The organism is Sandarakinorhabdus sp., from assembly GCF_040398665.1.
Lineage (GTDB): Bacteria > Pseudomonadota > Alphaproteobacteria > Sphingomonadales > Sphingomonadaceae > Sandarakinorhabdus.
The window spans coordinates 114511-222546 of the sequence record NZ_JBBATQ010000005.1 but is presented as its reverse complement, the minus strand read 5'-3'; the positions used below and the strand labels follow the sequence as shown (position 1 = coordinate 222546).

At 66.4% G+C, this 108036-nt stretch carries 123 protein-coding genes, 1 tRNA gene and 1 pseudogene (1 of these 125 only partly in view); 71 read left to right on the top strand and 54 right to left on the bottom strand.

All coding sequences use genetic code 11. From position 1 onward, the window contains the following. The 10 genes from ABWP22_RS09280 to ABWP22_RS09235 all read right to left on the bottom strand — a co-directional run. A protein-coding gene (locus ABWP22_RS09280; protein WP_353199679.1) for a protein-disulfide reductase DsbD family protein crosses the window boundary here: on the bottom strand, positions 1-1482 show its 5' portion. The gene continues 606 nt to the left of window position 1, outside the view; only the first 1482 of its 2088 coding nucleotides appear in the window; it begins with the start codon at positions 1480-1482; its stop codon lies off the left edge, out of view. 77 nt (positions 1483-1559) lie between these two features. Continuing rightward, the gene (locus ABWP22_RS09275; RefSeq protein ID WP_353199678.1) at positions 1560-2471 is read right to left on the bottom strand and encodes a PEPxxWA-CTERM sorting domain-containing protein; all 912 of its coding nucleotides are present in this window, start codon (positions 2469-2471) and stop codon (positions 1560-1562) included. A 220-nt stretch (positions 2472-2691) separates the two neighbouring features. After that, a complete protein-coding gene (locus ABWP22_RS09270; RefSeq protein ID WP_353199677.1) occupies positions 2692-3681 on the bottom strand; it encodes a PEPxxWA-CTERM sorting domain-containing protein in 990 nt (329 codons plus the stop codon). Between the two features lie 332 nt (positions 3682-4013). Then, entirely contained in the window at positions 4014-4523 is a 510-nt protein-coding gene (gene rpsI, locus ABWP22_RS09265) for a 30S ribosomal protein S9 (RefSeq protein ID WP_353199676.1), read from the bottom strand. A gap of 11 nt (positions 4524-4534) precedes the next feature. Next, positions 4535-5011 (bottom strand): 50S ribosomal protein L13, encoded by a 477-nt coding sequence (gene rplM / locus ABWP22_RS09260; protein ID WP_353199675.1) that lies wholly within the window; start codon positions 5009-5011, stop codon positions 4535-4537. Positions 5012-5099: 88 nt separating this feature from the next. Next, complete coding sequence (locus tag ABWP22_RS09255; protein WP_353199674.1) at positions 5100-5696, bottom strand: NUDIX domain-containing protein; 597 nt, start codon at positions 5694-5696, stop codon at positions 5100-5102. Then, entirely contained in the window at positions 5579-5944 is a 366-nt protein-coding gene (locus ABWP22_RS09250) for a DUF2237 family protein (RefSeq protein WP_353199673.1), read from the bottom strand. The genes ABWP22_RS09255 and ABWP22_RS09250 overlap by 118 nt, the downstream gene beginning before the upstream one ends. Beyond that, complete coding sequence (locus tag ABWP22_RS09245; protein ID WP_353199672.1) at positions 5941-6969, bottom strand: COX15/CtaA family protein; 1029 nt, start codon at positions 6967-6969, stop codon at positions 5941-5943. Before ABWP22_RS09245 ends, ABWP22_RS09250 begins: the two co-directional genes overlap by 4 nt. A gap of 53 nt (positions 6970-7022) precedes the next feature. Continuing rightward, complete coding sequence (locus ABWP22_RS09240) at positions 7023-8621, bottom strand: M20/M25/M40 family metallo-hydrolase (protein ID WP_353199671.1); 1599 nt, start codon at positions 8619-8621, stop codon at positions 7023-7025. 22 nt (positions 8622-8643) lie between these two features. Continuing rightward, positions 8644-9447 (bottom strand): DUF4198 domain-containing protein, encoded by an 804-nt coding sequence (locus ABWP22_RS09235; protein ID WP_353199670.1) that lies wholly within the window; start codon positions 9445-9447, stop codon positions 8644-8646. A gap of 125 nt (positions 9448-9572) precedes the next feature. Here ABWP22_RS09235 and ABWP22_RS09230 point away from each other — a divergent pair, with 125 nt between their 5' ends. From ABWP22_RS09230 to ABWP22_RS09190, 9 genes are all read left to right on the top strand, one after another. Continuing rightward, the gene (locus ABWP22_RS09230; RefSeq protein WP_353199669.1) at positions 9573-9920 is read left to right on the top strand and encodes a MerC domain-containing protein; all 348 of its coding nucleotides are present in this window, start codon (positions 9573-9575) and stop codon (positions 9918-9920) included. Positions 9921-10012: 92 nt separating this feature from the next. After that, a complete protein-coding gene (locus ABWP22_RS09225; RefSeq protein WP_353199703.1) occupies positions 10013-10477 on the top strand; it encodes a Fur family transcriptional regulator in 465 nt (154 codons plus the stop codon). Positions 10478-10549: 72 nt separating this feature from the next. Further along, complete coding sequence (gene dxs / locus ABWP22_RS09220; protein ID WP_353199668.1) at positions 10550-12475, top strand: 1-deoxy-D-xylulose-5-phosphate synthase; 1926 nt, start codon at positions 10550-10552, stop codon at positions 12473-12475. 383 nt (positions 12476-12858) lie between these two features. Beyond that, entirely contained in the window at positions 12859-13500 is a 642-nt protein-coding gene (locus ABWP22_RS09215) for a PEPxxWA-CTERM sorting domain-containing protein (RefSeq protein ID WP_353199667.1), read from the top strand. Positions 13501-13771: 271 nt separating this feature from the next. After that, a complete protein-coding gene (locus tag ABWP22_RS09210) occupies positions 13772-14566 on the top strand; it encodes a PEPxxWA-CTERM sorting domain-containing protein (protein ID WP_353199666.1) in 795 nt (264 codons plus the stop codon). A gap of 173 nt (positions 14567-14739) precedes the next feature. Beyond that, complete coding sequence (locus tag ABWP22_RS09205; RefSeq protein ID WP_353199665.1) at positions 14740-14982, top strand: AbrB/MazE/SpoVT family DNA-binding domain-containing protein; 243 nt, start codon at positions 14740-14742, stop codon at positions 14980-14982. Continuing rightward, positions 14979-15374, top strand: coding sequence for a PIN domain-containing protein (locus tag ABWP22_RS09200; protein ID WP_353199664.1), 396 nt, complete (start codon positions 14979-14981; stop codon positions 15372-15374). The genes ABWP22_RS09205 and ABWP22_RS09200 overlap by 4 nt, the downstream gene beginning before the upstream one ends. A 51-nt stretch (positions 15375-15425) precedes the next feature. Then, positions 15426-16682 (top strand): multidrug effflux MFS transporter, encoded by a 1257-nt coding sequence (locus ABWP22_RS09195; RefSeq protein WP_353199663.1) that lies wholly within the window; start codon positions 15426-15428, stop codon positions 16680-16682. Beyond that, positions 16679-17581: an EamA family transporter gene (locus ABWP22_RS09190; protein ID WP_353199662.1), complete on the top strand. Its 903-nt coding sequence runs from the start codon at positions 16679-16681 to the stop codon at positions 17579-17581. Before ABWP22_RS09195 ends, ABWP22_RS09190 begins: the two co-directional genes overlap by 4 nt. Before the next feature lie 65 nt (positions 17582-17646). Here the strand turns inward: ABWP22_RS09190 and ABWP22_RS09185 are convergent, their stop codons facing one another. After that, positions 17647-18279: a glutathione S-transferase family protein gene (locus ABWP22_RS09185; protein ID WP_353199661.1), complete on the bottom strand. Its 633-nt coding sequence runs from the start codon at positions 18277-18279 to the stop codon at positions 17647-17649. Positions 18280-18330: 51 nt separating this feature from the next. Between ABWP22_RS09185 and arfB the strand changes: the two genes are divergently transcribed. Both arfB and ABWP22_RS09175 read left to right on the top strand, forming a co-directional pair. Continuing rightward, a complete protein-coding gene (gene arfB / locus ABWP22_RS09180) occupies positions 18331-18738 on the top strand; it encodes an alternative ribosome rescue aminoacyl-tRNA hydrolase ArfB (protein ID WP_353199660.1) in 408 nt (135 codons plus the stop codon). A gap of 82 nt (positions 18739-18820) precedes the next feature. Further along, positions 18821-19207 (top strand): ElaB/YgaM/YqjD family protein, encoded by a 387-nt coding sequence (locus ABWP22_RS09175; RefSeq protein WP_353199659.1) that lies wholly within the window; start codon positions 18821-18823, stop codon positions 19205-19207. 43 nt (positions 19208-19250) lie between these two features. Here the strand turns inward: ABWP22_RS09175 and mce are convergent, their stop codons facing one another. Continuing rightward, a complete protein-coding gene (mce, locus tag ABWP22_RS09170; protein WP_502951108.1) occupies positions 19251-19694 on the bottom strand; it encodes a methylmalonyl-CoA epimerase in 444 nt (147 codons plus the stop codon). Positions 19695-19759: 65 nt separating this feature from the next. Here mce and ABWP22_RS09165 point away from each other — a divergent pair, with 65 nt between their 5' ends. Then, on the top strand, positions 19760-20125 hold the full coding sequence (locus ABWP22_RS09165; RefSeq protein ID WP_353199658.1) for a hypothetical protein: 366 nt from the start codon (positions 19760-19762) through the stop codon (positions 20123-20125). A 154-nt stretch (positions 20126-20279) separates the two neighbouring features. Here the strand turns inward: ABWP22_RS09165 and ABWP22_RS09160 are convergent, their stop codons facing one another. The 3 genes from ABWP22_RS09160 to ABWP22_RS09150 are packed head-to-tail and all read right to left on the bottom strand — an operon-like array spanning position 20280 to position 23379. After that, positions 20280-21830 carry an MDR family MFS transporter gene (locus ABWP22_RS09160; protein WP_353199657.1) on the bottom strand — a complete coding sequence of 517 codons (1551 nt, stop codon included), beginning with the start codon at positions 21828-21830 and terminating at the stop codon, positions 20280-20282. Beyond that, a complete protein-coding gene (locus ABWP22_RS09155) occupies positions 21827-22870 on the bottom strand; it encodes an HlyD family secretion protein (RefSeq protein WP_353199656.1) in 1044 nt (347 codons plus the stop codon). Before ABWP22_RS09155 ends, ABWP22_RS09160 begins: the two co-directional genes overlap by 4 nt. Positions 22871-22878: 8 nt before the next feature. Continuing rightward, positions 22879-23379: a MarR family winged helix-turn-helix transcriptional regulator gene (locus ABWP22_RS09150; protein ID WP_353199655.1), complete on the bottom strand. Its 501-nt coding sequence runs from the start codon at positions 23377-23379 to the stop codon at positions 22879-22881. On the opposite strand from ABWP22_RS09150, the gene ABWP22_RS09145 reads away from it, so the two are divergent. The 5 genes from ABWP22_RS09145 to ABWP22_RS09125 all read left to right on the top strand — a co-directional run bounded on the left by ABWP22_RS09145 (position 23378) and on the right by ABWP22_RS09125 (position 28001). Continuing rightward, positions 23378-23680, top strand: coding sequence for a hypothetical protein (locus ABWP22_RS09145; protein ID WP_353199654.1), 303 nt, complete (start codon positions 23378-23380; stop codon positions 23678-23680). The two genes, ABWP22_RS09150 and ABWP22_RS09145, sit on opposite strands and share 2 nt — an antisense overlap. Before the next feature lie 66 nt (positions 23681-23746). Then, a complete protein-coding gene (gene prsK / locus ABWP22_RS09140; protein WP_353199653.1) occupies positions 23747-25906 on the top strand; it encodes an XrtA/PEP-CTERM system histidine kinase PrsK in 2160 nt (719 codons plus the stop codon). After that, a complete protein-coding gene (prsR, locus tag ABWP22_RS09135) occupies positions 25903-27264 on the top strand; it encodes a PEP-CTERM-box response regulator transcription factor (protein WP_353199652.1) in 1362 nt (453 codons plus the stop codon). Before prsK ends, prsR begins: the two co-directional genes overlap by 4 nt. A 60-nt stretch (positions 27265-27324) precedes the next feature. After that, a tRNA-Pro gene (locus ABWP22_RS09130) sits at positions 27325-27401 on the top strand. A 186-nt stretch (positions 27402-27587) separates the two neighbouring features. Continuing rightward, entirely contained in the window at positions 27588-28001 is a 414-nt protein-coding gene (locus tag ABWP22_RS09125) for a holin family protein (protein ID WP_353199651.1), read from the top strand. 151 nt (positions 28002-28152) lie between these two features. Here the strand turns inward: ABWP22_RS09125 and ABWP22_RS09120 are convergent, their stop codons facing one another. From ABWP22_RS09120 to ABWP22_RS09100, 5 genes are read right to left on the bottom strand one after another with little or no spacing between them, the layout of a single operon-like run. Beyond that, on the bottom strand, positions 28153-28665 hold the full coding sequence (locus tag ABWP22_RS09120) for a gamma carbonic anhydrase family protein (protein WP_353199650.1): 513 nt from the start codon (positions 28663-28665) through the stop codon (positions 28153-28155). Then, entirely contained in the window at positions 28662-29186 is a 525-nt protein-coding gene (locus ABWP22_RS09115; protein WP_353199649.1) for a GNAT family N-acetyltransferase, read from the bottom strand. The genes ABWP22_RS09120 and ABWP22_RS09115 overlap by 4 nt, the downstream gene beginning before the upstream one ends. Further along, the gene (gene argC, locus ABWP22_RS09110; RefSeq protein WP_353199648.1) at positions 29183-30220 is read right to left on the bottom strand and encodes an N-acetyl-gamma-glutamyl-phosphate reductase; all 1038 of its coding nucleotides are present in this window, start codon (positions 30218-30220) and stop codon (positions 29183-29185) included. Before argC ends, ABWP22_RS09115 begins: the two co-directional genes overlap by 4 nt. After that, a complete protein-coding gene (gene hemB / locus ABWP22_RS09105) occupies positions 30220-31215 on the bottom strand; it encodes a porphobilinogen synthase (RefSeq protein WP_353199647.1) in 996 nt (331 codons plus the stop codon). Before hemB ends, argC begins: the two co-directional genes overlap by 1 nt. 52 nt (positions 31216-31267) lie before the next feature. Continuing rightward, complete coding sequence (locus ABWP22_RS09100) at positions 31268-31405, bottom strand: hypothetical protein (protein WP_353199646.1); 138 nt, start codon at positions 31403-31405, stop codon at positions 31268-31270. On the opposite strand from ABWP22_RS09100, the gene ABWP22_RS09095 reads away from it, so the two are divergent. Next, positions 31404-33677, top strand: a complete 2274-nt coding sequence (locus tag ABWP22_RS09095) for a penicillin acylase family protein (protein WP_353199645.1) — start codon at positions 31404-31406, stop codon at positions 33675-33677. The genes ABWP22_RS09100 and ABWP22_RS09095 overlap by 2 nt on opposite strands. Positions 33678-33683: 6 nt before the next feature. Here ABWP22_RS09095 and ABWP22_RS09090 read toward each other — a convergent pair whose 3' ends face one another. Continuing rightward, positions 33684-34574 carry a lysophospholipid acyltransferase family protein gene (locus ABWP22_RS09090; protein ID WP_353199644.1) on the bottom strand — a complete coding sequence of 297 codons (891 nt, stop codon included), beginning with the start codon at positions 34572-34574 and terminating at the stop codon, positions 33684-33686. Positions 34575-34622: 48 nt separating this feature from the next. Between ABWP22_RS09090 and murI the strand changes: the two genes are divergently transcribed. Genes murI through ABWP22_RS09075 form a run of 3 tightly spaced genes read left to right on the top strand, consistent with a single transcriptional unit; the run spans position 34623 to position 36892 of the window. Continuing rightward, positions 34623-35402, top strand: coding sequence for a glutamate racemase (gene murI, locus ABWP22_RS09085; protein ID WP_353199643.1), 780 nt, complete (start codon positions 34623-34625; stop codon positions 35400-35402). Between the two features lie 9 nt (positions 35403-35411). Beyond that, entirely contained in the window at positions 35412-35864 is a 453-nt protein-coding gene (locus tag ABWP22_RS09080; protein WP_353199642.1) for a PaaI family thioesterase, read from the top strand. Beyond that, complete coding sequence (locus ABWP22_RS09075; protein WP_353199641.1) at positions 35861-36892, top strand: enoyl-CoA hydratase/isomerase family protein; 1032 nt, start codon at positions 35861-35863, stop codon at positions 36890-36892. Before ABWP22_RS09080 ends, ABWP22_RS09075 begins: the two co-directional genes overlap by 4 nt. 71 nt (positions 36893-36963) lie before the next feature. Here ABWP22_RS09075 and ABWP22_RS09070 read toward each other — a convergent pair whose 3' ends face one another. Beyond that, entirely contained in the window at positions 36964-37329 is a 366-nt protein-coding gene (locus ABWP22_RS09070) for a nuclear transport factor 2 family protein (RefSeq protein ID WP_353199640.1), read from the bottom strand. A gap of 231 nt (positions 37330-37560) precedes the next feature. Here ABWP22_RS09070 and ABWP22_RS09065 point away from each other — a divergent pair, with 231 nt between their 5' ends. The 6 genes from ABWP22_RS09065 (at position 37561) to ABWP22_RS09040 (ending at position 41745) form a co-directional block, all read left to right on the top strand. After that, positions 37561-38253: a VIT1/CCC1 transporter family protein gene (locus ABWP22_RS09065; protein WP_353199639.1), complete on the top strand. Its 693-nt coding sequence runs from the start codon at positions 37561-37563 to the stop codon at positions 38251-38253. Positions 38254-38328: 75 nt separating this feature from the next. Beyond that, positions 38329-38772: a ribose 5-phosphate isomerase B gene (gene rpiB / locus ABWP22_RS09060; RefSeq protein WP_353199638.1), complete on the top strand. Its 444-nt coding sequence runs from the start codon at positions 38329-38331 to the stop codon at positions 38770-38772. A 10-nt stretch (positions 38773-38782) separates the two neighbouring features. After that, positions 38783-40093, top strand: coding sequence for a serine hydroxymethyltransferase (gene glyA / locus ABWP22_RS09055; RefSeq protein ID WP_353199637.1), 1311 nt, complete (start codon positions 38783-38785; stop codon positions 40091-40093). A 21-nt stretch (positions 40094-40114) separates the two neighbouring features. Beyond that, positions 40115-40516 carry a hypothetical protein gene (locus tag ABWP22_RS09050; protein WP_353199636.1) on the top strand — a complete coding sequence of 134 codons (402 nt, stop codon included), beginning with the start codon at positions 40115-40117 and terminating at the stop codon, positions 40514-40516. Beyond that, complete coding sequence (gene nrdR, locus ABWP22_RS09045; protein WP_353199635.1) at positions 40516-40995, top strand: transcriptional regulator NrdR; 480 nt, start codon at positions 40516-40518, stop codon at positions 40993-40995. The genes ABWP22_RS09050 and nrdR overlap by 1 nt, the downstream gene beginning before the upstream one ends. 39 nt (positions 40996-41034) lie before the next feature. Then, positions 41035-41745, top strand: coding sequence for an RNA methyltransferase (locus ABWP22_RS09040; protein WP_353199634.1), 711 nt, complete (start codon positions 41035-41037; stop codon positions 41743-41745). A 121-nt stretch (positions 41746-41866) separates the two neighbouring features. On the opposite strand, the gene ABWP22_RS09035 is transcribed toward ABWP22_RS09040, so the two are convergent. Further along, the gene (locus ABWP22_RS09035) at positions 41867-42571 is read right to left on the bottom strand and encodes a response regulator transcription factor (protein WP_353199633.1); all 705 of its coding nucleotides are present in this window, start codon (positions 42569-42571) and stop codon (positions 41867-41869) included. Between the two features lie 135 nt (positions 42572-42706). Continuing rightward, the gene (locus ABWP22_RS09030; protein WP_353199632.1) at positions 42707-42991 is read right to left on the bottom strand and encodes a DUF1153 domain-containing protein; all 285 of its coding nucleotides are present in this window, start codon (positions 42989-42991) and stop codon (positions 42707-42709) included. A 141-nt stretch (positions 42992-43132) separates the two neighbouring features. Between ABWP22_RS09030 and mnmA the strand changes: the two genes are divergently transcribed. The 18 genes from mnmA to fliD all read left to right on the top strand — a co-directional run bounded on the left by mnmA (position 43133) and on the right by fliD (position 59145). Further along, positions 43133-44260 carry a tRNA 2-thiouridine(34) synthase MnmA gene (gene mnmA / locus ABWP22_RS09025; protein ID WP_353199631.1) on the top strand — a complete coding sequence of 376 codons (1128 nt, stop codon included), beginning with the start codon at positions 43133-43135 and terminating at the stop codon, positions 44258-44260. Between the two features lie 146 nt (positions 44261-44406). Continuing rightward, a complete protein-coding gene (locus ABWP22_RS09020) occupies positions 44407-45621 on the top strand; it encodes a sigma 54-interacting transcriptional regulator (RefSeq protein WP_353199630.1) in 1215 nt (404 codons plus the stop codon). Then, a complete protein-coding gene (gene fliE, locus ABWP22_RS09015; protein WP_353199629.1) occupies positions 45618-45962 on the top strand; it encodes a flagellar hook-basal body complex protein FliE in 345 nt (114 codons plus the stop codon). Before ABWP22_RS09020 ends, fliE begins: the two co-directional genes overlap by 4 nt. 20 nt (positions 45963-45982) lie before the next feature. Next, a complete protein-coding gene (gene fliF, locus ABWP22_RS09010; protein ID WP_353199628.1) occupies positions 45983-47767 on the top strand; it encodes a flagellar basal-body MS-ring/collar protein FliF in 1785 nt (594 codons plus the stop codon). Further along, positions 47764-48786: a flagellar motor switch protein FliG gene (locus ABWP22_RS09005; RefSeq protein WP_353199627.1), complete on the top strand. Its 1023-nt coding sequence runs from the start codon at positions 47764-47766 to the stop codon at positions 48784-48786. Before fliF ends, ABWP22_RS09005 begins: the two co-directional genes overlap by 4 nt. Before the next feature lie 17 nt (positions 48787-48803). Continuing rightward, the gene (locus tag ABWP22_RS09000; protein ID WP_353199626.1) at positions 48804-49391 is read left to right on the top strand and encodes a FliH/SctL family protein; all 588 of its coding nucleotides are present in this window, start codon (positions 48804-48806) and stop codon (positions 49389-49391) included. Then, on the top strand, positions 49388-50737 hold the full coding sequence (locus tag ABWP22_RS08995; protein ID WP_353199625.1) for a FliI/YscN family ATPase: 1350 nt from the start codon (positions 49388-49390) through the stop codon (positions 50735-50737). The genes ABWP22_RS09000 and ABWP22_RS08995 overlap by 4 nt, the downstream gene beginning before the upstream one ends. Then, the gene (locus ABWP22_RS08990) at positions 50734-51072 is read left to right on the top strand and encodes a hypothetical protein (RefSeq protein ID WP_353199624.1); all 339 of its coding nucleotides are present in this window, start codon (positions 50734-50736) and stop codon (positions 51070-51072) included. The genes ABWP22_RS08995 and ABWP22_RS08990 overlap by 4 nt, the downstream gene beginning before the upstream one ends. Continuing rightward, positions 51066-53192 carry a flagellar hook-length control protein FliK gene (gene fliK / locus ABWP22_RS08985; RefSeq protein WP_353199623.1) on the top strand — a complete coding sequence of 709 codons (2127 nt, stop codon included), beginning with the start codon at positions 51066-51068 and terminating at the stop codon, positions 53190-53192. The genes ABWP22_RS08990 and fliK overlap by 7 nt, the downstream gene beginning before the upstream one ends. Before the next feature lie 12 nt (positions 53193-53204). Next, positions 53205-53723, top strand: coding sequence for a flagellar basal body-associated FliL family protein (locus ABWP22_RS08980; RefSeq protein ID WP_353199622.1), 519 nt, complete (start codon positions 53205-53207; stop codon positions 53721-53723). Further along, positions 53720-54451, top strand: coding sequence for a hypothetical protein (locus ABWP22_RS08975; protein WP_353199621.1), 732 nt, complete (start codon positions 53720-53722; stop codon positions 54449-54451). Before ABWP22_RS08980 ends, ABWP22_RS08975 begins: the two co-directional genes overlap by 4 nt. Further along, a complete protein-coding gene (locus ABWP22_RS08970) occupies positions 54448-54747 on the top strand; it encodes a FliM/FliN family flagellar motor switch protein (RefSeq protein WP_353199620.1) in 300 nt (99 codons plus the stop codon). The genes ABWP22_RS08975 and ABWP22_RS08970 overlap by 4 nt, the downstream gene beginning before the upstream one ends. After that, a complete protein-coding gene (locus ABWP22_RS08965) occupies positions 54744-54959 on the top strand; it encodes a flagellar biosynthetic protein FliO (protein ID WP_353199619.1) in 216 nt (71 codons plus the stop codon). The genes ABWP22_RS08970 and ABWP22_RS08965 overlap by 4 nt, the downstream gene beginning before the upstream one ends. Beyond that, the gene (gene fliP / locus ABWP22_RS08960; RefSeq protein WP_353199618.1) at positions 54956-55609 is read left to right on the top strand and encodes a flagellar type III secretion system pore protein FliP; all 654 of its coding nucleotides are present in this window, start codon (positions 54956-54958) and stop codon (positions 55607-55609) included. The genes ABWP22_RS08965 and fliP overlap by 4 nt, the downstream gene beginning before the upstream one ends. Beyond that, on the top strand, positions 55606-55896 hold the full coding sequence (locus ABWP22_RS08955; RefSeq protein ID WP_353199617.1) for a flagellar biosynthetic protein FliQ: 291 nt from the start codon (positions 55606-55608) through the stop codon (positions 55894-55896). The genes fliP and ABWP22_RS08955 overlap by 4 nt, the downstream gene beginning before the upstream one ends. Continuing rightward, positions 55893-56609, top strand: coding sequence for a flagellar biosynthetic protein FliR (locus tag ABWP22_RS08950; RefSeq protein ID WP_353199616.1), 717 nt, complete (start codon positions 55893-55895; stop codon positions 56607-56609). The genes ABWP22_RS08955 and ABWP22_RS08950 overlap by 4 nt, the downstream gene beginning before the upstream one ends. After that, positions 56609-57712 (top strand): EscU/YscU/HrcU family type III secretion system export apparatus switch protein, encoded by a 1104-nt coding sequence (locus ABWP22_RS08945; protein ID WP_353199615.1) that lies wholly within the window; start codon positions 56609-56611, stop codon positions 57710-57712. Before ABWP22_RS08950 ends, ABWP22_RS08945 begins: the two co-directional genes overlap by 1 nt. A 5-nt stretch (positions 57713-57717) precedes the next feature. Beyond that, the gene (gene fliD, locus ABWP22_RS08940; protein ID WP_353199614.1) at positions 57718-59145 is read left to right on the top strand and encodes a flagellar filament capping protein FliD; all 1428 of its coding nucleotides are present in this window, start codon (positions 57718-57720) and stop codon (positions 59143-59145) included. Positions 59146-59238: 93 nt separating this feature from the next. On the opposite strand, the gene ABWP22_RS08935 is transcribed toward fliD, so the two are convergent. Beyond that, the gene (locus tag ABWP22_RS08935) at positions 59239-60315 is read right to left on the bottom strand and encodes a sigma-54 interaction domain-containing protein (protein ID WP_353199613.1); all 1077 of its coding nucleotides are present in this window, start codon (positions 60313-60315) and stop codon (positions 59239-59241) included. A gap of 169 nt (positions 60316-60484) precedes the next feature. Here ABWP22_RS08935 and ABWP22_RS08930 point away from each other — a divergent pair, with 169 nt between their 5' ends. Beyond that, positions 60485-61255 (top strand): winged helix DNA-binding protein, encoded by a 771-nt coding sequence (locus ABWP22_RS08930; RefSeq protein ID WP_353199612.1) that lies wholly within the window; start codon positions 60485-60487, stop codon positions 61253-61255. A 96-nt stretch (positions 61256-61351) separates the two neighbouring features. Here the strand turns inward: ABWP22_RS08930 and ABWP22_RS08925 are convergent, their stop codons facing one another. After that, positions 61352-62353 (bottom strand): alpha/beta fold hydrolase, encoded by a 1002-nt coding sequence (locus ABWP22_RS08925; RefSeq protein ID WP_353199611.1) that lies wholly within the window; start codon positions 62351-62353, stop codon positions 61352-61354. Further along, positions 62353-63738: a cytochrome P450 gene (locus ABWP22_RS08920; protein WP_353199610.1), complete on the bottom strand. Its 1386-nt coding sequence runs from the start codon at positions 63736-63738 to the stop codon at positions 62353-62355. The genes ABWP22_RS08925 and ABWP22_RS08920 overlap by 1 nt, the downstream gene beginning before the upstream one ends. Before the next feature lie 189 nt (positions 63739-63927). On the opposite strand from ABWP22_RS08920, the gene crtY reads away from it, so the two are divergent. The 4 genes from crtY to ABWP22_RS08900 all read left to right on the top strand — a co-directional run bounded on the left by crtY (position 63928) and on the right by ABWP22_RS08900 (position 67970). Further along, positions 63928-65094: a lycopene beta-cyclase CrtY gene (crtY, locus tag ABWP22_RS08915; RefSeq protein ID WP_353199609.1), complete on the top strand. Its 1167-nt coding sequence runs from the start codon at positions 63928-63930 to the stop codon at positions 65092-65094. Then, the gene (locus ABWP22_RS08910) at positions 65091-66584 is read left to right on the top strand and encodes a phytoene desaturase (RefSeq protein WP_353199608.1); all 1494 of its coding nucleotides are present in this window, start codon (positions 65091-65093) and stop codon (positions 66582-66584) included. The genes crtY and ABWP22_RS08910 overlap by 4 nt, the downstream gene beginning before the upstream one ends. 76 nt (positions 66585-66660) lie before the next feature. Beyond that, the gene (locus ABWP22_RS08905) at positions 66661-67593 is read left to right on the top strand and encodes a phytoene/squalene synthase family protein (RefSeq protein ID WP_353199607.1); all 933 of its coding nucleotides are present in this window, start codon (positions 66661-66663) and stop codon (positions 67591-67593) included. Next, positions 67590-67970, top strand: coding sequence for an ASCH domain-containing protein (locus tag ABWP22_RS08900; RefSeq protein ID WP_353199606.1), 381 nt, complete (start codon positions 67590-67592; stop codon positions 67968-67970). Before ABWP22_RS08905 ends, ABWP22_RS08900 begins: the two co-directional genes overlap by 4 nt. A gap of 244 nt (positions 67971-68214) precedes the next feature. Here the strand turns inward: ABWP22_RS08900 and ABWP22_RS08895 are convergent, their stop codons facing one another. After that, a complete protein-coding gene (locus ABWP22_RS08895) occupies positions 68215-68808 on the bottom strand; it encodes a sterol desaturase family protein (RefSeq protein WP_353199605.1) in 594 nt (197 codons plus the stop codon). A gap of 77 nt (positions 68809-68885) precedes the next feature. Here ABWP22_RS08895 and ABWP22_RS08890 point away from each other — a divergent pair, with 77 nt between their 5' ends. Then, a complete protein-coding gene (locus tag ABWP22_RS08890) occupies positions 68886-69188 on the top strand; it encodes a hypothetical protein (RefSeq protein ID WP_353199604.1) in 303 nt (100 codons plus the stop codon). Here the strand turns inward: ABWP22_RS08890 and ABWP22_RS08885 are convergent. After that, positions 69189-69299 (bottom strand): annotated as a pseudogene (locus ABWP22_RS08885) (PEPxxWA-CTERM sorting domain-containing protein); the annotation flags it as partial. It abuts the gene before it with no gap. A 679-nt stretch (positions 69300-69978) separates the two neighbouring features. Continuing rightward, a complete protein-coding gene (locus ABWP22_RS08880) occupies positions 69979-70242 on the bottom strand; it encodes a hypothetical protein (protein ID WP_353199602.1) in 264 nt (87 codons plus the stop codon). Here ABWP22_RS08880 and ABWP22_RS08875 point away from each other — a divergent pair. Next, positions 70241-70876, top strand: coding sequence for a PEPxxWA-CTERM sorting domain-containing protein (locus ABWP22_RS08875; protein ID WP_353199601.1), 636 nt, complete (start codon positions 70241-70243; stop codon positions 70874-70876). The two genes, ABWP22_RS08880 and ABWP22_RS08875, sit on opposite strands and share 2 nt — an antisense overlap. Here ABWP22_RS08875 and ABWP22_RS08870 read toward each other — a convergent pair whose 3' ends face one another. From ABWP22_RS08870 to ABWP22_RS08855, 4 genes are all read right to left on the bottom strand, one after another. Then, positions 70877-71194 carry a HigA family addiction module antitoxin gene (locus tag ABWP22_RS08870; RefSeq protein WP_353199600.1) on the bottom strand — a complete coding sequence of 106 codons (318 nt, stop codon included), beginning with the start codon at positions 71192-71194 and terminating at the stop codon, positions 70877-70879. A gap of 39 nt (positions 71195-71233) precedes the next feature. Next, positions 71234-71518 (bottom strand): hypothetical protein, encoded by a 285-nt coding sequence (locus ABWP22_RS08865; protein ID WP_353199599.1) that lies wholly within the window; start codon positions 71516-71518, stop codon positions 71234-71236. A gap of 95 nt (positions 71519-71613) precedes the next feature. Beyond that, positions 71614-73818 carry an excinuclease ABC subunit UvrB gene (uvrB, locus tag ABWP22_RS08860; RefSeq protein WP_353199598.1) on the bottom strand — a complete coding sequence of 735 codons (2205 nt, stop codon included), beginning with the start codon at positions 73816-73818 and terminating at the stop codon, positions 71614-71616. Positions 73819-74040: 222 nt separating this feature from the next. Next, positions 74041-74811: a cytochrome b/b6 domain-containing protein gene (locus ABWP22_RS08855; RefSeq protein ID WP_353199597.1), complete on the bottom strand. Its 771-nt coding sequence runs from the start codon at positions 74809-74811 to the stop codon at positions 74041-74043. 107 nt (positions 74812-74918) lie between these two features. Between ABWP22_RS08855 and relB the strand changes: the two genes are divergently transcribed. From relB to tyrS, 3 genes are all read left to right on the top strand, one after another. After that, positions 74919-75146, top strand: coding sequence for a type II toxin-antitoxin system RelB family antitoxin (gene relB, locus ABWP22_RS08850; RefSeq protein ID WP_353199596.1), 228 nt, complete (start codon positions 74919-74921; stop codon positions 75144-75146). Further along, positions 75130-75402, top strand: a complete 273-nt coding sequence (locus tag ABWP22_RS08845) for a type II toxin-antitoxin system RelE family toxin (RefSeq protein WP_353199595.1) — start codon at positions 75130-75132, stop codon at positions 75400-75402. The genes relB and ABWP22_RS08845 overlap by 17 nt, the downstream gene beginning before the upstream one ends. A gap of 261 nt (positions 75403-75663) precedes the next feature. After that, on the top strand, positions 75664-76890 hold the full coding sequence (gene tyrS / locus ABWP22_RS08840) for a tyrosine--tRNA ligase (RefSeq protein WP_353199594.1): 1227 nt from the start codon (positions 75664-75666) through the stop codon (positions 76888-76890). Between the two features lie 67 nt (positions 76891-76957). Here the strand turns inward: tyrS and ABWP22_RS08835 are convergent, their stop codons facing one another. Next, the gene (locus ABWP22_RS08835) at positions 76958-78376 is read right to left on the bottom strand and encodes a sensor histidine kinase (protein ID WP_353199593.1); all 1419 of its coding nucleotides are present in this window, start codon (positions 78374-78376) and stop codon (positions 76958-76960) included. Positions 78377-78389: 13 nt separating this feature from the next. After that, positions 78390-79082 carry a response regulator transcription factor gene (locus tag ABWP22_RS08830; protein ID WP_353199592.1) on the bottom strand — a complete coding sequence of 231 codons (693 nt, stop codon included), beginning with the start codon at positions 79080-79082 and terminating at the stop codon, positions 78390-78392. Positions 79083-79183: 101 nt separating this feature from the next. Here ABWP22_RS08830 and ABWP22_RS08825 point away from each other — a divergent pair, with 101 nt between their 5' ends. The 5 genes from ABWP22_RS08825 to ABWP22_RS08805 are packed head-to-tail and all read left to right on the top strand — an operon-like array spanning position 79184 to position 82347. Beyond that, positions 79184-80335 carry a DUF3089 domain-containing protein gene (locus ABWP22_RS08825; protein WP_353199591.1) on the top strand — a complete coding sequence of 384 codons (1152 nt, stop codon included), beginning with the start codon at positions 79184-79186 and terminating at the stop codon, positions 80333-80335. Continuing rightward, positions 80332-80811 (top strand): Holliday junction resolvase RuvX, encoded by a 480-nt coding sequence (gene ruvX / locus ABWP22_RS08820; RefSeq protein ID WP_353199701.1) that lies wholly within the window; start codon positions 80332-80334, stop codon positions 80809-80811. The genes ABWP22_RS08825 and ruvX overlap by 4 nt, the downstream gene beginning before the upstream one ends. Then, on the top strand, positions 80808-81170 hold the full coding sequence (msrB, locus tag ABWP22_RS08815; protein ID WP_353199590.1) for a peptide-methionine (R)-S-oxide reductase MsrB: 363 nt from the start codon (positions 80808-80810) through the stop codon (positions 81168-81170). The genes ruvX and msrB overlap by 4 nt, the downstream gene beginning before the upstream one ends. Then, positions 81167-82051 (top strand): peptidylprolyl isomerase, encoded by an 885-nt coding sequence (locus ABWP22_RS08810; RefSeq protein WP_353199589.1) that lies wholly within the window; start codon positions 81167-81169, stop codon positions 82049-82051. The genes msrB and ABWP22_RS08810 overlap by 4 nt, the downstream gene beginning before the upstream one ends. Beyond that, a complete protein-coding gene (locus ABWP22_RS08805) occupies positions 82048-82347 on the top strand; it encodes a DUF952 domain-containing protein (RefSeq protein WP_353199588.1) in 300 nt (99 codons plus the stop codon). Before ABWP22_RS08810 ends, ABWP22_RS08805 begins: the two co-directional genes overlap by 4 nt. Here ABWP22_RS08805 and ABWP22_RS08800 read toward each other — a convergent pair. Next, a complete protein-coding gene (locus ABWP22_RS08800) occupies positions 82342-82965 on the bottom strand; it encodes a glutathione S-transferase family protein (protein ID WP_353199587.1) in 624 nt (207 codons plus the stop codon). The genes ABWP22_RS08805 and ABWP22_RS08800 overlap by 6 nt on opposite strands. Positions 82966-83060: 95 nt before the next feature. Between ABWP22_RS08800 and ABWP22_RS08795 the strand changes: the two genes are divergently transcribed. From ABWP22_RS08795 to ABWP22_RS08785, 3 genes are all read left to right on the top strand, one after another. Then, positions 83061-84533 carry a Do family serine endopeptidase gene (locus ABWP22_RS08795; protein ID WP_353199586.1) on the top strand — a complete coding sequence of 491 codons (1473 nt, stop codon included), beginning with the start codon at positions 83061-83063 and terminating at the stop codon, positions 84531-84533. 163 nt (positions 84534-84696) lie between these two features. Beyond that, positions 84697-85197, top strand: coding sequence for a methylated-DNA--[protein]-cysteine S-methyltransferase (locus ABWP22_RS08790; RefSeq protein WP_353199585.1), 501 nt, complete (start codon positions 84697-84699; stop codon positions 85195-85197). 187 nt (positions 85198-85384) lie between these two features. Beyond that, positions 85385-85993, top strand: coding sequence for a hypothetical protein (locus ABWP22_RS08785; RefSeq protein ID WP_353199584.1), 609 nt, complete (start codon positions 85385-85387; stop codon positions 85991-85993). A gap of 61 nt (positions 85994-86054) precedes the next feature. Here ABWP22_RS08785 and ABWP22_RS08780 read toward each other — a convergent pair whose 3' ends face one another. The 9 genes from ABWP22_RS08780 to ABWP22_RS08740 all read right to left on the bottom strand — a co-directional run bounded on the left by ABWP22_RS08780 (position 86055) and on the right by ABWP22_RS08740 (position 93505). Beyond that, the gene (locus ABWP22_RS08780; RefSeq protein ID WP_353199700.1) at positions 86055-88058 is read right to left on the bottom strand and encodes an acetyl-CoA carboxylase biotin carboxylase subunit; all 2004 of its coding nucleotides are present in this window, start codon (positions 88056-88058) and stop codon (positions 86055-86057) included. 490 nt (positions 88059-88548) lie between these two features. Then, positions 88549-88860, bottom strand: coding sequence for a UrcA family protein (locus ABWP22_RS08775; RefSeq protein ID WP_353199583.1), 312 nt, complete (start codon positions 88858-88860; stop codon positions 88549-88551). 106 nt (positions 88861-88966) lie between these two features. Further along, complete coding sequence (locus ABWP22_RS08770; RefSeq protein ID WP_353199582.1) at positions 88967-89437, bottom strand: DUF2269 family protein; 471 nt, start codon at positions 89435-89437, stop codon at positions 88967-88969. 3 nt (positions 89438-89440) lie between these two features. Further along, positions 89441-90973, bottom strand: coding sequence for an acyl-CoA carboxylase subunit beta (locus ABWP22_RS08765; RefSeq protein WP_353199581.1), 1533 nt, complete (start codon positions 90971-90973; stop codon positions 89441-89443). Positions 90974-91056: 83 nt separating this feature from the next. Further along, on the bottom strand, positions 91057-91749 hold the full coding sequence (locus tag ABWP22_RS08760; RefSeq protein ID WP_353199580.1) for an ATP12 family chaperone protein: 693 nt from the start codon (positions 91747-91749) through the stop codon (positions 91057-91059). Beyond that, on the bottom strand, positions 91746-92003 hold the full coding sequence (locus ABWP22_RS08755) for a hypothetical protein (RefSeq protein ID WP_353199579.1): 258 nt from the start codon (positions 92001-92003) through the stop codon (positions 91746-91748). The genes ABWP22_RS08760 and ABWP22_RS08755 overlap by 4 nt, the downstream gene beginning before the upstream one ends. Next, positions 92000-92257: a hypothetical protein gene (locus ABWP22_RS08750; protein WP_353199578.1), complete on the bottom strand. Its 258-nt coding sequence runs from the start codon at positions 92255-92257 to the stop codon at positions 92000-92002. Before ABWP22_RS08750 ends, ABWP22_RS08755 begins: the two co-directional genes overlap by 4 nt. After that, entirely contained in the window at positions 92250-92915 is a 666-nt protein-coding gene (locus ABWP22_RS08745) for an HAD-IA family hydrolase (protein ID WP_353199577.1), read from the bottom strand. Before ABWP22_RS08745 ends, ABWP22_RS08750 begins: the two co-directional genes overlap by 8 nt. After that, a complete protein-coding gene (locus ABWP22_RS08740; RefSeq protein ID WP_353199576.1) occupies positions 92912-93505 on the bottom strand; it encodes an FMN-binding negative transcriptional regulator in 594 nt (197 codons plus the stop codon). Before ABWP22_RS08740 ends, ABWP22_RS08745 begins: the two co-directional genes overlap by 4 nt. A gap of 79 nt (positions 93506-93584) precedes the next feature. Here ABWP22_RS08740 and ABWP22_RS08735 point away from each other — a divergent pair, with 79 nt between their 5' ends. Beyond that, on the top strand, positions 93585-94688 hold the full coding sequence (locus tag ABWP22_RS08735) for an MBL fold metallo-hydrolase (protein ID WP_353199575.1): 1104 nt from the start codon (positions 93585-93587) through the stop codon (positions 94686-94688). 209 nt (positions 94689-94897) lie between these two features. Here the strand turns inward: ABWP22_RS08735 and ABWP22_RS08730 are convergent, their stop codons facing one another. Together ABWP22_RS08730 and ABWP22_RS08725 are read right to left on the bottom strand one after the other, a co-directional pair. Continuing rightward, the gene (locus ABWP22_RS08730) at positions 94898-95383 is read right to left on the bottom strand and encodes a response regulator (protein ID WP_353199574.1); all 486 of its coding nucleotides are present in this window, start codon (positions 95381-95383) and stop codon (positions 94898-94900) included. 86 nt (positions 95384-95469) lie between these two features. Next, positions 95470-96987: a M20/M25/M40 family metallo-hydrolase gene (locus ABWP22_RS08725; RefSeq protein ID WP_353199573.1), complete on the bottom strand. Its 1518-nt coding sequence runs from the start codon at positions 96985-96987 to the stop codon at positions 95470-95472. A gap of 21 nt (positions 96988-97008) precedes the next feature. On the opposite strand from ABWP22_RS08725, the gene ABWP22_RS08720 reads away from it, so the two are divergent. The 3 genes from ABWP22_RS08720 (at position 97009) to ABWP22_RS08710 (ending at position 97848) form a co-directional block, all read left to right on the top strand. Next, on the top strand, positions 97009-97206 hold the full coding sequence (locus ABWP22_RS08720) for a hypothetical protein (RefSeq protein ID WP_353199572.1): 198 nt from the start codon (positions 97009-97011) through the stop codon (positions 97204-97206). A 193-nt stretch (positions 97207-97399) separates the two neighbouring features. Then, positions 97400-97552 carry a light-harvesting protein gene (locus ABWP22_RS08715; RefSeq protein WP_353199571.1) on the top strand — a complete coding sequence of 51 codons (153 nt, stop codon included), beginning with the start codon at positions 97400-97402 and terminating at the stop codon, positions 97550-97552. A 20-nt stretch (positions 97553-97572) separates the two neighbouring features. Then, positions 97573-97848 (top strand): light-harvesting protein, encoded by a 276-nt coding sequence (locus ABWP22_RS08710; protein WP_353199570.1) that lies wholly within the window; start codon positions 97573-97575, stop codon positions 97846-97848. A 231-nt stretch (positions 97849-98079) separates the two neighbouring features. Here ABWP22_RS08710 and ABWP22_RS08705 read toward each other — a convergent pair whose 3' ends face one another. Both ABWP22_RS08705 and ABWP22_RS08700 read right to left on the bottom strand, forming a co-directional pair. Beyond that, on the bottom strand, positions 98080-99495 hold the full coding sequence (locus ABWP22_RS08705) for a PucC family protein (protein WP_353199569.1): 1416 nt from the start codon (positions 99493-99495) through the stop codon (positions 98080-98082). A 116-nt stretch (positions 99496-99611) separates the two neighbouring features. Next, entirely contained in the window at positions 99612-101522 is a 1911-nt protein-coding gene (locus ABWP22_RS08700; protein WP_353199568.1) for a winged helix-turn-helix domain-containing protein, read from the bottom strand. Here ABWP22_RS08700 and ABWP22_RS08695 point away from each other — a divergent pair. From ABWP22_RS08695 to ABWP22_RS08685, 3 genes are read left to right on the top strand one after another with little or no spacing between them, the layout of a single operon-like run. Then, entirely contained in the window at positions 101485-102690 is a 1206-nt protein-coding gene (locus ABWP22_RS08695) for a jacalin family lectin (RefSeq protein ID WP_353199567.1), read from the top strand. The two genes, ABWP22_RS08700 and ABWP22_RS08695, sit on opposite strands and share 38 nt — an antisense overlap. Next, positions 102687-103841, top strand: coding sequence for a hypothetical protein (locus tag ABWP22_RS08690; RefSeq protein ID WP_353199566.1), 1155 nt, complete (start codon positions 102687-102689; stop codon positions 103839-103841). The genes ABWP22_RS08695 and ABWP22_RS08690 overlap by 4 nt, the downstream gene beginning before the upstream one ends. Before the next feature lie 59 nt (positions 103842-103900). Continuing rightward, positions 103901-104227: a hypothetical protein gene (locus ABWP22_RS08685; protein WP_353199565.1), complete on the top strand. Its 327-nt coding sequence runs from the start codon at positions 103901-103903 to the stop codon at positions 104225-104227. Positions 104228-104245: 18 nt separating this feature from the next. Here ABWP22_RS08685 and rnhA read toward each other — a convergent pair whose 3' ends face one another. From rnhA to ispH, 3 genes are read right to left on the bottom strand one after another with little or no spacing between them, the layout of a single operon-like run. Beyond that, positions 104246-104716: a ribonuclease HI gene (gene rnhA, locus ABWP22_RS08680; protein WP_353199564.1), complete on the bottom strand. Its 471-nt coding sequence runs from the start codon at positions 104714-104716 to the stop codon at positions 104246-104248. Beyond that, a complete protein-coding gene (gene thrB / locus ABWP22_RS08675; RefSeq protein WP_353199563.1) occupies positions 104709-105665 on the bottom strand; it encodes a homoserine kinase in 957 nt (318 codons plus the stop codon). Before thrB ends, rnhA begins: the two co-directional genes overlap by 8 nt. Before the next feature lie 9 nt (positions 105666-105674). Further along, the gene (gene ispH / locus ABWP22_RS08670) at positions 105675-106670 is read right to left on the bottom strand and encodes a 4-hydroxy-3-methylbut-2-enyl diphosphate reductase (RefSeq protein ID WP_353199562.1); all 996 of its coding nucleotides are present in this window, start codon (positions 106668-106670) and stop codon (positions 105675-105677) included. Between the two features lie 86 nt (positions 106671-106756). Here ispH and ABWP22_RS08665 point away from each other — a divergent pair, with 86 nt between their 5' ends. Then, positions 106757-107401, top strand: a complete 645-nt coding sequence (locus ABWP22_RS08665; protein ID WP_353199561.1) for a hypothetical protein — start codon at positions 106757-106759, stop codon at positions 107399-107401. Here the strand turns inward: ABWP22_RS08665 and ABWP22_RS08660 are convergent. Next, positions 107383-107943 (bottom strand): hypothetical protein, encoded by a 561-nt coding sequence (locus tag ABWP22_RS08660; protein WP_353199560.1) that lies wholly within the window; start codon positions 107941-107943, stop codon positions 107383-107385. The two genes, ABWP22_RS08665 and ABWP22_RS08660, sit on opposite strands and share 19 nt — an antisense overlap. Positions 107944-108036: the final 93 nt, after the last annotated feature.

Below are 108036 nucleotides of genomic sequence, written 5' to 3'. Positions count from 1 at the left end.
CAGCTTCGCCATCCACGCGCCGGGCTTGGGCAGGCGGCGGCGCAGGGCGGGGATGAATCCGATCAGCAGGAAGGGCAGGGCGAGGCCGAAACCCAGCCCGGCAAAGATGCTCAACGCCTGGATCGTCGGCAGCACCAGCGCCGCGCCCAGCGCGCCGGCCATGAACGGCCCGGTGCAGGGTGTGGCGACAAAGGCCGCCAGCGCGCCGGTGAAGAAGCTGCCGCGCACGCCGCCCGACCGGGCCTGATCCTGGCCGAGATTGCCGCTGGTCAGCGTCACTTCGAACAGACCGGCGAGGTTGAGCGCGATGGCGGTGACCAGCAGCAGCAGGAAGCTGATCACCCGCGGATCCTGCAACTGGAAGGCCCAGCCGACCTGGCTGCCGGCGGCACGCAGCGCCAGCACCATGCCGCCCAACGCGGTGACGACGATGACCACGCCGGCCGTGTAAGCCAGCGCTTCGGCGCGGGCCTTGCCGGCATCGACATTGCCCTTGGCCAGCGCCAGCGCCTTCAGCGACAGGATCGGGAATACGCAGGGCATGATGTTGAGGATCAGGCCGCCCAGCACGGCGCCGAGCAGGATCAGGGCGAGGCCCGGCTCGCCGCTGCTGTCGCCATTGTCACTGGCAGCGCCGGTGGCCAGCGCCGCGCCGGGGCCGGGCACGCTGCCGGGCCTGGCGGTGATGGCAAAGCCGATCGGCGGCTCGCCGGCCATTTCGACGCGCAGCACGCCGGTCACGTCGCCTTCGGGGCCGGGATCAGCAGCATCGGTTTCGATGCGCAGCGCATCGCCGGCGCGGGTGACGGCTTGCGGCGTGACATGATTGATCACCAGATCGCCAGCCGGGAAGAACCAGGCGCGCTGCACATTGTCGAGCCCGGCGAGGGGGACGGACAGCACGAAGCGCTTGCCCTGCACCGCCCAACTGGCGGCGGCCGCCAGCGGCTTGGGCAAGGCTTCGCGCGCGGTGACGAGGCGCGGGCCCATCGTTGCATCGGCGGCGCCGTCCCCGATGCTCAGCGGCAGGGTGAGCGTCGTCGATTCCGGCACGCATTGTTCGTGGCTGCACACCAGCCAATCCACCTTCACCGTCACCGGGAACGCACGGCCCGGCGCCAGGCCGGCCGGCGGCGTCACGCCGGTGATCAGCACATTGGTGGTTTCATAGACATGGTTCATCAGCCCGGAGACGACCAGCGTGCCCGGCACCGGATATTGGAGTTCGGCGGGCGCCGCAGTGCCGGCCGGCAGGGTCCAGGCGGCGCGGGTGGGTGCGCCCGCATCGCCGGGGTTGATCCAATAGGTGTGCCAGCCGGCCTTGGGGCTGAGCGCGATGCCGATGGTCAGCGGCTTGCCCGGCGCCGGGGCAGCGCTGGCGGCGAGCAGTTCGACCTTGGTATGCGGCTGGTCGCTGACCGACTGGGCCAGCGCGGGCAGGGCCAGCAGGGCGGCGAGCAGCAGGGCGAGGATGCGAATCATGGGCTCGCTTTGCCAGCCCTGCCCGCCCATGAAAAGGCCGCCGCGGCTTTGTGGCCCGAAAGCCAGGCTTTGGCGGATCAGGCCAGCACGGTGCGGCGGCGGCGCAGGGTGGCACCGACCAGGCCGAAGCCGGCGATCAGCATCGCCCAGCTTGCCGGTTCCGGCACCGCCGGCGGGCCGAGCACCGGCACGCTCAGCAGCTTGATCTGGGCGTTGTTGCCCGCGCGCGTGGGCGACAGATCGAAGATCCAGTTGCCGGAAAGGGTGAAATTTCCGCTCAGCCGATCGAACAGGCTGATGTGGAGATCGCCGGCGCTGGCGGAGAAGGCACCAGTGAGACCAACGCCGCACGTGCCGGGGGCCGAGCAGCCGAGGTTGGTGGTCGTCGTGCCCTGCACCAGCTTCACATCGCTCAGGCTGACCATGTTCTGGCCGGCCGAACGGATGCGAAACTGGAAGGCGTTGATTTCGGCAATCGAAGCGGCGGTGATGCTCCATACATCGTCGGGCTGGCCGCTGACGCCGTTCACCGTGCTGTATGTCACGGTGTTGCCGGTGCGGCTGAGGATGAAGCCTATCGCCTGATCATCCACCCAGGCGCGGCTGACCTCGTTGGTAAGGGTGCCCTGACCGGCCGTGCGGGGGAGCGAGGGCGCATTGGTCAGGGCCGCAACCACGCCCGTGCCGCCATCGGCCACAGGCCGCCCGGTGGCATTGTTGGTCCCGTGGAAACCACGGGTGCGGCCGCTGTTCGGGCTGCGCGCTTCGGCGACAGCGCGTTCCAGCGGCGGCAGATAGGAAAGCGGGCTGCCGGTGCCGGTGGTCAGGCCATAATGGGTTTGCAGGAAGTCGCCGGCAAATTCGTAGCGCTGATCGGCGGCCTCGCCACTGACCACGCCATTGAGCGTGACGACGTGCTGGATTGCAGTGGCCGGGCCGGCGGCCAGCATGGCGAAGCCGACGGCGGCGAATATTGTCCGGCTGGTCATGTCAACTCCCATGGAAACGCATGTTGCCGGCAGACAAAGCGAAGATGGCAGGGGACCGTCAAGAAAATTATTATAAAATTAACCAAAAAGCCAGAAATGCAAACCCAAAGGCAAAGCGAAGCACATCAATGATGAAGGATGATGGCCCAGACGCAGTTTCGCCGCCGTGGCTGGGCCACGGCGGCGAAACGGTGCGAATCAGGGCGCTGTGTTGGCTGGATCAGGCCACCAGCACGCGGCGGCGGCGCAGCGTGGCGCCGACCAGGCCGAAGCCGGCGATCAACATGGTCCACGAGGCCGGTTCGGGGATCGGCTCAACCGGGTCCGACAGCACCGGCAGACTGAGCAGCTTGAACTGGAGATTGGCGGTCGAATTGGTCGGCCGGGACACTTGCCAGCCAAGGAAGAGGTTGCCGACCAGGGAAAAATCACCGGTGACCTTGTCCCACAGGAACATTTCACGTTCGGCGAACGCTGCCGTGTTCGCCAGCGTATCGGCCTGATAGACGCTGGTCGGGCCGCTGCCGACGGTCGAATTCAGCAGATTGCCGTTGTACCGCAGATCCGTGATGCGCCAGGCGCTGGTGCCGCCGGCTGACATGCGCAACTGGATGGCGTTGATTTCGGTGAACCCGATGCTGGTGGAAGACCAGATATGGTCCCACTGCGCATTGCCGCTTTGGTCTCCGACTTGCACGGTCAGGGTTGATCCGACCCGCGAGATGGAAAACACCACCGGCGGCGGTTGGTTCACTTGATCGGCACCATTCGATTGCAGGAAATTCGTCCACGGCACGTTGATCTGGTTGCTGGTGCTCACCGTGCTGCTGTCGGCGTTGAGCGAATTGAAATTGGTAAGCGCGCTGTGCACGCCGTCGCCGCCAAGGCTGGTCGGCAAACCGGAAGCGGCGTTCGGCGTGTGGACGCCATAGGTGCGATTGCCGCTGCCCTGGGTGGCAATGCCCCCACGAAATTCGATCGCAGCACGCTCCAGTTGCGGCAACACGCTGTTCGACGTGGCCACGCCAGGCGGATCTACCGGGGTCAGATTGTAACGGCTGGCAAGAAAGCCGGCTTGCTGGCCATTGCCGAGCGCGGCCGTGGTGCCGGTGCCATCGGTGTCCCAAAATCCGAAGCGCTGATCGCTGCGGAAATCAGCGGCATTGCCGGTGACCGGCGCGTTGTTGCGCAGCGGGGCTGGTAGGGTCACGGCTGCAGCGGTGCTGGCCAAACCCAACGCTAACCCGAATGCTACTGCTGACTTGATCATGTCGACCCCTGTGACCAATGGCATGAGCCACTTATTTTCGCTCTAACTATCAACCAATCTGGCGGTCAAGAGCCTTTTTTTCAAGGGCTTAAGAAAAGGTTAACAGCGTATTTATATTAATGAAGTGGTAACTGCGTCAGTGAGGCTGACGTAAATTTGTCCCTGATTTTTCACGAAAAATGGCGCCGTGCGGTCCAACCGCGCGGCGCCATTTTTTTGCACTTGCAGGGCTGTCGCCGCTGCGAATTGCAGCGGCGAAACAGCGGCCCGAATCAGCGCTTGCTGAACTGGAAGCTGCGGCGCGCCTTGGCCTTGCCGTACTTCTTGCGCTCCACGACGCGCGGATCGCGCGTCAGGAACCCGGCCTGCTTCACCGGGGTGCGCAGGATTGGTTCATATTTGGTCAGCGCCTGGGCGATGCCATGCTTCACCGCGCCGGCCTGGCCGGACAGGCCGCCGCCAACCACCGTGGCCACCACATCATATTGATCGCGGCGTTCGGCGACATCGAACGGCTGGTTGATCACCAGGCGCAAGCTGGGCCGGGCGAAATAGACGGTCTGGTCGCGGCCGTTGACGGTGATCTTGCCGGTGCCGGGCTTCAGCCAGACGCGGGCGATGGCGTTCTTGCGCTTGCCAGTGGCATAGGCGCGGCCCTGCGCATCGATTTCCTGTTCCCGCAGCGGCGCCGGCGGGCCGCCGCCACCGGTGTGGGCGGTGTTGATCGGGGCTTCGGCATCCAGGCCGGCGAGATCGGCAAAAGACTGGCGATTGTCGTTCATCTGTCAGTTCCTCAACCAGCGATCGTGGTGTTCTTGCGGTTCATGGACTTCACATCCAGAACCTCGGGGCTTTGCGCCACGTGCGGATGTTCGGTGCCGGCAAAGACGCGCAGGTTGCGCATCTGCTGGCGACCCAAGGGCCCGCGCGGCACCATGCGTTCCACCGCCTTGATCAGCACGCGTTCCGGGAAACGGCCTTCCAGCACCTTGGCCGGGGTGGTTTCCTTGATGCCGCCGGGGTGGCCGGTGTGGCGATAATAGACCTTGTCGGTCGCCTTGTTGCCGGTGAAGCGGACCTTCTCGGCATTGATGACGATGACATTGTCACCGCAATCGACGTGCGGGGTGTAGCTGGCCTTGTGCTTGCCGCGCAGGCGATTGGCGATGATGGTGGCCAGGCGGCCGACCACGAGGCCTTCGGCATCGATCAGCAGCCATTTTTTTTCGACTTCGGCAGGCTTGGCCGAGTCGGTGATCCGGGTGAGCATGGCATGGATTCCATTGTTGCAAAACGAAACGACCGGGACCACAAGGCCCCGGCGTTGAGGGCGGCTATTGTGCAACACGCCGGGCAGATCAAGGAAAAAGCGACGTTTTTCCGGTGTGGTATCCTGGCACCGTGCCGTCGGCCTGATCGGCGAGCAGCCTTCGCACCCGATCCTGCAAGGGTGCAACTGCATCCGGTGCGGACAGAAACACGCCGATATCAAGCAATTGCGGATCGCGGCCTTCGTCGCCGAAGCTTATGGCGGCCACCTCTGATGCGTCCAGGTGCAGCGCCAGCAACCAGCCGGTGCGGCCGGGTGGGTGCATCGACGGGAAGGGCTGCGCCCAGATGATTCGGTGTTCGGGGAGGTCCAGGCCGAATTCCTCGTGCAGTTCGCGCAAGGCACATCGCGCCGGGCTTTCGGCGCCCTCGCGGCCGCCGCCGGGCAGGTCGATCAGGCCGGGCCAGGGGATGCCGGGCTTGTCGTCACGGCGGTAGGTGAGAATGCAGCCATCAAGCAGACAGGCCAGCTTGGCGCCGGCGAAATCCGCGCCATCCCAGGCGCTGATCAGGGCTGCACCGCATGGGCCTGCAAATGGCCGAGCAATGTCACCTCGAGCGTTTTTTCGTGGCAGGCTTCCAGCACCACCTCCGGCGCGAAGCCGGCGCGGCGGGCCTCTTCCCAACGGCCGGCGCACAGGCACCAGCGGTCACCAGGTTGCAAGCCGGGAAACCCGAATTCGGGCCGCGGCGTCGACAGATCATTGCCGGCGGATTGGCTGAAGGCCAGAAACTCCGCGGTCACTTCCGCGCACACCGTGTGCAGGCCATGGTCGTTGGAATCGGTGTTGCAGCAGCCATCGCGTTGCCAGCCGGTCATCGGATCGGTCGAACACAGCACCAGCGGGCCACCGAGTATATTCTTCGCCATCATGCGCTGCTCCTTTGCGACCAGTGTGCGGCCCAGGTCATGGCCGCGACCAGCATGGCCGCCACGCCCTGATGGGCCACGCCCAGCGGGATCGGCACATGGCCAACAATCACCGCAACGCCCAGGGCGAATTGCACCAGCACCAATCCACCCAGCGCCAGCGCACGCACGCCTGCACCGGCGCGCCACAGCCGCCAGGCGGTCAGCAATATGGCCGCAGCCACCGCATAGGCCAGGCTGCGGTGCACGAACTGCACGCTGATCGGATCGCTCACCAGATCGGCGGCGCGCGCAAACAGGCCATCAGGCACCAGTTGGCCGAACATCAACGGCCAGGTGTCCGACGCATGGCCGGCGCGCAGTCCGGCGGTGAAGGCGCCCCAGACGATCTGCACGGCGAGCAGCGCGGCGAGCGGCCACACCCACATATTCGGACGATCATGGCGCGGCGTATCGCCATCCCGCAGGTCGAGCGCAGTCCAGATGCAGCCCGCCATGATGATCAGCGCGTTCGACAGATGAATGGCCAGCCGCTCCGGCGCCACCTCGGTGCGATCAACCAGCCCGGATGCCACCATCCACCAGCCGATGGCGCCCTGCAGGCCGCCCAGCGCGAACAGCGCCAGCAGCCGCAGCTTGTAGCCTTGCGGAATCCGCCCCGCGATCCAGAACCACGCCAGCGGCAGCGCAAAGGCCAGGCCGATCAGCCGGCCCAGCAAGCGGTGCACAAATTCCCAGAAGAAAATGCCCTTGAACGCGGCCAGGCTCATCCCCTGGTTCATCATCTGGTATTGGCTGGATTGCCGATACAGCGCGAACTGCGCCTGCCATTCGGCCTCGCTGAGCGGTGGCAGTGTTCCCGACACCACATCCCAGCGCGTGATCGACAGGCCGGATTCGGTCAGCCTTGTGATCCCGCCAACCACGACCATGGCAAACACCAGCGCCGCGACGCCAAGCAGCCAGGCGGCGATGGCGCGCGGCTGGGCGGCAGTGCGGGCGGGCAGGAGAGATGCAACAGAGGCCATGGACATCGCCCTAGAACCAAAGCGCCGTCCCTCCAAGCCGGTGCGGCGGTCCGTCAGTCCTTCTTGTCGGGATCGGCCACGTGGAACGGGTCGGTCGGGCGCGGCTTGGTGGGCAGCGGCCGCGCCGGCAGCGGCTTGTCGGCATTGGCGGTTTCCCACAGCACCGAAGCCAGGATCACCGCCGACTGGCGCAGATCCTGTGGGCGCAAATGGTCGAACGTGTCGACGCTGCTGTGGTGCACGGTGGTTTCATAATCCAGCGGGTCCTGGATGAACTGGAACGCCGGCAGGCCGATGGCGGACATGAATTCATGATCGGTGCCGCCGGTCGGGGTGGCGACCACGGCGCTGGCGCCCATGCTGGCAAAGGGTGACAGCAGGCCCTGCAGCACCGGCACGGCGGCGAAATTGCCCTCGGCATGGATGCCGCGCAGCTTGCCGCCGCCATTGTCGATGTTGAAATAGCCGGCGAGCAGATTGTAGTCGGCCTTCTTTTCAATGGGGAACTGGTTCAGCTTGAAATCATAGCTCAGCCGCGCCTTCACCGGATCGGGGTTGGCCGGGCGGCTGGCGAAATGCCGCTCGATATAATTGGCCGAGCCGTAAAGCCCCTGTTCCTCGCCCGACCACAGCGCAAAGCGGATGGTGCGCCTGGGCTTCACCTTCAGGGCGCTGAGGATGCGCGCGGCTTCCATGATGATCGCCGAGCCCGCGCCATTGTCGGCCGCGCCATCGGCGGCCACCCAGCTGTCGAGATGCGCGCCGGCCATGACATAGCCGGCCTTGGGATCGCTGCCGGCGATATCGGCGAGGATGTTGTAGCCGTTGGGATCGCTGTCATCGAACTTGACCTGCGAATTGATGGTCAGCACCACTTCGCCACCGGCCGACAGCCGCACCAGCCGGCGATAATCCTCGGCGGTCAGCTCCAGTCCCGGCAATTTCGGCGTGTCGCGGTGCTGATAGCCTTCACCGTGCAACAGGCCATTGTCGCGATAGCTCATGCGCACCCAGCCCAGCGCGCCTTCCTTGGCCAGAAAATCATCGAGCTGCTTGCCGAACTGCAGATATTTGAACCAGCCGTCGCCGGTGTCGGGCGCGGTCACCGGCTGCTCATACGCATCCAGCTTGTCGATGGCGGCGCTGTCCAGCCGCTCGAACGCCGGCTTGTCGGCATCGCGCGGCGCGCGCGGGTAGCTGATGGCGACGATCTTGCCCTTCAGCTTGCCGGCCCATTCGGCAAAATCGCGCGGGCGCTTCATCGGCGCGATGATCAGCGGCGCGGTGATGCCGGCGGCTGGTGTGCCCGGCGTCCATGCCACCGGCAGGGTGCGCAGGCTCATGCGGCGCGGCGACTGCATGGTCACGCTGGCGCTGTCGATGCTCCAGCCGCGCCCGAAATCAAAGCCTTCGGTGTGCACATTGGTCAGGCCCCAGGCCTTGAACCTGTCCTGTGTCCAGCGCTCCGCCGCGCGCATGCCGGGCGAATTGGTCATCCGCGGCCCGATGCGGTCGGTCAGATAGGCGGCGGTGTCGATCACCTCGCCATGGTTCATCGCTTCATCGGTGATGCGGGCGATCATCGCCAGATCGGGTTCGGCCAGGGCAGGCGTGGCGGCTCCAGCCAGGATCAGGGCAATTGCAAGGCGCATCAGGGCATCTCCGTTCAAGGGCTCAATAGCCGAAGGTCAGGCTGGAAAAAATCGTTTCATAATCGGCGCGCGGGTCGGTGATCGGGGCGCTCCATACGCAATTGAGCTTCCAGCGGCCGGTCTTGTCGATCGGGAAACTGGCCTCGCCGCGCGCATTGGTGATCAATGCCATGCCGGGCAGGCGCGGATTGTCGAGGCTTTCCAGCGACACGGTGGCGCCGGCCAGCGGCTGCCCGTGATAATGGATGCGCACCACCAGCGGGCGGCCGGCGGGCAGGGCATAGGGATTGGCCAGCGGCACGATTTCCAGCGTGTGGCCGACCGGCCGCAGGGCATCGGCGGTGGGATTGGGGCCGATCTGGATCAGGGCCTTGGCCCGGCGCGAATAAATCTCCCGGCCGGGCGCGGCTTCGGTGCCGGCCTGCTTGCGCAGGGCCAGCGGCAGCGCCAGGCCTTCGTCCTGCGCATAGGTGGTGAACTCGCCGGCTGGCAGCTCGATGGCGGCATGATTGCTTTCAAAGGCGATGACGCTGGTGCCGGGCACGGCGGCCGGCACCGTCGCGCCGCCCGGCGTTGTTGCCGTGCTCAGGCGCACGGCGGCCAGCAGATCGTGCACGCCATCCGGGCCATGGCGGCGCAGCGCGACAATGCGTTGCCAGGTGGTTTCCCAGGGCTCCGCGGTGGCCGGATCGCCGATGACGAAGCGGGCATCCAGCGCTGCCGGCGCCGCAAGCCGATGGCGCGGCAGATCGATCCAGAAATCATGGGCAACAGCCGGAGCAGCGGCCAGCAAGCCGAGCAGGGCGAAAGAGACAGGCAGGCGCATCATCACGCTGATAGCGGCGCGCGCCGGCGCCGCCAAGCCGGGTGCGGAACCGGCACCAGAGAATCCAGTTGTGCCGGCAGATGAGATATTGTAACACCCAGCCCATGCCGGCTTCCGCACACCGCTTGTTGGATCGTCTCGCCATCGGCTTGTCGGGCCTGTGCCTGTTGCATTGCGTGGCCGGTTTCCTGCTGTTGTCGTTGTTTGCGATCGGCGGTGGCTGGCTCGATCACCGTGTGCATGTGTTCGGCTTGGTCTTTGCCTTGCCGCTGGCGGCGGTGGCGCTGTGGCGCGGCTGGCGCATCCATGGCCGGGGCTGGATTGCCGGTGTCGGCCTCGCCGGCCTGATGGTGATGGCCGCATCGCTGGCCGTGGAGCATGGCGATACGGCGGAGATGCTGGTGTCCATGGTTGGCGTGACGTTGCTGGCGTTGGCGCATTGGCGCAATCTGCGGGCGTTGCAGATCGCCTGAACCCTTCACGCGAACCGCCGATGTCGACGCGCGGCGCGGCTGCATTTGCGCCAATGCTTGCGTTGTCCCTGCCGACTGCCGATATTGTCGCCATGTCGATCGTCCACGCCCACGGCCAGCATGATTCCCGCGCCGATCTGGCCACGGCCGCCCAGGCGCGCCTGATTGGTGCCGGCGAACAATGGACGCCGCTGCGCGCCACGGTGTTCGGCGCACTGGCTGGATTCGATCGCCCGGTTTCGGCCTATGATGTCACCGATGCCGTTTCGGCGACCACCGGCCGGCGGGTGGCGGCCAACAGCGTCTATCGCATCCTTGATCTGTTCGTGGCCAACAATGTCGCGTCGCGGGTTGAAAGCGCCAATGCCTTCATCGCCAATGTCCACCCCGATTGCCCGCATGATTGCATCTTTCTTGTGTGTGACCGCTGCGGCCGCGCCACCCATATCGATGATGATCGCATCACCGGTGAAGTGCGCGCCGCTGCCACGGCTGCCGGCTTCCGCCCGGTGCGCCCGGTGATCGAAGTGCGCGGGCTGTGCGCCGACTGTTCATGACAGTTTTGATGACAGGCCCATGCCAACGCGATAAGACATGTGGCTTAACCTTTCGCCAAGCGAGCCGTATCAATGATGCTTGAAACCCCGCTGCTCGATCATGTGCAGGTGCCCGCCGATCTGCGCCGGCTGGAACCCGGCCAGTTGCGGCAGGTCGCCGACGAGCTGCGGCAGGAGATGATTCACGCCGTTTCGGTCACCGGCGGGCATCTTGGCGCCGGGCTGGGCGTGGTCGAGCTGACCGTCGCGCTGCATTATGTGTTCAACACGCCCGATGACAAATTGGTGTGGGATGTCGGCCACCAGGCCTATCCGCACAAGATCCTCACCGGCCGGCGCGACCGCATCCGCACCCTGCGCCAGCCCGGCGGCCTGTCCGGCTTCACCAAGCGCACCGAAAGCGAATATGATCCGTTCGGCGCCGCGCACAGCAGCACCTCGATCTCGGCCGCATTGGGCTTTGCCATCGCCAACAAATTGCAGGGCAAGCCCGGCAAGGGCATCGCGGTCATCGGCGACGGCGCCATGTCCGCCGGCATGGCCTATGAAGCGATGAACAATGCCCGCGATGCCGGCAACCGGTTGGTGGTGATCCTGAACGACAACGACATGTCGATCGCGCCGCCGGTGGGCGCATTGTCATCCTATCTGTCGCGCCTGCTTTCCAGCCGCAAGTTCCTGGAACTGCGCGAATATCTCAAGCAGATTTCCGGCAAGGTGCTGCCGCCGCCGTTGCAGAAGGCCGCGGCGCGAGTGGATGAATATGCCCGCGGGCTGGCCCAGGGCGGCGGCACGCTGTTCGAAGAGCTCGGCTTTTATTATGTCGGCCCGATCGACGGCCATAATCTCGATCATCTGCTGCCCGTTCTGGAAAATGTTCGCGATGCCGCCGAAGGCCCGATGCTGATCCATGTCGTGACGCAAAAGGGCAAGGGCTATGCCCCGGCCGAAGCGAGTGCCGACAAATATCATGGCGTGGTGAAATTCGATGTGGTGTCCGGCACCCAGTTCAAGCCGCAGCCCAAGGCGCCGGCCTATCAGAATGTCTTTGGCGACATGTTGATCGAGGAAGCGAAGCGCGATCCGAAGATCGTCGCCATCACCGCCGCCATGCCGTCAGGCACCGGCGTGGACCGTTTCAACAAGGCCTTCCCGGAACGCACCTTCGATGTCGGCATCGCCGAACAGCATGCCGTCACCTTCGCCGCCGGCCTGGCGGCGCAGGGCATGCGGCCGTTCTGCGCGATTTATTCCACCTTCCTGCAACGCGCCTATGATCAGGTGGTGCATGATGTGGCGCTGCAAAATCTGCCCGTGCGCTTTGCCATCGATCGCGCCGGCCTGGTCGGCGCCGACGGTGCCACCCACGCCGGTTCGTTCGACATCGCCTATCTCGCCACCCTGCCCAACATGGTGGTGATGGCGGCCAGCGACGAGGCCGAGCTGGCCGACATGGTGCACACCGCCGCCGTTTATGACGATGGCCCGATCGCGCTGCGTTACCCGCGCGGCGAAGGCACCGGCGTCGCCATTCCCGAGGCGCGCACGCGCATGGAAATCGGCAAGGGCCGTCTGGTGCGCACCGGTCACAAGGTCGCCATCCTGTCGCTGGGCACCCGCCTCGCCGAAGCGCTGAAGGCCGCCGACGATCTCGATGCGCGCGGGCTTTCCACCACCGTGGCCGACATGCGCTTTGCCAAGCCGCTGGACATGGCGCTGATCCGCAAGCTGGCCGCCACCCACGATGTGCTGATCACCATCGAGGAAGGCGCCATCGGCGGCTTTGGCAGCCATGTGTTGACCCTCGCCAGCGACGAAGGCCTGACCGATGCCGGGCTGAAGGTGCGCACGCTGCGCCTGCCCGATCTGTACCAGGATCACGACAACCCGGCCAAGCAATATGCCGATGCCGGGCTGGATGCCGCCGCCATCGTGAAAACCGTGCTGGAGGCGCTGCGCCACAACAGCGTGGTGGCAGATGGGGCCGTGCGCGCCTGAACCGGTGATGGGCGCCGCTGCGGCGGCTGGTTGAATGCAGGGGGCGGGCCGATGGCCTGCCCCCTTTTTCATGGCCGCCATGCCATGGCAGGCGCGTGCCGGGACCATCCCCGGCTATCGCCAACGATGCGTGGCAGAACCAGCCCATCTGGCCGGCTTTTGCCGGGTATGGCCGAACCCGCGATGGCGATGGATCGGAACTGGCCGACGAGCGCTCGAATAGGGATCTTCTGTACCTAAAAGTGTTGCCTGGAGCTTACATTCAGTTAATTTAATAAAGACTTAATCCATACATATCAGATAGATATAGGTGCGAAATCGGTTGGCACGCTGTTTGCATAATTGCCTGCGGACGCCACCAAAATACCGAAAGGAACACGTAAATGAAGATCCAAATCCTCGCTGCGATCGCCGGCCTGGCTCTTGCCGCTGCACCCGCCAACGCCGTGATCACCAGCATCGTTCTCGGTGGCGGTACCAGCGTCGGGGTTACCTCGTCGGTCATCGCCGCTCCGGGCAACGTGCAGACGCTGAGTGGTCCGACCTTCTACGGCTTTACCGAAGTTGCCGACATCCTGACCACGCCGCTGCGTCCGCAGATCCTGCCGGCACCGAACTTCCCGAACACGTCCGTTCTGGTTCCCACTGGCGTCCGCGTGTCGAGCCACTTCTTCGTGTTCGCGCCGACGTCCACCCAGACCGTCACCGGCACCATCACCTTCAATCAGAACATCATCGGCTTGCAGCGCACGTTCGGCGCCATCAACGCCGCCCGTAGCTTGCAGATTCGTGCGCCCGGCACCAGCTATGCTCTGACCAGCAATCAGGGCACGGATGGTGGAGACACCTTCACCTTCGTCAACAGCAAGACCCTGAACTTCTCGATGACGGCCACATCCGCCAACAAGGACATGTTCAGCATCATCACCGCCGTGCCGGAACCGGCCACCTGGGCGATGCTGCTGGTTGGCTTCGGTCTGGTCGGCCTTGCCCGCCGCCGCCAGGTGCGCACCGTCGCCGCCTGAACGCAACGGCGTTCTGCATGAATTGGGGGCGGGCCTTTGGGTCTGCCCCTTTTTCATGGGCGGCGCCGTCTGCGTCCCCGATATCAGACCTGATCAGGGGTAAACAAAAATTTACCAATTAGGGGCAATGCCGACCAAGGTGTCGGTACAGCTTACAGACCTTCGTCTGCAGCCGATATCAAGCCTCTGGAATTGTTGATTGCGCAATGTTGGCACGGTCCATGCATGGATACGAACGAAGATACGCGCTTCACAGCTTTCGGAGATCGCAATGAAGATTCATTCCCTCGTCATCGGCGCCCTGATCGCCACCGCAGCCGTCCCGGCCTCGGCTGTCACCGTCGTCGCCAGCTTCAACGGCGCCGGCACCAACATTGCCTCGGTTTCGAACACCTCGAACCCCCACTTCACCCTGACGGTTTCGGGCCGCAGCTACACGGGTGTTGCGTCCAACGCGCTCACCACGCTGACCGCGAACTCGCCGACCCTGCGCGACCTGACCCGCAACGCTGGCGGTCTGGGCATTGTTGACGGCGGCTCCGGTGCCCAGATGGACACCAACAGCAACACGCGCCGTGAAGCCTTCCTGGTCACCGGCACCGCGGCCTTTTACCTGACCAATCTGACGCTGTCCTCGGTTGATAGCGACGATACGCTGATGATCTACGGTGTCCGCAGCAACGGCACGCTGCGCGCCTACAGCTACGGCACCGGCACCCTGGCGACCGGCACTGCTGCCCAGATCACCGCAGCCCGCACCGCGGGTGCCATCATCGGCGGCGCCGGTGGTTCGTTGCTCAGCAACGTGCGCACCGCCGCCAACGGCGGCACGAACGCCTTCGGCACCGGCATCGTTTCCGGTGTGGGTTCAGAAAAGTTCACGCGCTACCTGATCACCACCCGCGTTGGCGGTGAAGTGACCTATCTCGGCACGCTCGGCCAGGGCTTCGCCCTCAGCGCGCTGACCGCCACGGTGCCGGAACCGGCCACCTGGGCGATGCTGGTCGTCGGCTTCGGTCTGGTCGGCTTCGCCCGCCGCCGCACCGTGCGCACCGTCGCTGCCTGAACGCAGCTTCGGCCAGAATGAATTGGGGGGCGGCCTGCAGGCCCGCCCCCTTTTTCGTTTGGCCATGTCGCTCGGCCGCGCACAGGCAGGGCGGCAAGGGCCGGATCGGAATTGATATCCTCGGGCTTAAATGATATCCATCCGAGCCTCTGGATAGCCACTGGATCATCACCATGCGAGTTTCGAAATGGGGCAACAGCCTCGCCATCCGCATCCCCGCCGATGTTGTGCGCGCGCTGGGCCTGAAGGAAGGCGATGAGCTTGACGTAAGGGCCACGGGCGAGCGCACGTTGGAGATACAGCGCCGAACCACACGCGAGGAGACCTTGGCGCGGATGAAATCCTACGGTTTGCGCCTGCCCGAGGGCTACAAGTTCAACCGTGAAGAACTTTACGAGGATCGCGATCCACTGTGAGCGCCTTCTTCGATTCAAACATCCTGGTCTGTTCTTTTGAAAGCTCGCCACGCGGCGACATTGCCCGGACGTTGATGGCGGATGGCGGATCAATCGCCGTGCAGTCCCTCAACGAACTCGCACTTGTGCTGCGGCGCAAGTATCGCCGCAGCCATGCCGAGCTGCTCATCAATGTGGCAGAAGTTGCTGACATGTTTGAGCGTCCGGTGCCGCTGACGATGGACATCCACAGGGACGGCTTGCGTTTGGCTGGACGCTACCAATTGGCCATCTACGATTCGATGCTCCTCGCCGCTGCGCTGTCCGTGAACGCCACCATCTTCCACAGCGAAGACATGGCCGATGGCCTCGTCATCGATGACCGGCTGACCATCCGCAACCCGTTCGGATGACCCCTGCGCGCATTGTTGTGGTGCGCCTGCGCGCATCGCGCGCTTCCCTTCATGCCGCCGCCCGCCTACAGCCGGCGCGTGCATGCCCCAATCACCTCGAACGCCCGCCAGCCCGGCCTGGGCGAGATCCTGTTGCTGGGATCGTTGACGGCGTTCGGCGCCGTCACCATCGATCTGTATCTGCCGACGCTGCCGGCGATCGCGCGCGATTATGGCAGCTCGCCGGCGGTGGTGCAGCTCACGCTGTCCACCTTCTTCATCGGCATGGCGGTGGGGCAATTGTTTTTCGGGCCCCTGTCGGATCGCATCGGGCGGCGGCCGACCATCCTGATCGGCTGCGCGGTCTATATCCTCGCCAGCCTGACCTGCGCGGTTGCCCCAACCATCGAAGCGCTGGTGGCGGGGCGTTTCTTCCAGGCGCTGGGCTGCTGTGCCGCGATGGTCACCTGCCGCGCCATCGTGCGCGATCGTTATGACCATGCCGATTCGGCGCGCATCTTCTCGCTGCTGATGCTGGTGCTTGCGGTGGCGCCGCTGCTCGCGCCCACCGTGGGCGGCTGGATTGCCGCTGCGGCGGGCTGGCATGCGGTTTTCTATGCATTTGTCGGCATCGGCGTGGCCGTTGCGCTGGCCGTGGCGCTGCGGCTTGACGAAAGCCGGTCGGCCGCCACCGCCGCCACCGCGCGGCAAGGCTCGGTGCTCACCGGTTATGGCGCATTGCTGCGGCAGCGCCGGCTGATCGGTTATCTGCTGGTCGGCGCTGCCAACGGCACCGCCCTGTTCAGCTATATCGCGGCGTCGCCCGATCTGGTGATGGGCACCTGGGGCTTTTCGGATCAGCAGTTCGGGCTGGTGTTTGCGGTGATTGCCGTCGGCATTGTTGGCGCCAGCCAGGTCAATCGCGCCCTTCTGCGCCACCACAGCCCGGATCGCATCCTCGCTGCCGCCAGCCTGGGCGCCGCGCTCGCTGGTGGTGCGCTGTTGCTGGCGGCGCTGGCGTCGGCGTCGCTGCCGGTCATCTTCCCGCTGTTGTTTCTGGCGCTCAGCTCCAACGGCCTCATCGCCGCCAATGCGTCGGCCGGAGCGCTCAGTGTCGATCCACTTCGCGCCGGGGCGGTTTCGGGCCTGATGGGCGGCGTGAACTTCGGCATCGGCGCGCTCAGTTCGGCGGCGGCGGCGGCGATCTATGATGGCACGGCGCTGCCGCTGTCCATCAACATTGCAGTGGCCATGCTTGTCGGGGCGGCGGCCTATCACCTGTTGGCCCGCCCGCCGCGTGACATGCAGCAACCCACCAGCGCGCGATGACCGGCACGGCGATGCCGCCCCCCGGACTTTCACGTAACGCGCTGCTGCTGGCGCTGGCGGTGGTGATGGTGTGGGGCAGCAATTTCGCGGTGATCGGCACGGCGCTGCACAGCCTGCCGCCGCTGCTGTTCGCGGCGCTGCGCTTTGGCGCGGTGGTGTTCCCGTTGATCTTCTTCGTGCGCCGCCCGGCGGTGTCGTGGCGCATCCTCGCGCTCTATGGCCTGGCCATCGGGGTGGGCCAGTTCGGCCTGATGTTCATCGCCATCGACGGCTATATCGCCGCCGGCATCGCCAGCCTGCTGGTGCAAACCCATGTGGTGTTCACCATCGCCATGGCGATGTTCATCAGTGGCGAACGGCTGCAACCGCTGCAATGGGCGGCGCTGGCGCTGGCGCTGGCCGGGGTGGCGGTGATCGGGGCGAACATCGGCGGTGATGTGACCGGCACCGGCATCGCGCTTGTTCTTGGCGGCGCGTTCGGCTGGGCACTGGGCAACATGGCGCAGCGCGCCGCCGGCCGCGTCGACATGCTGGGCTTCATCACCTGGTCGTCGCTGTTCGCGGTGCCGCCGCTGGCCGGGCTGGCGCTGTGGTTCGAAGGCTGGCCGGCAATCCGCATGGCGATCGGCGCGGCAACGCCCGGCATCTGGCTGGCGGTGGCGTGGCAGGCGGTGGGCAACAGCCTGTTCGGCTATGGCGCCTGGGGCTGGCTGCTGGCGCGCTATCCGGCGACCAGCGTGGCGCCCACGTCGCTGCTGGTGCCGGTGTTCGGCATGGCGTCGACCGCCGTGGTGCTGGGGGAGGCCTTGCCGCCGTGGAAACTGGCGGCCGCCGCGCTGATCATCGCCGGGCTGGGGCTGAATCTGCTCGCCGGGCGGCTGGGGCGGGCACAGGCATAGCGCGCGCCTTCACCAACAGGATCGAGTCATGCTGAAACAAGTTCAGCATGACATGTGCCGTGTTTTCAGGTCGGCAACCGGAAGCTGTAAGGCTCGGTCTTTGCCGCTGCGGCCTGCCATGCCGGGCGGGCCTGGAGGCGCTTGGCATAGGCCAGCACATTCGGGAAATGCGCGCCCAGCCCCTGCATGGCGGCAATTTCGGCAATGAAGCTCATCATGATGTCCGCGCCGGACAGTTCGTTGTTCACCAGCCAGTCGTTGTCACCAAGGCATTGCGAAAAATAGGCGACGTGCGATCCGATCTGTTCCTGGATGCGTGGGCCCAGCGGGGCTGCGGCGTCGCCCAGCCGGGCGGTGTACAGCGCCAGCAGGAAGGGGATCATCGCCGAACCTTCGGCAAAATGCAGCCACATCAGATAATCTTCATGCGCCGGCGTGCCCGGCTGCGGCGCAAGGCGGCCAGCCCCGTGTTTGCGGATGATCCAATCGGTGATGGCGGCCGATTCAAAGATGATCTGGCCATCTTCCTCCACCACCGGTGATTTGCCCAGCGGATGCACGGCCTTCAATTCGGGCGGTGCCAGATTGGTCACGGCATCGCGGGCATAATGCTTGATCTGATATTCCAGCCCCAGTTCTTCCAGCAGCCAGAGAATGCGCTGCGACCGGCTGTTGTTCAGATGGTGCACGATGATCATGGCGTTCCCCCAAAGTTGGAAGTTTCCGAGTGATTCGGATATGGGCGCACTATGGCCCCGAACATCCCCGAAGACGAACTGGAAGAATCGTTCGTTCGCGCCAGTGGGCCGGGCGGGCAGAATGTCAACAAGGTGTCCTCGGCTGTCCAGCTGCGGTTCGACGTGGTCAATTCGCCCAGCCTGCCGGATGAGGTGAAACTGCGCCTGTTGCGGCTGGCCGGGCGGCGCGCCTCGTCCGATGGGGTGATCATGATCAGCGCGATGCGGTTTCGCGATCAGATCCGCAATCGCGAGGATGCGCGCGACCGGCTGGCCGCGCTGGTGGCGGCGGCCTGGGTGCGCCCGGTGCAGCGCCGGGCAACCCGGCCGACGCTGGGTTCGAAGCAGCGGCGGCTGGTCGGCAAGTCGGTGCGGTCGGGAATCAAGGCCGGTCGGGGCAAGGTAACGCCCGACGACTGAGTTGCGGGAATCCCACACTTCAAATCGGGAACCCGGCACACTATGTTGTGTTGGTCATTGTCCCACCCGAAAGGAATTGCCCATGGCCAATATCAACGAACCGTCCGATATCATTCCGGCCGCCACCGATGTCGTCCATCATGCCGTCGAATCTGCCGAGCAGGCGGCCCATGACGCCGCCGGCAAGCTCGGCAAGCTGAAGGATGATGTGAAGAGCCAGGCCGACAAGGCGATCCACGCCGCCCGCGATGCCGCCACCACCGCCTATGACAAGGCCGCGGCCAAGGCCCGCGAACTGGCCGATGCCGCCCCGGAAAAGGCCCGTGAAGTCAAGGAACAGGCCCAGAAGATCGCCGAAGAAGGCACCGCCAAGGTGCGCGCCACCGTGCAGGAGCAGCCGCTCGCCGCATTGGGCGCCGGCATTGCGCTGGGCTTTGTGGTCGGCTGGCTGATCAGCCGCCGGGATTGAGGATGTGCTGCCCCTGCCAGCCGCGGCAGGGGCAGTGGCGGCATCAATGATGGTCGCCGGGTTCCTGCATCAGTTCCACCAGCACCCCACCGGTGTCGCGCGGGTGCACGAAGATCACCGGCACGCCGTGCGCGCCGATGCGCGGTTCCCCGGTGCCCAGCACGGTGGCGCCGCGCGCGCGCATTGCATCGCGCGCCGCGATGATGTCCGCCACTTCGAAACACACATGATGCTGGCCGCCGTTGGGGCTTTTTTTCAGAAAGCCGTGGATCGGTGAATCTTCGCCGAGCGGTTCGATCAGCTCCAACTGGCTGTTGGCGACATCGATGAAGGCCACCCGCACGCCTTGCGCCGGCAGATCGAAGGCGGGCGTGGACAAGGTGGCGCCGAACAACCGTTCATACATCGCCACCGCCGCGTCGATCGACGGGCAGGCGATGCCGACATGATTGAGGCGGCCCAGCAACAGCGGTGGCAGGTCGGTCATGTTCGTGTCTCCTTGGCTTGGCGCTTCCACTTGCATGGCGCGCAAAAGCCGGCAAGCTGCTGCCGATGATCTACATCGTCCTCAACGCCGTTCCGATCGGCCTATCAACGCTGCTGGCGCTGCTGCTGGCGCAGTTTGTCGATCGGCCACGCACCATTGGCACGTGGGCCGTGGCGCTGCTGGCGGCGCTGTGGTTGGGGGCGATCCTGGCCGGCGCGCTCATCCTCGCGCCGCCCAAGGCCCCGGTCTGGGTGATGACCATCGGCTCGGCCGTGGTGATCTGGGCGGGCTTTGTCGCGCCCACGTTGGCCACCTCGCTGCTGATGGCCGGGCAACGCTGGGGCCGCGTCGCCAATGCGGCGCTGTGGTGGCTGGTGGTGATGCTGGCGCAGGCGGTGGTGATGCGGTTGATCGGGCTGACGCCGCCTTGAGTTGAACTCCCTCCCCCTTGCGGGGAGGGCGAGAGACGAGCCGAAGGCGAGGCCCGGGGTGGGGGGGCTTTCGTGACCACCGCCGGGTTCCCCCACCCCGCTCGGCTGGCGCCGAGTCGCCCTCCCCGCAAGGGGGAGGGCGTAAGCCATGCTCTCAATCCGCCAGATGCACCGGCGGTGACGGCTTGCCCGATGGCTTGTTGCTCCGCAGGATCAGCAGCAGCGGCAGCACCGATACCGACATGATCGCCATCGCCCGGAACACATCGAGATAGGCAATCATCAGCGCCTGCCGGTTTACCGTGCCATCCAGCACCGATACGACAGCGCCCGCGCCCGCTGCCGCCAGGGTGGCCGGATCGGCCCAGGGAAGACTGAACGGGGTGATGCCGCTGCCGAGATCGGCGTGGGAAATCTGCGTCTGCCGTTGCAGCATCGCCACTGCCACGCTGATGCCGATCGAACCGCCGATGTTCCTGAGCAGCATGAAGATGGCGGCGGCATCGGTGCGCAAGGCCGGTGCCAGGCTGGCAAAGGCCACGGTGTTCAAGGGCACGAAGATCATCCCCAGCCCGGCGCCCTGGAAGAATCCGGTAACGATGAACGGCCAGGCGCCCTGGTCGGGCGAGAACAGGCTCATCCCCCACAGCGCCGCCCCGGTGGAGACGAACCCCACCGCCAGCATGCCGCGCGGATCGACTCCGCGCCCCAGCAATTGCCCGGCCGACATCATGGCCATCATCATGCCGATGCCGCGCGGCATCATCAGCTCGCCGGCCGCCACCACCGGATAGCCATAAAGCGTCTGCACCATGGTTGGGAGCAGCGCCGTCGTCGCCACCAGCAGAAAGCCGACCAGCGTGATGAACAGCATGCCGGTCAAGGCGTTGCGATTGGTGAGCAGTTCGCGATCGACAATGGCACCGGGGCGCGACAGCGCGTGCACGCCGAACGCCCACAGCCCGGCGACCGCCAGGCCGGCCTCCAGCCGCACCTCCCAGCTTTCCAGCCATTCGAGCTGCTGGCCGCGATCGAGCGCCAGTTGCAGCGCCGCCATGCCCAGCGCCAGCAGCGCAAAGCCCAGCATGTCGAAGCGCCGCGCCGGCAGCCGGGGTTCGGGCAAACACGCCGCAGCGGTGGTGAAACAGATCAGCCCGAATGGCAGATTGATCAGGAACACCCAGCGCCAATCGAAATTGTCGGTGAGCCAGCCGCCGACCACCGGGCCAAGGATCGGCCCGACCATCACGCCCACCCCCCACCAGGCCATCGCCGGCCCGTGCTTGGCCGGCGGCCAGGCATCGAGCACATAGGCCTGGCCCAGCGGCGCCAGAAAGGCCCCCGAAGCGCCCTGGATGATCCGGTACAGCACCATTTCCGACAGGCTGCCCGCCAGCCCGCAGGCCAGCGAGGCGATGGTGAAAATGGCGACGCTCCACAGGAACAATCTGCGCCGGCCGATGCGCGCCGCCAGCCAGCCGGTGATCGGCGTGGCGATCGCGGTGGCGACGATATAGCTGGTCAGCACCCAGGTGATGCTGTCGGCCGCGGCATTCAGGCTGGGCTGCATGTGCGGCAGCGCGACATTGGCGATGGTGGAATCCAGCACCGTCATGAAGCTGCCCAGCATCACCACCATCGTGACGACGACCGGCGAGGCGCCCGCGCTTGCAGGTGCCGCCGCAACCGGTGCGGCGCTGCTCACTTGGTGATCACCTTCACCTCGGCCGACAGGCCGGCGATCAGGGGCATCGGCAGCGGTGTTTGCGGCCGTTCATCCAGCTTGATGCGCACCGGCACGCGCTGTACCACCTTCACCCAGTTGCCGGTGGCATTCTGTGCCGGCAGCACCGAAAACTCGCTGCCGGTGCCCACGCCGATACTGTCCACCCGGCCGTTCAGCACGGCATCGGGAAAGGCATCCAGCCGCACTTCGGCGCGTTGGCCGACGCGCATGTCGGCCAGTTCGGTTTCCTTGAAATTCGCCTCCACAAAGGCGCTGCCCGCCACCATCACGGACAGGCTGGCGACGCCCTGGATCATCACCTGGCCCGGCAACAGCCGGCTGGTCTGGGTGGCGATGCCGTCAGCCGGGCTGCGGATGCGGGTGCGCGACAGATCGAATGCCGCCTTGTCGCGCGCCGCGGCTGCGGCCAGCACCAGCGGATGATTGGTTTCGGTGATGGCGATGCCGGCGGCCTGGCGTGCGCTGCGATCATTGGCGAGCGCCCGGGTCAGCTCGGCACGGGCGTTGGCGACGGCATATTGCGCCTGCTGCAACCGCGCGCGGGTGGCAAAGCCGCGGGTGAGCAACGTTTGCTGCCGATCGAGTTCGGTCAGCGCAAAGGCCAGTGCCTCGCGCTTGCCGCTCACGTCTGCCGCGCTGCTGCCGGTGCCGGATTGCAGTTGGCGCACCTGCAGGCGGGCATCGGCCAGGCGCGCCTCGGCCTGCGCCAGCGCGATGCGGAACGGATCGTCGGCCAGTTCGATCAGCAGTTGGCCGCGTTTGACCGGCATATTCTCTGCCACCAGCACGCGGCGCACCCGGCTGGTCACGTCGCTGGAAATCGCCACCTTGTCGATGCGCACATAGGCATTGTCGGTGGAAACCTGGCCCTGGCCGGACCACCACAGATAGGCGCCAGCACCCAGCACCAGCAGCGGCACCGACACCATGATCGCCCGCGTGCGCCAACGCGATTTTGCCGCCGCGGCGTTCACGCTTGCATGTGCAGCGGAGTTCATGGGCGCATTCATCCTTCGCGGACCAGATTGGCGCGCAGCTTCACCAGCAGCGCGTGCAGCATCGCCTGTTCTTCGGTGTCGAAACCGTCCAGCATCTCGGCGCGCAGTTCGGCGGCGACCGGCGCCAGATCGGCGAGCATCGTGGCGGCATGCGGGGTCAGGAACAATTGCCAGGCGCGGCGATCGGCCGGATCGGCGCGGCGCTCCACAAGCCCGGCATCGGCCAGCCGATCGACCATGCGCCCGACCGTGATCGTCTCCACCTCCAGCCGTTCGGCGAGCGCGGCCTGGTTGATGCCCTGCGCGCGGGCCAGCGCAATCAGCACCTGCCACTGCGCCCGCGACACGCCGACGCGACGGGCGCGCGCATCGAATCGCCGGCGCAGCAGACGCGCCGCATCGGTCACGAGCACGCCGATCGTGTCTGGCACCGGAAAGGCCGCGCCGGGGCCCGGCGGCGGCAAGGGTGCCGCCGGGGCCGGCGGCGAATCGGTTCGCAAATATGACATGCCGAAAATTAGCATACATGCTTATCACCAGCCAGATGATGATCAGCCCGGCATGCAGTTCCTGCCGAAACCGGCAGGCGTGGGTGACATGCTGCACCTGCCCCACGTCTGGCGTCCAAACGCAAATGGAACCGAAGCCCACGACGGCACGGAACAGCGAAATGGTGCCATTGCGCTTGCGCACCTGCGCCCAAAGAAGGTCTGGGCCAACTGGCGTTTCCGTGCCTTGCCGACCCCTGTCTTAACGGATTTTGCAGCCAGTACCCTGGGGCACTGGCATCCGGCGCGCCGCTGTGGTTAACCTGTTGGCAGGCCGCGGTTGGCGGGTGGAGAAGGCAGCAGGGGTGCAAATCTTGGCAGGCAAGCGATGATCGCGTTGACCGAGGTTGGCCTGTTCAGCCACGCGATGGCGCTGATCGCCTATCTCGGGCTGGCGGTGGCGTCCCTGTCGCGTCAGCGTGGGCCGCTCAACCTGTGGTTGGCGGTTGCGGCGCTGGCCACCGCGGCCTGGGCCGCCAGCTTTGTCGCCACCATGCTGATCGATCCCGGGTTTCAGCCGTGGATTTCGCGGTTCCAGACCATCAAGATCGGTGCCTGGATCGGGCTGCTGCTCTATCTGTTGCGGCCGGCCTGGCTGGGCGGCGAAGGCCGGGATCGCAGCGCCTTCTGGGTGGGCGGCATCCTCGGCTTTGTGCTGGCCCTGCAACTGGTGGTCGATCTGTCGGGGGCCGGGCAGCGCGCGCTGATCGGTGAAAGCAATATCGCCGCCAGCTTCTTCCTCGTCGTGCGCATTGCCGTGTCGGTCACTGGCGTCGTGCTCAGCCACAATCTGCTCATCAGCAGCCGGGAAGCCGATCGCTCCGGTTTCCGCTTGATGGCCATCGGGCTCGCCGGGCTGTTTCTCTATGATCTCAATTTCTACACGCTGGCCTTTCTGCTGCCGCCGGCCTCACCCGATTTGTACAACACCCGCGGCGCGGTCGATGCCCTGGTGGTGCTGTTGTTCCTGTTTGCCACCCGCACGGCCTGGGTGAAGGGCGCGCGGATATCGCGCACGGTCGCCTTCCAGACGGTGGCGTTCTCCGGGGTCGGTTTCTACCTGATCGTCATGTCGCTGCTGGCCTATACGCTCAAGCTGGTTGGCGGTGATTGGGGCGTGCTGTTGCAGGTCACGTTCCTGTTCAGCACGGCCGTGCTGGGCGTTGTCGTGCTGGTGTCGGATCGCGTGCGTGCCCGGCTCCGGGTGGCCATCGCCCGGAATTTCTATCGCTACCAATATGATTATCGCACCGAATGGCTGCGCTTCATCGCCACGGTGTCGGCGCCCGGCGAAGCGGCTGGCCTGCCGGTGCGCGTGGTGCAGGCGGTGGCCACCGTGCTCGATGCGCGCGGCGGCTGGCTGCTGGTGCCCGAAGACGATCGCCTGCATCCGATGGCCAATTGGCAGATGCCGGATCGCCAGCCCGAGGCCATCGCCATGGACAGTTCGCTGGTCATGTGGCTGTCCAGCCAGGATCGCGTGCTCGATCTGGATCAGGTGCGGTCCGGTGAAGCGCTGGCACCCCCGAAGCTGCCCGATTGGTTGGCAGAGGATCGCAGCTTCTGGCTGGCGGTGCCTGCGGTCAATCGCGACAATCTGGCCGGCGTGCTGCTGATCGGCCGCAGCCTGGTGCCGCGGCAACTGGGCTGGGAGGATGAGGAGCTGTTGAAGACGCTGGGCCGCCAGGCGGGCAGCTATATCGCCGAAAGCAGCGGCCAGGCGGCGCTGGAAGAGGCGCAGCGCTTCGAGGATTTCAACCGGCGCTTTGCCTTCATCCTGCACGACATCAAGAATCTGGTCAGCCAATTGTCCTTGCTGTCGCGCAACGCCGAACGCCACGCCGACAATCCCGAATTCCGCGCCGACATGATTGCCACCCTGAAAGTGTCGGTGGAAAAGATGAATGCCCTGCTGGCGTGGCTGTCGCAGCGCGCTGGCGGCGCCAGCGGGCAGGACAAGGACGTGTCGGTCGATGGCCTGCTGCGCCAGCTGGTCAAATCGCGCCAGGGGGCCTGGCCCTCGCTCAGCCTGATGTTGCCGGCCGATCTGCCGCAGATGGTGCGCGGTGATGGCGGCCGGCTGGAACAGATGTTTGCCCATCTGCTGCAGAACGCCATGGATGCTTCGCCCGACGGCGCGCCGATCCGCATCGATCTGGCTGTCGCGGGACCCGATCTGGTGGTCACGCTGGCCGATCGTGGCCATGGCATGTCGGCGCGCTTCATCCGCCAGGAATTGTTTCAGCCGTTCCACAGCACCAAGGCCGGTGGCTTTGGCATCGGCGCCTATGAAGCGCGCGAGATTGCCCGCGCCCACAGTGGCCGGCTTGACGTGGCCAGCCGCGAAGGCGAAGGCACCAGCTTTACCATCACCCTGCCACTGGCCTACCCGGGCACAGGGCATTCAGGGGCGGCGGTGGCAGGGCCTGCGGCAGCGGGGGCCGAAACAACGACGCCCGCCGTGCTGGCGGGAGGGGAACAGGCGTGACCGACAAGCCCAAGCTGCTGGTGGTGGAGGATGATCCCGGCCTGCAGCGCCAGTTGAAATGGTCCTATGATGATCAGGAAGTGATCATCGCCGGCGACCGCGATGCCGCGCTGGAGGCGTTGCGCACGCACCATCCAGCGGTGGTGACGCTCGATCTTGGCCTGCCGCCGGATCCCGATGGGGTCAGCGAAGGCTTTGCCACGCTGGAGGCGATCTTGCAGGCCCGCCCGGCCACCAAGGTGATTGTGGCATCCGGCCATGGCGCGCGCGAAAGCGCACGGCGCGCGATTGCGCTTGGCGCCTTCGATTTTTATCACAAGCCGGTCGATATCGACGAACTCGGCCTGATCGTGCGCCGCGCCTATCATGTCGCGGAACTGGAAGCCGAAAACCGCCGCCTGGCCGAAAGCGCCGCCGGCACGGACAAGGTGCTGGGCACCATCATTACCGGCGCGCCGGAGATGATCAAGGTGGCGCGCATGGTGGAACGCGTCGCTTCCGCCAATGTCTCGGTGATGTTGCTGGGGGCATCGGGTACCGGCAAGGAATTGCTGGCGCGCGGCCTGCACAACGCCTCGACGCGCGCCAAGGGCCCGTTCGTGGCGATCAACTGCGCCGCGATCCCGGAAAATCTGCTCGAATCCGAATTGTTCGGCCATGAACGCGGGGCCTTCACCGGCGCGGTGAAGATGCAGGAAGGCAAGATCGAGCTGGCCGAAGGCGGCACGCTGTTTCTGGATGAAGTTGGCGACATCCCGCTGCCCTTGCAGGTGAAATTGCTGCGCTTCCTGCAGGAACGCGTGATCGAGCGTATCGGCGGGCGCAAGTCGATCCCGGTGGATGTGCGCATCGTGTGCGCCACGCACCAGAATCTCGACGCGATGATCGGCCAGGCGCGGTTTCGCGAGGATCTTTATTATCGCCTCGCCGAAATCGTCGTGCACATCCCCGGCCTGAAGGAACGCCCCGGCGATGCCGCATTGCTGGGGCAATATTTCCTCGCCAAATATGCGCGCGAAAATGGTCGCGAGTTCAAGGGTTTCACCCAGGATGCCATCGCCGCCATGGCCGATTGGCACTGGCCCGGCAATGTGCGCGAGCTGGAAAACCGCATGAAGCGGGCGGTGATCATGGCCGAAGGCAATCGCCTGTCCGCCGTCGATCTCGATCTGATGGCCAAGGGTGACGAAGCCGCGCTCACCCTGAAGGCGGCGCGCGATGCCGCCGACAGGATCGCCATCCGCCGCGCGATCGCCCGCAGCGACGGCAACATCAGCATGACCGCAAAGCTGCTCGGCATCAGCCGCCCGACGCTGTACGACTTGATGAAGGCCTATGGCATCGAGGCCCCCGATTGAATTCCCCTGCATCAAGCCTGTTGCATCTGGGCCTGCCAGCCTGTAACCCCCGCGCTGGCTCGGAGCGTAGCGCAGCCTGGTAGCGCATCAGACTGGGGGTCTGGAGGTCGCAGGTTCGAATCCTGTCGCTCCGACCATTTTCATTTCCCCCTTGTTTCCCCTCTTCCCTTGTCGGAGAGGGCGTCTCGCCAAAGGCGAGCAGCCTGCCCCGGACTTGATCCGGGGGCAGAGGGGTTGCGCCCGTCCCAAACCCAGGACTGCCCTGTCCTACACGAACCAAATTGGTTAATCATTGCGCCTCCCGAAAACCGGAAAGGCGCGTCATGTCCATTCTCAACGCTCTCATCGCTCCCGTCGCTGGCCTGATTGACAAGATCATCCCCGATCCCAAGGCGCGCGATGCTGCCAAGCTCGAACTGCTGAAGTTGCAGAACAGCCAGGAACTCGAACTGTTGAACACGCAATTGTCGGCGATCGTCGCGGAGGCCGGCAGCAACGATCCCTGGACCAGCCGGGCGCGGCCCAGTTTCCTCTATGTGATGTATGCGCTGCTGCTGTGGTCGATCCCGATGGGCCTGATCGCCGCCGTGCAACCGCAGATGGCGCACGACATCGCAACGGGGATGACACGCTATCTGAATGGTCTGCCCGAACCGCTCTATGCGCTCTTCGGCACCGGCTATCTTGGCTACACCGCCGCGCGCCAATGGGGGAAGACGAAGGGGACGGATAAATAATCTGTCCATTCCTGGGAGGTCAGGTGCCAGGCACCCCCACCGCCAACCCCGCCCGCAAGCGGGAGGGGAGCCGTTTGGTTCAGGCGCACAACGCACGCCTCCCGCAAGGGGGAGGGGCTGGGGGTGGGCGCAATGGGGATCATTCCCCCCCTCAACCGTCCCGATACACCTGCGCCAACCGCGCATACCCCGCCGCCCCGGCCCGGTTGCGCGCAATCTCCTCGGCGCTCAACATCCGCAGCAACTTCGCCGGCCGCCCGGCCCATAATTCGCCGCTGGCCACATGTTTGCCCGGTGTCAGCAATGCGCCGGCCGCCAGCATGGCGTCAGGCTCCACCACCGCGCCGTCCAGCACCACCGCGCCCATGCCGACAAAGCCATGATCCATGATCGTGCAGCCGTGGATGATGCAGCCATGGCCGATCAGCACATCGTCGCCGATCAGCGTATCATACCGCCCGCCGGTCACGTGCACGATCGATCCATCCTGGATGTTGGTGCGCGCGCCCACCGTGATCGCGCCGACATCGCCGCGCAGCACACAGTTGAACCACACGGAACTGCCGGCGCCGATGGTGACCCGCCCGATGATCTGTGCGCCCGGCGCCACAAACACATCGTCGGCCAGTTGCGGCGTGTGAGAACCAAAGGGGTGCAATGTCACGCGTTTGCCTCATAGACGATATGGCGGCGCAGCAGGCTGTCCGGTGCCAGGCGCGGATGATCGAAATCCAGATCGGCCCGGCGCTGCAGGCCCAGCCGCTGCATCAGGCCCCAGCTACGGGTATTGGCCGCCACCGTGAAGCTGGTGATCCGCTGCAGGCCGTGCCCGAAGCCCCAATCCAGGCAGGCCTGCGCCGCCTCGCGGGCAAAGCCATGGCCCCAGGCGCTGTGCGCCAGCCGCCAGCCGATTTCGATCTCACCTTCCACCGGGCATGGGAAGCTCACGCGATTGAGGCCGCAAAAGCCGATGAACGCCCCCGTGTCCCGCCGGGCGACGGCCCAGAAGCCGAAGCCCTGATCGGCCATCATCGCCATGATGCGATCCACCAGCGCATCGCTTTCGGCCCGGCTCAGCAGGCTGGGAAAATGCGCCATCACGTGCGGGTCGGCGCCCATGGCGGCAAAGGGCGCGCGGTCTGCCTCCACCCACGGCCGGATCACCAGGCGCGGCGTTTCGATCACGGAAACAGCGGCGCTTGTTCCAGTCCCGTGGTTTCGGGCAGGCCGAACATCAGGTTGAAATTCTGGATGGCCTGGCCGGATGAGCCCTTCACCAGATTGTCGATGGCGGCGATCACGATGGCGCGGCCAGGCACGCGATCGGCAAACGCGTTTATCACCACGTGATTGCTGCCGCGCACCATCCGCGTGGCCGGCGCTTGCGCACCGGGCAGCAGATGCACGAACGGTTCATCGGTATAGGCATCGGCCAGCACGTCGCGCAGATAATCGGCGCCGTGCGGGGTTTCGACGATGCACGTCACCAGCTCGCCGCGGTTCATCGGCACCAGATGCGGCGTGAAGCTGATCGTCACCGCCCGCCCGGCGCGCAGCGACAGCTCCTGCTCCATCTCCGGCATGTGGCGGTGCGCGCCGATGCTATAGGGGTGCACGGCTTCGGCAACTTCGGGAAACAGATTGGCCTGTTTCAGGCTGCGCCCGGCGCCCGACACGCCGGACAGCGCGTTGACCGTGATCTTCTCCGCCGAAATCGCCTTGGCGGCGACCAGCGGCAGCAGGGCGAGCAATACGGCCGTGGGATAGCAACCGGGGCAGGCGACCAACCGCGCGCCGGGCAGCGACGCCTTCGCAAATTCGGTCAGGCCATAGACGGCGTCGGGCAACAAGGCCGGCGCCGGATGCGCGCCGCCATACCAATCAGCATAGGTGCCCGCATCCTTCAGCCGGAAATCGGCCGAAAGATCGATGATGCGCTTGTCCATCAACGTGCCAAGCAATTCGGCCGAGGCTGCATGCGGCAGACAGCCGAACACCGCATCGATGCCGCTGTAATCAATGGCATCGGCCTTGATCAGGCGCGGCAACGCCGGATAGGGCGCGAAATGCGGCCAGATATCCGCCATCGCCTGCCCGGCATTGGCATTGGCGGCCAGCGCCGCAATCTCGATGCGCGGATGGGTGATGGCCAGGCGCACCAGATCGGCCCCGGTATAGCCCGAAGCCCCCAGCACCGCGATGCGCAATCGATCTTGCATCACGCCCCCAGCAAGCGCGCCGCCAGCGGCGCGTGATAGGTCAGCACACCTGAACAGCCCGCGCGGCGGAAGCTCATCAGCGCCTCCAGCACGCCGCGGTTGCGGTCCAGCACGCCGGCCGCAATCGCCGCCTCCAGCATCGCATATTCGCCGCTCACCTGATAAGCGAACACCGGCACGTCGAAGGCGTCACGGATGGCGCGGATGATGTCCAGATAGGGCATCCCCGGCTTCACCATCACCGAATCCGCACCCTCTGCGATATCCAGCGCCACTTCGCGGATCGCTTCGCGGCTGTTCGCCGGGTCCATCTGATAGGTTTTCTTGTCGCCCTTCAGCACGCCGCCGCTGCCCACCGCATCGCGATAGGGGCCATAGAAGGCTGAAGCATATTTCGCCGAATAGGCCATGATCTGCGTGCTGTAAAAGCCGTCGCCTTCCAGCCCGGCGCGGATTGCCGCCACGCGCCCGTCCATCATGTCCGACGGCGCAATGATATCGCAGCCGGCGCGCGCCTGGTTCAGCGATTGGCCGACCAGCATTTCCACCGTCGCATCGTTCAGGATCTCGCCAGCCTCGCTCAACAAGCCGTCGTGGCCGTGGCTTGTGTAAAGATCGAGCGCCACATCGGTGAGCACGCCGATTTCGGGCGCGGCATCCTTGATGGCGCGGATGGCGCGGCAGATCAGATTGTCCGGGTTCAACGCTTCGGCCGCATCCTCGCTGCGCTTGTCGGGGCTGGTGTGCGGGAACAGCGCGACCGCCGGAATGCCGAGCGATGCGGCTTCCTTGGCGGCCTTGGCCAGCCGGTCCACGCTCAATCGCGACACGCCCGGCATGGTGCCCACCGGGACTTCCTGGTCATGGCCTTCGGTGGGGAACAGCGGCCAGATCAGATTGGCCGGCGACAGGCTGGTTTCGCGATGCAGATCGCGGCTCCAGGCGGTCATGCGGGTGCGGCGCAGGCGGGCGGCGGGGTAAGAAGCGTGAGTCATGCCCGTGGATTACCGCGCCGCTTCCCCCCTGTCACGCCTTCCCGGCAACACGTCAGCCAAGTGTTGCCAGATCAGGATTTGCCCCGTGGTTCCGACAACCCCACCACATCGCAATCCGCTTGATCTGGCGGGCAATATGGCCACACTGCCCGGCAACAACCAGAACAACGGCGATATCGGGGATGATCATGACGCAGAAATTGCTGCTGGCGGTGGCGCTGGTGGGCGTGGCCACCACGGCACAGGCCGCGCCGCGTTATGCGGCCAGCATACAGCGCACGGATTTTGGCATTCCGCACATCACCGCCAAGGATTGGCGCGGCGCGGCCTATGGCGTGGCCTATGCCTATGCGCAGGACAATCTGTGCCTGTTGGCCGAAGAATTCGTCACCATCAATGGCGAGCGTTCGCGCCACTTTGGCCCGGCGGGCAAGGTTGTCGTGGCGTTTGATCCGATCGACAATCTGGCGTCGGATGTGTTTTTTCGCAGCCAGATCGACATGAAGGCGCTGCGCCAGGGCCATGCGAAGCAGGCGAGGGCGGCGGTTGATCTGATCGATGGCTATGTGGCCGGCTATAACCGTTTCTTGCGGGATGCGGGGCCAGCGGGTGTGCCGGCGGCGTGCCGGGGCAAGGCCTGGGTGCGGCCGATCACCCGGGATGACATGTTGCGCCTGAACGAAAAACAGATGCTGCTGGCCGGATCCTTGCCGCTGGCCGCCGGCATTGCCGCGGCGGCGCCGCCGGCCGCAAAGGCGGTGGCGCGTGCCGAACCGGTCGCCTTCAATCTGGATGATGGTGGCAACGGCATCGGCAGCAACGGCTGGGCCTTTGGCAGCGAGGTGACCAGCGATGGCCGCGGGCTGCTGGTGGGCAATCCGCATTTCCCGTGGAACGGGCCGAACCGCTTCTGGCAGATGCATGTGACCATCCCCGGCGTGTATGACGTGATGGGCGGTGGCCTGGCCGGCACGCCGATGCCGACGCTGGGCTTCAACAAGGATGTCGCCTGGACCCACACGGTCACGGCGTCGCGGCACTTCACCCTGTTTCAACTGACGCTCGACCCTGCGGACCCCACTGCCTATCTGGTGGACGGCAAGCGCGAGAAGATGACCAAGATGGTGGTCACCGTGCCGATGCCCGACGGCACCGCGCCGGTGACCCGCACGGTCTATGGCAGCCGCTTTGGCGCGCTGGTTGTGGTGCCGGCGGCGTTCATGGGCTGGGGCGCCAAGACGGCCTTTGCCATCCGCGATGCCAATCACAACAACCAGCGCGGCTTGATGACCTGGCTGGCCATCGGGCAGGCGAAAAGCACGGCGGAGGTCCGCACGGCGGTGGAAAGCTCGCTGGGCATTCCCTGGGTCAACACCATCGCGGCGGATCGCGCCGGCAACGCGCTGCTGGCCGATGTGACGGCGGTGCCCAATGTGACGGCGGCGCAGATCGATGCCTGTGCAACGCCGGCCACCAAGCCGTTGCTGGCATCGCGGGCGCGGCTGGTGGTGCTGGATGGCAGCAAGGCGGCGTGTGACTGGCAGGTGGCCAAGGGCACACCGGTGCCCGGCTTGATGCCGGCCGCGGATCAGGCGGTGGTGGCGCGCACGGATTATGCCGCCAACAGCAACGACAGCTATTGGCTGAACAGCCCGCGCGCGCCCTATGCAACGCTGTCGCCGATATTGGGCGCGGCGCAAAGCCTGCGCACGCTGCGCACCCGATCGGGCCTGGTCGAAATCGAAGCGCAACTGGCCGCCGGCAAGCTGGACCGCCGCATCGCCAAGACGATGGCCTTTGCCAACAAGAGCCTGGCCGCCGATCTGGTGCTGCCGGCGTTGCTGCCGCTTTGCGTGGCAGATGCCAGTCTGGCCGATGCCTGCACCGCGTTGGCGGGGTGGAACCGGCGGTTCGACAACGACAGCCGCGGTGCCTATCTGTTCGCCGCCTTCTGGACCCGGGTGGAAAGCAACCCGGCGATCTGGCGCACCAAATTCGATGTGGCCGATCCGGTGAACACGCCGCGCGATCTGAACACCGATGGGGCTGTGGGCGAAACCCTGCGCACCGCCCTGAAGGCGGCGGTGGAACGGCTGCGCACCGAAGGCATCGCGCTGGATGCGCGTTGGGGCGATGTGCAATTTGCCCAGCGCAATCAGGATCGGATTGCCATCCACGGCGCCCACGGCGAGCTGGGCGTGCTCAACGTGCAGCAATCGGTGGTTGTGCCCACCGGCTTCACCCCGATGCACGGCACCAGTTATATCCAGGTTGTGGGCTTTGATGCCGCCGGGCCGGTGGCCGATGCGTTGTTGAGCTATTCCCAATCCACCAACCCGGAATCGCCGCATTTCGGCGACCAGACCAAGGAATATTCGGCCAAACGCTGGCATCATATGCCCTTCACGCCCGCCGAAATTGCGGCCGCCCGCAAGGGGGCAGCGGTGGTGATCAGCGAATAGGGCCGATCACACCACCGGGCGCCCGCCCAGGGTTTCCGACAATTTCGCCACGATCGCGCTGCGCGCCTGCGCCGATAGCGCCTTGCGGTCGGGCATGTCGGCGGGGCTGAAGGGCTCAAGGAAGTGCACGCGCACCTCCCAGGTGCCGGGGCGAGACAACAGCCGCCAGGCGTTCTGCGCGCCGGTTTCCAGGCCGATCCAGGCGAGGTTGCGCCCCGCTTCGTCGCAATCGATCACCACGGGTTGCAGCGTGGCGCCCGATGGCGGCGGCAGCAGCATGGCGAACAGCGGCGCCTTGAACGGCAACAGGCGGCGGCCGTCGCTGGTTGTGCCTTCGGCGAACATGGCGACGCGGCTGCGGCCGGCGAAGACGGCGCGGATGGCGGCGATCTGCGCCGGCACGCCCAGCCGATCGCTGCGGTTGACGAAGATCGTATCGTTGATGCGGCACAGGAAGGCGAGGCCGGGCCAGACGGCGATGCCGTGCTGCGCAACGAACACCGCGCCGGTGCAGCCGCCCAGGATCAGGGCGTCGGTCCAACTGAGGTGGTTGGCGATGTAGAACACCTTGTCCGGCACCGGCTGCCCGATCACCCGCACCCTTATGCCGCAGGCGCGGCCGCCCCAGCGCAGGAAGCGCTGCGCCCAGGGCGATTCTCGGCTGCTGAATTTGCGCCACAGCAATTGCATCGGCACGCACAGCGCCGCGACGGCGGCCAGCCACAGCGCGCGTGCCGTGACGCGCAGCCCGCCGGCGGGATCGGCCGCCACGGCGCGGGCAAAGCGCGCCAGTGCGGCGCGCGAGCTGGGCACCGGCGGCGCGACAAAGCCGCTGGCGTCCGGCATCGGGGGCGGCCAATTGTCAGACAAGGCAGTTGGGGCGGTTTCGGCGTTCATGCCCGCGCTTCTTGCCGCAACTGCGCGCGCGCCGCTATGGGCCAAATCATGGCGCAGATCGTTATGCTCGATTCCGGGATTGGGGGCTTGTCGGTCCTTGATGACGTGCGCGCGCTGTTGCCGGCGATCGACATCACCTATGTCGCCGACAACGCCGGTTTTCCCTATGGCACCAAGACCGAGATGGAGGTGGCGACGCGGGTGTGCGCGCTGCTCGGCCGGTTGACGGAACGGCTGAAGCCCGATTTGCTGGTGATTGCCTGCAACACCGCATCGACCATTGCGCTGGCCCACGCCCGGGCGGTGCTGGATGTGCCGGTGGTCGGCACGGTGCCGGCGATCAAGCCGGCGGCGGAACAGTCGAACACACGGGTGATCGGGGTGCTCGGCACGCAGGCGACGGTGCGGCAGCCTTATGTGGACCGCTTGTCGGCCGATCATGCCGGCGATTGCACGGTGCTGCGCCATGGCTCGGCGCGGCTGGTGGAGCTGGCGGAGGCACAGTTGCGCGGGCGCGCGGTGACGGCGGCGGACGTGGCGCCGGAACTGGCCGGGCTGCTCGATCAGCCGGGCGGGCAGCGCATCGATCGGATCGTGCTGGCCTGCACGCATTTCCCATTGCTTGAACCACAATTGCGCGCGGCGGCGCCGGCGGGGATGGGCTTTGTGGATGGCGGCGCCGGCATTGCGCGGCGGGTGGCCGATCTGCTGGGCGCGCGCGGACGGCAAGGAACCGGGCAGGGCCGCGCGCTGTTTACTGGCAAGGATGATGAGCTTGACCTGCTCGCCCCGGCGCTGCACCGCTATGGTCTCAGCATGCAGCAATGAAGGCGAGCCATGGCCCTGGACGATGAGGAATTGAAGGCGCGCATGAACCGGTTCGTGCCGCCCACCGCCGAAATACTGGGCCAGGAAATCCTGGAGATCGACAGTGCGGCCGGTTGGGTGAAGATGAAGTTTCAGCCCGTTGCCGCCTGCCGCAACCCGATGGGCAATATCCAGGGCGGGATCATGGTCGCCATGCTCGATGATGCGGCCGCCTTTGCCGCCATCATCAAATCCGGCAAGCGCATCGGCATTCCGACCATCGAACTCAAAACCAGTTTCTTCGCTCCCGCCAAGTTTGGCGTGCCGCTGTTCGCCACCGGGCGCTGCCTGAAGCTCGGCAAGCGTGTCGCCTTCATGGAGGCCGATCTGTTCGACGAAGCCGGCACGCTGCTGGCCCGGCTGACAACCTCGGCGATCCCCGTCGAACTGCCGGAACCCGGCCAACTGGTGGACCGCAAATGAGTGAAGTCCTGTTCGAAACCCGTGGCCATGCGCTGTGGATCACGCTCAACCGGCCCGAGGCGCTGAACGCGCTGAATCACCCGATGGCGGTTTCCATCCACCGCGCCATCATCGATGCCATGGGCGATCCTGCCATCGCCCATATCGTCATCACCGGCGCTGGTGACCGGGCGTTTTGCGCCGGCGGCGATGTCGCGCTGCTCGGCCGCGAAGGCCGGCAGGACCGGGCGTTGTGGGAGAATTTCTTCCACGACGAATATCGCATGAACCAGGCGATCGCGCGTTGCGGCAAGCCGTGGCTGGCCTTGATCGACGGCATCACCATGGGCGGCGGCGTGGGCCTTTCCATCCACGGGCCGTACCGCATCGCCACCGAACGCACGCTGTTTGCCATGCCCGAAACCGGCATCGGCCTGATTCCCGATGTGGGCGGCACCCATGCGCTGGCCGCGTTGCCCGGTGAGATCGGGGCATGGCTGGCGCTGACCGGCGCGCGGTTGAAGGCAGCCGATCTGCGCTATTGCGGCATCGCCACCCACCATGTGCCGTCGTCACATCTGCCCGCCTTGCGCGATCTGCTCAGCACCAGCCATGAACCGGTGGCCGAACTGCTGGCGGCCTTCGACGAAGACCCCGGCGAAGCGCCGTTGGCCCAGGTGCGCGACGCCATCGATTATCATTTCGGCCATGATCGGGTGGAAGATATTGTCGCCAGCCTGAGTGTCGGCGATGATTGGGCGCAGGCGCAGGCTGCCACCATCGCCCGCATGTCGCCCACGTCGTGCAAATTGTCGCTCGCCGGCCTGCGGCTGGCGCGCGGCGTGGCGATCGAGGATGCGCTTAGACACGAATATCGCATGGTCTGCGAAATCCGGAATGGCCATGATTTCTTCGAAGGCATCCGCGCGCAATTGATCGACAAGGATCGCAACCCGAAATGGCAGCCGGCGACGCTGGAAGGCGTGAGCGATGATGACGTGGCGCGCCACCTGGAGGTGCCGGAGACGGGGGATCTGACGTTCGAGTGAGGCGTATCGGGCCGAACGCCCTCCCCCTGCGGGGAGGGCGTTTTACGTTTTTACTTGAATGCAATCCCGCCTCAAAAACACGCCTGCCACTGCACGGTATCCACGAACCAGCGCTCTTCGCTGATCTTGTCGCCGGCAAAGCGGAACAGCACGGCGAGCTGGCTGGAGTCGCACTTGGCGCTCTTCCAGTTCAGGATCGAGACCACCTCGTCGCCATCGGAAATCTGGCGCAGGGCGGTGATCTCGAACCCCGGCGGCAGCGCCGCACCCAGATTTTCCAGCGCGCCGCGAAACGCTGCGGTGCCGTGGAGTTCGTCCGCCTGCCCCGGCATCACGAACAGCATGTCGGGCAGGTAATCGGCGATCAGCGTGTCCCAATCGCCGCGGCCAACCGCGTCCCACCCACGTTGTACGATGTCGGCATGGCTGATGGTCATATTTGGCCCTTCGGACGGGCAAACGCCCAGTGCGTCGCCGACATCCCCAAGCCATCATGCCGGCCAACCACCGGCTTGCCAAGGACATGTGTGCATGATGACGCACCCGGAACCTTTCAGAGTCCACGACCGGCCGAAGTCAATCCGGGCCCAACCCGTCTTGCGCTGGCGGGCGCAGGCTGCATGGTGGCTCGGCCGCTGCCCGGTCGCGGTTCCATCGGACGATCGCAAATGCGCCTCCATCGCGAATCCCATCTCGTCACCCGCATCGGCTGGCTGCGCGCGGCGGTGCTGGGGGCCAATGATGGCATTGTCTCCACCGCCAGCCTGATCCTGGGCGTGGCGGCGTCTGGCGCGGCGCGGCCGGCGTTGCTGGTGGCCGGTGTCGCCGGGCTGGTGGCGGGCGCCATGTCGATGGCGGCGGGCGAATATGTCTCGGTGAGCAGCCAATCCGATACCGAGGCCGCCGATCTGGCGCGGGAGCGCGCCGAACTGGCCGCCGATCCGGCGCATGAACTGGCCGAACTGGCGGAGATCTATGTGGCCCGCGGCCTGAATGAAGAAACCGCGGCGGCCGCGGCGGCGCAGATGATGGCGCATGATGCGCTGGGCGCGCATGCCCGCGACGAATTGCACATCACCACACTCACCGCGGCGCAGCCGGTGGTGGCCGCCTTCACCTCTGCCGCCACCTTCACGGTGGGTGCGGCGCTGCCGCTGCTGTTGGCGGCGCTGCTGCCGATGCCGCTGATGGCGGCGGGTCAGGCGGCCGGCGCGCTGCTGTTTCTGGCGCTGCTCGGCTATGTCGGCGCGCGTGTGGGCGGCGCGCCGCCGCTGCGCGCCACGCTGCGGGTGCTGTTCTGGGGGGCGCTGGCCATGGCGTTGACGGCCGGCATCGGGCGGCTGGTCGGCACGGCGATTTGAGGTCGCGCGGCATTGCCGGCAACCGGCGGCGCTTGTAGAGCCGCAGCGACAACGGCAGCGGGAAGGAATTGGCGCGTGGCAACAGCTTCCAACCAGGTGATCGCGCTGGCATCCGATCATGCCGGCTATGCGCTGAAGGCGATGCTGGTGGCGGATCTGCGCGCGGCCGGGCATGCGGTGCTGGATCTGGGGCCGGATGGCGAAGCGAGCGTCGATTATCCCGATTTTGGCCGTGCGCTGGGTGAAGCGCTGGCGGCCGGGCAGGCGACACAGGGCATTGCGGTGTGCGGCAGCGGCATCGGCATTTCGATCGCCGCCAATCGCATCGCCGGGGTGCGCTGTGCGCTGGTCACCAGCGGCTTGATGGCGCGGCTGGCCCGGCAACATAATGATGCCAATTGCATCGCGCTCGGCAGCCGGATAATCGGAACCGAAGTTGCCCGCGACTGCGTGGCCGAATTTCTGGCCACCCCATTCGAAGGCGGCCGCCATGCTGGCCGCGTTGCCAAGCTGGGTTGAGGAGAGACAGATGAGCACCCGTCCTGCCGTGGCCCAGCCTGCCGATACCGGCTTTTTCGAAACGCCGGTGGCGCATAGCGACCCGGCGGTGGCCGCCGCCATCGCCATGGAACTCGATCGGCAACAGAATCAGATCGAACTGATCGCATCGGAAAACATCGTCAGCCGCGCCGTGCTGCAGGCGCAGGGATCGGTGTTCACCAACAAATATGCCGAAGGCTATCCCGGCAAGCGCTATTACCAAGGCTGCCACCCGTCGGACGTGGTCGAACAACTCGCCATCGATCGTGCCAGGCAGTTGTTTGACGCCGCCTATGCCAATGTGCAGCCGCATTCGGGCGCGCAGGCCAATGGCGCGGTGATGCTGGCGTTGACCAAGCCCGGCGACACCATCCTGGGCATGAGCCTGGATGCCGGCGGCCACCTGACCCATGGGGCCAAGGCGGCGCAGAGCGGCAAATGGTTCAACGCAATTCAATATGGCGTGCGCCGCGAAGATCATCTGATCGACTATGACGAGGTCGAGCGGCTGGCGGTGGAACACAAGCCGGTGCTGATCATTGCGGGCGGTTCGGCCTACCCGCGCGTCATCGATTTCGCCGCGTTCCGCGCCATTGCCGACAAGGTTGGCGCGCGGCTGCTGGTCGATATGGCGCATTTCGCCGGGCTGGTTGCGGCCGGCATCCATCCGTCACCGATCCCGCACGCCGATGTGGTGACCACCACCACCCACAAGACGCTGCGCGGCCCGCGTGGTGGCATGATCCTGTCGCGCGATGCCGAATTGGGCAAGAAATTCAACAGTGCGGTGTTCCCCGGCCTGCAAGGCGGGCCGCTGATGCATGTGATCGCGGCCAAGGCGGTGGCCTTTGGCGAGGCGTTGCAGCCGGAATTCAAGGCTTATGCCCGTGATGTGGTCAGCAACGCGCAGGCGCTGGCGGCGCGCCTGGTGACGCGCGGCTGTGCCGTGGTCGCCGGCGGCACCGATACCCATCTGGCGCTGATCGATCTCAGCCCCAAGGGCTTGACCGGCAAGGACGCGGATGAAGCACTGGAGCGCGCCGGCATCACCTGCAACAAGAATGGCGTGCCGTTCGATCCATTGCCGCCCACCAAGACCAGCGGCATCCGCGTCGGTTCGCCAGCCGGCACCACCCGCGGCTTTGGCGTCGCCGAATTCCAGGCCATCGGCGACATGATCGCTGATGTGCTGGACGGGCTGGCGGTGAACGGGCATGATGGCAATGCCGGGGTCGAACAGGCGGTCAACCAGCGGGTGCGGGCCTTGTGCGCGCGCTTCCCGATCTATCCAGGCGGCTGATCCGCCAGCGAGGAGCGGAGCATGAGCGACGAACAGCCCAAGGACTTCAACCAGAAGGTCGATGATCTGGCCGCGGACGCGCTGGCAGCCGGCAAGAAGTTCGTGGCCACCGATGCCGGCCGCAAGGTTGCCGATGTCACCGACACGGCCTTCACCAAGGCCGAAGGCCTGGCGCGTCAGGCCGCCGACAGCGAATATGGCCGCAAGGCGCTGGAAAGCGATGTCGGCAAACAGGCGACGGAACTGGTCAGCCGAGCCGACGGTTGGGCCAAGTCCAATATTCCCAACACGCTGGCGCGCAATGTCGCCATTGGCGCGGGCGCCGGGGCCATTGCCAGCCTTGTGCTGCCGTTCGGGCCGCTGCTGTGGGCGGCGGCGGGCGCCGGCCTTGGCTTCATGCGCAGCGTGAGCAAGAAAAGCTGATGCGCTGTCCGTTTTGTGGCAATGATGACACCCAGGTGAAGGACAGCCGGCCGACCGAAGACGGGTCGGCGATCCGGCGGCGGCGGCAGTGCGCGGCGTGTGGCGGCAGGTTCACCACCTTCGAACGGGTGCAGTTGCGCGAACTGGTGATCGTCAAGAGAAGCGGCAAGCGCGAGCCGTTCGAACGCGACAAGCTGGCGCGCAGTATCGAGATTGCCTGCCGCAAGCGCCCGGTCGAACCCGAACGCATCGAACGGCTGGTCAACGGCGTGGTGCGGCAACTGGAATCGCTGGGCGAAAGCGAAATCGACGGACAGGTGGTGGGCGAACTGGTGATGGTGGCATTGCAGGCGCTCGATCCGGTCGCCTATATCCGCTTCGCCAGCGTGTACCGCGATTTCCGCGAGGCGAAGGATTTCGAAACCTTCGTGGGCGGCCTGTCGGATGCGGTGAACGGCACCAAGGGCGAGAGCGCATAAGTGGACGCAGCGACATTGCCGACCAATACACCTGCGATCGTGCTGGTGCGTCCACAGCTTGGCCAGAATATCGGCGCGGCGGCGCGGGCCATGCTGAATTTCGGTTTCACCGATCTGCGGCTGGTGCAGCCGCGCGATGGCTGGCCCAATGCCGATGCCGGGCCTTCGGCGGCGGGGGCCGATGCGGTGATCGAATCGGCGCGTGTCTATGATTCGCTGGGCGATGCCATCGCCGATTGCCACCTGACCATCGGCACGGCGATGACCATGCGCACCCATGTCTGCCGCGTCACCTCGCCGGCCGGCGCGGTGGCCGAAATGCAGGCGTTGCCCAGCCGCAGCGCGCTGGTGTTCGGGCCGGAACGCACCGGGCTGACGCGCGATGATCTGCTCGCCTGCCATGCCCTGTGCACCATCCCCAGCAATCCGGATTTCGGCAGCCTCAATCTGGCGCAGGCGGTGGCGGTGCTGGGCTATGCCTGGGTGGTGGGACATGCGGCGCCGGCCGCGTCGGCGATGGTCAACCATGATGGCCCGGCCGCCGGCGCCGAACTCGCCGGCCTGATCGCGGCGCTGGAGGCGCGGCTGACGGAAACCGGCTGGTATAATCCCGCCCCCGGCCTCGCCGAAGCGTCGCGCCGCATGCTGGTCAATGTCTTCACCCGCCCCGGCTTCACCGGCGCCGAAGTGCAGTTCCTGCGCGGTGTGGTGCGCAATCTGGCGGGGCGACCTGGCGGCAAGCCGGGCTGACCTGCGAAGCGGCAAAGCATCGGGGCAATGACCGGCCTGACATGAAAAAGGTCGCCGGCGGGCTCATGCGCCGGCGACCTTTTTGGTCGCTTCGTTGCTGTGGTCGGATCAGGCCACCCGATCAAGCAACGGCAGGATATTCCGTCGGTTCGGGATCGCGCAGCGAATAGCCGCGGCCCCACACGGTTTCGATGCAGCCCGATGCCGGCGCGCCGGACAGGTGCAATTTCTTGCGCAGCTTGCACACGAACACGTCGATGATCTTCAGTTCCGGCTCGTCGCGGCCGCCATAAAGATGGGTGAGGAACATTTCCTTGGTCAAGGTCATGCCCTTGCGCAGCGACAGCATTTCCAGGATGGCATATTCCTTGCCGGTGAGCGCCACCCGCTTGCCATCGACCGTAACGCTGCGTGCGGCCAGATCGACCGCCACCGGCCCGGTGATGATCACCGATTGGCCATGCCCCTGGCTGCGCCGCACCAGCGCGTGCAGCCGGGCCATCAATTCCTGGCGGTCAAACGGCTTGGTGACATAATCATCCGCGCCAGCGCCAAACCCGCTGACCTTGGTGCCGGTTTCGGCATCGCCCGACAGGATCAGCACCGGCGTGTTGATGCGCAGTTGCCGCAACTGGCGCAGCACCTCATGACCGTTCATGTCCGGCAGGGTGAGATCCAGCAGGATCACATCGAATTCATAGGTGCGGGCATATTCCAGCGCCAGCTCACCCGTGCTGGCGGTTTCGTGCTCGATGCTCGCATCGTCGAGCATGCGCTCGACGCTGCGGGCCATGGCACGATCGTCTTCAATCAAAAGGACGCGCATCCAATCGTCTCCGGACTCGGTTTGACCCCTACCAGGCGCAATACGCCCGACACCGACCCCAAGCGGTGTGTAATCAGTATTACCGCCATCCGTAAATACCCCAGCGGAAAATTTTTCATAAATATTTCAGAATGTTCAGTTATTCTTAATATTGGTCTCCAAGGCGTCGAAAAGAGGCCGGTAGATTTGCACCCGTGTCACGCGCAGACCCGGCGTACCAACCCTGTCCACGGCGCGCTGCCAGAGTTGAATCTCCTCAAGGCTCAAACGCCAGCGCTGGCAGGCGTCGTCCAGGCTGATTCGGCCGTCGTTGATCGCCTTCAGCACGGCGGCCTTGCGGCTTGGCACCCAGCGCACCGTATCATCCGGGGGCAGCGGATCACTGCCAAAGCCGGGCGGTGGCGGCGACATGAACGACATGCGTGCTCCTCCTTCCGGCCCGAGATACGGGGCGGATTGGTCATGGGTTGCGTGGTGCCTGTTTCACGGCACCTGCGCCGCAGCCTTTACGATTTGCCAAGACTTGACGGCGGCGGGCCGCGTGCCCATTCCCGACATCCAATGCATGTCCCCGCTTCAATTCTGGCCCCGGCTGCCGCGCATGCCGTGCTCGCACCGCTGGCCGGGCGGCGGGTTGCGGTCGCCATGTCGGGCGGTGTGGACAGCAGCGTGGTGGCGGCGCTGGCCCATGCTGCCGGCTGCGACGTGGTCGGCATCACGCTGCAACTTTATGACAGCGGCGCTGCGGCGCGCCGGCCGGGCGCCTGCTGCGCCGGTGCCGACATCCGCGATGCCCGCGCCGTCGCCGATCGTCTGGGCATCACGCATTTCGTTGTCGACATGGAAAGCCGCTTTCGGAACAGCGTGATCGACGCGTTCGTCGATGCCTATGCCGCCGGGCGCACGCCGGTGCCGTGCGTGGAGTGCAACCGCACCGTCAAGTTCACCGATCTGCTCGCCCTGTCACGCGATCTGGGGGCCGAAGCGCTGCTCACCGGCCATTATGTGCAGCGCCTTGAAGGCGCGGGTGGCGCTGAACTGCATCGCGGCGGCGACCATGGCAAAGACCAGAGCTATTTCCTGTGGACCACCACGCAGGCCCAGCTGGATTATCTGCGCTTTCCGTTGGGCGCGCTGGCCAAGGCGGAAACCCGCGCGCTGGCCGAAGCCTTTGGCCTGGGCGTCGCGGCCAAGCCGGACAGCCAGGATATCTGTTTCGTGCCGGGCGGCGATTATGCCGCCGTGGTGGAACGCATAAGGCCGGACCTGGCGCAGCCGGGCGACATCGTCGATGCCGGCGGCGTGGTGATTGGCCGCCACAATGGCATCCACCGCTTCACCGTGGGCCAACGGCGCGGGCTCGAACTCGGCGGGCAGGCCGAACCGCTTTACGTGATCGGCATCGATGCCGCTGCTGGCCGGGTGATTGCCGGCCCGCGCCGGGCGCTGGCGGTGGCGGCGGTGCAACTGGATGGCATCAACCGGCTGGGTGCGTGTGATGGTCCGCTGATGGTGAAGGTGCGATCGATGGCACCGCTGGCGCCGGCGCGGCTGGTGGGGGATGTGGTGCAGTTCGATGCGTCGCAATATGGCGTCGCGCCCGGCCAGGCGGCGGTGGCCTATGTCGGGGATCGTCTGGTCGCTGGCGGCACCATCGCCGCCACCATGGGCGCCGTCCAAACGGCCTGACAGCGGCACAGTCACGCCAACGACGATGTGGCGGCCTGTTGACGGTCTGGCCGTCAGCTATTTGACATTCAATATCCTGTTAACGGATGCAGTCACCGCATCCGTTCAGCTTCGCACTTGGCATGCAAATTGCCTTGGGGAAGGGCATGAGCACGCCCATCCCCGCCCTGCCACCGCCACACTGGCTTCCCGGCCTCGACCGCTTTGATCCCGCCGATCTTGCGGTCATCATTGGCGATCAACGGCCGATAACGCCGCGGCTTGAATCGCAGCGCTGCCTGCATCTGGCCCCGGCCCGGCGCGGGCAGGCGCGATTGCAGGCGCGCAGCCTGCAGATCGATGTGGCGCCGGGCGATGAGGATTGGGCGCTGGCGCTGGCCGCCGCCTTTGCCCGCCCCGATGCGCCGGCCGCCGCCGATCCTGCCAGCCGGGCGCTGCTCGATCTGGCCCGCCGCGTCGGGGCCACCCCCACCGGCGTGCTGATCGAAGGGCCGACCGGCACCGGCAAGGAAGGCCTGGCCCGGCTGGTCCATGCCGCCTCGCCGCGCCACGCCCAGCCGCTGGTGGCGATCAACTGCGCGGCGCTGGCCGATCAGATGGTGGAGGCCACGTTGTTCGGCCATGAACGCGGCGCGTTTACCGGCGCGGTGCAGGCGGCGCCCGGCCTGGTGCGCAGCGCCGACGGCGGCAGCCTGTTCCTTGATGAAGTCGCCGAACTGCCGCTGGCCGCACAGGCCAAGCTGCTGCGCGTGTTGCAGGAACGCGACGTGATGGCGGTGGGTGCCACCCGCCCGGTGGCGGTGGATGTGCGGATCATTGCGGCAGGCAATCGCGATCTTGCGGCCGAGGTGGCGGCCGGACGGTTCCGCGCCGATCTTTACTGGCGGCTGGCGGTGTTTCCGTTGCGCACCCTGCCGCTGGCCGCGCGGCCGGCGGACATATTGGCCATCGCCGCCCACTGGCTGCTGCGCCGCGCGACCAGCGGTGCAGGCCTGGTGCCGTGGCTGGCGCCGTCAGCCCGGGCGCTGCTGCTGGCGCACGGCTGGCCGGGCAATGTCCGGGAACTGGGCAATGTGCTCGATCGCGCGCTGGTGCTGTGCGACGGGCCGGTGATCGAGGCGGGCGATCTGATGATCGATGCCTGCCCCACTGTCCTGCCGCATGCATTGCCGGGCGATCCTGTGCACCTGGCCTTGCCCGGTGCGGTGCGGATCGCCGAGCAGGGCGCCATCGCCCGCGCCCTCGCCGGCAATGCCAATCGGCGCGATGCGGCGCGTGTCCTCGGCATTTCCGAACGCACCTTGCGCTACAAGCTGGCCGGCCTGCGCCGGCCTGACGGCGTGGCGGCGATGGTGCAATGATGCTGCCGCCGGTCGACAGCAGCGCGATCCTGAAGCTGCGCCAGCAGATCCTGGCGCAAAATGTTGCCCTGCGCGCGCCGCTTGATCAGGGCGGGGTGCTGCCCGGCGCTCCCGGCGAACAGCCGCGCTTCGGTGCGGCGCTCGATACCGCGCTGCGCCAGGTCAGCGCCATTCAGGATCAGGCCGGCGCGGCCGTCACCGCCTATGAAACCGGTCAGAGCCACGATCTCGCCAGCGTCATGATCGCCCGCCAGAAAGCCTCACTTGCCTTTGAAGCCACGTTGCAGGCGCGCAATCGCCTGATCGGGGCCTACAAGGACGTGATGAACTTGCCCCTGTGAAGGGCGGGGCATCCTGAACCATGAGCGACGCTGCCGTCCTCTCTGATGTGGCCTTGTCCGCCGAGCCACCGCTGTCGGCATCCGGCGCGCCTTCGGATCGCCTGCGCGCGCTGGCCGGCAGCCCGGCGCTGGTGCAGGCCCGCCCGGCGCTGATCGTCATCGCGCTGCTCGCAGCGTTGGCGCTGGCAGTGATGGCGCTGCGCACGCCGGATTGGCGGCCGTTGTGGCCCGGCCTGTCCGATGCCGATGCCGCCGCCGTGACCGAAGCGCTGGCCGCCGCCAATTTCGATCACCGGGTGAACGCCGACACCGGCACCGTGGAGGTCGCGGCCGGCGATCTCGCCCGCGCCCGCATCCTGCTGGCCGGGCAGGGCCTGCCCAAATCCAGCGCCGCAGCCACGGGCCTGGACAATATGCCCCTGGGCGCATCGCGATCGGTGGAGGCGGCCCGCCTGAAGGCGGCGCTGGAACGCGAACTGGCCTTGAGTGTCGAGGCCATCGACGGCGTGAAGGCGGCGCGCGTGCATGTTGCCACGCCGGAACCATCGGTGTTCATCCGCGACCGCGCCGCGCCGTCGGCCAGCGTGTTCATCACGCTGGCGCCGGGGCGCAGCCTGTCCGAAGCGCAGGTGCGCGCCGTGATCTGGCTGGTCGCCACCTCGGTGCCCGGCCTGGCCGGTGATCGGGTGAGTGTCGTCGATCAATCCGGCACCCTGCTGTCGGCCGGCGTGTCGGGCGATGGCCAGCAACTGGCCTATCAACAGCGGCTGGAAGCGCTGGTGCGCGAACGGCTGATGAAATTGCTCACGCCGATGCTGGGGCCGGGGCGCTTCACGGCCGAAGTCGCGGCGGATGTGGATTTCTCGCAGAATGATTCGGCCAGCGAGCGGTATCAGCCGCAAGGCACGGTGAAGACCGAACAGACCAGCCGCAACATGGACGGGGCCGCCCCGCCAGCCGCCGGCATCCCCGGCGCGCTGACCAACACCGTGCCGCAGGCCGCGCAAGTCACCGGCAATCCGCCGGCGCCCGCCGCTGCCGCCGCGCCGCCGCCCGCGGTGACCGCCGAAACCGCCGCGCGGCAATGGGAAATCGGCAAGGATGTGTCGGTCACCAGGGCTGGCGCGCCACGGGTGAAGCGGCTGAGCGTGGCGGTGCTGGTCGACAGTGCAGCGCTGGGCAAGACGGCCACCCGGGATATCGCCAATATCCAGCGGCTGGTGCGCGGCGCCATGGGCTTCGATGCGGCGCGCGGCGATCTGGTGGAGGTGCAGATGCGCGCCTTCGCCCCCGAAGAAGCCGCGCCGAAGGCCTGGTATCAGGCGCCGGTGGTGCAGGATTATGGCCAATGGATTGCGCTGGGCGGCGGCGTGCTGCTGCTGCTCGCCATCGGGTTGCTGGTTTGGCGTGGCCGGCGCAAGGCCAAGGCTGCGGCGCTGGCCGCCGCCGTGGTCGCCGGTGATGCCGGGGCGGCGGCCGCAGCGGCGGGCAGCACGCTGGGCAGCATGCTGGGCGCCATCGGCCTGGGCGGGCTGGCCGAATCCGTCGGGCTGTCGGTGTCGCCGGTGGCGGCCGGCGCAGAGGGCGAGCCGCTGGATGGCGGCGAACTGAAGCGGGCCGCGCCGCAGGCGCTCGATTATCAGGAAAAACTGGGCCAGGCCCGCGATCTGGTGAGCGGCGATCGCGATCGTGCCATGGCGGTGGCCCGGCAGATGCTGCTTGCCGACAATCGCCCGGACGTCGTTGCAGCGGCAGCGCCGGCCGCCGCCGAGGCGATCGATGTATCCGAGGCAGAGGCCGCATGAGCGCGCTGCCCGCCCCCAAGCCCGATCCCGCTGCCGGCCTGAGCGGCGCGCAGAAATGCGCCATCCTGTTGCTGGTGCTGGAAGAGGCGCAGGCCGCCGAAATGCTGGCCGGCATGACCCCGGCCGAGGTGCAGCAGGTGGGCGAAGCGATGCTGACCGTCGCCGAAATCGCGCCGGAAGCCATTGATGCGGTGCTCGATGAATTTCTGGCGCGCACCGCGCAGGTGACGGCGCTCGACAGCCAGGGGCGGCAGGTGCGGCAGCGGCTGGGCAAGGCGCTGGGAAGCCCACGCGCCGATACCATCATCGAACGCATCGGGCCGCCAGCGGCCGGCCGGCGCTTTGCCGTGCTGGATTGGGTGGATGGGCCGGCGCTGGCCAGCCTGATCGCCGATGAACACCCGCAGGCCATCGCGGTGGTGCTGGCGCATTTGCCCGAAGACCGCGCCGCGACCACATTGGATGGCCTGCCCGAAGCCTTGCAACCCGATGTGGCGGCGCGGCTGGCGACGCTGCAGCCGGTGAATATCCAGGATCTGGCCGGGCTGGAGGCCGATCTGGAGGCCAAGTTGCGCGGGGTCGGCACCAATCGCGATTCGGCCAGGCTGGCCGGCACGGACTTCACGGCGGCGGTCATCAAGAAGGCGCGCGGCCGCGGTGCGCTGCTCGATGCATTGATGAGCGTCAATGCCGATCTCGCCGCCGAACTGGAAAGCCAGCAGTTCATCTTCGAAGATCTGCTCGGCCTGTCGCAGAAGGACATGCAGCTCGTGCTGCGCGAGGTCGATCCCGGCTTGCTGGCGGTCGCCATGAAGGCCGCCAGTGCCGGCCTGAAAGAGCTGATCTTCGGCGCCATGTCGAAACGCGCCGCGGCGCAATTGCAGGATGAATTGGCCGAACGCGGGCCGATGAAGCGCAGCGAGGTCGATGCCGCGCAGCGCGATCTGTGCCGCACCGTGCGCCGGCTGGGCGATAGCGGCGCGCTGACCCTGCCGACCGCCGGGGAGGCGATGCTGTGAGCGTGCATGACCCCCGCATGGCCGCCCTGCTTGGCAAGCCCGCGCCCGCCGCCGGGCTTGCGCGGCTGCTGGCCAGCCTCAATCCACAGCCCCAACCCGAACCGGAACCACTGCCCGCCATCGATATCAGTGCCCTGCTTGCCGAAGCCCGCGCCGAAGGCGAAGCGGCCGGCCGCAAGGCGGGCGAAGTGCAGGGCCGCGCTGTTGCGGACGCGGCGCTGGCCCCCTTGCGCGCCGCGCTGATCAGCGCCGCCGATGCCGCCCGCGCCGCCTGCGCCATCGACGAAGCGGCGCTGCAGCCGTTGCTGGCCGGTCTGGTCAAGGCGGTGGCCGAGGCCGTGCTGATGGCCGAATTGACGGCTGGCCGCCGCGTGCTGGCCCCGCTGGTCGCCGCTGCGTTGGCCGAAGTCGCCGAAGCGGCCCTGCCCACCGTGTCGGCGCATCCCGATACGCTGGCGCTGATCCTGGCCGATCTGCCGCCGGGCCTGTCGACGCGCAGCGATCCGGCACTGCCGCCCGGCCATGTCGCCATTGCCGGGCCCGATTATCGCATCGATGCCGGGCTGGCCGAACGGCTGGCGCGCATGATTGCGCTGCTGCCATGACCGCGCGGCGCGCCCGCCCCGGCCAGGCAACTGCACGTCTGGCGGGCTTGATCAGCGACGTGTGTCTGCCGCATCTGCCGATCCGCCGCGGCGGCGTGGTGGTTGCCGCCGATGGCGCCATCATCGAAGCGCTGGGCCTGCACGGTGCGATCGGCGACCGGGTTGCCATCGGCGGTGGCGTCACAGCGGCGGGGGCGGCGGAGATCATCGGCTTTCGGGATGGCCGCGCGCTGTTGATGGGCCTGGCGCCGCTGGCTGGCATCACGCCGGGCACGCTGGCGCTGCCTGACCCGCAGGGCAGCGCGATTGCGGTGGGCAATGCGCTGCTCGGCCGGGTCATCGATGGGCTGGGCCAGCCGCTCGACGGGCTGGGGCCGGTTGCCGCCACGGCGCTGGTACCGGCCAGCCCGCCGCCGCTGCCGCCGCATGCGCGGGCGCGTGTGACCCGCCCGCTGGCCACCGGCGTGCGCGCCATCGATGCGCTGCTCAGCCTTGGCCAGGGCCAACGCATCGGCATCATGGCCGGGACGGGTGTGGGCAAATCGGTGCTGCTCGGCCAGATCACCCGCTGGGCGCAGGCCGATGTGGTGGTGGTGGCGTTGATCGGCGAACGCAGCCGCGAGATCAGCGATTTCATCGAGACCGAACTGGCCGGCCCGGCCCGCATGCGCACCGTCACCATTGCCGTGCCGGCGTCGGACGCGATGCTGTGCCGGCTGCGCGGCGCCGGGCGGGCCTTTGCCATCGCCGAATGGTTCCGAGCCCAGGGTCGCCAGGTTCTGCTGATCCTCGACAGCCTGTCGCGGGTTGTGCACGGCGCGCGCGAAGTGGCTATGGCGCGTGGTGAACCGGCCGGCGCGCGCGGTTTCCCGCCCTCGTCGCTGCAACTGATTGCCGATCTGGCGGAGCGCGCCGGTGGCGACCGCGCCAGCGGCGGCGCGATCACGCTGGTGGCGACCGTGCTGGCCGAAAGCGACGACCGCGCCGATCCGGTGGTCGATGCGGCGCGCGGCGTGATGGATGGCCATGTGCTGCTGTCGCGGCGGCTGGCCGGGCGCGGGCAGTTCCCGGCCGTCGATCTGGTGAACAGCGCCAGCCGGGTGATGATCGATATCGCCGGCCCCGCCCACGAATCCGCCGCGCGCGCCTTCCGCCGGATGGTGGCGTTGGCCGAGGAAAATCGCGATCTGGTGCTGATGGGCGCCTATGCCCCCGGCGCCGATGCGGAGCTTGATCTGGCGCTGGCGCTGCAACCGGCGCTGGCGGCGTTCCTGATGCAGGGCCGTGACGTGGCGTGCGATCCGGCCGACAGCATCGCCACGCTGATCGAACTGGTGGCGACATGAGCGCCATCGACCGGCTGATCCGCGTGCGCCGCATCCGCGAGCGGTTGGCGCTGGCCGATCTGGCGCGGGCGCAAGGCCAGGCCGCCGCCGATGCGGCGCTGCTGACGCGGGTGCGCGGCCTGGTCGGCGGGCAGCCGGATGGCGTGCTCAGCGCCGCGGCGCGATCGGCGCGCGCCCGCATCGATGGCCAGTTGCAGGATATCGCTGCCGATGTGGCGCTGCGCGGGGAGCGATCGGCGGCGCTGCGCGATGACGCCGGCCGGCAACTGGCCGCCGCCCGTGCCGCCGTGGATGCCGCCATCGCCCGCCGCGCCGAACAGGAGGGATCATGCTGACCGTTGGACCGCCGCTGCCCGGCCAATCTCTGCCCGGCCAATCGCTGCCCGGTCAGGGCATGCCCCTCTTGCTGATGCCGGATACGCTGTTGCCGGCAGAGCCGCCGGCGCCGCCGAATGCGCCGGTGCTGGATCTGCCGATCCTGCCGCCGGATGCGCCGCTCGCGCTGCGGCCCTGGGCCGGCCATCTTGCCGAGGCGCTGGCGGCCAGCACCGTCCCGGCCCCAACCCCGCTGCCGCCGGACGGGTCCGAACCGCGTGAGGCCGATGTCGAACCCGCCCCTGTTGCCGAGCCGCCGCTGCTGGCGCAGCCATGGGCGCTGTCGCTGGTACCGGAACTGGCGCAATTGCCGGTCGCAGCCCAAGCCGCACCAGCGCCAATGTCCGGCGCGCACACGGCCACGCCGCGACACGTCACGCCGGCGGCCTTGCCGACCGTCGTGGACAGGCCGACCGCCGACCGTGCCGAACCGCCAGCGACCGCTGTGGCCATCCCCACGTCAACCGGCGCCCCGCCCGCGCCCGCGCGCCAACCCAAAGTCGCGCGCACCGATGCTGTCATGCCGTGGCCGCCGCGCCCTGCGCCGGATGGCGACCAGGCCGCGCTGGCCACCGCGCCGGCCGCGCCGCCGCGCCGCCTGCGCACCGTTGCGTTGCCGCCGATATCGGCAAGCCCGGCCCCGGCACCCGCGCCGGGCGTGCAGCGCCCGCGCGGTTGGCAGGCCAGCCTGCCTTCGGTATCGCCCCCCACTGCTGCTGCGCTGGCCGGGTCGCCGATGGCACCGCCAATGCCGGTCGAGGCCATGGCCTTTGAAACGATCATGCTGCCGATCGCCCCTGGCGTTGCCCCGTCCTCCGGCTTGCCAACGGCCCCGGCACTGCCCGCGGTGCGTGCTGCGCCGGCACTGACCCGGCCGACCATGGTGCCCACCGAAACCGCGACGCCAAACGTCAATATCGGCCCCGTTGCCGGCGTCGCGGCGCGCGGTGCAGCGCCTGCCCCGGAACAAGCTCCAGCGCCTGCGCCGTTGCCTGCCGCGCCGGATGAGCCGTTGGCGGCAGCCGTGCGCACGCTGCCCGGCCGTATCGCCTGGCTGCGCGCCGGATCACTGCCGGCCCCCGCCGCGCCGCTGCCGGTGCCACCGGCGGACTCCGATCCGGCCTTGCCGCTTGGTTCGGCCGCGCGCCAGGCGGGCGCGGCGCCTTCGCCCCGACGGGCGTTGCCAACCGAACCCCCTGTCGCCAATCCGGCCATGGCCACGGCCCAGACATTGCAAATGCCGCAGCCGCAGCCGCAGCCGCAGCCGCAGCCGCAGCCCCTGCCGCTGCCTGATGCCCGATCATCCGCAGCCCCGGCGACCGCCGCCCCGTTGCCGCCGGGCGTGCGCGCGCCGCAACCGTCGCCGCTGCCCGCCGTGATGGTGGCAATACCGCAGTTGATCCAACCACCCACTGTGCCGCCGGCTTCACCGGCGCTCGTGCCGCCGCCGCAGATCGTGGCCCCGCCTCAGCCTGCCCTCCCGCCGCAAGGCTTGCTGACGGCCGCGATCGACGCGGTCCGGCCGACGCGGCGCAGCCAGGGCGATTCTGGCGCCAGTGAGGCACCAGCGTCGCCGCCCGCGGCGGAACTGCAACTCGCACCGGCGTCGCCGTCGGTTGCGGCGCCTGCGCCTGCGCCGTCCGCTGCCGCCCGCGCCGCGCCGCTGCCGGAACCGACGCCGACGCTGGCAATCGCCTCCGATCGGCTGGGGTTCGTGCAGGTGGACGTGTCCGGCAGTGCCGATCGGCTGGAGGTCAGCCTGTCGGCCACGTTGGCCGCTGCGCCGATCCTGGCCGGCGAAGCGCCGCGGCTGGCGCAGGATCTGGCGGCGGCCGGCGTGGCGTTGGCCAGCTATGCCGTCAACGGCCAGCACGCCGATCTTGCAGCCGACACGGCCAACCCCCTCGCGGGCAATGCCGGCAGCAGTGCCGGCAGCAATGGCACGGCGGCCGGCCACAGCCAGCAGCAACCGCAGGCCCAGGCCTCACCTGCGCCTGCGCCCGAACCGGGCCGCCGTGACAGCGGCGTGCTGCGCACAACCGCTGCTCGCCAGACCCCGTCCCCCGATCGTTTTGCCTGAAGGAGCTGACCCATGGCCGATACCAAGCCTGAAAAGCCCGCCAAACCCAAACGCAAGCTGATGGGTGTGCTGATCCCGGTGCTCGCCTTTGTCGCCGGCGCCGGCGCCGGTGGGGCCGGCGCCGCCATTGCCGTGCTGCAATTTGCCGGCGGTGGCGGTGGCGGGGGCGATCATGCCGCCAAGGGCCATGAAGAAGCCGCACCGGCGCCAGCGGGTCCGCTTGAATATGTCGAGGTCGAAAACGCCTTCACCAGCAATCTCGCCGATTCCGGGCGCTATCTGCAGTTGAAGCTGTCGATCTCCACCTTCGGCGGCGAAGAGGCCACGGCGGCGATCGAAAAACACAAGCCCGCCATCGTGTCGGCGGTGCTCGCTGCGCTGGGCGAAGTGCGTGACGCCGATATCGAAACCGCCGGTGCCAAGGATGGGCTGCGTGGCCGCCTGAAAGAGGTGATCAATGCGGCGCTGAAAACCAAGGGCGAGCCCGGCTTCGTCGAGGAGGTGTTCTTCACCTCGCTGGTCGTGCAATGAGCAACTTGCTGATCCGCACCGAAGCGCCGCCGCCCGACCAGTTCGTCGATGATTGGCGGCCGCGTTCGGCGCAGGCGCCGCGCGATGATGGCGACGACACGCCGTTCCTGCCGGTGCTGCTGGCGCTGGAGGCGGAACTCACCATTCTGCTCGGGCTGGAAGCCGCCGTGCACCCCGGTCGCGGCCTGCCACCGGGCGCGCCGGATGTGGCGCTGGCCCTGGGCGCATTGCTGGCCACCATCCGGCTTGGCGGCGATCCGGCGCGGCCTGTGCCGCACCTGACGGGCACCACCACCGCCCGTCATGCCCGCCAGATCGGCGACGTCCTCGCGCCGGTGGCGCACCGTTTGTGGCCGCCCGGCAGCCGCCGCCCGGCGCTGGTGGTCGATGTGATCGTCACGCTGGCCGGCGGCGGCAGCGTGGTGGGCAGCATCAGGTTGCCGCCGCCGGCCGAGCCGGTGCCACTGGTGCCGCCGCGTGCCCTTGGGCTGGCGGCGCTCGATCTGCCGATGCGGCTGGCGGTGCGGCTGGCCGATGAAGAGGTGCCGTTGGCCCGGCTGCTGCCGCTGCAACCCGGCCTGGTGATCGGCTTCAATATCTGCCCCGACATGCCGGTGCTGCTGGGCGATCACCGCCTGGCGCTCGCCGCGCTGTCGCCGCTGCCCGATGGGCGCCAGCAGGCCAGCATCACCGCCCTTGATCTGAAGCCCGAAGGAGAACGCGCATGACCATCGAACCCGGCAATCTGCACGGGCAACCCATCGATGCGCCGGCCGATGTGGCGCGGTTGGGGGCGTTCGGCGCGATCAGCGTGCGGCTGGCCATCGAGGTCGGCGGCATCCGCCTGAAACTCGCCGATGTGCTCGGCATGGCGCCCGGCCAGGTGCATGTGCTCGACCGGCGGGTGGATCAGCCGGTGGATGTGCTGATTTCCGATCGGCTGGTGGCGCGCGGCGAGATCGTGTCGGTGGGCGACAAGTTCGGCGTGCGACTGACCGAGGTGCTGCCGGGCAGCGGGCTGTGACGGCGCTGGTTCTCGCCGCATCGGGCTGGCTGGATGGCCTGAAGCGCCGGGCGGTGAGCCTGTCGTTGCCCACCCGCCATGTGCAGGTGGTGCAGGCGCTGCCGATCGGGCCCGGCGCGCGGTTGCTGGTGGTGGAATTTGGCGGACGGCGCTTGCTGATCGGCCAGTCGCGTGCCGGCCTCGCCACGCTGGCGGATGAGCCAACGCCGTGAACGAGGTGCTGAACCTGCCGCCCTTGTCGGCCAGCTTGCAGATCCTGCTGCTGATGTCGGCGCTGACGCTGCTGCCGGCGGCGTTGCTGATGATGACGGCGTTCACCCGCATCGCCATCGTGCTGGCGATCCTGCGGCAGGCGCTGGGGCTGGGGCAAAGCCCGCCCAACCAGTTGCTGGTTGGCACCGCGCTGCTGCTGACGTTGTTTGTGATGAAACCGCAGCTTGATCGGATTCACGATGGTGCCTGGGCGCCGATGGTGGCGGGCAAACTGCCGGCCGAACAGGCGCTTGCCCGCGCCGGGGCGGAGCTGAAAGGCTTCATGCTGACCCAGACGCGCAAACAGGATCTGACGCGCTTTGCCGAAATCGCCGGCGGCGGGCCTTATGCCCGGGCCGCCGATGTGCCGCTGGTGGTGGTGATGCCGGCGTTCGTGGCCAGCGAGTTGAAGACGGCGCTGGAAATCGGGCTGGTGATTTATCTGCCGTTTCTGGTCATCGATCTGATGGTCGCGTCGATCCTGCTGGCGATGGGCATGATGATGGTCTCGCCCGCCACCGTGTCGTTGCCGGTGAAGATCGCGCTGTTCGTGATGGTCGATGGCTGGACCCTGGTGCTGGGCGCGCTGGCCAAGAGCTTCGGCACATGAACGGCATCACCCCGCAGCCCGATGATGTCATGCTCGCCGATCTGGCGCGCGAAGCCGTGCTGCTGTTTGCCGGCAGCGCCGCGCTGTTTCTGGTGCCGCTGCTGGTGATGGCGGTGCTGGTCGGCCTCATCCAGACGATCTTTTCGGTGCAGGAAGCCAGCATCAGCTTCCTGCCCAAGCTGGCGGTGCTGGTGCTGGTGATCATCATGGCCGGCGAAGCCATGATGCTGGCGCTGGGTGATTTTCTGGAACGCGGCCTGATCGACATGGTCGGGGCGATAACATGAACTTCACCCTGCCGGCCTTTGATGCAGTGCCGTGGTTCGTGCAGTTCACGCTGGCCGCCGTGCGTCCGCTGGCGTGCTTCGCGCTGCTGCCGCCGCTGGCCGGCGCGGCGCTGCCGTGGCGGGCGCGGCTGGCGCTGGTGGCGGCCTGCGCCCTGTTCGGCGGGTTCCGGCCCGGCGCGCCGCCGCTTTCGGGGATGATGATCCCCGGTGAACTGCTGGCCGGGCTGGTCGCCGGGCTGGGGCTGGCCTTGGCGTTCGGCGCGGCGACGCTGGCCGGGGAATTGCTGGCGCAGATGGTGGGTCTTGGCTTTGCCAATCTGGGGCCGGCGGGCGGCAATGCCGGGGCGCTGTCCGGCCTGTTCACCACCTTGGCCTGGGTGGCGTTGCTGGTGGGCGATCTGCATCTGGAACTGCTGGTGGCGCTGGCCAGCGGCATGGGCCAGCCGGTGGCCGATCTTGGCCTGGGGGGGGTGGTAGCGCACGGCGGCCTGATGTTCCTGTGGGGGCTGAAGGTGGCGCTGCCGGTGCTGGCGGTGATGCTGCTGGCGCAGGCGGTGGTGGCGATTGCCAGCCGGGCGGCGCCGCAATTGTCGGCGATGGCGGTGGGGCCGGCGGCGCTGCTGGTGGCGTTCGTGGCGCTGTTGCCGCTGCTGTTCGATCATCTGCTCGGCCGGCTGTCGCAGGCGTTGGCCAGCGGGTTGGGGCTTGGCTGATGGCGGGGGACAAGACCGAGAAGCCCACGCCGCGCCGCCGCGAAAAGGCGCTGGAGGATGGCAATGTCTTTGCGCCCAAGGAACTGGGGGCCGCTGCCAGCCTGGGGGTCGCCTGCCTGTTCCTGGCGTTGGCCGGACCGGCGCTGTGGGCCGATCTGCTCGGCTTTCTGGCCGACAGCCTGGGTGCGGCGGCCAACGGCGATAGCCGGGCGCTGCTGCGCCGGTTGCCGTTGCTGTGGCCGATCCTGTTGTTTGCCGGCGTCGCGGTAACCGGGTTCGGGATCGCGCTGGCGACGGCCCGCCATGTCTCGGGCAGCCTGGCGGCGCCGAAATTCTCGCGGCTGTCGCCGGTGCAGGGCTTGAAACGGATCTTTGGCTGGCAGGGCTTGGCTGGCGCGGCGAGCGCGCTGCTCAAGCTGGGCGGCATGGCGGCGCTGGCCTGGGCGGTGCTGGCGCCGATCTTGCCGATGCTGGTCGGCATCGAGGAAGGCGGCTTGCCGGCGGTGGGCGCGGCGCTGCTGTGGCTGGCGCTGGCCGCGGCGCTGCTGATGGCGGTGGTGGCCGTGCTCGATGCCGGCTTTGCCTGGTGGCGGCGTGAACAGCAATTGATGATGACCCGCGAAGAGGTGAAGCGCGAATCGCGGGAAAATGATGGCGCGCCCGAATTGAAGGCGGCGGTACGCCGGGCGCAGATGGCCGCCGCGCAGGCGCGCATGCAGAAGGGCGTGGCGGCGGCGGCGGTGGTGGTGGTCAACCCCGTGCACTTCGCCGTGGCGCTGCGCTATCGTGCCGGCAGCGACGCGGCGCCCGTGGTGGTGGAAAAGGGCCGGCTCGACATGGCGCAGGCGCTGATCGCGGCGGCGCGCGCGGCCGGGGTGCCGATCATCCGCACGCCACGGCTGGCGCGCGCCTTGTTCTGGTCAGCCAGGCGCGGCCAGATGGTGCGTGCCGAACTGTTCCCGGCGGTGGCGACCATCCTGGCCTTCGTGATGCGGTTCGATGATCCCGAAACGGAATCCACCCCCGACGTGTTCGTGCCGCCGGCGCTGGATTTCGATGAACATGGCCGGCCGCGCAAGGCCGGCGCGCCGTTGCCGTTATAGCCGAAGTGGCCACCAATGCCCTCACTGCGCTCAATGCCGGCTCCGGGCTGGACAGCCGCGGGCTGATCGATGGGCTGGTCGGCATCGAACGCACGTCGCGCAGCGAACCGATCACCCGCAAGCGCGATACGCTCAACGCCCGCATCTCGGCGCTCGGCCAGCTCAGATCGGCGCTCACCGGCATCGCCACCTCGCTCGACACGCGGGTGCGATCCGGCGAGCTTGGCCTGCAACTGGCCAGCAGCGACAATGCCATCAGCGTGGAGCGCATCGGCAGCGGCCCCGGCGGTGCTCTGGCATCGGGCGTGGCGGTAAACCGGCTGGCCAGCAGCCAGCGGCTGACCAGCGCCGCGCTGGCCAGCGCCGGTGCAGCGGTGGGGCAGGGCACGCTGACCATCATCACCGGCCGGCGCACGCCGATCAGCGATAGCAACGGCAACCCCGGCTTCAGCTTCGCCGCCGGGGCAAAGCCTTCGGTGAACATCAACATCACCGCCGCCAACAACAGTCTTTCGGGTCTGGCCGCCGCGATCAATGCCAGCGATGCCGGCATCACCGCCAGCATCATCGCCAGCAGCGGCAGCGCAACCCTGGTGCTGCGCGGGGCCGAGGGCGCCGAAAACGCCTTCATCATCAGTGCGGCGCCAGCAGGGAGTTCGGGGGGCGGTGCGGGTCTCGAACGCTTCAACCACACGCCGGGCGCCGAAACGCTCGTCCATGGCGAAACCGCGCAAAACGCCGAGCTGGTCGTCGATGGCGTCGCGGTGACGCGCGGATCGAACCGCATCGATGATCTGATCCCCGGCGCGCGGCTCAATCTGCGGCGCACGGCGAGCGGCGTTGCCATCACGGCCGCCCGCGATGGCGCGGCCCTGTCGGGCGCGCTGGCGGACTTTGTCGGCACGCTGCAGGCGATGCGCCAGTTGATCGGCGATCTCCGGCGGCCGTCGCAGAATGGCGATGCGCCCGGCCCGCTTGCCACCGATCCCACCGCCCGCCTGCTCGATCAGCGCATCACCAGGCTGGTGACGGCGGCGGTGCCGGAAGCGGGCGGCCTGCGGCTGGCCGATCTGGGGGTGTCGGTGGCGCGTGATGGCGGCATCACGGTCGATGCGGCGCGGCTGGCCAATCTGCCGCCGGCCCGGCTGGGCGATGCCGAAGCGCTGCTGCGCGAGCTGACGGCGACGGCGCGCGCAGACCGGCCGAACCGGCTGCAAAGCATCGCGCAGATCGCCGGTACCGCCGGTGACAGCCTGGTGCGCCAGCGCGACGCTGCCAGCCGTGATCTGGCCAAGGTGGATGTGCAGGTGGCGGCGCTGCGCACGCTGTTGACCCGCCAGTTCGCCGCGATGGACACGGCGGTGGCGCAATCGCGTGCCGTGGGTGCGCAGCTCGACCAGTTGGTGGACAGCTGGTTCCGACCGCAGAGTTAGATTTGATTGCGGTTTGATGGGAGCCCTTCAACGCCCACCCCGCAAGGGGGAGGGCGTTTGGTTGGTTCAATCCAAATGCAATCAAAGCTCATTTCAGCCCGCCCGGGCCTCGATGTGCAACCGCCGCATCTTTTCGATCAGCGTCGTGCGTTGCAGACCGAGCAGGCGGGCGGTGCGGGCGATGGTGCCGCCGCTGATCGCCAGTGCTTCGCGGATATAGGCGCATTCCAGATCGGCCAGCACCTGGCGCAGATCGATGCCATCCGGGCCGAGCCCGGCCAGGGTGCAGACGTGCGGCGGCGTTTCTTCGATGGCTTGCGCCGGTTTCGGTTCCGGGCGCGGTTCGGGCAGGCGGTGCGACGAGCTGAGCAGGCGGGCCAGATCCTCGCGGCCGATCATGCCCCCGCCATGATGGATGGTGGCGCGTTCGATGAAGTTGCGCAGTTCGCGCACATTGCCCGGCCATGGCCAGGCGCTCAGCGCCGCCATCGCCGCCGGCGTGAAGCGCACGTGTTGATGATGTTGCACCAGGAAATGTTCGATCAGCGCCGGCACATCTTCGGGGCGCTGGCACAACGGCGGCATGTGGATGTGGATCACGTCCAGCCGATACAGAAGATCGGCGCGAAACCGGCCATCGGCAATGGCCGCCTGCAGATCGACGCTGGTGGCGGCCACCACCCGCACATCCACGCTGATCGGCAGCATGCCGCCCACGCGCTCGATGACGCGGGTTTCCAGCGTGCGCAGCAATTTGGCCTGCATGGCCGCCGGCATGTCGCCCACTTCATCCAGGAACAGGGTGCCGCCATGGGCGGTTTCGAACCGACCGGCGCGCGCCTTCACCGCGCCGGTGAAGGCGCCCTGTTCATGGCCGAACAGTTCGGATTCGATCAAGTCTGCCGGGATGGCGGCACAGTTGATGGCCACAAATGGCTTTGCCGCGCGCCGGCTTTTCTGGTGGAGCTTCTGTGCAACCACCTCCTTGCCGCTGCCCGATGGCCCGGTGATCAGCACCGATGCACTGGCATCGGCAATCTTGGTGATTTCCTCACGAATCGCCGTGATGGCGGGACTGATGCCGATCAATTGCGCCATTTGGGTTTCATTGGCCCTGAGCACGCGATCGGCGGCGCCCTTGCCTGTTGTTGGTCTGGATTGACCTTTCATGGGTAATCCTTAACGCAATGATAATATATTTGACCAGTTTGGATACAAACTGGCGGCAACGCGCCAATCTTCTTGTAATCCTTATCGGCTTTTCTTTCAGAACGGATGCGACCAGTATGACTGCGGGCGCACATGCCATTTTGGCAGACCGCGCCGGAACGGATTGGGAATGAGGGAAATTCGCATCCTGATGCTGGAACCCGCCCCACCGGCGGGATTGCCGCTGGCCGGGACCGGGTGGCGGCTGGTGACGGGCGGCGACGATCCGGTGGCGGTGTCCGCCGATCTGGCGCTGGTGTCGGCCGACAGCGACCGGTGGATCCCTGAACTGGACAGGCTGGCGCTGCCGCTGTTGATCGATGTGCATGGTGATGATGCGCTGCGCCTGCTCGATCAGGCGGCCGGCTGGCTGCTGCCCGGCGATGGGGCCGATGCGCTCGACAGGCTGGTGGCCGATCATCGCCAGCGCCGCCATCCCGGCGTCGCCGACTCCTCGCTCTCCGCGCAGCATATGGTGGCGCTGTCGGCCGACGCCCGCCGCATTGCCGACGCGCTGGAACGCTTGGCAGAGGCCACCGATGCCGATCCGACCGTGCAGGTCGGCCCGCAACTGGTGCGGCGGCTGATCCGTCTGCGCCGCGATCGGGATCGGCATTTTCCCGCCGAGATCTTCGCCGATCCGGCGTGGGACATGCTGCTCGATCTGACCGCGGCGCGCATGGAAGGCGTGGATGTGCCAGTGTCCAGCCTGTGCGTGGCCGCCGCCGTGCCCACCACCACGGCGCTGCGCTGGATCCGCACCCTCACCGAAGCCGGGCTGCTCGAACGGCGCACCGATGCCGCCGATGCACGGCGCAGTTTCGTCATCCTGTCCGACACCGCGCATCTGGCGATGCAGGCGTGGATCAGGCGCTTTGCGACGGTGTTTGCGCTGCGGTAGACCCGGGTGTTCAAGCCGAACCGTTCAACTCCCTCCCCGTTGACGCTTCGCGTCGCCTACGGCTGCGGGGAGGGAGCCAGCGTGCTTGCAACCGCGTCAGGCCGGCGGCGGCGCGACCTTGCCCAGCAATTCCAGCACCGGCGCCAGGCTGCGATCGGGCGCTTCTTCCATCGGGATGTGGCCGATGCCATCGAGGATGGTGACGCGGCTGCCCTTGATCTGGCGGCTGAACCATTCGGCGACGGAAACGGGGATGAGCTTGTCTTCACGGCCCCACAGGATCAGCGTCGGCACGCTGAGGCCGGCCAGCTTTGCCGCCGCACCATCATCGCCGCTGTACTGGCCAAAGCGCTGCACCGTGGCGCGGCGGTTGCCGGGGTAGAGCAGCAATTCCCAGTAACGATCCACCATCGCCGGCGTTGCGATGGCCTGGTTCGATACGCTCTGCTTGAAACTGGATTCGATCAGGCTGCGCGGCGTCACGCTGGCCAATATGTCCCGCGCCACCGGTACGCGCGCCAGCCGGAAGCCGAGCGGCGGCGAAGCGCCCTTGGGCATCGGCTTGCCGCTGGCATCGACCAGGATCAGCCCGGCCAGCCGATCAGGGTGCGCCACCGCATAGCGCCAGGCCACGCCACCACCCATCGAATTGCCGCCGAGCACAAAGCGCTGCAGGCCGAGCCGATCGACCAGTTGTTCGACAATGCCGACATAGGCCGCGCTGGTGTACAGTCCCTGCGGTGTCGGGCCGGACAGGCCATGTGCCGGCAGATCGAGGCTGATGACGCGGTAGCCCTTTGCCGTCAGCCGCTGCACCCAAGGTTCCCAGGTGTGCAGCGAGGCGTTGGAGCCGTGCACCAGCACCACCGGGAACCCGGCGCGCGGGCCTTCGTCGCGCATGTGGATGGTGGTGCCGGGGGACAGCTCGACGAACTGGCTGGCTTCATTGGCATATTTTGCCCGCAGCGTGGCGACCGGAATGTCGGGTGTGGCGAATACCACCCACAGCACGGCGATCAGGCCGGCCAGCGCCAGCGCGATGATGCCCAGCGTGCGGCCCCAGCGGCGGTTGCGGCGCACGGTTGCAGTCAATGCCATCAGATCGCCTCGATGCGGACGGGCAGGCCATCCTTGGGTTTGGGAATCGGGAACATGGTGAAATCGCTCTCCACGCTGCCCAGCGCCTTGTCGGCCACGACACGGTGGCCTTCGAGCAAGGCGAAAAAGAACATCTTCACCTGCATATAGGCGAAATGCTGGCCCAGGCACATGTGCGCGCCGCCGCCGAACGGCACCCAGGCATATTTGTGGCGGCCGCGGCTGTTTTCCGCGCTGAATCGCGTCGGATCGAACGTCTCCGGATCCGGCCAATGTTCGGGCATGCGGTGACTGACCATCTGGTTCACGCCGATATGCGTGCCGGCCGGGATGACATGGTTCTGGAAGGTGAAGCTGCGCAGCGCCCGGCGCGGCATCGATGGCACCGGCGGGATCAGCCGCAACGCTTCCTTGAACACCTGCTCGGTCAATTCCATCTCGCCGATATTGTCATAGGTCAGGCGGCCGTGGCGGGCGCGGATGCCGGCAATTTCGGCGCGCAGCCTGTCTTGCCACTCGGGATGCTTGGCCAGGCACCACAGCATGGAACTGATCGAGGATGTGGTGGTGTCGTGCGCCGCCATCATCAGGAAATTCATGTGATCGATGATGTCCTGATTGCCCAGCAGTTCGCCATCTTCGTTGGTGGCATTGCACACCTGGCTGAAGATATCATCGCCCTGTTTCCCACGCCGCTTGGGGATTTCCCGGCCGAAATATTCGCACATGAAGGCGCGGCCATCGACGCCGCGCTTCATCGCGGTGAACGGCAGCGGCTTGCGGATCACCGCGACCGACGCCGCCACCATGTCGCAGAAGGCCTTGTTGATGCGCTGCGCTTCCGGCCCCCATGGCACGCCCAGAAAGCTGGTGGCCGCCAGATCGAGCGTGAGCGATTTGATCGCCGGGTAGAATTTGAAGCTGGTGTCGCGCTCCCATTTCTCCAGCCCGCGCGTGATGCCATCATCCAGTTGTGCGAAATAATGGCGCATCGGTTCGGTCTTGAAGGCGACGGTCAAGGTCTTGCGATGGATGCGATGCTCTTCGAAATCCATCAGCATCAGGCCGCGCGGGAACAGCAATTCCAGGATCGGCGTCCAGCCAAGATCATTCGAGAAAAGCTTGTCGCGGTTGAACAGCACCAGTTCGTTGGCGTCGGCGCCGATCAGGCTGACGCCCCAGCGGCCGATATCCTGCCGGCGAAACACGCTGCCATACGCTTCGACCAGATCGCGGCTGGCGCCCAGCGGGTTGGCGAGGAATTTCAGCGTGCGAAACAGCGGAAAGCGCACCCGTTTCATGCCGGGAATATGCTTCAGATCGTCATAGCCCGGATCGGGCAGATTGGCGGGGATGAACTCGCTGTTTTGAACGGGTACATTCATCGGCACGTTTCTCCGGCAAGACGCGGGCCCCCAGCAACACGCCGGTGCGGAGCCGCGATACGCAAAGCCGTGGCAAGGTGCAATGCGCGCGCATGGCCAGCGCCAAAGCGTCACGCTGCGCCGGTTGGCCGCGCTGTCGGCCGTGCTGCCCCTTTCCCCGCGCCGCCATGCCGGCTAACAGCGCGAGCTATGAAGCCCGAGTTCGATCTTGTGCTGGCCGGCGGCGGCCTGGCCAACGGCCTGATCGCATTGCGCCTGGCGCAACTGCGCCCCGATGTGCGCGTGGCAATTGTCGAATCGGGGCCCGCCATCGGCGGCGATCACACCTGGTCGTCGTTCGGCCTTGATATCAACGAAGAACAACGGCGCTGGACGCATCCGCTGTTTGCGCACCGCTGGGATTGTTATTCGGTGCGTTTCCCGCGGCACGCCCGCACGCTGGCCGTGGGCTATGGCACCACCAATTCGGAACGGCTGGCGGCGGAAGTCGCCCGGTCGCTGCCGCCGGATTGCATTTTGACCGAAATGCCGGTGGTGGCGATCACCCCGACCAGCGTCACCCTGGCCAATCAACGCGTGCTGACGGCATCGGGCGTCATCGATGGCCGTGGCCAGAAGAAGACCGACTCGCTCGATCTCAGGTGGCAGAAATTCCTGGGCCAGGAGGTGGAACTGGCCGCCGATCATGGCCTCGACGGCCCGATCATCATGGACGCCACCGTGCCGCAGCACGATGGCTATCGCTTTGTCTACACATTGCCCTACGGCCCGCGCCATGTGCTGATCGAAGACACGTATTTTTCCGACGGCCGCGATCTGGCGCCGGATCTGCTGCGCAAGCATATTGCCGATTATGCCGTGCAGCAGGGCTGGGATATCGTCCGGGTGATCCGCGAGGAGGCCGGCATCCTGCCGCTGGCCATCGGCGGCGATATCGCGAAATTCCTGGATGAAGGCACGCCCGGGGTCGCCCGCGTCGGTCTGGCCGCCGGCCTGTTTCACCCGGTCACCGGCTATAGTTTTCCCGATTCGGTGCGCATGGCCGACATGGTCGCCGCGCTGCCCGATTTTTCATCCGCGACCATCCACCGCGCCTGCCGCGACCATGCGATACGTGTGTGGAACAGCCGGGGCATGTATCGCATTCTCAATCGCATGTTGTTCCTCGCCGCGCAGGATGAGGAACGGCGCACCATCCTGGAGCGTTTCTATGAACATCCGGATGATCTGGTCGGCCGGCTGTATGCAGCCAACAACCGCCTGACGGATTGGCGACGCGTGTTTTCCGGGCGTCCGCCCATCCCGCCGCTCCGGGCGTTGGGCACTTTGTTACGGTATGAATTGGGGTTCAAATGACGACAGCAGCAGTGATCGGTTCTGGATTTGGCGGCCTGGCCCTGGCCATCCGCCTGCAGTCCGCCGGCATCCAGACCACCCTCATCGAAGCGCGCGACAAACCGGGTGGCCGTGCCTATGTGTTTGAAGATGATGGCTTCAAGTTCGATGCCGGCCCCACGGTCATCACCGATCCGACCTGCCTCGAGGAATTGTTCGAACTGTCGGGCCGCAAATTGTCGGATTATGTCGAACTGATCCCGGTCGCGCCCTTCTATCGCCTGCTGTGGGAAGACGGCACGGTGTTCGATTATTCGAACGATGAAGAGGCGCTGTTTGCCGAGATCGCCAAGCTGAGCCCGGACGATGTGGCCGGCTACAAGAAGTTCCTCACCTTTTCCGACAATGTGTTCCGCGAGGGCTATCAGAAGCTGGGCCATGAAGCCTTTCTCGACTTCAAGTCGATGCTGAAGGCCGCGCCGCAGTTGATGCGTTATGAAGCGTTCCGTTCGGTTTATGCGATGGTGTCGCGGCACATCAAGGATGACCGGCTGCGCCAGGCGTTCAGCTTCCATACGCTGCTGGTGGGCGGCAATCCGTTCAAGACAAGCAGCGTCTATGCGCTGATCCACGCGCTCGAAAAGAAATGGGGCGTGTGGTTCCCGCGCGGCGGCACCCATGCGCTGGTGCGCGGCATGGTGAAACTGTTCGAAGATATCGGCGGCACCGTGCGCATGGGCAGCAAGGTGGAAGCGATCATGGCCGACAGCGGCCATGTCACCGGCGTGCGCTGCGCCGATGGCTGGTCGGGCCGCTTCGATGCGGTGGCCTCGAACGGTGACGTCGTCACCACCTACAAGGATCTGCTCCGCGCCCATCCGCGCGGGCAGGACATGGCCACCAGGATGATGCGGCGCAGCTTCTCGCCGTCGCTGTTCGTCACCTATTTCGGCCTCAAGGGCGAACGCCCGGATGTGAAGCATCACACCATCCTGTTCGGCCACCGCTACAAGGGCCTGCTCGATGAAATCTACAAGGGCGGCGCGCTGCCCGACGATTTCTCGCTCTATCTGCATCACCCGACCGCGACCGATCCCGAAATGGCGCCGGCCGGGCACAGCGCCTTCTATGTGCTGTCGCCCGTGCCGCACCTGGGCAAGCTCAACATCGATTGGGAGAAGGAAGCCCCGCGCTATGCCAACTCCATCCTCGATGCGCTGGAGCGCCGCTGCATCCCCAATCTGCGCCGCGATCTGGTGACGATGCGCACCTGGACGCCGAAGGATTTCGAAACCGTGCTGGGCGCCCACCATGGCAGCGCCTTCAGCCTGGAGCCGGTGCTGTGGCAATCGGCCTATTTCCGCACCCATAATCGCGATGATGTGCTGTCCAACCTCTATTTCGTCGGTGCCGGCACGCACCCCGGCGCCGGTATCCCCGGCGTGGTCGGCAGCGCCAAGGCCACCGGCAAGTTGATGGTCGACGATCTGTTGGCCAAGAAGGCGGCCTGACCTTCACCCCTCCCCATTAGGGGAGGGGAGTATGGCCCGCTTGCGCGTTGTCCGCCATCCGGGCAGGAAGCTTTCCGTGTCCGATGTTCTTGCCAATGCCCGCGATGCCATCGCCCGTGGATCGAAAAGCTTTGCACTGGCCAGCCGCCTGTTCGATGCGCCGACGCGCGACCGCGCCATGCTGCTTTACGCCTGGTGTCGGCACACCGATGATGTGATCGATGGCCAGGTGTTGGGCGAAGGTCGCAACGATGATCGCCGTCCGCCCGCCGAGCGCCTGGCCGAAGTCCATTGGCAAACCGAACGCGCGCTGGCCGGCAATCCGGCACCGGGCACGCCCTATGAAGCGCTGGCCCGCGTCGTGCAGGAAACGCAGATGCCGGCGCGCTACCCGCGCGATCTGATCCAGGGCTTCCGCATCGACATGGAGGCGCGGCCGTTCCTCACTTTCGATGACACGCTCACCTATTGCTATCATGTCGCCGGCTGTGTCGGCGTGATGATGGCGATCGTGATGGGGGTGAAGCCCGATGAACGCGCCGTGCTGCTGCGCGCCTGCGATCTCGGCATGGCGTTCCAGTTGAACAACATCGCCCGCGATGTGGTGGAGGACGCGATGAACGGCCGCCGCTACATCCCCGATGATTGGCTGGCCAGCGTGCGGCTGGAGCCGGACAGTTTCGCCTATGAACGCAACCGCCGGCAATTGTCGCGGCTGGTCGCGCGGCTGGTGTTCAAGGCCGAGGAATATGAGGAATCGGCGCGCTTCGGCACGTCGGCACTGGGCAATCGCGCGGCCTGGGCGGTGCTGGCGGCGGCGCGCATCTATGGCGGCATCGGCCGCAAGGTGCGCATGCTGGAAATTGCCGGCCTCGAAAATCGTGTCTCCACCACCAAGGCCGAGAAGGCCCGTGCCGTGGCGGCGGCCTTCGGCGAAATGCTGGTGCGCGGCCGGCGCTGGCCAATGCCGGGGCCGGTGCGCGAGGGCCTGTGGACGATGCCGGAGTGACCGGTTTGCCGGACGACCTGCCACGCTGGTCATTTGGCGACAGCCCCGAACTTGCCGATGAACTGCTGGCGCTGGTGATTCAGGGCCGCAAGACAGCAACCTGCTGGGCGTTGGCGCAGATGGCGCCGACGGCGCCGGGTGAACGCTCTGTTGTGCTCGATGGTGCCGGCCGCCCGGCGCTGCTGGTCGAAACCCTGTCGTGCGTTGCCGTGCGCTATTGCGATGTCGGTCCGGCGTTTGCAGCGCTGGAGGGGGAGGGCGATCTGTCGCTCGATCACTGGCGCGCCGCCCACCACCGCTATTTCACGCGGGCCGGCGTGTTTGCCGAGGATATGGACTTGTGGTGCGAGACGTTCCGGGTGGTGGAGCGGTTGTAGCCACGGCCAGCGCGCGAGGGGCTGCGGACGTTTCCGGAATCAGTTTTCGGACGCTCTGAGGCTCCGCGGACAGACTTACTCTACAAGAACCAAGTCATGCTGGCGCAGGCCAGCATCCACGGTGCGGCAGGGCCCTGGTTGCTCGGTGGATGCTGGCTTGCGCCAGCATGACTCGTGCTTTTTGGGTAACTCGGCCCAACGCTGGCCCAATCTACCGCGCCCAATGCTCCGCCCCCGGGCGCGTTTATCGCGCCCAATGCTCCGCATTGTCGATCATGCCCATTTCCGCCTTCATCTTGGCGCTGGCGCGAATCCGCCCGCGGCCATCGGCTTCCAGTTGCGCCTTCAACTGGCGGATCGGCGGCGCCCAGATGAAACCGAAGCTCACCGTGCCATGCTTGGTTTCCACCACGTGGTGCAACCGGTGCGCCTGCACCACGCGCTTCATGTAACCCCACTGCGGGTTCCAGCGGTGCTTCACCCGGCGGTGGACGAGAATATCGTGCAGGAAGAAATAGATGGCGCCATACATGGTGATGCCGGTGCCAATGGCGGTGAGCATGTGCAGGCCATAATGCGTGCCGATCATCAGCAGGATCATCGACGGAATGGCGCCGGCGACGCCGAACCAGTCATTGCGCTCGAACTTGCCGACGCGCGGTTCATGGTGGGATTTGTGCAGCACCCACAGGAAGCCGTGCATCACATATTTGTGGGAGACGATGGCCACCACTTCCATGATCGCCACCACGATCAGCGCGATACCGATGCCCTGCCACCAATTCACATCGGCAAGCACGGGATGAAGGGTGGAGAGCGAAGCGAGATACGCGAGCATGGTTCAGCTTATAGCCAGGCTGAAAACTTTATGCATCAGGGGTGTTGCCGCACCCTGATCGGAGAATGGGTTTTTTCATGCGCCTCCTTGCCCTGCTTGCCGTCCCGCTGCTGCTGACGGCCTGTTCGACGCCGGCGCAACGCATCACCACCAAGCTGACCGAACTGGGTGTGCCCCAGCGCCAGGCGCAGTGCATGGGCGACCGGCTCGGCCAGCGCCTGAGCGTCGGGCAACTGCGCCGCCTGCAGGAATTGAGCGGCATCCGCGCCGAGCGGTTGCAACGCATGAGCATCCGCGAGATCGCCAACAAATTGTCCGACGAGAAGGACCCCGGCCTGGCGCTGGAAATGATCCGCGCCGGCATCGGCTGTGCGATCTGATCAATCGGCAGCGACAACAGCCGGCGAGCGGCGCCGGCGCATGCTGGCGCCAACCAGGCCGAAACCGGCGATCAGCATGGCCCAGCTTTTCGGTTCCGGCACGGAGCTCATCGACCAGTTGAACAGGCTCTGCGCGTTGACCGCCTGGTCAAGCCCGCCTGCCGCCTGCCGCTCAGCCTGAAACCCAAGCCGTAGATATTGCTGGCCGCAAGTTGCACACTGAACGTTCCGGCACTGCTGAAAGCCATGGGCATTCGGTCAAAGCCTAAAGTCAGGCCGACGATGCCGGTCGGGTCCCCCGTCACATCACAGGTCCAGTTGGTAGCCAGCCTCACAGGGCGGTTGCCGGTCTCAAAGAAATAGACCAGCTCGGACTTGCCGCGGCATGGGTGGTATCGCCACTCCCGCCATTGGTGCTGAACCAGCCGGCGTTGAGCAGCACATGGCCCTGATCAGGCCGATCCCATGAGGCCGTGGTTAAGACACTGGCCATCGTGGCCTGTGCCGCTCATCCCTTTCTTCTGCATCTTGGAAGATCGGGTCGTCCTTGTCTCAGCCGCGCCGCCGGTGGCGCGGCCTTTCACCTGCGCCGCTGCCTTTTGTCGATGTTGCGGAGCCGGAAACGGCCAACCGCGCACCCACCTGCCGCTCTTGCCGCGAAGCCCGTGCTGCCGGGGTGGCCGGCGAGCCCGATCGCGGGCGCTGAATCCTGTACGTTGAAGGACCCGGCGGAGCTGCCATGGGCGGCCCCGCACAAATGACGCCTGCCCTGAGGATTCCGCTTTGACGTTTACGGAAAATAAGCAATATAGAAAGTATTGGCGCGTGTCTGATCGGCGGGCGGCGGCCAGCGACGGAGATGATGAACCATGCGCGTGATCAAGATGGCAGCGGCATTGCCGGCTGCGCTGGCGTTGGCATGGGCTGCGCCGGTTGCAGCCACGCTCACCGTGAATGCCACGGTCACCGGTTTCCTCGACACCTCGTTCTTGATAACCCGCACCGTGGTATTGCCGGGGCCGGACAGCAATTTGAGCGTGATTGCATCGCGCATGACGGTGCAAGCCAACAGCGTCACTGCACCCTACACGCTGCTGGGCGGCACCACGCCTGGCAGCTTCGTCGCCTTCTGCATCGAGCCGCTTGAACTGGTCGGCCAGGACACGCCGGTGAATTACCAGATTGTCCCGCTGTCGGAGGCCGCCAGCGGACTCGGCGGCATCGGCGAAACCAAGGCCAACCGGATCCGGGAATTGTTTGGCCGCCTTGGCCCGAATGCCGGCTATGGCACGATGACGGGCCCGACCAGCATTGCCCTGCAACTGGCAATCTGGGAGATTGTCACGGAATCGACTGGCACGACGCCGTCGATCGCCAGCACCAACGCCAACAGGGGCAATTTCTTTGCCCGCACCAACACCAGCGCCGGCGCGGCAACGGCCGTCAGTGCGGCCACCACCATGTTGAACGCGCTCACTAGCACCGGCCCGATGGCCGATGGCCTGTTCGCGCTGCGCAACGGCACGGACAGCGTGCCCGGCAGCCAGGATCTGCTGGTTTTCGCCACGATCGCCGCGCCGCCGCCGGCCATTCCCGAACCCGCCAGTTGGGCGATGCTGATCGCCGGCTTCGGCCTCACCGGCGCGGCCCTGCGGCGGCGCCGGGGTGCTGTCACCAGCGCGGCATGATCATTCCGCCGCGGTTTGCAGCGGCGTGATGGCATCCAATGCTTCGCCAGCGTCGCGGCGGGCTTGTGCAAGGTCGAACTGATTCTGCAAGCGCAGGAAATAACCCGGCGAGAAGCCGAAATAGCGGCCGAAGCGCAGATCGAATTCGGCGTCGATTGTTGCTTCGCCGTCCAGAACGGCATCGATCCGGGACGCAAGCAAAGAGGTGGCGCGCGCGACCGCATCCGCTGATTGGCCCAGCTGTTCCAGCAAGTCCTCGCGCAGCCCAAAGCCCGGATGGGGGTTGGGCGCATCAGCGATAATCGACGATTTCGACATCAAAGGCATCCCCGTTAAGCCACACATCAAAAAGGATCTTCACAGCTTCTTGAGGACATCGCGAATGTTGATCTTGTAGCTTTCCGCATGAAATCCTTCGCCACTTTCCACACGGAGCAGAATTCCTTGCACCTTATCAATGGCGATGCCTCTGACAAGACCTACAAGCTCGCGGCGTGTAGTCGCTCTGCCAAAGACAAACTTGATTCTGTCGCCTTCCCGAACATCGTTCTTGATCACCTCATTTTCGATTTCGGCCTCAAGCCGGTCAACCAGTGCGCGTGCATCGGCGAGGCGTTCTTCCAGCAGTTTTGGTGCAGGCATTTTCAATCTACCAAGATTTGAGGGCAAAAAGATTAGAGCAGTTGCCGTATCAGATTGGCTTCCCAACCGCGAACACCGCGGTTTCGCTTCTGCGCCTACCGCCCCGCCCCGCGCCGCTTCCCGCTCATCCCCTTCTTCTGCATCTTGGAAAAGCGCGTCGTGCGCGTGCCCGCCGCGCCGCCCGTCGCGCGGCCTTTTGCCGGCGCGGTGCGCTGGTCGGCGGGGATGCCCAGTTCGTCCATTTCCAGCCGCCGGATCTGGTCGCGGATGGCCGCCGCCTTCTCGAATTCCAGATCGGATGCCGCCGCCTGCATCTGCTGTTCCAGATCGGCGATATAGGCTTTCAGATTATGGCCAACCAGGTGCGGCGTGTCTTCATCGCCGGTATCGACCACCAGGCCATCCTTCATGCTCACATCGGCCAGCACGTCGCCGATGTTGCGCTTGATGGTGGTCGGCGTGATGTCGTGCTCGATATTGTACGCCTCCTGCTTGGTGCGGCGGCGATCGGTTTCGGCCAGCGCGCGTTCCATGCTGCCGGTGATGCGATCGGCATAGAGGATCACCCGGCCATCGACATTGCGCGCCGCCCGCCCGATGGTCTGGATCAGGCTGGTTTCGGAGCGCAGAAAGCCTTCCTTGTCGGCATCCAGGATCGCCACCAGCCCGCATTCGGGAATATCCAGGCCCTCGCGCAGCAGGTTGATGCCGACCAGCACGTCATAGACGCCAAGCCGCAGATCGCGGATCAACTCGATGCGCTCCAGCGTTTCGACGTCGCTGTGCATGTATCGCACCCGCAAGCCGGCCTCGTGCAGGAATTCGGTCAGGTCTTCCGCCATGCGCTTGGTCAGCGTGGTGACCAATGTGCGATAGCCCATGGCGGCGACCTTCTTGGCCTCCTGGATCAGATCCTCGACCTGATCCTCAACCGGCTTGATTTCCACCGGCGGGTCGATCAGCCCGGTCGGGCGGATCACCTGTTCGACGAACACGCCGCCGGTCTTGTCCATTTCCCACGGGCCGGGGGTGGCGGAAACGAAGAAGGTCTGCGGCCGCATCGCTTCCCATTCGGCAAAGCGCAAGGGCCGGTTGTCGATGCAGCTCGGCAGGCGAAAGCCATATTCGGCCAGCGTCACCTTGCGGCGGTGATCGCCCTTGGCCATGGCGCCAATCTGCGGCACCGTCACATGGCTTTCGTCGATGATCAGCAGGGCGTTTTCGGGCAGATATTCGAACAATGTGGGCGGCGGTTCGCCGGGCAGGCGCCCCGTGAGGAATCGGCTGTAATTCTCGATCCCGGCGCAGGCACCGGTGGCGGCGATCATTTCCAGATCGAAATTGGTGCGCTGTTCCAGCCGCTGGGATTCCAGCAACTTGCCTTCGGCGTTCAACTCCTTCAGCCGCTCGTTCATCTCGTGGCGGATGGCTTCGGCGGCTTGTTTCAGCGTCGGGCCCGGCGTCACATAATGGCTGTTGGCGTAGATCTTGATGGATTCGAGCTTGGCCACGGTCTCGCCGGTCAAGGGATCGAACTCGCTGATCGCCTCGATCTCGTCGCCGAAGAAACTGATGCGCCAGGCGCTGTCTTCATAGTGGGACGGGAAGATTTCCAGGCTGTCGCCGCGCACCCGGAAATTGCCGCGCGTGAAGCTCAGGTCGCCGCGCTTGTACTGCATGGCGACGAGCTTGCGGATCACCTCCTTCAGATCGGCGCTGCCGGCCTTTTTCAGCGAAAAGGTCATCGCCGAATAGGTTTCCACCGATCCGATGCCATAGATGCACGACACCGACGCAACGATGATCACATCATCGCGTTCCAGCAGCGCGCGGGTGGCACTGTGGCGCATCCGGTCGATGGCCTCGTTCACGCTCGATTCTTTTTCGATGTAAGTGTCGGTGCGCGCGACATAGGCTTCGGGCTGGTAATAATCATAATAGGATACGAAATACTCGACGGCGTTATCGGGGAAGAAACTCTTGAATTCGCCGTATAATTGTGCCGCAAGAATCTTGTTGGGCGCCAGCACCAGCGCCGGTCGCTGCACCGCCTCGATCACCTTGGCCATGGTGAAGGTCTTGCCGGAACCGGTGACGCCCAGCAGCACCTGATCGCGATTGCCGGCATTGGCTTCGGCCACCAGTTCGGCGATGGCGGCAGGCTGGTCGCCCGCCGGCGTATATTCGGTTTTCAACACGAACGGCCGGCCGCCTTCGGATTTCTCCGGGCGCGCCGGGCGGTGCGGCGTGAACTGGGTCAACTCGGTGTCGGAAAGACTGGTGCGAATCTGGATGGCCATGGCTGCTCTCTTTGCACCATGTGCGTGATTTGTTCTAGGCCGTGAACGCGTGGATGGCTGGAGCCGAGACGATGGTGATTTTGTTCACCGGCAAGGAGCCAGGAGGGCGCGATGCAGCGCATCGTAACCGACGACGCGACGCAGCCAGTGGGCAAAAGCGCTATCGCCGCTTGCGCTCGCCCGAAGGGCGATCCCGGCTCCAGCCATTGATGGGTTTACGGCCTAACGCAGCATGCGCCTGATCAGCTTGCGATCGCTCAGGCCGAAATGATGCCAGACCACGGCGCTTGCATGGGCAGCAAATGCCGCGACGAACAGGGCAGACAAGATCTGGTGCAGGCCGCGAGCCGCCTCCAGGCCGAGCGGTGCGGGCAGGGCCAGCCCCAGCACCGGCACGTGCAGCGCGCCCGACAGCAGCAGCCCCGACACCGGCAGCGCCGCCAGCAATGCATACAGCGCCGATTTGTTCAGCCGCGCCATGGCATTGGGGCTGTCCGGCCCCCTGGTCACCGCCTGCCAGCCCAGCCGCAGGATGAGCAGCAGCAGCACCGCCAGCCCGACCCCCTGATGCCCATCCAGAAATTCTGCGCGGATCGCGCCGGCCGGCAGCACCACGACGAACAGGCCCATCGGCAGCGCACACAGCATCAGCACGGCACTCGCCCAATGCAGGATGCGGCTGGGTTGCCCCCAGGCCTGGCGCGTGTTGTGCCCAGGCGCCGGCGTGGCCGTCCGCCACTGGCCGGGCAACAGCAGCAGCAACGCCAGCAGCGCCGCCGCGCCCGCCAAGCCCATCGCCTTGAGCGCCAGCACCTGCCCGGCTTGTGCGCGCGCGGCGGCAAAGGTGCCGTCCTCCACGGCCAGCCAGATCGACCAGATGTTGAAAAACAGCGCGATGGCGGCGAGCAACTGGCCAAGGATGCGCAGCCAGCGATTGCCGAGATTGAGCAGCACGGCGATGCCGAGGGCGAGGATCAGGTACGAGCCGGTCATCATGGCTGCGTGGCGCAGCCGGCCCCGCTGTGCAAGCGCCACCGATGTCGCCCCTACACGCGCTGATCAGAATTGCATTACATGTATCGCAATGTTAGGCTTGCGCCATGCCGATCTCGTTGCGTCTGCCCACCGATGTCGAATCCCGCTTGTCAGCCCTGTCCGCGCTGACCGGTCGTTCGAAGAGCTTTTACGCCATCGAGGCCATTGTCGAGCATATCGACGATCTGGAAGACGCCCATCTGTCCGCCGAAATCCTCGCCCGCGTCCGCGCCGGCACCGAAGCGCGCATTTCCCTGACCGATCTGCTGGCCGAACATGGCCTGGCGGGTTGAATTCGCTGACAGCGCCGCCAAGCAGCTTCGCAAACTCGATCCGCAAATCGCCCGGCGCATCCTCACCTTCCTGCGCGACCGCGTCGCGACGTTGGACGACCCGCGCAGCATCGGCGAGGCGCTGCGCGGCAAGGAGCCCGGCGATTTCTGGAAATATCGGGTGGGTGACTGGCGCATCATCGCCGATCTGGATGACGGCGTGCTGCTGATCACCGTGATCCGGCTGGGCAACCGGCGGGAGGTCTATCGGCGGTGAGGAGCGCGTTCATTCTTGTAAACATGATTGTAATCACGCTGTAACCTAAGAAGTGACGGCGTGTCACAATTCTCTGACATATGCTTGATCCCCCCCGGGGGCATATCGGAAGGGAGTGATCTATGACCACCCTCGAAATTTTAGGCCTTGTCGGTGGAACAGCCACGTTGGTGCTGACGCTGATTGGCGTCGTCATCAAACTGATTGAGCTCGCCAAAGACGGTAGGCGTTAGCTGCAATAGTTGCTAATCCGCACCCGCCATGACCTACAGCAGCGACTTCCACAGTGAATTTCTCCGGCGCCTCGACACGCGCGGTTTCATCCACCAGGTGACCGATCCGGCCGCGCTGGATGAGGCCGCAGCGAAGGGCGTTGTCACCGCATACGTGGGCTTCGATTGCACCGCGCCGTCCTTGCACATCGGCAATCTCGTTTCGATCATGATGCTGCGCCATCTGCAGCAATCCGGCCACCGCCCCATCGTGGTGATGGGCGGCGGCACGACGAAGATCGGCGATCCGTCGGGCAAGGATGAGGCGCGGCAATTGCTCGGCGACGATCAGATCCGCGCCAACATGGCCAGCATCCGCCGCATCTTCGAACGCTTCCTCACCTTTGGCGACGGGCCGACCGATGCGGTGATGGTCAACAATGATGATTGGCTGTCAGGCCTTCAGTACATCCCGTTCCTGCGCGATGTCGGCCGGCATTTTTCGATCAACCGCATGCTCAGCTTCGACAGCGTGCGCACCCGGCTGGAGCGCGAGCAGCCGCTGTCGTTCCTCGAATTCAACTACATGATCTTCCAGGCCTATGATTATCTGGAACTGAACCGGCGCTTTGGCTGCACGCTGCAGATGGGCGGCAGCGACCAGTGGGGCAATATCGTCAATGGCACCGATCTGATCCGCCGCATCGATGCGCGCGATGCCTATGGCCTGACGACGCCGCTGATCACGCGGGCCGATGGCGCCAAGATGGGCAAGACGGCGCAGGGTGCCGTGTGGCTGCACGAGGATCAGCTTTCGACGTTCGATTACTGGCAGTTCTGGCGCAACACCCATGATGCCGATGTCGGGAAATTCCTGCGGCTGTACACCGATCTGCCGCTGGGTGAGATCGCCCGGCTGGAGGCGCTGCCGGGCGCGGAGATCAACACCGCCAAGGAGGTGCTGGCCACCGAGGCCACCGCCATGTGCCGGGGGCGCGACGCGGCCGAGGCCGCCGCCGCCACCGCGCGCACCACCTTTGCCGATGGCGGCGCGGGGGAAGATCTGCCGCAGTTCGCCACGCCCACGCCGGTCAGCATCATCGATGCGCTGATCGGCCTGGGCTTTGCCGCGTCAAAGAACGAAGCGCGCAAATTGGTCGCCCAGGGCGGCGCCCGCATCGATGGTGAGGCGGCTGGCAGCGATGCCGCGCTGGTGGCACCGGGCCAGAAGGTGAGCGCCGGCAAGAAGCGGCACGGGCTGGTGGTGGCTGGCTAGATCAGCATTTCGGCACCCTCCCCGCAGCCGTAGGCGACGCGAAGCGTCAACGGGGAGGGATCCAGGGTCAAGGCACCCTCGGCAAATCGATCGCCACCTTCAGCCCCGGTTGATTGTCTGACAGGCTGATCGTGCCGCCGTGCAGGCGCGCCACCGCGCCGGCCAGGCTCAGCCCCAGCCCCGCCCCCTGCATGCCGCCCAATTGTGGCCCGCGCGCCGCATCCAGCCGGCCGAACCGGCGGAGCGCTTCGTCGCGGCGGTCGGCCGGGATGCCGGGGCCGCTGTCGGCCACCCACAGCCGGCTGCCCGCCGCCGTCGCCTGCGCGCCCACCTCGATGCGGGCGCCGCCAGCGCCATAGCGCAGCGCATTGTCGATCAGATTGGCCAGCGCGCGGCCCAGCAATTGGCGGTGCGCCTGCGCCGGCACCGCGCCGGTCACCGCCACCGACAGCGTCACGCCGGCGTCTTCCGCCAGCGGCTCATACATGTCGGCCAGATCGGTGATCATGGCCGCCAGATCAATCTCGGCAAAGCTGTCGCGGCCGATGCCGGCTTCGGCGCGACTGATTTCCAGGCTGTTGTCCAGCATGGCGAGCAGCGATTCGGCTTCGGCTGAAACGGCTGCCAGATCATCGGCATCCACTGTCGTGCCATGCGAAAGCCGCTCGATGCGCGCCTTCAACCGGGTGAGCGGTGAACGCAGATCATGCGCCAGGCCATCGGTGACCGCGCGCAGCTCATCGATCAACGCCTCCACCCGCGCCAGCATGACATTGAAGGCCTGGCCCATGGAATCAAAGGCATCGGCCGGCGGCCCCGCCGGCAGCACCACCCGCGCCTCCAGCTTGCCGGCGGTGACCTCCCCGACCACGTCGGCCAGATCATGGACGCGATCGGTGATGATGCGGGTGATCAGTCGGCTGGTCAGAAAGGCCAATATCATCGCCACCGGCAGTGCCAGCAGCAAGGTGGTGGTGAGCTTGTTCTGCAACTGCACTTCGGCGGCCAGGCTGCGGCCAACCAGCAGGCGATGACCCTGCGGCATCGGCCGGGCCACCACCATGAACGGTTCGGCAACGCCCTGATGATAATGCATCGTTGGCACGCGGTAGAATTGGCCATCGGCCGCCACACCCGCCGGCCAGCCCGGCAGATTGCCGAGCACCCGCCGGCCACCCGGCGCTGCCAGGTGGATCACCAGCGGGCCGGGCACCGCCAGTTCGCCGTCCAGGATTGCCCGTGCGGCCGCGATCCCGCCCTGCTGCCAGGCCGTGTCGGCGGCTGCGGCGATGGCCGCGATGCGCCCTTGCGCTTCGCTGTCCAACTGGCTTTGAGTGGCGCGTTCCAGCAGGATCAGCAGCAGGCCGCTGCCCGAAACCAGCATCACGAACAGCAGCAGGCTGATCCGCGCCGTGGTGGTGCGCGGCGCGATGCCGGCAAACCAGTCGCGCCAGAAATCCGCGAGCGTGGCGCCCGGTTCCGTCATTGCCGGCCCGCGTTCAGGCGGCCACCGGCTCACCGCCAACACGATAGCCGGCGCCGCGCACGGTTTCGACGATGCCGCCGGCGCCGCCTTCGTCCAGTTTCTTGCGCAGCCGGCTGACATGAACGTCGATCACATTGGTGCCGGGATCGAAATGATAATCCCACACGCCTTCCAGCAGCATCGATCGCGTCACCACCTGGCCGCGGTGGCGCACCAGATATTCCAGCAGGCGAAATTCGCGCGGTTGCAATTCGATGCGCTTGCCAGCCCAACTGACGCGGCGTGCCAGCAGGTCCAGCTCCAGTTCGCCTTCCACCAGACGCGTCACATCGCCGGTGACGCCGCTGGCGCGGCGCTGCACCGCTTCCAGCCGCGCCAGCAATTCCGGCAGCTCGAACGGTTTGGTGACATAATCATCGGAACCAGCGCGCAAGCCCCGCACGCGTTCATCCAGGCTGGCCAGCGCCGACAGCACCACCACCGGCGTATTGTTGCCGGCGGCGCGCAATTGCGTGAGCACGGCGAGCCCATCAAGTTCGGGCAACATGCGATCGAGTATGATGGCGGCGTGATGGCCGGTCAGCGCCTGTTCCAGGCCGGATTGGCCATCCCGGGCAATATCGACGTGATAACCGGCACCCTGCAACCCTTGTGCGATATGGGCGGCCATGGTGGGGTCATCTTCGATACACAAAATGCTGCCCATACCGCGACTTTATGACGCTTGCGCAAGAAAATTCAAGTGGCCGGCGCTGATGATGGCCCTTTTTCTTCGCACCCGCCTGTTGCCCCTGCTATGCGGCGGCAATGTTGGCTCGGCGTTTCCTGTGGGTGGTGGCCATCGCCATCTTTATCGTGATTGCATCGGCACTGGCCTGGCGGCTGGCCGGCAACCGCTTGTTGTCGGCGGCCCTGGTGCCGGGCGCGGAATATGATGCGGCGGCGGCCGGCGCGCCTTATGACTACGCCTTGCCCGCGGCCTGGGCTGCGCGCCCCGGCATGGCAAAGGATCCCACCGCCTGGCGCCCGCCAGGCGCGCCGGTGCAGGCAAAGGCCGGTGCCGCCGTGTTCTTCGTGCCACCCACGGCCGCCTTTGGCACCACGCACTGGAACGATCGCAGCGATGTTGGCGATACCGCCAATCGCCTGGCCGGATTCCTGCGCACCGAAGCGAGCGCGCTGGCCGATGCCGGGCCGCTGTGGGCACCGCATTATCGGCAAGCGGTGATCGGCAGCTTTCTCGCCGATGCGCCGGACACGCGCCGCCGGGCCCAGGCGGCGCAGGCGCTGGCCTATACCGATGTGGCGGCGGCCTTCGCCGTCTTTCTCGCGGCCCAGCCCAAGAATAGCCCGATCATCCTGGCCGGCCACAGCCAGGGTGCGCTGCACCTGCTGCGCCTGCTGAAGGAACAGGTCGCCGGCACGCCATTGGCCGCGCGCATTGTGGCCGTGTATCTGGTCGGCTGGCCGGTATCGGTGACGGCCGATCTGCCGGCGCTGGGCCTGCCGGCCTGCACGGCGGGCGCGCAGGCCGGCTGCATCCTCAGTTGGCAAAGCTTTGCCGAACCGGCCGATCCGGATGCGGTGCTGGCGGTCTATTATGCCGGCCCCGGCCTGAATGGCACACCGCGGCGCGGCACGCCGATGCTGTGCACCAATCCGCTGACCGGCGGGGCAGGGGCGTCTGCCCCGGCCAGCGCCAATCCCGGCAGCCTGGTGCCGGCCGCAACCCTTGAAAGCGGTGAACTGGTGACGCCCGGCGTGCCGGCACGCTGCGATGCGCGCGGGCTGTTGCTGATCGGCGAACCACCGTCCGGCTATCCGGCCTATGTGTTGCCCGGCAACAATTTCCATGTGTTCGATTATCCGCTGTTCTGGCAGGCCGTAAGGCTGGATGCGGGGATCCGGGTGCAGGCGTGGAAGGCATATGGGAAGGCATCCGGGAAGACCGAACGCTGATCACCACCCAGCCTTCGGAATTTGCCGCCGCCTTGCCGGATGGCGGCCGGCTGGGCGGGCTGGATGTCGGCACCAAGACCATTGGTCTGGCCACCTGCGACGCCAGCTGGAGCTTTGCCAGCCCGGCGCACACGCTGGCCAAGGGCAAGTTCAGCGCCGATTTCACGGCGCTGAAGGCGTGGGCAACGCAGGCGCGGCTGGCTGGGCTGGTCGTGGGCCTGCCGCTCAACATGGACGGCACCGACAGTTCGCGCACCCAATCGGTGCGGGCCTTCGCGCGCAATCTGGCACCGCTGGGCCTGCCGTTGCTGCTGTGGGACGAACGCTGGTCCACCGCCGCGGTCGAACGCGCGATGATCGCCGAGGATCTGTCACGCGCGCGGCGTGCGGAACGGGTGGACAGGCTGGCCGCGGCCTATATCCTGCAAGGTGCCATCGACGCGCTCGCGCGCCAGAACATCGGGAGTGAACCATGAGCTGCCTGTCCCCTGCTGCCCGCGCCGTGCTCTATGATCACGCCACCGAACGGCCGTTCACCTCGCCGCTGAACGATGAAAAGCGCGCCGGCGAATTCCACTGCGCCGGCTGTGGTGCGCTGCTCTATCGTTCGGACGCCAAATATGAATCCGGCTCCGGCTGGCCCAGCTTCTGGGCGGCCGAAGACGGCGCTGTTGGCACCACCACCGATACCAGCCACGGCATGCTGCGTACCGAAGTGCATTGCGCCGGCTGCAACGGGCATCTTGGCCATATCTTCCCCGATGGCCCGCCGCCCACCGGCATGCGCCACTGCATCAACGGCCTGGCGCTGGATTTCGTGGCGGAGGGTGAATGATGCGCCAGCTTCTCGCCCTCGCCGCCGCTCCGCTGCTGCTGGCGCAGGCCCCGCCGCCGGCCGCGGCACCGGAACCGCCGGTGTACAACGCGGCCGACAAGATCATCGCCGATGCGCCCGCGTCGCACTGGCTGGCCATCAATCCCGATGACATCATGGTGATGGACACCGCCGCGGGACAGATGCTGATCCAGCTCGCGCCCGCCTTCGCGCCGGCGCATGTCGCGGCCATCAAGGCGCTGGTGCGCACCGGCCAGTTTGACGATGGCCGCATCGTGCGCGTGCAGGACAATTATGTCGTGCAATGGACGGCCCGCCCCGATCCCACCCGACCCAAGGCTGCGCCCCTGCCGGAGGAGTATGAGCGGCCGCTCACCGGGCTCAGCTTCACGCCGTCGCCCTACAAGGATACATATGCCGAAGCCGGATTCGTGTCTGGCTGGCCGGCGGCGCGTGATCCGGCGACGGGAACGGCCTGGCTGGCGCACTGCTATGCTACGGTGGGTGTGGGCCGGGACAATCCGCCGGATACCGGCGACGGCACCGAACTCTACACGGTGATCGGCCATGGCCCGCGCCATCTTGATCGCAACATCGCCAATGTCGGCCGTGTGCTCGCCGGCATCGAGCCGCATGCCGCCTTGCCCCGCGGCACCGAGGCGCTGGGTTTCTACAAGACGGATACGCAGATGACGAAGATCCGCCGCGTGCGCCTGGCCAGCCAGATTGCCGGCTTCCCGCGCTGGCAGATGATGGATACGGCATCGCCCAGTTTTGCCGCCATCAATACGGCCCGCGCCAATCGCATCGGTTTCTTCACCCGCCCGGCTGGCGCTGCCGATCTGTGCACGCTGCGGGTGCCGGTGCGTTTGGCGCCATGACCCCGGCGATCAAGCTGCTGCGTGCTGCCGAATGGGCGCAGTTCCAGGCTGACGGCACGTTCGCCGGATCGGCGGACGATCGGCGCGATGGGTATATCCATCTGTCCACGCCGGAACAGGTGCCCGGCACGGTCGCCAAATATTTCGCCGGAGAAGCGGACGCGGTGGCGCTGACGCTGGATAGCGACACGCTGGGCGATGATCTGCGCTGGGAAGCCAGCCGCGGCGGGCAAATGTTCCCGCATCTCTACCGGCCGCTGCGGCTGGACGAGGTGATCGACGTCCGGCGCTTATGATGCCTGCGCCGCCTTCGCCCGCTTGAACCCGTCGCGCGCTTGGCATCGCAACCAATAGGCCTGGCACTGTGGCCCCAACTCGCCGAGATGCCCCAGCGTCTCGGCCAGCAGCAGCGCATAGGCGACCGCGATGTCGGCCACGGTGAAATCCCCGCACAGCCATTCCCGCCCATCGGCCAGCGCCTGTTCGACCCACACGGTGCGCGCCACGAACCAGCGGCGATAATCGCTGGCCACCTTGGGGTTGCGGTTTTCCGGCTTTTCCAACCGCGTGTAGCGCAGCACCAAAGTCTGCGGGAAGGTGAGCGTCGCGTCGGACTGGTGCAGGAAATTCAGATAATCGCCATAGCGCGGATCGCCGGGCAGCACGCGCAGCCGCTGCGTCTTGTCGGCCAGATACTGGCAGATCGCGGCGCTTTCGGTCATGCGCACATCGCCATCGGTGAAAAACGGGATCGTGCCCAGCGGGTTCAGTTCCAGGAAGGCCGGTTCCAGCCAGCGCGGCGGGAAGGGCAGCAGCACCAGTTCATAGGGCAGGCCCAACTCCTCCAGCGCCCAAAGCGCACGGAAACTGCGCGCATCCCGGCAGTGCCAGAGTTTCATGGGCCAAAGTTTCATGCGGTTCGCCCCTTCATCATCCCAATACGCGCCCCATATTCATGCCGGCTTAAACTTGGCTCCGCAATCACGGAGACATGCACGGGATGATCAGAATGATGGTTGAAAAGCTGAAGCTGCTGGGCGGCATCATGTTGGGGGTGGCGGCCGGCGCTGGCATTGCCGTCGGCGTCGCCAACATGTCCGATACCGGGCGGGTGGCGGCGCAAATCCCGCCGATGGATACCAGCGAAGTGGCGCGGGCCGTACCCGCCGCCGGCGGCCAGGTGGCGCTCAGCTTCGCGCCGGTGGTCAAATCCGCCGCGCCCGCGGTGGTCAACATCTACACCGCCACGCTCGATCGCCGCCCGCGCACCATGAACGAGGAATTCATGCAGCGCTTTTTCGGCGGTGCGCCGGTGCAGCCGCGCGTGCAGCAATCGCTGGGATCGGGCGTCATCGTCGGTGCCGATGGCCTGATCGTCACCAACAACCATGTCGTCGAAGGCGCCGATCAGATATTGGTGGCGCTGGCCGATCGCCGCGAATTCAAGGCGCGCATCCTGTTTGCCGATCCCCGCCTCGATCTGGCGCTGCTCAAGGTCGATACCGAAGGCGCGGCGCTGCCGGTCATCCGCATGGCCGACAGCGATCGCCTGGAGGTTGGCGATGTCACTGTCGCCATCGGCAATCCGTTCGGCGTCGGGCAAACCGTGACCACCGGCATCGTTTCGGGCCTGGCGCGCACCGGCATCGGCGTGTCGGATTGGCAATTCTTCATCCAGACCGATGCGGCCATCAACCCCGGCAACAGCGGCGGCGCGCTGCTCGATGCGCAAGGCCGCCTGATCGGCATTCCGACTGCCATCTACAGCCGCACCGGCGCGTCGAACGGCATCGGCTTTGCCATCCCGTCCAAGATGGTCCGCGTGTTCCTCACCGCGGCGGACAAGGGCAAATTGGTCTCCGGCTGGATCGGTGTGGAGGGCGAGCCCTTGACCGCCGACACCGCCAAACAACTCGGCCTCGATCGCCCCGGCGGCCTGCTGGTGACGGCGGTGGTGCCCGGCAGCCCTGGCGCGCGGGCCGGCATAAGGGCCGGCGATGTGCTGCGCAGCGTTGATGGCAAGGAAGTCGCCAATGGCGGCCAGTTGCGCTACAGCCTCGCCACCGAAGGCGTCGGCAAGACGCTGAATGTGCAATTGTGGCGCGATCGTGCCGCCGTGGCGGTGCCGGTCACACTGGCGCCGCCGCCGGAAAACCCGCCGCGCAGCATCACCCGCATCAGCGCCCGTTCCATCCTCGCCGGCGTCACGGTGGCCAATCTGTCGCCGGCCTATGCCCAGGAACTCGGCGCCGGCCTGCCCGAAGCCGGCGTGGTGGTGGTGGCGATCGAAGCCAATGCGCCCGCCGCGCGCTTCCTGCGCCCCGGCGCGCTGCTGGAAACCCTGGGCGGGCAACCGGTGAAGACGGTCGCCGACGTGACGCGTCTGGCGGGCACCGGCGCGCTGATCGTGCGCTTTGCCGTCGGCGAACAGCGCGCCGAATGCGGGGTCAACAATGTCGGCGGGCTGAGCTGCCGAAGCTGAAACGGGAGAGCCGGATTCCGCCAGTCACGCTGGGGATGCCTGTATAGGGAGAACCCAGTCATGCTGGCGCCGGCCAGCAGCCACTGTGCAGCCAGGCCCGTGCCCCACCATGGATGCTGGACTGCGCCAGCATGACAAGATTTTTTGGTGGAAGGCATCGCCCATGCACATCCTCTCCCGCATCCCCAGCCCGCTCGCGGACCTCCTCGCCGTCACCGCGCCCGATGGCACCCTCCACGCGCTCGATTTTGCCGATTACGAACCGCGCCTGCGCACCTTGTTCGCCCGCCATCACGGCGCTGCACCCCTCACCCCCGGCGAAGCGCCACCCGCGCTCACCGCCGCACTCACCGCCTATTTCGCCGGCACGCCCACTGCGCTGGACAGCATCCCCACCGCCCGCATCGGCAGTGATTTCCAGCAACGCGTCTGGGCCGCCCTGCGCGCCATCCCGGCCGGCGAAACCCGCAGCTATGGCGCGCTCGCCGCCGCGATTCGCCAACCCAGCGCCAGCCGCGCCGTCGGCCTGGCCAATGGGGCAAATCCGATCGGCATCGTCGTCCCCTGCCACCGCGTGATCGGCGCGAACGGCGCGCTGACTGGCTATGCCGGCGGCGTGGAACGCAAGGCCTGGCTGCTGCGGCATGAAGGGGCGATGTTGTAAATTTCCCCTCTCCCCTGACGCCTGCCCCGGCGCTGGGCTTTGCTCGCCTTCGGCGCGCCGGGGCCGGCTTCAGGGGAGAGGGGAGAGCGGCCAACTGGGTGCAGGGGCGAGTCCCTGCCCGCCGGAGGCTGGCCTGCCTTGTTCCCGGTCTGTCCTACAAGCCCCGCTTTGGGTTACAGTCCCGGCCATGAGCCATGATCCCGCCCCCATCACCGCCCCCATCACGGCCGCCGATCTCGAGGCCATGTTGCCGCCCAAGACCCGCCATGATGGCTGGACGCCGGCGCGGCAGCAGGAGTTCATCGAGGTGCTGGCGGATAGCGCCTGTGTGCGCACGGCGGCGCGGCGGGTGGGGATGACGGCGCAGAGCGCCTACCGCCTGCGCCGCCACCCGGATGCGGCGGATTTTCGGGCCGCCTGGGATATGGCCGTCAATCAGGCCTGGCTGCACATCAAGCAGACGGCGCTGAGCCGCGTGCTGAATGGGGAAGAGGTGGAAATCGTCCGCGAAGGCGTTGTGGTCGCGGTGCAGCGCAGGCCCTGTGATCCGCGCTTGCTGATCAACATGCTGGACCGGGCGCAGCGCATGACCGGCGGCCACGAACGCCAGTTTCGCGAATTGTCGCAATTGCGCGAGTTGATCGACGATCTGCCGGATCGTGAGGACTGGGTGGGTGAACGGCTGGACCCGCTGCATTTTCGCGAGATGGAGCGCGTGCCGGACGTGCCGCGCCTGCCCGCACGCCAATCGCCCTTCCCCGATCATATTGGCAGGCAACGCGCCAGAAAAGCGTGAAAAGCGGAACCTTTGTAACCTTGTAAATTGCGTTTAGGTGGCTGGCGCGGCCACGGCCCGCTCAGCCGAATTCCATGATCACCGCATCCACCGCCAGCGAGTCGCCGGCCTTGGCCAGCAATTTCGCCACCACGCCGGATTTTTCGGCGCGCAGGATATTCTCCATCTTCATGGCTTCCACGGTGGCCAGTTGCTGGCCGGCTTCCACCTTGTCGCCTTCGGCCACGGCGATGGAAACGACCAGGCCGGGCATCGGGCAGAGCAGATATTTGCTCATGTCCGGCGCCACCTTGGGAATCATGAAGCGGGCGAGTTCGGCGGCGCGCGGGGTGAGGGTGCGGCATTTGTGGGCGCCGCCGCGGGTGGTGAGGGTGAGGGTGCTGCCCTTGCGCGCCACACTGATCGCCGCCGCCACGCCATCGATCGTGCCGGTGAAGATGGCGTCACCCACGCGCCAGCCGGATTGCACGACGAGGTCGCGGCCTTCGATCAGCACTTCGTGGCTGCCGCCTTCGCCGAGCACTTCGACCGGGATCTGCTCGCCGTCCAGTTCGACCACCCAGTGGATGCCATATTCGGCGCCATCGCCAGAGAGTTGGCCATCGATCAACTGTTCGCGGGCCACGGTTTCGGTGTGGATGATGGCGGCGGCGGCGACCAGCGCGTCGCGGGTTTCGGCCGACGCGGGCGCGCCGTGGAAGCCTTCGGGATATTCCTCGGCGATGAAGCCGGTGGTGACATTCTCGCCGGCCTGGAAACGCGGATGCTGCATGATGGCGGCGAGGAAATCGATATTGTGATTGATGCCCTTGATTTGATAGCGATCCAGGGCTTCGGCCTGCGCGGCGATGGCATCGGCGCGGGTCGGGCCCCAGGTGATCAGCTTGGCGATCATCGGATCATAGAACATGCTGATTTCGGCGCCTTCGATCACGCCGGTATCGATGCGCACCAGCCGGCCTTCGTCATCCGGGCCGGCTTCCGGCGGCTGGCAGCGCGACAGGCGACCGATGGAGGGCAGGAAGCCGCGATACGGATCTTCGGCGTAGACGCGGGTTTCGATGGCGTGGCCATTGAGCTGCACATCCGCCTGGGTGAAGGGCAGGGCCTCGCCAGCGGCGACACGGATCATCAATTCGACCAGATCGAGGCCGGTGATGCATTCGGTGACCGGGTGTTCCACCTGCAGGCGGGTGTTCATTTCGAGGAAATAGAAACTGCGGTCGGCGCCGGCGATGAACTCGACGGTGCCGGCGCTGAAATAGCCGACGTTGCGGGCCAGGGCGACGGCCTGCTCGCCCATCTCGCGGCGCATGTCGGGGGTGACGAATGGGGAGGGGGCTTCCTCGACCACCTTCTGGTGGCGGCGCTGGATCGAACAGTCGCGCTCGTTCAGATAGATGATGTTGCCTTGTTGATCACCGATCAGCTGGATTTCGATGTGGCGCGGCTGTTCGACGAATTTTTCGATGAACACGCGGTCGTCACCAAAGCTGGCCAGTGCCTCGCGGCGGACGCTATCGAACCCTTCGCGCACATCGGCTTCGCTCCACGCCAGCCGCATGCCCTTGCCGCCGCCGCCGGCAGATGCCTTCATCATGACCGGGTAACCGATGCCGCCGGCGATCTCCACAGCATGATCGGTGCCGGTGATTTCGCCGACAAAGCCCGGCACGACGCTGACGCCGGCAGCCTTGGCGCGGCGCTTCGATTCGATCTTGTCGCCCATGGCGGCGATGGCCGGCGCCGGTGGGCCGATGAAGGCGATGCCCGCGGCCGTGAGCGCCTCGACGAAGCCGGCGCGTTCGGACAGGAAACCATAGCCGGGGTGGACGGCCTCGGCGCCGGTGGCCAGGCAGGCGGCGATGATCTTGTCAGCGATCAGGTAGGATTCGGCGGCCGGCGATGGCCCGATGTGCACGGCTTCATCGGCCAGGGACACATGCAGCGCCTGCGCATCGGCATCGGAATAGACCGCGACCGTGGCAATGCCCATGGCGCGGGCACTGCGGATCACACGGCAGGCAATTTCGCCGCGATTGGCGATCAGGATCTTCTTGAACAAGGCACGGGCCTCCTTGGCGCTTTGCGGCAATTCCATAGCGTTCGCGCCGCGCCGTGCAACCGGTCGATTTGGGCGTGGCGTGTCTGCGTCAATCGATTTTGGCGATGATGGCGACCAAGGGGCAACGTGTCACGTGCGCCGCCGTGACTGGCAAAGACGGATCACGGCAGGGCGGCGATGGAACTTCTGCCTCGCACCGCCGTTTCTCCCACAGGTGCAGCTGATGATCTTCATCCCACCTTGTCGGGTCCACTCCTCCCCCCAGTGGCCCCGGCGCCGGCCGGCGCTGTTTCCCCCGAGCAGCGTCGGCCACCCTATTGTAAAGTTTGTGTGGCATGAAGTACGTCTTGCAGACGGTCGCCGTGGCGCGGGCGGCGCCGGCTGGCGATCCGCTGCACGTTCACGACCTGGTTCCGCCAAGGGCCCGTTGAACCAGAAAGGCCGGCGCGGGTTGCCCCTGCCGGCCTTTTCGCAAGCAGTGTCCGTCCGTTCAGCGGTTTGCTGCCACCGTCATGGCCAGCCGACGGCGCAGCGCGTTGATCTGCGGCGCGACGGCCTGCATCGCATCGGCCTCGCAGGCGGCGAGTGCTTCGCCTTCGTCGCGGCTGAAGGTGGCCGGGTAACCGCACAGCCGGCTGACGGCGATGCGCACGCGCTTGTCCAGCGCACGCTGCCCGGACTGCGCCGAAAGGTCCAGATCGGCGATCTTCACGACGATCCGCGCCTGTTCATAACCCGGATCTGCCGCCAAGGCCGGCGCGGCCAGGCCGGCTGCCACGATCATTGCCATCAGGATACGCATGCTCTCTCTCCCAGTACGATGGGAGAAGATTGCGCCGCTCGTCACATCATTGCAACAGGAATGTCATCATACTGTCATTTAATCGTCATTTTGTTGAAACATTGGTTCAGCCAGGCTGCGCGATCATCAGCCACAGCGCCGCCAGCAACGGGACGGTGGAGATCAGGCCCCAAAAAATCCACTTCTTTGACAAGCTCTTGTAGGCATCAGGCACCGCGGTGCCCTCGGCAAACTGTCGTGCCAGCCCGGCCGCCTTGATCTGGATCGGCACGATCAGCCCCAGCCAGATCAGCCCCGCCGCCACGAAGCAGAGCTGCGCCCACAGCATCCAGCCTTCCAGCAGCGGGAAATGGCCGATGATGGCCAGGCCATAACCACCGGCCATGGTCAGCACCACGCCCCACACCGTCATCGACCAATCCGTGTAGGTGATCAGTTTCTGCGCAAAGCCAAGCACTTGCGGCCGGCCATCCCGGTCAGCGAAAAACTTCCAGATCGCCGTGACGGTGATGTTGCCCATCAGCATCACCACGCCGGTGAGGTGCAGGAATTTCCAGACGAGATAGGGTTCAGGCACGCATCACAACGGAATATTGTCGTGCTTCTTCCACGGGTTGCTCAGCTGCTTTGTGCGCAGCTTGCGCAGGCCCAGTGCGATGCGTTTGCGCGTCGCGTGCGGCATGATCACTTCATCGATGAAGCCCATGCTGGCCGCCACGAACGGGTTGGCAAAGCGCGCTTCATATTCGGCGGTGCGCGCGGCGATCTTGTCCTTGTCGCCGATGTCCTGGCGGAAGATGATTTCCACGGCGCCCTTGGCCCCCATCACGGCGATTTCGGCGGTGGGCCAAGCATAGTTCAGATCGCCACGCAGATGCTTCGATGCCATCACGTCATAGGCGCCGCCATAGGCCTTGCGGGTGATCACGGTGATTTTCGGCACGGTGGCTTCGGCATAGGCGAACAGCAGTTTCGCGCCATGCTTGATGATGCCGCCATATTCCTGCGCGGTGCCGGGCAGGAAGCCGGGCACATCGACGAAGGTGACGATCGGGATGTTGAAGGCATCGCAGAAACGCACGAAGCGCCCGGCTTTCTTCGACGAATTGATGTCGAGGCAGCCGGCCAGCACCATCGGCTGGTTGGCGACGATGCCGACCGTGTGGCCTTCGATGCGGGCAAAGCCGATCAGGATATTGCCGGCGTGGCCGGGCTGCAGCTCGAAGAATTCGCCGTCGTCGGCGACCTTGGCGATCAGCTCATGCATGTCATACGGCTTGTTGGCGCTGTCCGGGATCAGCGTGTCCAGGCTGTGCTCCAGCCGCAGCGCATCATCACTGGTCGGCCGGAAGGGTGCCTGTTCGCGGTTGTTCAGCGGCAGGAAATCGAAGAACGCCCGGGTGCGCAGCAATGCATCGATATCATCTTCCAGCGCCAGATCGGCCACGCCGGATTTGGTGCTGTGAGTGATCGCCCCGCCCAGCTCTTCCTGCGTCACCAATTCGTTGGTCACGGTTTTCACCACGTCCGGCCCGGTGACGAACATGTAGCTCGAATCCTTCACCATGAAGATGAAGTCGGTCATCGCCGGGCTGTACACCGCGCCGCCGGCGCAGGGGCCCATGATCAGCGAAATCTGCGGCACCACGCCAGATGCCAGCACGTTGCGCTGGAACACCTCGGCATAACCGCCCAACGATGCCACGCCTTCCTGGATGCGCGCGCCGCCGCTGTCGTTCAGGCCGATCACCGGCGCGCCGACCTTCATGGCCATGTCCATGATCTTGCAGATTTTCTGGGCATGGCGTTCCGACAGCGACCCGCCGAACACGGTGAAATCCTGGGAAAACACATATACCAACCGGCCATTGATGGTGCCGCTGCCCGTCACCACGCCGTCGCCGGGGATGATGGTGTCCTGCATGCCGAATTCGGTGCAGTTGTGCTCGACATACATGTCGAGCTCTTCGAACGAGCCGGGATCGAGCAGGATATCGAGCCGCTCGCGCGCCGTCAGCCGGCCCTTGGCGTGCTGCGCGGCAATGCGCTTCGCGCCGCCGCCCTGTCGGGCAGCATCACGGCGGCGTTCGAGTTCTTCCAGCGTCTTCAGCATGGCGACGGCCCACTCCTTGTTGTGCTGATCCCTAGCAATTGCGCCGCGTCCGGCAAGGGGCAAGTATCAGGCCGTTGGCAATCTCAGGCCAGCAAAGCCAGCATCACGACCGCTGCGCCCAGGTCGGCCTGCCGCTCGGCATGGCCGGCTTCGGCCAGCGGGTCCTTGCCCCATTGTTCGGCCTGCCACAGTTCATCGAGATGGCCGATGGTCCACGCCGTGGCGGCATCCATGGCGCCATCGGCCACCGCCAGGCCGATCAGCGCCGATCCCGAAATCGTCACCACGGGGTTGAGCGCCGCCAGCCGGAACATATCGAAGGCGCGATAGGCGGCGGTGATGCGCGCCAGCGTCGCCGGCGGCTGCGGCCGGTGGATGATGCCGGTGACGGTCGTGAATACGATATCATAACGCTGCCGCGCCCACGCCAGCCACGGGTCCCATTGAGCGGCCTGGTGCGCTACCAGCGGCGGCGGATAATCGGCGCGATAGGCGAGCAGCTCATTTTCGGCGAACACCGCCAGCCCATCGGCAAAGGCCGCCGCTTCGGGCGCCACGCGGTCGATGGCGGCATTGGCCAGGCCGGTTACGGCCAAGCTGCGTGGGTTGACCAGCTCGCCTTGGGCATTCCATTCCGCCGCGATTGCGTGGGCGAGCGCTTCGGTGGGCAAAGTCAAGGCTGCGCGCGCCGGCGTGCGCAGCGGCTTGCCGTCCAGTGCCACACCCCAACCCGATTCCGCTTCGGTAACGGCCGCTGTCGTCCAGAACCGTTTCACCGCCCAGAACCGCGCCCAGAACCGCGCCCAGAACCGCGCCCAGAACCGCGCTTCGTCAGCCCCAGGTGCTTGGGCCGCACGAACAGCGTCAGCCCGCCGATCAGCGCGACCACCAGGCCGGCTGCCTGCCCCACGGTCTGGCTGAGCCACAGGCCGGTGACCATCACCGCCAGCCCGGCAAAGCGCACGCCGACATAGATCAGATAGCGTTTGCGGGCTTCCGCCAGCGGCAGCGGGGCCTGGTTGTCGGTCATGATCTTGCTCCGGGGCGTTGGCGCAGCCGCCAGGCCATCATCGCCGCCGCCGCGAATTGCAGCACGGCGGTCGCGCCAAACAGGAACCGCAGCACCTGACCAATGCCGGGCGTCGACGCCGGGGCCTGCCAGGCCAGAAAGGCAAACAGGCTACCGACCATCAGCGACATGGTCACCCGCGACCAGCCGATCTTGCGCATGCGGGCGACCATGGCGGAGGGTGCCGGGCCTTCCGGGTTCTCGGGTTCAGCCACGCAGCAGCTCCTGCAAATGGCCGGCATCGCGGGCGACCGCGGCGGCGCCGGCCTCGATCAGTTCGTCGGCCTCGTGATAGCCCCAATCCACGCCGATGCTGCGCACGCCGGCGGCCTGGCCCATGGCGATATCGAAGATCGTGTCGCCGATCATCACCGCCTGGCCCGCCTGCGCCCCGGCTTCGGCCAGCGCGGCGCGCAGCATCGACGGGTGCGGTTTCGATGGGTGGCGATCGGCGGTCTGCAAGCTGACGAACAGGTGGTGGATGCCGTGATGCTCCAGCGCCAGGCGAAGCCCGCGATCCGATTTGCCGGTGGCCACCGCCAACTGCCAGCCATCGCCGTGCAGCGCATCGAGCAGGCGGCGGATGCCGGGATAGAGCGGTTCGGGATCGAGCGCCGAATCGGCCCGCAAACGCTGGAAGGCGGCCTTGTAATCATCGGCCAGCGATTGCTGCAGTTCCAGATCAGCATCCGGCAACAGCGCCTGCATGGCTTCCAGCAGGGACAGGCCGACGATGCGGCGAGTGGCGTGATCGTCAGGCGCGGCGAGGCCATGGCGGGCGAAGCTGCTGGCCATCGCCCGGATGATGTTGATCTGGCTGTCGATCAACGTGCCGTCGCAATCGAAGACGGCCAGTTTTGGGCCAGGCTTCATGATCGCGTCTTTCGGATGGCGGCAGCGCCGGCGGTTTCGCCCAACTGTTCCAGCGCGGCGATCACGCCGGCGGCATCGGCGGCACTGCGGTTCTGGCTGGCCTTGAACGTGGTGCGGATGGCTGTGGGGGTGAGCTCGAAGCCGGTGATGGCGCGCATCATCGCTTCGGCACGCGGGCGCTGCATCTTGGCCATTGTCCAATCCTGGCCGACGCGCGGTTCGAACGTGGCTGACGACAGGTTCAGCAGCGCTTCCAATTCGTCTTCATCGAGGGCACGCACCGGCCCCTCCACTTCGACCGCTTGATAATTCCAGGTCGGCACGTTGTTCGCCGGTTCCGCATACCAATTGGGCGATACATAATGGCCCGGCCCGCCGATGCTGGCCACGGCAACCATGCCGTCCAGCGCCTGCGCCAATGCATTGCCATTGGCCAGGTGGAACATCAGGCTGCCGTGCGCCGTCACCAGCACCGGCGCGTGCGCCACGCGCGGGCCGGCCGGCGTCTGGCCGAAAACATGCGCAAAGCTGTACGCGGCCACAAAGGCCAGCGGATCATCGTCGCTGCGGAAGGCGGCATTGGGGTGCATAGCCCGCGCTTCCTGCCTCACCCCCATCCTGTCGGCAAGGAGAGTCGACGCCGCGCCATGGGCAGGCTAGCGCTGCACCATGGAACCGCCGCCGCTCTTGCCCATTCCCGCCGGCCAGGCCAGCACCGAAGCGCGGACGCCCGACAGCATGCGCGGCCTCGATTATCCCTTTGGCCGCTGGGTGCCCGGCCCCGGCGAAACGCATGAAGTGGCGCCAGGCGTGCACTGGGTGCGCATGGGCCTGCCGTTCGGCCTGGATCATATCAACCTGTGGGTGCTGGATGCAGGCGACGGGCCAAATGGCGGCTGGGCGATCGTCGATACCGGCGTCGGCCTGCCCAACAGCAAGGCCAATTGGGAAGCGCTGCTGGCCGGGCCGTTCAAGGCCAAGCCGGTGACGCGGGTGATCGTCACCCATTATCACCCCGATCATCTTGGCATGGCCGGCTGGCTGTGCCGCAAATTCAACGTGCCGCTGGAAATCACCCGCACCGAATATCTGCTGGCGCGCACGCTCACATTGGATGTGCGCGATGCCCCGCCGGATGAAGCCGTGGCCTTTTCCATCCGCGCCGGCTGGAGCGAGGAACAGGTGGCGGCGATGAAGGCCAAGGCCTGGGGCAATTTCGGCAAGATCATCTCGAAAATGCCTTCTGGCTTCAAGCGGTTGAAGGACGGCGATGTGCTGACCATCGGCGCACGGCAATGGCAGGTGGTCGTCGGCCGCGGCCACGCCCCCGAACATGCCTGCCTGGTCAGTGATGGCCTGATGATCAGCGGCGATCAGGTGCTGCCACGCATCACCAGCAATGTGTCGGTCTATCCCACCGAGCCCTACGCCGATCCGCTCGCCGACTGGCTGGAAAGCATCGAACGCTTGCGCGCCATTCCGGCCGACGTGCTGGTGCTGCCGGCGCATAACGAGCCGTTCTTCGGCCTGCACACCCGCCTCGATCAACTCGCCGCCGATCACCACGGCAAACTGGAGAAGCTGGAGGCGTTTTGTGAAACGCCGCGCACTGCGGTCGATTGCTTCGCCGCCCTGTTCCGCCGCCCGATCGGGGATGCGGATTATGGCCTGGCGACGGGCGAGACGGTGGCGCACCTGCACTGGCTGGAAGAACGTGGCCGGGTGAACCGGGTGACGGATACCGGCGGGGTGGACCGGTTCGTGAAGGTGTGAGGGCGGGCGCATTTGCCAGCGGGCGCATGACTCGGTTCGGTAACACGTAACCCGTCGGATTGTTTTGCCATGCCCGCTTTGCCCTCTTCGGCAAATTCCACCGGAAAGGCCAACGCATCGCCGCTTCGGTCTGCCGGGCCAACGGGCTTCCTCAGTCATGCCGCAGACCATCAATCGCCTGCGATGGCATGTGCGGCGCTCTGTCCCCTCTATCGCGCCGGGGTCATGGCCAGCAGGGGCCTGACTGCCGCCAGCAACTGTGCGGAGGTGAAAGGTTTCCTGATCAGCAGGCTGTGCGCGACGCCCATGCTGCGATGGTCATGCTCGCTGCCGCCCGACAGATACACGATCGGTACATCCGGAATTTGCGACCGGGCATAGTGGGCCAGTTCCCAACCGTCGACGCTGCCACCCAGGCGGATATCGGTGATGACCGCGGCGAGATCGCCCGGCCGGCTTTCCAGAACAGATTTGGCCAGGCCGCTGCTGTGCACCGTAATCACCGGGAACCCAGCCGCTTCGAGTACGTCTTGCAGCATCATCGCCACAAAGGCTTCGTCCTCCACCAACAGGATTGTCTGTGATCCGTTCAACCTCATTCTCCGCGCAGGCAGCCGGTCGACCCCGTGATGAACGGAAACAGGTGGGGTTGCCCATGTTCCGTCGTCGCGGCCCTGACGCACGTCGCCATCCACCCATTCCAACGGCGCTGCAATCCGGTCAGTTCCGGTCGCCTGTGGCGAAACTTGCAGTCAGCCTCCTTCTGCGCTGCTCAGCCGGCCTATCGGGCGACCGCCATTTCATACAGGAAATCGACAAATCCCGCCGTGCAGCCGGCCAGCCCCTGCACCGCCGGGTTGCTGCTTTCGATCACGAAATATTCGTCCGGCGCGTGGGCGCCGCTGCCGTGGCCCAGGCCGAACTGGCCGGCGGGCAGGGAGACGGGCGGCTGGGTGAAGACACTGCCAGGCCATGACCCGGCGTTGCGCGGATAGAGCGTGGCGGCCGCGCCGAAACGGGCATAAACCGCCTGCTGGGCCCGCACCACGCGGGCGTCTTCGGCGGTTTCGGTGGGGTCGTAACCGCCGGACACCACCACTTCGATATCGCCAAAGCCGCGCTTGGCCAGATGCGCCTTCAACTTGGCTTCGGCTTCGCGGAAGGTCTGGTTGGGCACCAGGCGGCATTCCAGCTTGGCTTCGGCGCGGCCGGGCAGGACGGTCTTGCCGCCCGGGCCCATGTAACCGGCGACCAGTCCCTGGATGTTCACGGTGGGCTGCGACGCCAAACGCTCCAGCGATTGCTGCCATGGCTCGTTGTTGATCCACATTTTCACGCCCATCGCCGCCTTGGCCTGCGCCTCGTTCTGGCTGGCCGCGGTCATCGCGATCAGTTCTTTCTCGCGCGCGGTCAGGCCGCGCACATTGTCGAACCAGCCATCGATGGCCGGGGTGAAGCCATCGTCCTTCACCAGCGTGTTCAGCGCCTGCACCAGATGCCACACAGGCGAATCGACATGCGCGTGCTGGCTGCTGTGGATGTCCCCCTTTGGCCCCTTGCCCCAGCGTTCGCCACTGGCGATCAACTGGAATTCGATCGGGCCTTTCGATCCCAGGTTGATCGTGGTGCTGCCATTGGGGCTCTGCCAGGCGGTGGGGATGACGATGCCGTCGCATTTTTTCAGGGCCGCCAGCACTTCGGGGGCCTGCACGATCTCGTGGAAATGCGGCGAAGCGATTTCTTCCTCACCTTCGGCAACCAGCACGAGGTTGACCGGCAATTTCTGCCCGGCGGCGCGAAACGCGTGCAGCGCGGCGAGGAAGGCGGCTTCCGGGCCTTTCTGGTTGATGGCACCGCGGCCGACGATGGCCTTGCCCCAGCCTGGCTTGTCGATGATGCGCGCTTCGAACGGCGGGCTGGTCCATTCGGCAGGGTTCACCTGCTTGACATCATACATGAAATAAATGCCGACGGTGCGTTTGGCGCCGGCGTCGAGCGTGGCGAAAATGCCGGGCTGGCCCGTGGTGGGCATGCGTTTCACCATCTGGAAGCCGGCATCGCGGATCAGGTCCATGGTGAAGGCGCAGGCTTCCTCCATCCGATAATTTTCCGCCGCGATACCGGGGCTGCGGATCCAGGCCTGAATGCGGGCGATATTCTCCGGCAGTTGGCGATCAATGGCGGCACGGATGGTTTTTTGCGCGGCGGCAGCCGGCGCGGTCGCAGAACGGGCGGCGCCCGGCAGCGCCAGCGCTGCGGCTGAACCGGCCAGCAAAGTGCGGCGATCGAACATGGTCATACGCTTGTCTCCCCAGTCCGGATGCAGATGCAGCCGGAATTTGTTTGCGGCGGGCAAGCGCATTGCGCTCTTCCTGCCGGCAGTTGTGCCATCCTGGCAGGGCCGCCGCAGTCCGCCAAGCCCGTCGGCATTTGCGGCATGCCTTTGTTGCAACGCAACAATTTGGCGGTCGGAAAAATCGACAAATCAATCGCACATGATGGTGCGGCGACAGATTGACACATGCGGCGGAATGGCTAAGGATTAATACGCTGCGACACCGCGCCGCGTCTCTCCCTGGGGACCGCCGCTGGCGAATGGGCTGCAGCAAGGATTGGGTCGCAAGCGTTCGTTACCCATTCCGGCAAACAGGCGGGGTAGCCGATGCCCATTACCGGGCCGGCGAATTTTCCGAATGGGAGAGGAGTGTCCTATGGCTGATGATACCAAGGTCTACCCGACCGGGCTGACCGAAAAGGAAGCGATTGAAATCAACGAAGGCCTCAAGTGGGGCACGCGGATTTATGTTGGCACCGCGATTGTTGCACACATCCTGGCGTTCGTTCTGACGCCGTGGCTGAAGTAAGCAAGAGGGGAGTCTGACTCATGAATGAAGGTCGTATCTGGCTTTACGTCAACCCCAGCGTCGGTCTGCCGCTGTTCTTTCTCGTCTGGGTCGCTGGTGTTTCGTTCGCGATTCACTTCTCGATCCTGACCCACACCACGTGGTTCGCCGCGTTCTGGGAAGGCGCTGCTGCCCAGGCTGCAGCACCGGCCGCAATGGAAGCGGCTCCGGCTGCTGAAGCAGCCCCGGCTGCTGACGCCATGGCCCCGGCTGCTGAAGCCCCTGCAGAAGCGGCTCCGGCCGAAGCTGCCAAGTAAGTCTTGTCTCCGGCCTTGCGCCGGAGGGACTGAACAACAGGGCCGGGCCCCCCCGACGGGGGGCCCGGCCCTTTTTCGTTCGAAGATTACCAGCCGTGCGTTGCTGCGCGTTCATGCCTGGCATGAACTGGGACTCCGGCTGGCTCGGCGTTGCAGGCGCCGTCACCACCCGGCATCGGCATGTTGCTCAATCGCAGCGCTTCGGCGGCAACGCATCAACCGCTGGGCAATTCAGTCATTCTGTTCGCGACGCTGCAATGGGATGATCGCCAGCAGCGTGGCCAGCATGAACGCCAGTTCCAGCCCAAAGATCAGCATATAGCCGTTGGCGGCTTGTGGCAGTGGCAGTCCCAGATCAATGCCACGCGTCAGATCGCGCAATGCCCCGCCGATGGTGGCGCCCACGCCTTGGGATGTCGCCTGCACCGCCCCCCAGGCGCCCATTGCGATGCCGACTTGACCTTTGGGTGCCAGTCGCATGGTGGCAGTGAGTGTGCCATGACCGAACAATCCGGTGCCGATTCCAGCCAGCAGCACGCCCAAGGTGAAGATTTCCGGCGTGTCCGAGCCGGCCGCAAAGATGATCAGACCATAGGCCGGCAAGCCGATCGCCGTGCCGAGGCCGGCCATGCGGAATGGATCGGCACCCAAGGACAACACATAGGACGCATAGGCAAAGCCCAAGAGGCTGCCACCGGCCATCGTTGCGGACAGCAAGGTGGTGGCGCCGACACCCAAATGGAGCACCTCGCCGCCATAGGGTTCCAGAACGATATCCGACATGGAGAACGCCAATGTGCCCAGCCCGACTGCGATCAGCCGCAGCAGGGTCTTTTCCTGGGCCACGAACAAATCCCAGCTTTCGCGAAAGCTGGGATCGGGGGCGAGTGGCGCCGTGCGCAACCGACTCGGAACCCGCGCCTCCTGCTTCCAGAGCGCGGCAAAGTTCAGCAGGATGGTCACCACACCACAGCCCTGGATCACCTGGATCAGACGGCCCTGTGAGAAATCCTTCAACACCCAACCGAAGAACAACGCCGCAGCGATCGAGCCAATCAGCAGCATCACATACATCAGCCCGACCACATTGGGCTGCTGCTCTTCCGTCGTCAGATCGGTGGCCAGCGCCAACCCGACCGTCTGGGTGATATGGACGCCAGCCCCGACCATCAGAAAGGCGATCGCTGCCGCCGGTATGCCCAGCCACAGGCGCTCGTCAAAAGCCTCCTGGGCACCGGACAAGACCAGGATGGCAAAGGGCATGATGGCCAAACCGCCAAACTGCACCATGGTGCCAAGATAGATATAGGGCACCCGTCGCCACCCCATCGCCGATTTGTGCGTATCCGATTTGTGGCCGACCAGCGCGCGAAACGGCGCCGCCAACAGCGGCAGCGCCAGCATCAGGCCCACCAGACTTGCCGGCACGTGCAGTTCGACGATCATGACGCGATTGAGCGTGCCGACCAGCAGCACCAGGCTGATCCCCACGCTGACCTGGATCAGCGACAGCCGCAGCAATCGCGACAATGGCAATGTCGGGCTTGCGACATCGGAGAACGGCAGGAATCGCGCGCCCCAGGTCATCCAGACGCGGGTGAACTGGGCGTTGACGCCCTTTGGGGCAGGAACGGGTTCGGCAGACATGGCGTGACTCAAAGCCGATTGCACGGCGCTTGGCAATGGGGTGATGAAGGGAACATCATGGGGTTGGTGGCAGCCGCTGCAGCGGGCGCCCCAATCATCGTCGGGGCGGTCCGGCATCAGCGCCGGGCCAGAATCTCCAGGGTCAGGGCCCGGCATTCATAGGGCAGATCGGGCGCCGAGCAGAAATCCGGCCAGTCGCGGCGCTGCAGCCAAAATTGTGCCAGGCCGATATCGGCCATCGCCCGCATGAAGCGCTGGTCTTGCCGAAGATCCTGCAAATAGCTGCGAAACAATATTTCCGGGCCGGTGCGCAATTCCGCAATGGCGGTCGGGTGCTGCATGATCGCCAATGCCTCATCGCGGGCGCCCAGGCTGGCGGCCGCCTGCAGCAGCAAGAACGGGATTTTCGGTTCGCGTGCCCATTGCCGGCGCAGCGGCGCCAGCGCGGCTTCGATGCGCGCCGGGGTCGGTTCCATTCGGGCCAGCAGATAGTTGCGGAACAGCGAATTCTGCACCTCGCGCGGTCCGGAGTCGAAATAATCCCCGGCTTCAAGCTGACGCAGCACGGTGGCGGCGTCACCCAGCCGCCATTCGATGCGGAAACGCGCGTCGCGAATGGCCGCCGATCCCGGCCAAAGCAATTCGGCCTCGCGCGCGGCCTTGCGGGCCGGTGCTATGAACCCGGAGAAGCCAAGCGCGGAAATCAGCGCATGATGCAGCTGCACATCATAGGGATCGAGCCGCAGGGCATTGCCAGCGGCATAGACGGCCGAACCAAGCTCGCCGATTTCGCGCAGCAGCGCGGCGCGGGCCTCGTGCAGCGCCGCCGATCCGGGCTGCTGCTGCAAGGCGGTGTCGATACGGTTCAGGCGCTGGCCCCAGCGCCCGGCCGGCAGCAGCGCATTTTCGCCGATCACCACCATGGGATGGCCCGGCGAAAGCCGGCGCAGCCGGGCCACCTGCCGTTCCAGCCCGGCGCGGTTGTCGTGCCCGCCGGTCAGCTGGCTGAACCGGTACCAATCGATGGCGCGCAACACCTGCCACGCCGCGACACGGGGGCTTTTTGGCATCAGCCCGGCAAGCTGATCGAGCTGCTGTTGATCCGGCAATTTGCCGTCGATGCGCTGCTGCGCGCACAGCGCCAGCATCAGCCGCAGGGCTTCGGGATCATAAGGCCGGTCGAGGCCGCCGGCACCAAAAGCGCAGAACAGGACCGCCCCGGCAGCGCCGGTCATGGCCTTGAGCTGCGCGCCCGGCGGCGCGCGCGGCAGCGAAGTCGACCACAAAACGCCGCCGCGCCGATCGTGCAGGCTGAACAGATCGGTCGCCTCGCCGGCCGGGCCGGGTGCGGCCTGCAAGCGGAAATCCGCGTCGTCCACCGCGCCGTCCGCCCGGAACAGCGGCAGATCAGGCGTGCGGCGCGCGCGCATCAGTTCCAGGGTCAGCGCCGCTTCGCGGGCAGAGCTGGTGCCGGGATCAAGCTCGATCTGGATGATGGCGCTGGTGGGCGCGGCCGGGGTGATCAGCAACCACAGGCCCAGCGCCAGCCCGGCCGCGCCGATCAGGGCAGGGGCCCACCAGCGCAGCGGACGGCGATGCGGGGGGTGGGCAGGCGCCGGCATTGCCCCAGCGGCGGGCTGGGCTGCCAGCGCGGGCGCCGATGGCTCGCCAGCCGCCGCCGGCAGTGATGGCAATTCCACCAATCGATACCCGACCCGCTTGACCGTTTCGATGGTGAAGACATTCTGGCCAATGGTTTGCGCCAGATCGCGCAGCCGCGAGATGACGCGTTGCAAGGCATTGTCACCCACGATCACTCCGCCCCAGCAGCGGGCCACCAGTTCATCGCGCGAGACGGTGGTGCCCTGGGCCTGCGCCAGCACGACCAGAACCTGCATCATGCGCGGCTCGATCATGGTCCGTTCCGGGCCATTGCGCAGTTCCAGGGTCGATGGGCCGATGTGCAGCGGGCCGATGGTCAGCGGGGCGATGTCGGCCAGCCGGATCGGTTCCCAGCTTGAGGTCATGGCGTGGCGAGGCTCCTGCGGGCAGCGTGCGGGCAAATTATCAGCTTTTGATCAGCAATCCATCAGCTTTGCGCCATGGCGCTTTCCAACGTTTCGCCTGACCAAATTGGTCATGACACACAGCATCTTGTCACCGCTGCCGCCAAGGCCTGCCCTCGATCAGCCCGGCCCGTGCCGGGGTGGGCGTCGACATTCCCGGACACCTGGTGCCCTGCTGACCGTCTGCTGCCTGATATGGCCGGCATCGGCACCGGCGCAGACCAAGTTTCCGGCCGAGGGTGGCCGCGGTGATGCAGAACATCAAGTGGTATGCCCGGCTGGATATGTTCTCAGCGGCTTTTCCGGCCGGACCGGTACGTGGATCGATCAGATCCAGGTGATCTGTTCAGAAGTTCTGCCGAATTTCGCGTTGGGGAAAACCATACGACTGGCAACCAAGGGCGGCAACGGCGGCAGCCCAACGGAATCAAACTGTGATCCCGGAGGCGGGATCAGATCGATCCAGTTTTACTATCTGTACACCGAGGGGCGTGTGCGCATTCTCCAGTTTTCCTGCTCCAAACCATGCGACGGCGCTGATGCCGGGCAAAATCGCTGGTTCGGTGGGACAAGAACATCGTCGTCGGTTGCCCTACGTCCTCAAGTTGGCACAGCTGCCAGCGTTGTCGATAATCCTTGTCCTGGTGCGGAATATGCAACCGGCCTGGTCGTACGGCATGGCAAGGACGTGAACGCCGTCGGGTTGATCTGCGCCAAGGTGGTAAGCACCACGCCGCTCCCGGTGCTGATGCTGCCCAGCATGACCGCCAAGCCAGTCCCTGCGTCGTCCGCTCAAACGCCCGCGCGTCCCATCCGCCGGCTCGGCCGAATGCCGCCGGCGGGCGCGACCCCGACGGCCGATGCCTGCCTGCCTGGCTTTGTCTGGCGCAACGCCGGTCCGGATGATCGCGTATGCGTGCTCAGCTATTCGCGGGTGCGGGCGGTGCACGACAATCAGCGGGCCGAAAGCCGCCGCGATCCGGACGGGGCGTCCGGCCCTTATAGTTGCATCGCCGGCTTTGTCTGGCGCGAGGCGTTTCCCGGCGACGCCGTGTGCGTCACCCCGGAGGTGCGCAACCTCACGGCCCGCGAAAATGCGATGGCCGAACAACGCCGGGTGCAACCATGAACCGCCGCATCCCGATCTTGTCGGCGCTCTGCCTGACGCTGCTGGCGGCCACACCAAGGGCCAGGGCGCAGCAGAATTTCGGCCCGCTGCCCGCCATTCGCGGCCTGTTGATCGAAGCGCCGCCGCAAACCCTGCTGTCGCGCCCGGACATGTTCGACGGGGCGCAATATTGCGCCCGGCTGGGCGAGCTGCAGGATTGGATCCGGGCGGGGATGAATTATGCGCTGTTGCAGGCCAACGCCCAGATCGGCAGCCGCATCGCCGGGGTGCAACTGGTGCGCCCGGCGCTGGAGGTGTCGAGCGGCTGCCGGGCGCGGGCCACGCTGATCGGCCCGGCGCAAGCCATCAAGCTCGTGATCGAACTGCCGCGCAACCGGTTTGCCGCCAATGTCACCACGCCCAGCACATCGGTGCTCGGCCTTGATATCGGCCTTGGGCAGGGCGCCGATCCGCGGCTGTTCACCCGGTTCGATCTGGAGGTCACGACCATCATCGATCTGCCGCAGGCCGGCGGGCAGTGTCTCGGCCGGCCGCGCACCACCGTGTCGGTGCGCAACATCAGCAAGCCGAAGGGGGAGAATTTCACCGGCGATCTGGTGTCGTTTCTCGCCGACGTCGGTGCCACCATCTATGATCATTTCAACGATGGCGTGCTGGGCCGCCAACTGGCCACCGGCGTGCGCGAAGATCTGATGCTGCCCGGAAACCCGGTGCCGCAGATCAACCAACTGGTCTGTCAGGGGCCGCGCTATCAATCGGTCCAAGTCGGCACGGTGGCACCCGATATCCTGCGCATCGCGCTCGGCACCGGCGGCCGCATCGTGGATGCACGCTGCCAGGCCGGCTTTGTCTGGCGGCTGGTGCGCCCCGACGATCTTGTGTGCGTGTTGCCGCAGGTGCGGGCGCAGGTGCGGGCCGACAATCAACTGGCGCTGCAGCGCCGGGCCGGTGGCTTCCGCCCCTCGCTGTGTGAACCCGGCACGCCGTGCCGGGAGCCCGTGCAGCGCATCGCCTGCCTGCCGGGCTTTGTCTGGCGGGAGGCGGTTGCCGATGATGTCATCTGCGTCACGCCAGCGGCGCGCGCCCAGGCCCAGGATGACAATCGCAACGCGCGCCGCCGCCGCAATGACTACGAAGCGCCGGTGAATTGAACGGCGACTACAATCCAGCATCACCAACCACGCGCCTAGCCGCAGGACAGGAGCAGATGATGACGAAGATTCTTCAGTTCGGCCGCCACGCCAGCGTCCGGCCTGTGCCCATGATCCGGTGGCTGGCCGCCGCTGCGATGCTGGTTGCGCTGGGCGGCACCAGTCACGCCAGAAAGGATCCGGTGCCAGACCGCAAGAAGGCCATGGTGACCGAGCCGGGCACCGCGCCGACCCGCGAACAGCTTCGCCAGCAGAAACTGCTCAGGGATGCCCGCACGCGTCCCAATCAGCTGAATCCGCAGCCGCTGCCGCCGGAGCCGCCTGAAGCCAAGTGGCTGAACCCGCAGCCCGTGCCGCCGAAACGCCCGGTGCCGCCGCCGCGTTGAGGCAGCAACCGTACCACGTCAGCGCGCGGCGGCCTGCATCGCCGCAATCGCGGCATTGGCCAGCGCATCGGCGCGCTCGTTCTCGGCATGGCCGGCGTGACCCTTCACCCAATGCCAGCGCACCTGATGCGGGCGGGCCGCGGCCAGCAGGGCCTGCCAGAGGTCGTCATTCTTCACCGGCTTCTTGTCGGCGGTTTTCCAGCCGTTCCGCTGCCAGCCGATCACCCATTTGGTGATGCCGTCGCGCACATAGACGCTGTCGGTGGTCAGATCGACGCTGCATGGGCGGGTCAGCGCCGCAAGCGCACTGATCGCCGCCTGCAATTCCATGCGGTTGTTGGTGGTGAGCGTTTCGGCGCCGTTCAGTTCCTTTTCCTGTCCGCCAAAGCGCAGGATCGCCCCCCAGCCGCCGGGGCCGGGATTGCCCTTGCAGGCACCGTCGGTGAAAATCGCCACCGCAGGACGCTTTGCGGCCAGCGCCTCAGCCACCCATTTGCTCCGGGGTCGCGTCCAAATACCACGCCATGCGCCGCGCAAACGCCATCGGATCCTTGCGCGTCACCAGGGCATCGGCCGGGGTGTTGATCCAGTCATAGGCGCGCGTCAGCGTGAAGCGCAGCGCCGCGCCGGCTGCCAGCAACGGCAGCGCGGCGCGTTCCGCCGGGGAAAGCGTGATCACGCTGGCATAACCGGCCATCAACGCCGCCGCGCGCTCCGGGAAAAATTGCCGGCCATCGGCGGAAAAACACCAGGCGCCATGGGTGACCGCCACGTCATAGGCGCGGGCATCGGTGCAGGCGAAATAGAAATCGATCAGGCCGGTGACCGCGCCGTCCAGCAGCAGTACATTGTCCGGGAACAGATCGGCGTGAATGGTCGCAATCGGCAGCCCGGATGGCCAGTGCCCCATCGCCGCCAGCCCGGCATCGACCAGGCCGGGCAATGCGGGGTCAATCTCGCCCAGCCGGCCATCACATCGTGACGCCAGCGGCGCCCATGCCTCAACCCCCAGGCTGTTGGGGCGCACGGCGGTGAAATCCTCGGCCGCGCGGTGCATAGCAGCCAGCGCGGCGCCCACTTCATGGGCCTGTGCCGGCGTTGCTTCGGTCACGCTCACGCCGGGCAGAAATTCGATCATGCAGGCCGGGCGGCCATTCAGGCGTTGCAGACTGTGCCCCTGCCGGTCGCGGATCGGCCCCGGCACCGGCAAGCCCTTGGCCGCCAGATGCCCCATCAGCGCCAGAAACCAGGGCAGATCGTCTTCGGCCACACGCTTTTCATACAGCGTCAGGAGAAAACGGCCGCGCGTTGTTTCGACCAGAAAATTGCTGTTCTCGACGCCTTCGGCGATGCCCTTGAAGCTGACCGCTTCGCCGACATCATAGCCCGCCAGAAACCCGGCCAGATCATCAGCGCTGACCGGCGTGTAAACCGCCATAGTCCAGACTCAGGCCGTCAGCGAGCGCGGCAGCTTGAACACCACCTCTTCCACCGCGGTGGTGATATTCTCCGAAATCACCACAAAGCGTTCGCCAAGCGCGGTCAGCACTTCCTGCACCAGCAGTTCGGGTGCCGATGCCCCAGCGGTGATGCCGACGGTGCTGATGCCATCGAACCAGCGCCAATCGATATCGACGGCACGCTGGATCAACCAGCTTTGTGCGCCTTCGCGTTCGGCGACCTCGCGCAGGCGCTGGCTGTTGCTGCTGTTCTGTGCGCCGATCACCAGCACCAGATCGCAGCGCGGCGCCATCGCCTTCACCGCAGCCTGGCGATTCGATGTGGCGTAACAGATGTCGTCGCCGCGCGGGCCTTCGATCGCCGGGAAGCGGCGCTTCAGTTCGGCAACCATGTCCGAGGTGTCGTCGACGCTCAACGTGGTCTGCGTCAGGAAGCCCAGATTGGCCGGGTCGGCGGGCTGGATGCGCTGCGCGTCTTCCACCGTCTCGATCAGGGTCATGGCGCCATCGGGCACCTGGCCGAAGGTGCCGATCACTTCCGGATGGCCATGGTGGCCGATGAACAGGATATGGCGCCCGGCGGCGACCAGTCGCTCGGCCTGGCGATGCACCTTGGACACCAGCGGGCAGGTGGCATCGACATAGGTCAGGCCGCGCTCTTCGGCCTTGGCCGGCACGGCCTTGGGCACGCCATGGGCGGAAAACACCACCGGTACGCCGTCAGGCACTTCATCGAGTTCCTCGACAAACAGCGCACCCTTGGCCTTCAGACTGTCGACGACAAACTTGTTGTGCACGATCTCGTGGCGGACATAGACCGGCGCGCCCCAGCGCTCCAGCGCCAGTTCGACGATATGGATGGCGCGATCGACCCCGGCGCAAAAGCCGCGCGGCGCAGCGACCAGCACATTCAGGGCCGGGCGGGCGGCCGGCGAGATGACATCAGCTTCAGGAAGCGTGGGGGCGGGTGCAGCGCTGCTCATGCTCCGCGCTTTACGCCAACTGCCAATGCCGCGCCACCCCCCAGCAGTGGCTTGCCCCCGCGGCGTTTGCCCCATAGGAGAGGGCCATGGCCCCGATGATGACGCCCGCATTTCGCACCTCTGCCCGCCTGGCGCTACCAGCGCTGGCAGCGCTGGCTCTGGCCGGCTGTGACAATAATCCGCTGGTGGTCAATCGCTCGTCCTGCCCGGCGGTGGCGGTGGCGGCCTATGCCGGCGATATCAGCCTGTTCCGCCCCGGCCCGCCCGATGTCGCCAACCTCGATCTGGTGGCGTCCATCACCAACGTCCGCGATACCTGTGTCGAGACGGCGGAGTTTTTCCAGTCGCGGATCACCTATGATGTGGTGGCGCGCCGCACCGACACCACCGCGGCGCGCAGCGTCACCTTGCCGTTGTTCGTCGCGATGGTGCAGGCCGGCAATCTGGTGAACGCCAAGCAGATTGCCCAGGTGCAGGTGAAGTTCGCTGCCGGGCAGGAGCGCGCGCTGGCCAGCGGCACGGCCGACGTCAGCGTGTCGCGCCGGGCGGCGGCCGTTTCGGCGGAAATCCTTGGCAAGATCAACCGCAATCGCAAGCCGGGCGAAATCGATGCCGCCACCGATCCGATGGCCGATCCCGAAGTGCGCGCCGCGTTGCGCGCCGCCAGCTTCGAGGTGTTGCTCGGCTTCCAGCTCGACGATCAGTCCCTGGCCTACAACGTCGCCAAATAAGCCGATTTGCGGCGCCGCAGCTGGCGGCCGACCATCAACATGCCGGTGATGAACAGTGCCCAGCTCTGCGGTTCCGGCGTGGGTGCCAGGTTCAGCCACGGACCATCGCTCAGGCTGCTCGCACGGGCTGGCATCGCCAGAGGCTCGGTGGCAAACTGCATCGGCGTGGCTTGCAGGCGGGCCAGGGCAGCAGGCGGCGCGGTGCCGCTCTGCAACCGCTGGCTACCATCCTGACGCCCCGGCCATGTGAGGCGCAGGTCGCCGGCCACTTGCGGCAGCGGCGGCTGCGCTTCCCAGGGGGCCAGCGGCCGATAATCGCTGCGCGTGCAGGCCTCGGCGCAGCCGGTCTGCAACCCGGCCAGATCCGCCGACGCCGGCCACGCATCGCCGATGGTGACGCCAGCGCCGGCCGCGCTGCGCGCCAGTTCGGGCAGCGCCGGCCCGGTGCGCGGCGCTTCGACGCGGTTCGCACCGTGCATCCCCATCGCCAGCACAAAGCCGATCACCAGCGCCAGCACCGAGCCATATTTGCCCATCGTCACGCCCTCCTGCAGCCAGCAACGGCCGCGGCCGGGCTTGTTTCAGCCGGGTGGCAATCCGGCCATTGACAGGCGCGCGGGCATCGCCCAATCGCG

What these genes read in the sequence shown, in the direction of transcription:
- ABWP22_RS08970 (WP_353199620.1), top strand. Translation starts at nt 54,448, where the DNA reads ATGACCATCGAACCCGGCAATCTGCACGGGCAACCCATCGATGCGCCG.
- ispH (WP_353199562.1), bottom strand. Translation starts at nt 106,670, where the DNA reads ATGAGCAGCGCTGCACCCGCCCCCACGCTTCCTGAAGCTGATGTCATC.
- ABWP22_RS08975 (WP_353199621.1), top strand. Translation starts at nt 53,720, where the DNA reads ATGAGCAACTTGCTGATCCGCACCGAAGCGCCGCCGCCCGACCAGTTC.
- ABWP22_RS09175 (WP_353199659.1), top strand. Translation starts at nt 18,821, where the DNA reads ATGGCCAATATCAACGAACCGTCCGATATCATTCCGGCCGCCACCGAT.
- ABWP22_RS08715 (WP_353199571.1), top strand. Translation starts at nt 97,400, where the DNA reads ATGGCTGATGATACCAAGGTCTACCCGACCGGGCTGACCGAAAAGGAA.
- ABWP22_RS09145 (WP_353199654.1), top strand. Translation starts at nt 23,378, where the DNA reads ATGCCGAAAATTAGCATACATGCTTATCACCAGCCAGATGATGATCAG.
- ABWP22_RS08890 (WP_353199604.1), top strand. Translation starts at nt 68,886, where the DNA reads ATGCGCCTCCTTGCCCTGCTTGCCGTCCCGCTGCTGCTGACGGCCTGT.
- prsK (WP_353199653.1), top strand. Translation starts at nt 23,747, where the DNA reads ATGATCGCGTTGACCGAGGTTGGCCTGTTCAGCCACGCGATGGCGCTG.
- ABWP22_RS09080 (WP_353199642.1), top strand. Translation starts at nt 35,412, where the DNA reads ATGGCCCTGGACGATGAGGAATTGAAGGCGCGCATGAACCGGTTCGTG.
- ABWP22_RS09050 (WP_353199636.1), top strand. Translation starts at nt 40,115, where the DNA reads ATGAGCGACGAACAGCCCAAGGACTTCAACCAGAAGGTCGATGATCTG.
- ABWP22_RS08725 (WP_353199573.1), bottom strand. Translation starts at nt 96,987, where the DNA reads ATGACCATGTTCGATCGCCGCACTTTGCTGGCCGGTTCAGCCGCAGCG.
- glyA (WP_353199637.1), top strand. Translation starts at nt 38,783, where the DNA reads ATGAGCACCCGTCCTGCCGTGGCCCAGCCTGCCGATACCGGCTTTTTC.
- crtY (WP_353199609.1), top strand. Translation starts at nt 63,928, where the DNA reads ATGAAGCCCGAGTTCGATCTTGTGCTGGCCGGCGGCGGCCTGGCCAAC.
- ABWP22_RS08895 (WP_353199605.1), bottom strand. Translation starts at nt 68,808, where the DNA reads ATGCTCGCGTATCTCGCTTCGCTCTCCACCCTTCATCCCGTGCTTGCC.
- relB (WP_353199596.1), top strand. Translation starts at nt 74,919, where the DNA reads ATGCCGATCTCGTTGCGTCTGCCCACCGATGTCGAATCCCGCTTGTCA.
- ABWP22_RS09275 (WP_353199678.1), bottom strand. Translation starts at nt 2,471, where the DNA reads ATGACCAGCCGGACAATATTCGCCGCCGTCGGCTTCGCCATGCTGGCC.
- ABWP22_RS09190 (WP_353199662.1), top strand. Translation starts at nt 16,679, where the DNA reads ATGACCGGCACGGCGATGCCGCCCCCCGGACTTTCACGTAACGCGCTG.
- ABWP22_RS08955 (WP_353199617.1), top strand. Translation starts at nt 55,606, where the DNA reads ATGAACGGCATCACCCCGCAGCCCGATGATGTCATGCTCGCCGATCTG.
- ABWP22_RS09065 (WP_353199639.1), top strand. Translation starts at nt 37,561, where the DNA reads ATGCGCCTCCATCGCGAATCCCATCTCGTCACCCGCATCGGCTGGCTG.
- ABWP22_RS08845 (WP_353199595.1), top strand. Translation starts at nt 75,130, where the DNA reads ATGGCCTGGCGGGTTGAATTCGCTGACAGCGCCGCCAAGCAGCTTCGC.
- ABWP22_RS08910 (WP_353199608.1), top strand. Translation starts at nt 65,091, where the DNA reads ATGACGACAGCAGCAGTGATCGGTTCTGGATTTGGCGGCCTGGCCCTG.
- ABWP22_RS08785 (WP_353199584.1), top strand. Translation starts at nt 85,385, where the DNA reads ATGAGCCATGATCCCGCCCCCATCACCGCCCCCATCACGGCCGCCGAT.
- ABWP22_RS09095 (WP_353199645.1), top strand. Translation starts at nt 31,404, where the DNA reads ATGACGCAGAAATTGCTGCTGGCGGTGGCGCTGGTGGGCGTGGCCACC.
- ABWP22_RS08795 (WP_353199586.1), top strand. Translation starts at nt 83,061, where the DNA reads ATGATGGTTGAAAAGCTGAAGCTGCTGGGCGGCATCATGTTGGGGGTG.
- ABWP22_RS08835 (WP_353199593.1), bottom strand. Translation starts at nt 78,376, where the DNA reads ATGACGGAACCGGGCGCCACGCTCGCGGATTTCTGGCGCGACTGGTTT.
- ABWP22_RS09075 (WP_353199641.1), top strand. Translation starts at nt 35,861, where the DNA reads ATGAGTGAAGTCCTGTTCGAAACCCGTGGCCATGCGCTGTGGATCACG.
- mnmA (WP_353199631.1), top strand. Translation starts at nt 43,133, where the DNA reads ATGCATGTCCCCGCTTCAATTCTGGCCCCGGCTGCCGCGCATGCCGTG.
- hemB (WP_353199647.1), bottom strand. Translation starts at nt 31,215, where the DNA reads ATGACTCACGCTTCTTACCCCGCCGCCCGCCTGCGCCGCACCCGCATG.
- ABWP22_RS08775 (WP_353199583.1), bottom strand. Translation starts at nt 88,860, where the DNA reads ATGCGTATCCTGATGGCAATGATCGTGGCAGCCGGCCTGGCCGCGCCG.
- thrB (WP_353199563.1), bottom strand. Translation starts at nt 105,665, where the DNA reads ATGGCGGTTTACACGCCGGTCAGCGCTGATGATCTGGCCGGGTTTCTG.
- ABWP22_RS09205 (WP_353199665.1), top strand. Translation starts at nt 14,740, where the DNA reads ATGCGAGTTTCGAAATGGGGCAACAGCCTCGCCATCCGCATCCCCGCC.
- ABWP22_RS08870 (WP_353199600.1), bottom strand. Translation starts at nt 71,194, where the DNA reads ATGTCGAAATCGTCGATTATCGCTGATGCGCCCAACCCCCATCCGGGC.
- ABWP22_RS08735 (WP_353199575.1), top strand. Translation starts at nt 93,585, where the DNA reads ATGGAACCGCCGCCGCTCTTGCCCATTCCCGCCGGCCAGGCCAGCACC.
- ABWP22_RS09090 (WP_353199644.1), bottom strand. Translation starts at nt 34,574, where the DNA reads ATGAACGCCGAAACCGCCCCAACTGCCTTGTCTGACAATTGGCCGCCC.
- ABWP22_RS09210 (WP_353199666.1), top strand. Translation starts at nt 13,772, where the DNA reads ATGAAGATTCATTCCCTCGTCATCGGCGCCCTGATCGCCACCGCAGCC.
- ABWP22_RS08800 (WP_353199587.1), bottom strand. Translation starts at nt 82,965, where the DNA reads ATGAAACTTTGGCCCATGAAACTCTGGCACTGCCGGGATGCGCGCAGT.
- ABWP22_RS09070 (WP_353199640.1), bottom strand. Translation starts at nt 37,329, where the DNA reads ATGACCATCAGCCATGCCGACATCGTACAACGTGGGTGGGACGCGGTT.
- fliE (WP_353199629.1), top strand. Translation starts at nt 45,618, where the DNA reads ATGATGCTGCCGCCGGTCGACAGCAGCGCGATCCTGAAGCTGCGCCAG.
- ABWP22_RS09240 (WP_353199671.1), bottom strand. Translation starts at nt 8,621, where the DNA reads ATGCGCCTTGCAATTGCCCTGATCCTGGCTGGAGCCGCCACGCCTGCC.
- ABWP22_RS08930 (WP_353199612.1), top strand. Translation starts at nt 60,485, where the DNA reads ATGAGGGAAATTCGCATCCTGATGCTGGAACCCGCCCCACCGGCGGGA.
- fliF (WP_353199628.1), top strand. Translation starts at nt 45,983, where the DNA reads ATGAGCGACGCTGCCGTCCTCTCTGATGTGGCCTTGTCCGCCGAGCCA.
- ABWP22_RS09235 (WP_353199670.1), bottom strand. Translation starts at nt 9,447, where the DNA reads ATGCGCCTGCCTGTCTCTTTCGCCCTGCTCGGCTTGCTGGCCGCTGCT.
- ABWP22_RS08980 (WP_353199622.1), top strand. Translation starts at nt 53,205, where the DNA reads ATGGCCGATACCAAGCCTGAAAAGCCCGCCAAACCCAAACGCAAGCTG.
- dxs (WP_353199668.1), top strand. Translation starts at nt 10,550, where the DNA reads ATGATGCTTGAAACCCCGCTGCTCGATCATGTGCAGGTGCCCGCCGAT.
- rpsI (WP_353199676.1), bottom strand. Translation starts at nt 4,523, where the DNA reads ATGAACGACAATCGCCAGTCTTTTGCCGATCTCGCCGGCCTGGATGCC.
- ABWP22_RS08920 (WP_353199610.1), bottom strand. Translation starts at nt 63,738, where the DNA reads ATGAATGTACCCGTTCAAAACAGCGAGTTCATCCCCGCCAATCTGCCC.
- ABWP22_RS09250 (WP_353199673.1), bottom strand. Translation starts at nt 5,944, where the DNA reads ATGATGGCGAAGAATATACTCGGTGGCCCGCTGGTGCTGTGTTCGACC.
- ABWP22_RS09215 (WP_353199667.1), top strand. Translation starts at nt 12,859, where the DNA reads ATGAAGATCCAAATCCTCGCTGCGATCGCCGGCCTGGCTCTTGCCGCT.
- ABWP22_RS08695 (WP_353199567.1), top strand. Translation starts at nt 101,485, where the DNA reads ATGTCGGCCAGCCGGATCGGTTCCCAGCTTGAGGTCATGGCGTGGCGA.
- ABWP22_RS08765 (WP_353199581.1), bottom strand. Translation starts at nt 90,973, where the DNA reads ATGCTGAAGACGCTGGAAGAACTCGAACGCCGCCGTGATGCTGCCCGA.
- ABWP22_RS09000 (WP_353199626.1), top strand. Translation starts at nt 48,804, where the DNA reads ATGGCCGCCCTGCTTGGCAAGCCCGCGCCCGCCGCCGGGCTTGCGCGG.
- msrB (WP_353199590.1), top strand. Translation starts at nt 80,808, where the DNA reads ATGAGCTGCCTGTCCCCTGCTGCCCGCGCCGTGCTCTATGATCACGCC.
- ABWP22_RS09245 (WP_353199672.1), bottom strand. Translation starts at nt 6,969, where the DNA reads ATGGCCTCTGTTGCATCTCTCCTGCCCGCCCGCACTGCCGCCCAGCCG.
- ABWP22_RS08830 (WP_353199592.1), bottom strand. Translation starts at nt 79,082, where the DNA reads ATGGGCAGCATTTTGTGTATCGAAGATGACCCCACCATGGCCGCCCAT.
- uvrB (WP_353199598.1), bottom strand. Translation starts at nt 73,818, where the DNA reads ATGGCCATCCAGATTCGCACCAGTCTTTCCGACACCGAGTTGACCCAG.
- ABWP22_RS08990 (WP_353199624.1), top strand. Translation starts at nt 50,734, where the DNA reads ATGAGCGCCATCGACCGGCTGATCCGCGTGCGCCGCATCCGCGAGCGG.
- ABWP22_RS08740 (WP_353199576.1), bottom strand. Translation starts at nt 93,505, where the DNA reads ATGCACCCCAATGCCGCCTTCCGCAGCGACGATGATCCGCTGGCCTTT.
- ABWP22_RS09100 (WP_353199646.1), bottom strand. Translation starts at nt 31,405, where the DNA reads ATGATCATCCCCGATATCGCCGTTGTTCTGGTTGTTGCCGGGCAGTGT.
- ABWP22_RS09030 (WP_353199632.1), bottom strand. Translation starts at nt 42,991, where the DNA reads ATGTCGTTCATGTCGCCGCCACCGCCCGGCTTTGGCAGTGATCCGCTG.
- ABWP22_RS08935 (WP_353199613.1), bottom strand. Translation starts at nt 60,315, where the DNA reads ATGAAAGGTCAATCCAGACCAACAACAGGCAAGGGCGCCGCCGATCGC.
- ABWP22_RS08755 (WP_353199579.1), bottom strand. Translation starts at nt 92,003, where the DNA reads ATGACCGACAACCAGGCCCCGCTGCCGCTGGCGGAAGCCCGCAAACGC.
- ABWP22_RS08825 (WP_353199591.1), top strand. Translation starts at nt 79,184, where the DNA reads ATGTTGGCTCGGCGTTTCCTGTGGGTGGTGGCCATCGCCATCTTTATC.
- ABWP22_RS08665 (WP_353199561.1), top strand. Translation starts at nt 106,757, where the DNA reads ATGGCCCCGATGATGACGCCCGCATTTCGCACCTCTGCCCGCCTGGCG.
- ABWP22_RS08790 (WP_353199585.1), top strand. Translation starts at nt 84,697, where the DNA reads ATGCACATCCTCTCCCGCATCCCCAGCCCGCTCGCGGACCTCCTCGCC.
- ABWP22_RS08855 (WP_353199597.1), bottom strand. Translation starts at nt 74,811, where the DNA reads ATGACCGGCTCGTACCTGATCCTCGCCCTCGGCATCGCCGTGCTGCTC.
- ABWP22_RS08875 (WP_353199601.1), top strand. Translation starts at nt 70,241, where the DNA reads ATGACGGTGCAAGCCAACAGCGTCACTGCACCCTACACGCTGCTGGGC.
- argC (WP_353199648.1), bottom strand. Translation starts at nt 30,220, where the DNA reads ATGCAAGATCGATTGCGCATCGCGGTGCTGGGGGCTTCGGGCTATACC.
- ABWP22_RS09035 (WP_353199633.1), bottom strand. Translation starts at nt 42,571, where the DNA reads ATGCGCGTCCTTTTGATTGAAGACGATCGTGCCATGGCCCGCAGCGTC.
- ABWP22_RS09005 (WP_353199627.1), top strand. Translation starts at nt 47,764, where the DNA reads ATGAGCGCGCTGCCCGCCCCCAAGCCCGATCCCGCTGCCGGCCTGAGC.
- ABWP22_RS08700 (WP_353199568.1), bottom strand. Translation starts at nt 101,522, where the DNA reads ATGACCTCAAGCTGGGAACCGATCCGGCTGGCCGACATCGCCCCGCTG.
- ABWP22_RS09020 (WP_353199630.1), top strand. Translation starts at nt 44,407, where the DNA reads ATGAGCACGCCCATCCCCGCCCTGCCACCGCCACACTGGCTTCCCGGC.
- ABWP22_RS08810 (WP_353199589.1), top strand. Translation starts at nt 81,167, where the DNA reads ATGATGCGCCAGCTTCTCGCCCTCGCCGCCGCTCCGCTGCTGCTGGCG.
- ABWP22_RS08945 (WP_353199615.1), top strand. Translation starts at nt 56,609, where the DNA reads ATGGCGGGGGACAAGACCGAGAAGCCCACGCCGCGCCGCCGCGAAAAG.
- ABWP22_RS08705 (WP_353199569.1), bottom strand. Translation starts at nt 99,495, where the DNA reads ATGTCTGCCGAACCCGTTCCTGCCCCAAAGGGCGTCAACGCCCAGTTC.
- ABWP22_RS08805 (WP_353199588.1), top strand. Translation starts at nt 82,048, where the DNA reads ATGACCCCGGCGATCAAGCTGCTGCGTGCTGCCGAATGGGCGCAGTTC.
- ABWP22_RS08710 (WP_353199570.1), top strand. Translation starts at nt 97,573, where the DNA reads ATGAATGAAGGTCGTATCTGGCTTTACGTCAACCCCAGCGTCGGTCTG.
- ABWP22_RS09150 (WP_353199655.1), bottom strand. Translation starts at nt 23,379, where the DNA reads ATGTCATATTTGCGAACCGATTCGCCGCCGGCCCCGGCGGCACCCTTG.
- ABWP22_RS08950 (WP_353199616.1), top strand. Translation starts at nt 55,893, where the DNA reads ATGAACTTCACCCTGCCGGCCTTTGATGCAGTGCCGTGGTTCGTGCAG.
- ABWP22_RS08685 (WP_353199565.1), top strand. Translation starts at nt 103,901, where the DNA reads ATGACGAAGATTCTTCAGTTCGGCCGCCACGCCAGCGTCCGGCCTGTG.
- ABWP22_RS08745 (WP_353199577.1), bottom strand. Translation starts at nt 92,915, where the DNA reads ATGAAGCCTGGCCCAAAACTGGCCGTCTTCGATTGCGACGGCACGTTG.
- ABWP22_RS08880 (WP_353199602.1), bottom strand. Translation starts at nt 70,242, where the DNA reads ATGCGCGATGCAATCACGCTCAAATTGCTGTCCGGCCCCGGCAATACC.
- ABWP22_RS08925 (WP_353199611.1), bottom strand. Translation starts at nt 62,353, where the DNA reads ATGGCATTGACTGCAACCGTGCGCCGCAACCGCCGCTGGGGCCGCACG.
- rplM (WP_353199675.1), bottom strand. Translation starts at nt 5,011, where the DNA reads ATGCTCACCCGGATCACCGACTCGGCCAAGCCTGCCGAAGTCGAAAAA.
- ABWP22_RS09225 (WP_353199703.1), top strand. Translation starts at nt 10,013, where the DNA reads ATGTCGATCGTCCACGCCCACGGCCAGCATGATTCCCGCGCCGATCTG.
- ABWP22_RS08690 (WP_353199566.1), top strand. Translation starts at nt 102,687, where the DNA reads ATGAACCGCCGCATCCCGATCTTGTCGGCGCTCTGCCTGACGCTGCTG.
- ABWP22_RS09185 (WP_353199661.1), bottom strand. Translation starts at nt 18,279, where the DNA reads ATGATCATCGTGCACCATCTGAACAACAGCCGGTCGCAGCGCATTCTC.
- tyrS (WP_353199594.1), top strand. Translation starts at nt 75,664, where the DNA reads ATGACCTACAGCAGCGACTTCCACAGTGAATTTCTCCGGCGCCTCGAC.
- ABWP22_RS09195 (WP_353199663.1), top strand. Translation starts at nt 15,426, where the DNA reads ATGCCGCCGCCCGCCTACAGCCGGCGCGTGCATGCCCCAATCACCTCG.
- arfB (WP_353199660.1), top strand. Translation starts at nt 18,331, where the DNA reads ATGGCCCCGAACATCCCCGAAGACGAACTGGAAGAATCGTTCGTTCGC.
- ABWP22_RS08865 (WP_353199599.1), bottom strand. Translation starts at nt 71,518, where the DNA reads ATGCCTGCACCAAAACTGCTGGAAGAACGCCTCGCCGATGCACGCGCA.
- ABWP22_RS09165 (WP_353199658.1), top strand. Translation starts at nt 19,760, where the DNA reads ATGATCTACATCGTCCTCAACGCCGTTCCGATCGGCCTATCAACGCTG.
- ABWP22_RS09125 (WP_353199651.1), top strand. Translation starts at nt 27,588, where the DNA reads ATGTCCATTCTCAACGCTCTCATCGCTCCCGTCGCTGGCCTGATTGAC.
- ABWP22_RS08720 (WP_353199572.1), top strand. Translation starts at nt 97,009, where the DNA reads ATGCAGATGCAGCCGGAATTTGTTTGCGGCGGGCAAGCGCATTGCGCT.
- ABWP22_RS09155 (WP_353199656.1), bottom strand. Translation starts at nt 22,870, where the DNA reads ATGAACTCCGCTGCACATGCAAGCGTGAACGCCGCGGCGGCAAAATCG.
- murI (WP_353199643.1), top strand. Translation starts at nt 34,623, where the DNA reads ATGGCGCAGATCGTTATGCTCGATTCCGGGATTGGGGGCTTGTCGGTC.
- nrdR (WP_353199635.1), top strand. Translation starts at nt 40,516, where the DNA reads ATGCGCTGTCCGTTTTGTGGCAATGATGACACCCAGGTGAAGGACAGC.
- mce (WP_502951108.1), bottom strand. Translation starts at nt 19,694, where the DNA reads ATGACCGACCTGCCACCGCTGTTGCTGGGCCGCCTCAATCATGTCGGC.
- ABWP22_RS08995 (WP_353199625.1), top strand. Translation starts at nt 49,388, where the DNA reads ATGACCGCGCGGCGCGCCCGCCCCGGCCAGGCAACTGCACGTCTGGCG.
- fliK (WP_353199623.1), top strand. Translation starts at nt 51,066, where the DNA reads ATGCTGACCGTTGGACCGCCGCTGCCCGGCCAATCTCTGCCCGGCCAA.